This window comes from Nocardia sp. NRRL S-836, from assembly GCF_001279525.1.
Lineage (GTDB): Bacteria > Actinomycetota > Actinomycetes > Mycobacteriales > Pseudonocardiaceae > Lentzea.
In genome coordinates, this window is sequence record NZ_LGDY01000101.1 from 1 (window position 1) to 111,597 (window position 111,597).

Genomic DNA, 111,597 nt, shown 5'->3' on the forward strand with positions numbered 1-111,597 from the left:
CACCCGCGCCGCCACCTCCGGCCCCCGCGCCGCCCGCCCCCGCGTCGCCCGCACCGCCCTCGCCTCCCATCCACCCGACCCCGCTCAACGGCATCGCGCTCGGCGGAGGCGCGGTCGTCCTGGTGCCGGGCACGCCCACGGCCGCCGACCTCGCGGACGTCGCGGTCGCCGCCCGGCCGTTGCTCGACCTGCTCGCCGCCCGTGGTCTGCTCACGAACGAAAGGGAAACGCCATGACCTTCACCGTCGCCCCGATGAAGCCCGCCGAGGGGGAGCGCATCGGCCGGACGAGCGAGGACGCGGGTGTCGGCGCGCTGCGCACCGAGCGCGGCAACCTGCCGTTGGAGCGCCTCGACGTGCGGGCGACGATCACCGGTCTGGTCGGCCGCGTCGTGTTGACGACCGGTTTCGTGAACACCCACGACTCGGCGCTCGAAGCGACGTACGTGTTCCCGTTGCCCGACCGCGCCGCTGTCACCGGTATGAAAATGACCGCCGGCGAACGGACCGTCGAGGCCGAGCTGCAGGAGCGCGGCCAAGCGCGGCAGGCCTACGACGACGCGATCGCGTCGGGCCGAAGAGCGTCCATAGTGGAGGAAGAACGGCCCGACGTCTTCACCATGCGGGTCGGCAACATCCCGGCCGGCGAACGGGTCACCGTCGAGCTGAGCCTGGTCGGGCCGCTGGTGTTCGAGGACGGCGCGGCCACGTTCCGGTTCCCGCTCGTGGTGGCGCCGCGGTACGTGCCGGGCACGCCGCTGCCAGGGCCGTCGGTCGGTGACGGGTACGCCCAGGACACCGACCTCGTCCCGGACGCCTCGCGGATCACGCCGCCGGTGCTGCTGCCCGGTTTCCCGAACCCGGTGCGGCTGGGCATCACCGTGCGGGTCGACCCGGCCGGGCTGGAGCTCGGCGAGGTGCGGTCGAGCCTGCACACCGTCGTGGCCGAGGGTGACACGGTGTCGGTCGTGCCGGGCGAGCGGGTCGACCGCGACTTCGTGCTGCGCCTGGCCTACGCGGGCAACAGCTCCGCGGTCGTGTGCGTGCCCGACGCCGACGCCGAGGAGGGCACCTACCAGCTCACCGTGCTGCCGCCGGACCTGGAGACGCCGGTCCGTCCCCGTGACGTGGTGCTGCTGCTCGACCGTTCCGGCAGCATGTCGGGCTGGAAGATGGTCGCCGCACGGCGCGCGGCCGCCCGGATCGTCGACACGCTGACCGCGGACGACACGTTCGCCGTGCTCACCTTCGACGACCGCGTCGACCACCCGGCCGAGCTCGGCACCGGTCTCGTCACGGCCACCGACCGCCACCGGTTCCGCGCCGTCGAGCACCTCGCGAAGGTGCAGGCGCGCGGCGGCACCGAGATGGTCGAGCCGCTGCGGACCGGCCTCACCCTGCTCGCCCGCACGAGCGAGGAACGCGATCCGGTTCTGGTGCTCGTCACGGACGGGCAGGTCGGCAACGAGGACCAGCTCCTGCGCGACATCGCCCCGCTCCTGCACCGCACGCGCGTGCACGCCGTCGGCATCGACTCGGCCGTCAACGCGGGCTTCCTCGGCCGCCTGGCCGCGCGGGGAGCCGGGCGGTGCGAGCTGGTCGAGAGCGAGGACCGCCTGGACGAGGCGATGACGCACATCCAGCGCCGCATCGGCGCGCCGGTGGTCACCGACGTCGTGGTCGCGCCGTCGTCCGACCTGCCGAAGCTGCCCACCGCGATCTTCCCCGGGGTGCCGCTGGTCGCGTTCGGCCGGTACCGCGGGGCGGCGCCGGAGTCGTTCACGGTGCGCGGCCGGACCCGCGACGGTTCCTCCTGGGAGGAGACGGTCGCCGTGCTGGAGCACACCGAGGCCGCGGTGCGGTCGCAGTGGGCCCGTGCCGCGTTGCGCGACCTGGAGGACCGGTACGCGACCGGCGAACGCGCGCTGGAACCGGAGATCGTCCGGACATCGCTGCGGTTCGGGGTGCTGTGCCGGTTCACGGCGTTCGTGGCGGTGGACGAGCGGGTCGTGTCCGACGGCAGCGTGCACCGGGTGGTGCAGCCGGTCGAGCAGCCCGCCGGGTGGGACCTCGCCGCGCCGCCGATGCCGATGGCCGGCGGTGGGTACGGCGGGCCCGCGGGTGCGATGAGCTTCGCCGCGCCTTCGGCCGCCTTCCCGCGGCTCGGTGCTCCCATGCCGCCCGGTGGGCCGATGCCGGGGGGCGCACCCGTGCCGCCGGACGCGCCTTCGCGGCCCGCCGCACCCATGCCACCCGGAGGCCCCACGTCACCCGGTGTGCCCGGCGCACCCACTTCGCCTGGCGCACCCTCGTCACCCGGAGCGCCTCCGTCACCCGGAGTACCTCCATCACCCGGAGCACCTCCGTCACCTGGCGCGCCTCCATCACCCGGAGCGCCCATGCCGCCCGGCGCACCTCCCTCGCCTGGCGGACCCCCGTCTCCCGGTGCGCCCCCGTCTCCCGGTGCGCCCCCGTCTCCCGGTGCGCCCCCGTCTCCCGGTGCGCCCCCGTCTCCCGGTGCGCCCCCGTCTCCCGGTGCGCCCCCGTCACCCGGAGCGCCCATACCGCCCGGTGCGCCCATGCCCGCGCCGCCGCCCCCCGCGCCGGTGCCGCCCAACGCGCCCGCACTGCCGGGTGCACCGGTGCCGCCCGTCCCGCCGAGGGCGGGCGTAAGCCGCCGGTTGCGCGCCAGTCTGCGTGGCGGCGGCATCGCGACCGCCGGAAACCACGGTGCCGTGTTCGCGGACGACACGGCGGAGCTGCGGGAGATCGCGGCGCTGGAGGTGCCGCGCCTGGAGCAGGACGCGGGCCGTGCCGACTGGGAACGCCGCGACCTCCTCGACGACCTGGCCAGCCGGCTCGGCACGCTCGTCGCGGGCAAGCAGGGCCCTGCCTGGGAACCGCTGCACCGCCTGGTCACCGAGCTCACCGCCGGTGGGTCCGACGTGGACGGGCTGTGGGCACGGGCGCGGCAGGTGCTGCACGAGTTCGCCGAGGGGGAGAAGGAGGAGGCACCGGACCGGCGTCGCTCGTTCTGGCGCTGATCGGGGCCGTCCGCGCGTGACAACGGACGGGTGAGCGTCTCCAGGAGCGGCCGAGGGCCTGCCCGTGTGCGAACACCGGGCGGGCCCTCGGCCGTGGGAGCCGGTCGATCGGCGTGACCTGACCGCTCACCGGTCGCCGCGCAGGTACCTCGTCACCATCCCCACGAGCTCGTTCTCGAACTTCTCGACGGTCGTGGACTGCGGGAAGGCCATGAGCCGGTGGGTGTTCACCTCGACGGTGAACACGATGATCTCCGCCGCGGTGTCCAGGTCCGCGACGCCGACGTCGGGGTGGCGGGCGAACAGGTCGCGGACCTGGGCGACGCGCTGCTCGCCGTGGCGGGCGATCGCGTCGGCCAGCTCCCGCGAGTGCTGCGCCTCCTGGATCATGATCCGCAACAGCCGCGGGTCCTCGTCGTGGTTGTCGATCGCGTCCCTCACCAGCGCCCGCACCGTGGCCTCCAGCGTGCCCGGTGCGAGGTCGAGCCGCTCGGCCTGCGTCCAAGCGCCGCGGTCGATGTGCCGCACCATCAGCGCGGCCAGGACCGCATCCTTGTTCGGGAAGTACTGGTACAGCGAGCCGATCGAGACACGGGCGTGCTCGGCGATCCGGTTGGTGGTGCCTGCGGCGTACCCGTGCTCGACGAAAACGTGAGCAGCCGCGGTGAGGATGCGGTCGCGGGTGAGCTCCGCGCGGACCTGCCGGGGCCTGCGACGTGGTTCGAGACTGCGGTTCGGTGACGGCACGGCGGTCCTCCAAAAGCGAGTACCCAAGAGCTGAGCAAAAGCTCACAATAGTGTCATGAGCTGGGAAAACAAACCTGCCGTGAGCGACACCTCCCATCGGCTCGGCACCGTGGAGCAGGTGGAGGAGGTCGTTGGGCGTGCGCCGGCGCTGATCGCGCTGAAGGAGGTCCGCGTGCTCGACGAGGGCAGCGTGACCGTGCTGCGCCACAGCCCGATCGCGGGCTTCGGCCACCGTGACGCCGACGGCACGAGCCGGACCACGTTCGTCGGCGGCCGGGCGGGCTTCGCACGCGTGCTGTCGCCGACGCGGATCTCCTTCGCGCTCGGCGAACCCGGCGCGGTCACCGGACCGGCGTCACTGGTGTTCCTGCTGCCCGGCGTCGGGGAGACCTTGCGGGTCAACGGTTCCGCCTCCGGCAGCGGCGAGGTCGTCTTCGACGTCGAGCAGGTGTACGTGCACTGCGCCCAAGCCGTGCTGCGGTCGGGACTCTGGCAGCCGCCGAAGCCCGCCGGGCCCGCCGCCGAGCTCGCGCCCGGCCCGCTCGCCGCGCCCGGTGTCGCGGACTTCCTCGCCGCGGCACCGTTCCTGGCACTGTCCACCTGGGACTCGGCCGGCGGCAGCGACACCAGCCCGCGCGGGGAGTCGCGGACCGTCGCGCGGGCACTGGACGGCCACACGCTCGTGATCGCGGACCGCAGGGGTAACAAGCGCGCGGACTCCCTGCACAACCTCCTCCAGGACGACCGGCTGTCGTTCGCCGCGCTCGTGCCGGGACGCACCGGCGTGCTGCACGTCCGCGGCCGCGGCGCGATCACCGTCGACCCCGCCGTGCTGGAACCGTTGTCGTTGCGCGGCATCCCGCCGCACGCCGCGCTGCTCGTCGACGTCGAGTCCGCCGAGCTGACCGCGAGCGACGCGGTGGCCCGCGCCCGGCTGTGGACCGCGCCCGCACCCGCCGGCGGACCCGACCTGCTGGCCGTCGCGAGCGGGCACCTGGCCCTGAACTCACGGCAGAAGCCGGGGTTCCTGCTCAAGCTCATGGCCCTCGTGCCGGCCGGGTGGCTGCGCGCGGTGTCGAACGTGGCCTACCGCTCGGGCCTGCGCAAGGAGGGCTACGAGGTCGCCCCCACCGCACGTCCTTCCGCTGCCGCGCCGGAAGACCCGCTGCGCGAGGTCCGCGTCGTGGACGTGCGCCGGGAGACGCCCACCGCCGTCACCCTGGTGCTGGAGGACGTGAACGGCACCGCGTTCTCCTTCCAGCCGGGGCAGTTCTTCACGCTGCTGGCCGACATCGACGGCCGCCGGGTGCGCAGGCCGTACTCGGCGTCGTCGGCGCCCGGCTCACCCCGGCTGGAGCTCACGGTCAAGCACATCGCGGACGGCCGGTTCTCCACCCACGTCCACCGCGGCCTCGCCGCCGGTGACCACCTCCTCGTGCGCGGCCCGTCCGGCGCCTTCCGGCTGGTGCCGGGCCACGACGTGGTGCTCGTCGCGGCCGGCAGCGGTGTCACGCCGATGATGAGCATGATCCGCACCCTGCTCGCCGAACCGGCCGGACCGCGCATCGCCCTGCTGTACAGCAACCGCAGCCGGGAGGACACGATCTTCGCCGCCGAGCTGGCCGACCTGGCGCGCGGCCACGACCGGTTCTCCGTGACGCACGTCGTGACCTCCCGCGACGGCCGGCTCGACAGGCCCGGCGTGCGGAGATGGCTCGCGGACCTCGACCTGTCGCCCGCGCCGCGGTTCTACCTCTGCGGCCCCGAGCGGTTCATGGACACCGCGCGCCAGGCGATCGACGCCCCGGCCGAGCACGTCCACCTGGAGCGCTACACCGGCGGACCGGCCGAGGCGGTCGCCTCCGCCACGCCGCAACGGATGGTCGTGGAGGGTGCCGGCACCGCGGTGGTCGAACCGGGCCAGACGCTGCTCGACGCCGGGCTCGCGGCCGGCCTGCCGATGCCCTACTCGTGCACGGTCGGCAGCTGCGGTGAGTGCGTGGTGACGCTGCTCGGCGGCCAGGTCTCCCAGCAGGAACCGAACTGCCTGACCGCGCGGCAGCAGGCCGAGGGCCGGATCCTCACGTGCACCAGCGCGCCGCTGACGGACGTGACGCTCGACCTCCGGTGACGACCGCGCGGAACGCTCTTGTCCGGAGAGCGGCCGGGCCGGCGCAGCGACGGCGGGTCACTGCTCGCCCTGGCACGGCACCACCGCCCACACCGCCTTGCCCGGCTCCCGCGGGGTCACACCCCACCGCTCGGACAGCTGGTCCACGAGCACGAGCCCGCGTCCTCTCACCGAGTGCGGCGACGACGGCGCGAGCGTCGGGGGAGCGGACGAGGCGTCCTCCACCACGACCTTCACCCCGTCCGGCCGGCCGGAACCGACCAGGCTCAGCCGTGCGGGGAACCGCCCGTGGTCGTACACGTTCGACACGAGCTCGGTCACGACCAGCTGGACGTCGAGCAGGTCGTCCTCGTGCAGCTCGGGCAGCGCCGACTGCGCCCACCGGCGGATTCCGGCGATGTCGGCCACATCGCTGTTCAGCTCCAGGACGTGCGGGGTATCAGGAGGGTCGCCGCCGATGGCCAAGAGGTGCCTCTCTGTCGCTGTTGCGCAGGACTTACCTCCAGGACAAATTCGCTAAACGCGGTAACCACCCAATGGGCCCTGGCGCGTGCACGGTTACTGTCTGCGGAGTTGTCGACCAGCCTGAGGAGGCTTGAGTGACTGCAGACGCAGGGCACGCCCAGCGCTTGACCGAGCTGTTGCGGACCAACGCGGAACCCCTTCTCGGCAGGTGGGTGGACGCGGTGGCGGCCCTGTTGCGCGGAAGGTCGACGAAGGCGGAGCTGGAGACGGACTTCCGCGAGTTCATCACGGCGCTGCTGCCGCTCGTCGGCAGCGACGGCAGGGACGTCAGCGGGCCGGAGTTCGGCGAGATCAGGTCGCTGCTGGAGGACTACTCGCGGTCCAGGGTGCGCGCGGGCTTCACGCCGACGGAGACCGCGTCCAGCGTGTTCTCCCTCAAGCGCGAGGTCTTCGGCCTGACCAGCGACGAGACGGACCCCGAGGTGCACCGCGAGGTCATGGCGTTCTCCGGGCTGCTGGACGCGCTGGGGCTGCTGACGTTCGACTCCTACGCGCGGGCACGCGAGGAGATCATCCGGGAGCAGTCCGAGCAGCTGCTGGAGCTCACCACGCCCGTGGTGAAGATCTGGGAGGGCGTGCTGGCGGTGCCGCTGGTGGGCACGCTGGACTCCGCGCGCACCCAGGTCGTGATGGAGAAGCTGCTGGAGATGCTGGTCGAGACCGGCTCCGAGCACGCGATCATCGACATCACCGGTGTGTTCGCGGTGGACACCCAGGTCGCGCAGCACCTGCTCAAGACGGTCGTCGCGGCCAGGCTGATGGGCGCGGAGTGCATCGTGTCCGGTATCCGCCCGCAGATCGCGCAGACGATCGTGGCGCTGGGCATCGAGTTCGGCGACATCGTCACCAAGGCCTCGCTCGCCGACGCCCTGCGGCACGCGCTGCGCCGTGACGGCGTGCACGTCGTGCGCCGCGAGGTCGGCTGATGGAACGCGTCCCGATTCTGAAGATCGGCGGCGTGCTGCTGGTCTCCATCCAGATCGACCTGCACGACCAGAGCGTGCTCGCGCTGCAGGAGGACCTGGCCGAGAAGATCAGCGCCACCGGTGCGCACGGCGTGGTCATCGACATCTCCGCGGTCGAGATCGTCGACTCGTTCATCGGGCGGATGTTCGCCACGATCGCGTCGATCTCCCGGCTGTTCGACGCCGACACCGTCGTGGTGGGCATGCGCCCTGCCGTGGCGATCACGCTGGTGGAGCTGGGTCTCACGCTCGGCGGTGTGCGCACCGCGCTCGACCTCGAACGCGGGATGAAGATCCTGGGCGAGCTCGGTCGTCAGCGCCGCGGTGTGCTCGCACACCCCGACGAGCTCGCGCGGGACGCCTGATGCCGCCCCGGTCCGAAGGGCCGGAAGAGGTGCCCATCAGCGGCGATGACGACGTCGTGCGCGTCCGTCAGCTCGTGCGCACCTATGCGCAGCAGACGAAGCTGTCGCTGGTCGACCAGACGAAACTGGTCACGGCGGCCAGCGAGCTCGCCCGCAACACGCTCATCTACGGCGGCGGTGGCTTCGCCCGCGTCGAGGAGATCACCGACGGCCGCCGGGCCGGTGTGCGCGCGTCGTTCCACGACGAGGGCCCCGGCATCCCCGACCTCACGCTCGCCCTCGCCGACGGCTGGAGCAGCGGCAGCGGCCTCGGTCTCGGCCTGAGCGGGGCCCGGCGCCTGGTGGACCAGTTCGACCTCGACACCGAGGTCGGCCGCGGCACGGTCGTGACGGTGGTCAAGTGGAAGAGGTGACCACCGCGCACTGCCTGCCGCTCGTGACGGACGAGGCCTGGCTGCCGGTCGAGGAGACCGCCCAGGTCGGCAGGGCCCGGCGCGTGGCGACCGCCCTGGCCGAGCGGCTGGGGTTCGGCACGACCAGGAGCGCGGAGATCGGCCTCGCCGTCACCGAGATCGGGTCGAACCTGCACAAGCACGCCCGGCAGGGCGTCGTGCTGATCCGGACGCTGCGCGGGGAGCGGGACGCGGCCGTGGAGGTCGTCGCGGTGGACCGCGGCCCCGGCATCGCGGACCTGGAGCTGGCCTGGCAGGACGGGCAGTCGACCACCGGCACGCTCGGCGTCGGGCTGGGCGCCGTCGCCCGGCTCGCCACCAGCTGCGCCATGACCTCACGGCCGGGCATGGGCACCGCGCTGGTCGCGCGGTTCGCACGCACCACGAGCTGGGCACCCGAGTGGGGTGAGGAGAGCGCGGCCGGCGTCACGCGGCCCTTCGGCGGTGAGGACGTGTGCGGTGACGCCTACGCGGTGTGCCGGCGCGCGGGCCGGCTGACCCTGCTGATGTGCGACGGGTCCGGGCACGGGCCCCTGGCGGCGGCCGCGTCCGACACCGCCGTGCGCCTGTTCCGCGACCTCCCGCCACTGCCGCCGGAAGAGGTGGTCAGGCGCCTGCACGCGGCGCTGCGCGGCACCCGCGGTGGTGCGGTGGCCGTGGCGGACGTCGACCTCGTCGCGCGGACCGTGCGGTTCAGCGGGCTGGGCAACATCGCCGCGTCCGTGCTGACCGGTGAGCGCAAGCAGGGCATGATCTCGGTGCCCGGTGTGGCCGGGCACCAGGCCCGCACGATCAGGGCGTTCGACTACGCGTTGCCGGAGAGGGCGGTGGTCGTGCTGCACTCCGACGGCCTCACCGAGCGCTGGGGCCCCGACCACGGCAGCGACCTGGCCGTCGACCCGCCGGTGCTGATCGCCGCGACGCTGCTGCGGGAAGCCGGCGTGCGCAACGACGACGCCTGCGTGCTCGTGGCCAGACCGGCATGACCACCACCGAGCTGCTGCGCCTGGCGATCAGCGAGGAACGGCACGTGTTCGAGCTGCGTCAGCGCGGCCGTGCCGTCGCGGCGGCCGTCGGGCTCGACGGGCAGAACCAGATCCGGGTGGCGACCGCGCTCAGCGACGTCGGCAGGGAGCTGGTGCGCCAGGACGTGGGCACGACCGCGGTCTTCCTGCTGCGGCGCTCGCCGGCGCCGGCGTTGCTGGTCGAACTGGCCTGGCAGGTCCCGGTGACGACCGACTCGGGTCCCGGCTGGGACACCGCCCGCAGGCTGATGGACGAGCTCGTCATCACCGCCACCGGCGTGACCATGGTGAAGAACGTGCACCACTCGGTCGCGCTGGACGAACGGGTGCTGCGGCAGCTGCGCGAGGGCAACGGCGCCAGCGCGCTGGACGAGCTGCGCGCGCAGAACCAGGAGCTGCTCGAGACACTGGAGAACCTGGAGTCCAAGAGCACGGAGCTGGAACGGCTCAACGCCGAGCTGGAGGAGACCAACCGCGGTGTCGTGGCGCTCTACCAGGAGCTGTCGGACGAGCTGGAGCAGACCAACCAGGGCGTGGTCGCCCTCTACGCCGAGCTCGACGCCAAGTCCGCCGAGCTGCGGGACGCGGCCGCCGCCCGCATCCGGTTCTGGTCCAACATCAGCCACGAGCTGCGCGCGCCGATCAACTCCGTGGTCGGCCTGACCCGGCTGCTGAGCGCGCCCGGCGGCGACCCGATGACCGACGACCAGCGCCACCACGTGGACCTGATCAACGAGTCGGCGGCGACGCTGCTCGCACTGGTCAACGAACTGCTCGACACCGCCAAGGCCGAGTCGGGCAGCCTGCGGCCGCGGCTGGCGCCCGTCGCGCTCGACTACGTGCTCACCCAGCTGCGCTCGGCGGTGCGGCCGTTGCTGCGCTCCGGTGACGTGCGGCTGGTGGTCGACCCGATCCCGGAGCTGCCGCCGCTGGTCACCGACGAGACGATGCTCGTGCGGATCCTGCGCAACGTCCTGTCGAACGCGGTCAAGTTCACCAAGCGCGGCGAGATCCACTTCACCACCGAACCGGGGCCGGGGCCCGACGAGCTCCGGTTCGTGGTCACCGACACCGGCATCGGCATCCCGCCCGGCGAGCAGGACCGCGTGTTCGAGGAGTTCTACCAGGTGCCCAACGCGCTGCAGGTGGGCGTGAGCGGCACCGGGCTGGGCCTGTCCTACGCGCGCAAGCTCGCCGAGCTGCTCGGCGGCACGCTCACGTTGAACAGCACGCCCGGTGTGGGCACGGAGGTCGTGCTGACCCTGCCGACCGCGAAGGACCAGCTCGCCGAGCCCGCGCCCGTGGCGTGCGCGCTGATCGCGGACGGCGACGCGGAGGTCCGCACGCAGCTGCGTGCGGCGCTGACCGGTCTCGCCGACGAGGTCGTCGAGACCGAGGACGGCCGTTCCGCGCTGAACCTGGCCAAGTCCCGGCAGCCCGACCTCGTCCTGGTGGGTGCCAGCGCGCCGCTGATGAGCGGCAGCGCGGTGCTGTCCGTGCTGCGCCTGGACCCCGAGCTGCAGACCGTGCCGGTCGTGATCGTGTGCGGCGACGACCCCGGTGGCCTCGCCCGCAGCGTCCACGGTCTCGGTGCCGCGATGCTGCACGAGGCCCGGATCTCACCGGAGACCGTGGGCCGGTCGGTCAGGGACGCCCAGCTCACCGCGCGCAGAACGGAGCGCCGATGAACCCGGCGGCGATGGGCGGTGGACCGGCGCGGGTCCTCGTGGTCGACGACCTGGAGGCGAGCCGGTTCATCGCGTGCAGCTGGCTGCGCCGCAGCGGCCACACCGTGGTCGAGGCGGCCACCGCGGCCGAGGCGCTCACCGCGCTGGAGAACGGGTCGTTCGACCTGGTCCTGCTCGACGTGCACCTGCCGGACATGAGCGGCTACGACGTCACCGAGCGGATCAAGGCCGACCCGCGCACGAGCTCGATCCCGGTAGTGATGCTGTCGGCCACCTACGTCGAGCCCGAGGACAAGATCACCGGCCTCACCCGCGGCGCGGACGCCTACCTCACCGAGCCGGTCGACCCCGGCGAGCTGCTGGCCAACGTCGGTGCGGCCCTGCGCTACCACCGGGCGCGCGCGCTCGCCGAGCACCTCGCGGCCCGCCTCGCCCGGCTGACCACGGCCACGTTCGCGATCAACGCGGCGACGACGTTCGAGGCGCTGGCCGAAGCCGCGGCGATCGGTGCGGCCGAGGTGCTCGACGCGGAGGCCACCGCCGTCCTCACCGCACCGTCCGGTGTGGTCTGCGTGGCCACGGCATCGGCGCACCGGCCAGGCGCCCTGCTGCGGCCCGACAACAACGCCCACGTCGAGCGGTGGATGGCGGCGCTGAGCCCCGGTGTCGGCGTCACGGTCGTCGAGACCGGTGTGCCGTGGCGACCGGTGGTCCCCGTGGCGGTGGCACTGGCGCGCACCAAGCCACGCCGGCCGCCGATCTGCATCGCGGTCGCACGTGACTCCGTCGCCGCCGCCGACGACCGCAACCTGCTGCGGCAGCTGGCGCAGGCGACCGCACTCGCCGCGGAAGGCCTGCACACCTTCGCCGAGGAGCACTCGCTCGCGCTCACGCTGCAACGCAGCCTGCTGCCCCGCACGCTCCCGGAGCACCCGGAGCTGCCGATGACGGCCAGGTACGTGCCCGCGTCGAGCAACGCCGAGATCGGCGGCGACTTCTACGACGTGATCGAGCTCGACGGCCGGATGCTGATCGCGATCGGCGACGTGTGCGGTCACTCGATCCAGGCCGCGACCGTGATGGCCGAGGTGCGGCACACGCTGCGCGCCTACGCCGTCGAGGGCCACCGGCCCGCCGAGATCCTGCGCCGGGTCGACACGCTGCTCGAACGGTTCCACCCGTCCGGCGGCCTCACCACGATGTGCCTGCTGCTGGTCGACTTGGAGGCGGGCACGATGGCCGTGGCGAACGCCGGGCACGTGCCCCCGCTGGTCCTCGACGGCGACGGCGCCCGGTACCTGGACGTCAAGGGACCGCTGCTGGGCATCGGCCTGGACCGCCCGGAGGCCACCGTGCTGCCGCTGCCGCCCGGCACCACCGTGCTGCTGACGACCGACGGCCTGGTCGAACGGCCCGGCGTCGACCTCGACGAGGGCATGGAGAAGCTGCGCGTCGCCGTGTCGCACACCGCGGACATGGAGGAGCTCGCCGACCGGCTGCTGAGCGAGCTGGGACAGGGCAAGCAGGACGACATCGCCCTGATGCTGGTGCGGCGGCGGCCATGACGGACCTCGTCCTGGACCTCCCGGTGCGGCCCGGCACGGCCATGTCGGCACTGCGGCGCGAACTCACCGCCGCGCTGCACGAGCTCGGCGAGGACCACCTCTACGACGTGCAGCTCGTCGTCACCGAGCTGGTCACGAACGTCCTCGACCACACCTCGGGCACCGGCCGGCTGCGGGTCCTGCACCACCGCGCGCCGTGCGCGGTGACGGTCGAGGTCGACGACGAGTCGCCGCTCGAACCGGTGTACGGGCGCTCCCGGCTGGGCGAGCACCGCGGCCGGGGCATGGTGGTGGTGGACAAGATCTCGCGGCAGTGGGGCTGCCGGGCGCGTGCCGGCAGCGGCAAGACGGTGTTCGCGCTGGTGGACTGCGTCGGGCAAGAGGACGGCTGACCGGTCGCTGCCCGATGCGCTGGAGCGGCTGGTCCGGTGTCCCGCGCCGCGCAGGGGAGTGGCTGAGCGGTCAGGGCCCGCTGGTCGGGTCGCTGCCAGGCGCGCAGGAGCGGCGGCTGACCGGTCAGGACACGGCGGAGCGTGGCTGCGCGGTCAGGACTCGGCGGATCTGCGGCTGACCGGGTCGCGGCCCGACGCGCAGCAGTGGCTGACCCGGTGCCGCGCGCCGCGCAGGAGCGGCTGACCGGTCAGGACCCGCCGGACCCCGGCGGGCCGGTCACGGTTCGGTGGTGTGGTCCAGGCCGGACAGGTCGAGGATCCGCGCCGGTGCGCTGCCGCCGGTCGCCACGACGGTCAGCGCCCGTCCGCGTTCGTTTGCGCACGCCGTGGCCTGCAACAACAGCGCCACCCCCGAGCTGCTCAGGTAGGCCAGGCCGGTGAGGTCGAGCACGACGGGCCGTTCGTCCGCGACGTCGACCCGCGTCAGCAGCGGGGCGCGCAGGTCCTCGACGGTGGCGATGTCGAGGTCGCCCGTCAGCACGATCCGCTGCACGTCCTCGTCGATGCCGTCCGCCAGCCCGGTGACGCTCGGCGCGGGCTCCCGCCGCGCGGCGGGGAGGACCGGTGTGGTCTCCCGCGGTGCGGGCGACGGCTGGGGCACCGGTGTGGCGGGGACGTGGAAGCGGATGGTCGTGCCGCCGTCGCCCGCGTCGAGGTGGACGTCGTCGCTGAGCATGCGGATCATGGCCAGGCCGCGGCCGCGGTTGCCCTTGTCGGCTGGCTCCGGCCGCCAGTGGCCCTGGTCGGTCACCGTCACGAGCACACCACGCCCGGTGGACTCCAGCTCCGTGTCGAACGTGCCGCCGCCGTCGGGGTAGGCGTGGTCCACGACGTTCGCGGCCGCCTCGCCGATCGCCAGCTCCAGGTCGTAGCGGGCGTCCTCGGACAGGCCGGCGAGCGCGGCCCACGTCGTGGCGGTGTGGCGCAGAGCGGCCAGTTCCCGCGCCTGCGCGGGCACGTGCAGGCGCAGCGGTGCGGGCAGGTGCCTGGCCACCACGAGCGCGATGTCGTCGGACTGGTCGTCCGCCAGCATCGCGTCGATGATCCGCTGGGCCAGCGCCGGCGGCGCCAGGTCCGAGGAGGAACCCACCGCGGTGGTGAGCCTGCGGATGCCCTCGTCCAGCACCTCGCCGCGGCGTTCCACCAGCCCGTCGGTGTACAGCACGACCGACGCGCCCGGTGGCAGCAGTGCCGAGTGCTGCGGGGCGGGCGCGGCTCCGACGCCGAGCACCGTGCCGAGCTTCTCTGCCAGCGGCCGGGCGCCGGTGCCGTCGGCGACCACGGGCGGCGGGTGGCCCGCCGAGGCCCAGCACAGCTCGCCCAGGTGCCAGTCGAAGACGATGCACGCGCAGGTGCTGCCCACGGCGCCGTTCACGCGCGTCGCGAAGACGTCCAGGCGCCGCAACGACTCCGCGGGGGAGTGGCCGTCGAGCAGGTAACCGGTCAACGCGCTGCGCAGCTGACCCATCACCGCGGCGGCCGCCGGGCCCTTGCCGACGACGTCGCCGACCGTCAGGCCGACGCGGGTGCCGCCCAGCGGCACGACCTCGTACCAGTCGCCGCCGATCTGCGAGTGCCGCGCCGCCGGCAGGTACCGCGCCGCGCTCGCGAGCCGCGGTAAGGCGGGGAGCTCGCGCGGCAGCAGGCCCTCCTGCAACGCCGCCGCGATCTCGTGCTCCCGGTGCAGCAGCAGTTCGCGTTCGGCCTCGGCGCGCTGGCGTTCGGTGACGTCCCTGCCGATCGCCTGGAGGCCCGTCGGGGTGGACTGGATGCTGAGCTCCAGGGCGACCGCGGTGCCGTCGGCGTGGCGCATCGTCACGACCTCCGAGGCGGACAGGTCGTCGGGCAGCCCGTCCACGAGCAGGTCGGTGATCGCGGTGCCGAGCAGGTCGTCCGGCCGGTAGCCGAGCAGGTGACCGGTCGCCGGGTTGACCGAGACGAACCGCAGCTCCTGGTCCAGCAACCAGATCGCGTCCGTCGCGCGTTCCACGAGCCGGCGGTGCCGCTGTTCGCTGTCGCGCAGCGCCCGGTCCGCGTGCACGCGTTGCAGCGACTCCCAGCACCGGTTCACCACGACCGACACCAGGTCGACCTCGTCACGCGTCCAGTGCCGCACGCTCGCCTGGTGCACCGCCATCGCGGCCACGAACCGGCCGCCGCGCAGCAACGGCAGGCAGATCACCGCGCGGATGCCCGTGACGCGGTAGGCGGCGAGGTCGTCGGCGCCGAGCCGGGGGTCGCCGAGCGAGTCGTCCACGACCCAGGGTTCGCCCGCGCGCATCGCCGTCAGCGCGCCCTCGCCGAACTCCCGCATCGCGAACCGGCCCGGCAACGGCGGCAGCCCGGTGGCGTGGCCGCCGCTCATGACGAAGTGGTTCTCGTCGGCCTCCGTGCGCGCGTAGGCGCACCGGTCCACGCCCAGGTGCTCGCCGAGCATCCTGGTCGCGAGCGCCATGAGGTCCTCGGCGTCGTCGAGCCGTTGCAGCTCGTGGTCCAGCTCGTCCAGGAACCGCTGCCGTTCGTCCGCCGCCTGCCGGGCCGTGACGTCGATGAGCACGCCGCTGCGCAGCGTGCCGTGCACGCGCGTCTTCTCCAGCAGCCACACCAGGTCGCCCGCGGCCGTGCGCACGCGGTAGATCGACTCGTAGTCCGCCAGTGCGTCCCACCGCTGCCGCAGGCTCTCCTCGCGGTCGTCGGGATGGGTGATCTCAGCCCAGAAGCCGGGATCGGCGAGCCAGATGTGCGGCGGGTGGCCGAGCAGCCGTTCGACGGTGCCGGACAGGTAGGTGACCGCGCGACCGCGGGCATCGCCCTGCCAGACGATCACCGGCAGGTCGTCCACCAGCGCGGAGAGCCCGAGCTCTGGATCACTCATCTCGCGCAGCCTCCACGGCGGTACTTCAGATCGGGGAACCGGCGCCACGTCGCGGCGCTCCTTCGTGCTGAAGGGGGTTCCCCGGCGCCGACCGGTTGACGCCACGCATTGCGCATCGTACGGCGACCGGCCCGCCATCGAAGAACTCGACATGCTCGATAACTTCAGTGTTGACCGAAAACAATGCTCTGCCGGGATACTGCCGGTGTTCCAAACCGCCGACGAGAGAGGTACACCTCGATGGACTCCGAGCTGTCCGGCGGTGTCGAGGTCGACGAGCGCGAGCTGGAGGAGCGGTGGGCGAACGCGTGGCGGCCGGAGGAGGCCGCCCTGCGGCTGGCCGGGGTGCGCACGCCCTGGTACGTCGCGGCCGGGTGGGCGCTGGACCTGTTCCGGGGAGCGCAGTCCCGCCCGCACGGCGACCTGGAGATCGCGGTGCCGGCCGCCGGTTTCCCCGAGGTCCGCGCGCTCTTCCCCGACCACGTGTTCGACGTGGCGTCGAGCGGGCGGGTCTGGTTCGCGGCCGGTGACGAGACACTGGCCAGCACGCATCAGACGTGGCTGCGCGACCCGGTGACCGATCGGTACCTGTGCGATGTCTTCCGTGAGCCGCACGACGGCGGGACGTGGATCTGCCGGCGCGACGAGACCCTACGGCTGCCCTACGACGTGATCATCGAACGCACGCCTGACGGGATTCCGTACCTGGTGCCGGAACTGGTGCTGCTGTTCAAGGCGAAGGCGACGCGGCCCAAGGACGAGCAGGACTTCGCGGGTGTGCTGCCGTTGCTCGGCGCGCGGCGCAGGGCGGTGCTCGCCGGGCGGCTGGAGCGGCTGCACCCCGGCCACCCGTGGCTGGACCTGCTCGCGTAGCCCGCGCCGCTGGAGGGTCAGCCGCGCGCCCGGCCGAGGCGCAGCGCCGAGACCAGGAAGAAGATGCCGCCGATCGCCGCGTAGCCGGCGAGGTTGCTCAGCGTCGCGCCGTCGCTGCCGGCCTGCAGGATGAACGACGTGCCCGCGAGCGTGGAGATCCCGCCGCTGAGGATCATCGGCCACTGCCCGCCGAGGCTCCTGCGGACCAGGCCTGCGGCGAGCTGCGCGACGCCCGACACGACGGCCCACGCGCCCCAGACCCGCAGCACCGCCGGGATGCCGGAGGTCACGGCGAACGCCAGCCCGGCCGCGGCGGCCGTGCTGACGGCGATGTTGGCGTAGAGGGCCAGTGACGCGCGCCCGGTGTTCGACGTGCGGCTGTCGAAGACGACGGCGGCCACGTCGAAGAGCGGGTAGAGCACCAGCAGGGTGCCGCTGACCGCGCCGATCTCGGTGCCGGTGAGGAACAGCAGCACCGCCCAGACGAGCGCGAAGCCGAAGCGGACGAGGTAGAGGGTGCGGAGGGCGGGGGCGAGGCCGGCCGATGAGGCGGTGCTGGTGCTCACGGAAGTCGTCCTTGAGATAGGGAGAACGTTCTGTCTACCTCGAAGGCTGTCAGTGCCGACGTCCGGCTGTCAAGACCGAACGTTCTCTCTACTTGACGGTCAGCCCGTGATGTCGGTGGGCGGCAGTGCGGACAACGTGGCCAGGGCTCGCAGGAACGCCTCGCGGTCGGCGGGGTCCAGGCGGGCGAGCACGCGCTCCTCGTTGCGCTGGATGTCGGCCTGCACCGCGCGGTGCTTGCGCCGGCCCTCGTCGGTCATGGCGACGAACCGCGCACGCCGGTCCGCCGGGTCGCGGGTGCGGTCCAGCAGGCCCGCGTTCTCCAGCTCGTCCAGCACGCCGATGATGCGGCTCTTGTCCGCGCCGATGAACTCCGCCAGGGCGGTCTGGGTCCGCACGGGCTGGCCGTCCAGGGCGCTGAGCACGACGTAGCCCCACATGCTGAGGCCGTGTGCGCGCAGCACCGGCTGCTCGGCGGCGATCAGCGCGCGTTGCAGCGGGGCGATCATCGCCGCGAGGTCCCGTCGCCGACCGGTCATGATCGGGATGATAGCGGGCTTGTGCTTATCGTAAGCGTATGCATATCGTAAGCGAGTGCATATTAATGAGCTGCTGGACCACCACCGCGCCGCGGTGCGCGCGAGCGTCGCCGTCGTCAACGAGGTCCGCCCCAGCGACCTGACCCGTCCGACGCCGTGTGATGGCTGGACGCTGGCCGACCTGCTCGCCCACATGACCGCCCAGCACCGCGGTTTCGCCGCAGCGGCCCGCGGCCGGGGAGCTGATCCGGCGGCGTGGGAGGTGCGCCCGCTCGGGCCGGACCCGGCGGCCGGTCACGCCGCCGCGGCCGAGGACGTGCTCGCCGCCTTCGCGGAGGCCGTGCCCGAGTTCGACCTGCCGGAGTTCAGCCCGGTGACACGTTTCCCGGCGGCCCAGGCGATCAGCTTCCACCTGATCGACTACGTCGTGCACGGCTGGGACGTGGCCCGCTCGCTCGGCCTCGACCACCGCCTTGAGCCGGAGCTGGCCGGGCCCGCGCTGCGGATCGCGCTCGCGGTGCCGGACGGCGACAGCCGGCTGGAGCCCGGTGCGGCGTTCGGGCCCGCGCTGGCCACGGACGACCCGGATCCGTCGCACCGGGTGCTCGCCGTGCTGGGCCGCTCGCCCGAGTGGCCCAGCACGACCCGGTGACCAGTGCGAGGCCTCCAGCCGCCGAGCCGGGAAGCATGCGGCACTGCAACGACCACCCCGCGTTCTGCGGCCGGGGGACCCGGTCGCGGTGGAACGGAACGCCGTCGGTGACCTGCGCGGTCAGCCGGATCCGGTCACCTGGCCTGCGACGACCACCTCGGTGGCCGGGTCGTGGGGGAGCACGTCCGTCCCGGCCACGACGACCGTCGCCCGCCGCCACGGCTGCTCCCGCAGCAGGAACGGCAGCTCCTCGGCCAGCCAGGCGGCGACGTGGCGTTGCTGGGCGGGGGAGTCGCCGTCGCGGGCCACCAGTCGGCGCTCCTGCTCGTCCAGGTCGCCCTGCACCCAGATGGAGGCGTCCAGCCACGGGTCCAGCTGCGCGCGGAGCACGCCGGTGCCCTCGACCCACACGACCTGCGCCCCGGCCGGGACCTCGATCGCGCCCGGCCGGTCGTGCGCGGCCCAGGCGGGCGGCCGGAACCGCACCGCCTCACCCCGGTGCAGCGGCCGCAGCACGTGGTCGAGGAGCAGGTCCGCCCAGTCGAAGCAGGCGTGGTTCCAGGCCACGTCGTCGGTGTGCACCACCTGGGAGCCGGCGACGAGCGCCCGCAGCCGTTCGGCCAGTGTGGACTTCCCGGCGCCGCCACGCCCGTCCACCCCGACGACCAGCGGGCGTCCGGTGACGCCCGCCGCGCGCAGCCGCCGCAGGAGGTCCGTCAGCGGTACGACCCGCCAGCCGGTGGCCTCGGTCTCACCCGGCCGCAGGCGCACCCTCGACCTCTTCCCGCGTGGGCTCGTGCCGCACGACCACGCGGTCCAGGTCGAGCACGCCCCTGGTCCGTGCCGCGTGCTCGTGCCAGCCGCGCTGGTCGCGCCGGAAGACGGGGAACACGAACGTGCCGATCACGACCAGCGCCACGACCACGAGGTCGAACCGGCCAGCGCCGAGCCACGGTGACACCACGGTCGCGTAGGCCACCAGACCGGTGACGCCGAGCAGTTCGCGCAGCACGACCTGGGCCGGGTTGGCGCGGGAACCGTCGAGACGGCGGGTCCGGTAGCGCAGCAGCCAGCTGCCGAGCGTGGTCCCGCCCGTCGCGGCCGGCAGCACGACCCGCAACGCCGCGAGCACGGCGACCGCCCAGATCGGGTCGGCGGGCAGCACGAGCTTCGCGAGCACGATCACGGGCAGCAGGTCGACGACGAGCGCGAGCAGCCGGCGCGGCACGGTCACGGTGCCGGTGGGAGCGGTCGCGTCCCGCGAGTCGGGCACCGTGGGCACCACGAGGGCGGCGGGTGCGAGCATCCAGCCCACCAGCGCGCCCGCGGTGTTCGAGATCAGGTCATCCACGTCGGAGATCCGGTACGGGCACGGGTAGTAGCCGAAGTTGCCGGTGTACTGCACGACCTCGACGGCCAGGGAGATGCCCATGCCGATGGCGACGACGGCGAGCGGTCCCCTGCGGTAGGCCTTGCGCAGCACGATTCCCAGCGGCACGAACAGCGCGACGTTGAACATCTGCTGCATGAACGCCTGCGACGTGACCATGGCGACGATGCCGGAACGCCCGTTCGCCGCCATGTTGTTGGTCATGTCGGTGACCCACTGGAACGGCACCAGCGACAGCATCTGCTCGCCCTGGCACACCTGCGACCGGTCGGCGGGGAACGGCAGGAAGATCAGCGCGAGCGCGACGAGCCCGTAGGCGAGCAGGCCGTAGAGCACGAACGCCCTGCGCGGCTCCACCCGCCCGAAACGCAGGTAGTGCAGCAACATCAGGGGAGCGAGCACCAGCAGCCCGATACCGACGAACGCGGTGAACCCCGTCCGAGCGGTCTCCCAGTAGGACGCCATCATCGTTTTGCCGCTCCGAGCTCGTTCCCGACACTGAGTGCTCTCCAGTGCCCGCTGGCGTGCCCTGTTCAAACCCCGCCGGCCGAAGATCGGGCGGACGGCCGCAGGTCGTGCCGCCGATCAGCGCGGTTGACGCCGGCGGGCTTGATCGCGACCGTGCGGCCGGTACTACACTTGGCACTCAGGCATGGAGAGTGCCAGCGGACGGGTGAAGGGGACGACGGGGAGCCCGGCATGATCGGTGAAGTCGTGCACGCGGGGATCGCTCAGGCCACAACGCCGGCGGTGACGCTCACCGGCAGGTACCCGGTCACCATTGCGCTGGCCGGACGGGTCGCCGTCATCGGGCGTGATCCAGGCTGTGACGTCGTGCTCGACGACATCACGGTGTCGCGGCGGCACGCGGAGCTGCGGTTCGACGGCGGCCTGATGACCCTGGAGGACCTCGGCTCGCTCAACGGCACCTACGTCAACCGCAGCCCGGTGCGGGAGGCGGTGCTGCACGACGGCGACACGATCTGGATCGGCGAGCACCGGATGACCTTCCACGCGGCGCTCGAACGGTCCGCGCGCGGCTGTGCCGTCCACACCGGAACGACCGCGCGGGCGGGGGACCGCCTCAGCCGGCCGTCCGGGCGCTGCGGGCGGCGGACAGCGCTTGCTCCACGTCCGGGTACAGCTCCAGCCATTGATCCAGTCCGGACGCCGTGATCGGCCGCAGGACCACCCGGTGAGCCGCCGCGACCCGCAGCGGAACGCCCGCTGACCTGGCCTTGCGCTGCTGCACCACGAGCTCGTTGATGCCTGCCGAGCCGAAGAACGTGACCCCGGAGAGGTCGACCACGACGGGGAACGGTGCCGTCGCCATCGCGAGGGCGATCTGCAGCTCGTCGTGCAGAGCGGCGACCGTGTCCTGGTCCAGCTCACCGATGGCGCGCACCACGACCGCGAGGCCGTGCACCTCGCGCTGTACGTGTAGCGGGCAGTGGAACGTGTTCGACATGTGCAGCCTCCTTGTCCCTCGCGACCTCGTGCCGGAGGAAGGACGCAGCTGCAGGCTCAACCGCTCAGGTTGACTGTAGCCCCCTGCGGGCCGATTGCACACAGAGCGGGATGCTGATCACCATGCGGGATCACCCGTCAGTGCACTGTGGACGGTCACACCGGCGTCGTGGCCGCGTTGGCGGCGCCGCCCTTCTGCCGCCGTTTGCGGTCCAGCAGCCACATCACCGGTGACGCCGACAGGCCGTGGACGAGGACCGAGCCGATGACCACCAGGCCGACGACCCGCCAGATGCCGTCGTGGTCGCCGAACCGGCCCTCGCTCAGGGCGTAGGCGACGTAGAACAGCGACCCGACGCCGCGGACGCCGAAGAACGCGATGACGGTCCGCTCCCGCACGCCCGTCTTGCCCCTGAGCAGCCCGATCCACCCGGCCAGCGGCCGGATCACCAGCAGGACCAGTGCCGCGACGGCGATCTCGCGCCAGCTCACGCCCGTGAGCAGGCCGCTGGCCGCCGCGCCGCCGAGCAGGAACACGATGAGCACGGTGAGCATGCGTTCGGCTTGCTCGACGTAGCGGTGCAGCACCTGGTGGTAGCCGTGGTGGCGTTCCGCGGACCTGATCGTGCAGGCGCAGACGAAGACGGCGACGAACCCGTAGCCCTCCGCCAGCTCCGTGACGCCGTACGCGAGGAACGTCGCGGCCAGTGCCACGAACCCCTCGGCGTGCTCGGCGAGGCGGAACTTCTCCGACGGCACCGAGAAGAACAGCTTGCCCAGCAGCCAGCCCACGCCGACACCGACGGCCAGCCCGCACCCGAGCCGCCAGAGGACGTCGACGGCCAGCCAGTGCCCGAACCACGCGGAGGGTGCCACGCCCGCGACGCTGATCGCGATGGCGGCGTAGGTGAACGGGAACGCCAAGCCGTCGTTGAGCCCGGCCTCCGAGGTGAGCGCGAACCTCGCCTCGTCCTCGTCGGTGTCCGGGTTCTCCGCCGGTTCCGCGACCTGCACCTCGCTCGCGAGCACCGGGTCGGTCGGTGCCAGTGCCGCCGCCAGCAGCACGGAGGAGGCGACGCCGAGGCCCAGCGCGCTCCAGCCGAGCAGGCCGACGGCGAGCATCGACAGCGGCATCGTGATCGCCAGCAGCCGCCAGGTCGTGGCCCACCCGCGCAGGCTGACCGCCCGGTTGAGCGCGAGACCGGCGCCCATCAGCGAGATGATCACGCAGATCTCGGTGAGGTGCAGCAGTATGGCGCCGTGCCGGTCCGGATCGGGGTCGGGCAGCTGCTCCACGACCGAGAACGTGAGTGCGCCGGCGCCGAGGAACAGCATCGGCATCGACACCGGTGCGCGGGCGAGCAGCCGCGGCAGCAGCGCGGCGGCCAGTGTCGCGAGGCCCGCGCCGGTGTACAGCAGGGAGCCTGGATCCACTGTGCGCCATCCGATCGTCGAAAGGCTCCTGGTACCCGAGGCACCTGTGCGCAAACCTCGCGAACCGGCCGTCCGACGAGGGTCACACCCACAGCGCGCCGATCGCCTCGCACGCCTTGCGCACGCCCTCGCCGTACGCGGGATCGGCCTTGGCGCAGTGGGCGATGTGCCGTTCGACGGTCTGCGGCCGCGCTCCCCTGATCGCCCGCGCGGTGTTGTCGAACAACGCCTGCTGCTGCTCGGCCGTCATGAGCCGGAAGAGGTCTCCCGGCTGCTCGTAGTAGTTGTCGTCGTCCGCGCGGAAGTCGAACCGGTCGGCCGCGGCGCCGACGGCCTGGGCGGGTTCGGCGTAGGCGGGCTGCTCGGCCCAGCGGCCGGAGTTGTTCGGCTCGATGCCGGGCACCCCGCCCTGGTTGCCGTCGACCCGCATGGCGCCGTCGCGGTGGTAGGTGTTCACCAGCCGGGCGCCGCTGGGGTGGTTGACCGGGATCTGGTGGTGGTTGACGCCGAGCCGGTACCGCGCGGCGTCGCCGTAGGAGAACAACCGGCCCTGCAGCATCCGGTCCGGGCTCAGCGAGATGCCGGGGACGACGTTGGCCGGGGTGAACGCGACCTGTTCGACGTCGGCGAAGTAGTTGTCCGGGTTGCGGTGCAGCCGCAGCTCACCGGCTTCGACGAGCGGGTAGTCCTCCTTGCTCCACACCTTGGTCAGGTCGAAGGGGTGGAAGCGGTAGTGCGCGGCGTCGGCCTCCGGCATGACCTGCAGGTAGAGCTTCCACGCGGGGAACTCGCCGCGTTCGATGGCGTCGTACAGGTCGCGCTGGTGCGACTCGCGGTCGCGGCCGATCAGCGCGCCGGCCTGCTCGTCGGTCAGGTTCTCGACGCCCTGCTCGGTGCGGAAGTGGAACTTGACCCAGTGCCGCACGCCGTCAGCGTTGATCATGCTGTAGGTGTGCGAGCCGAAGCCGTGCATGTGCCGGTAGGAGCGCGGGATGCCGCGGTCGCTCATGACGATCGTGACCTGGTGCAGCGCCTCGGGCAGGTTCGTCCAGAAGCCCCAGTTGTTCTCGGGGTCGCGCAGGTTGGTCCGCGGGTCGCGCTTCACGGCACGCGCCAGGTCGGGGAACTTCAACGGGTCGCGGAAGAAGAACACCGGCGTGTTGTTGCCGACCACGTCCCAGTTGCCCTCGGCGGTGTAGAAGCGGACCGCGAAGCCGCGGATGTCGCGTTCGGCGTCGGCCGCGCCGCGTTCCCCGGCCACCGTCGAGAACCGCACGAACGTCTCGCACCGGTTGCCGACGGCACCGAACAGCGCGGCACCGGTGTACGCGGTGAGGTCGGCGGTGACGGTGAACGTGCCGAACGCGCCGGAGCCCTTCGCGTGCATCCGCCGCTCGGGGATCACCTCGCGGTCGAAGTGGGCGAGCTTCTCCAGCAGCCACAGGTCCTGCAGCAGCACCGGACCGCGCGGCCCCGCCGTGAGGCTGTTCTGGTTGTCGGCGACCGGTGCGCCGGCGGCCGTGGTCAGCGGGTCGGTGTTGTCCTCGAACGCCATCAGGTGGACCTTCTCCGATCAGAGGTGGTGATGAAGTACTTAGGACTCCTACCTAGAACTGTGTCATGCTGGGCGCGCACGGCACAAGTGGTCCGGGATCAGTTCGAGGAACGGGGAGAGCCGATGACCGACGCTCACGTGGTGGCCGTGTCCACCGGTGTGGTGCGGCAGCTGCCGTGGCGGGGACGCGCGGTGGCCACCGGGATCGCGAAGTCGCCCACGGCGCAGCCGGTGGCGGTCGGTCCGCTCGGGCTGGCCGGTGACGAGCAGGGGGACCGGGACAACCACGGCGGGCCGAACAAGGCGGTCCTGCTCTACCCCGGCGAGCACTACGCGGCCTGGGCCGGTGAGATCGGTGAGCTCGCCACGCCCGCGTTCGGCGAAAACCTGACCACGTCAGGGCTGCTGGAGAGCGACGTCGTGCTCGGCGCGGTCTACGCCGTCGGATCGGTGCTGCTGCAGGTGTCCCAGCCGCGGCGGCCCTGCTACAAGCTCGCCGCGCACCACGGGATCGACGACCTGGCCGTGCGCACCCAGCGCAGCGGCCGCACCGGCTTCTACTGCCGGGTGCTGCGACCGGGACGGCTCGTCCGGGGTGACCGGCTGGTGCTGGCGGACCGGCCCGCGCACGGCATCACCGCGGCCGAGGTGCACCGCGTGGTCAACCTCGACCGCGGTGACCTGGTCGCGGCAAGGCGCCTGCTCCGGCACGCCGAGGTGCTGCCCGAGTCGTGGGCGAAGATGCTGGCCCGCCGGCTCGGCGGCCGGCTCGAAGACCAGGCCGCGCGCCTGCACGGCTGAGGCGCCTCAGGGCGCGGGCGTGCGCTGTCGGCGCGGAACCGTTGAAGCGTCTGGGGTCTGCGGTTCGTGCTTCGGGCAGTCCGTGCGCAGGCCGGCCAGCGGCAGCGGTATCCGCAGCAGGTGGCAGTGGTGCGGTGCGGCCGGGTCCGGGTGCTCGTCGGGCCCGAAGAAGCGGCACGTCGTGCATGTGCGCGCCACGCTCACCACGCCCGTGCGCTGCAGGTCCGCGATCACCCGCAGGAGCGTGTGCAGGGTGGTCGCCCGGTCCGCGTCGGGCAGTGCGGCGAGCGCCGCCGTGAGCGGTCCGTCCCATGAGGACAGTCGCAGCGCGACCTCCGCGCCGGCGGGCGTCAGTGCCAGCGACCTGCGGCGTCCGTCGGAACCGGGGGAGCGCGTGACGAGCTCCTTGCGCTCCAACGCCGCCACGGCATCGGACATCGTCGGCGTGGTGACGTCGAACTCCTGCGCCAGCGCGGCCACCTCGCGCCGCACCCGCGACTCCCGCGCCAGTGCCAGCACCGCCTGCTGTTGCAACGGGGTCAGCCCGTGCTCACGTGCCGTGCGCTGGGCCAGTGACCGCATGCCGTGCCCGAGCCGTTCGAGGGCGTCGGCCAGCCGCCGGTCGAGTCCGGCCGTGCCGTCGGTGTCTGTCATGCGATCCGCCTCGCGCTCAGGGCTTTCCCGGCGATCGTACGTGCCGGCCGCAACCCGGCGCCGGTGAGACCTGGCTCACGGGTGACGACAACTAGGTAGGAGCCCTATCTAGTTTGTGGCAGACTGGCGAACGCCTCCTCCGAGACCGGTCCGGTCTCGGCCAGTCACCCCGGCCCGTCTTCGTCGACATCGCGAAGGAAGCGTCATGACCACTCCCGAACCCGTACCGGGCTACACCCACGACGACCCCGGCCTCGCGCCGTCCCCCGTCACCGCGGCCGACCTCGAGTCGCTGCTGGCCGGCGTCCTCTTCGGACCCGCGGACCAGGAGGCGCTGCGCACGGCCGGTGAGGTCCTCAGTGGACAGATCGAGCAGGTGCTGGACGTCTGGTACGGGTTCGTCGGCGCCCACCCGCACCTCGTCGCCTACTTCTCCACCCCGGACGGCGTGCCGATCGCCGGCTACCTGGCGCGGGTCAGGGCCCGGTTCGGCCGCTGGATCATGGACACCTGCACGCGGCCCCACGACGAACGCTGGCTGGCCTACCAGCAGGAGATCGCGCTGCGCCACACCGAGCCGAAGAAGAACCAGACCGACCACGCCGACTCGGTCACGCACATCCCGTTGCGCCACATCATCGCGTTCATCTACCCGATCACCGCGACGATCCGGCCGTTCCTGACCGCGGGTGGCCACGACGAGCAGCAGGTCGACGCCATGTTCCAGGCCTGGTTCAAGGCCGTCACGCTGCAGGTCGCGCTGTGGTCGCAGCCCTACGCCGGACGGGCCTGGTGAGCCTCCCGCTGTCCCCACCGGCCGATCCGCTGACACCTGCACCGCCGTGGGAGACCACCGAGTGGTTCAACAGCGAGCCGCTCGACCTCACCCGGCTGCACGGCCGCGTCGTGGTGGTGGAGGCGTTCCAGATGCTCTGCCCCGGCTGCGTGAGCCACGCACTCCCGCAGGCCACGCGCCTGGCCAGGACCTTCGGCGACGACCTCGCCGTCGTCGGCCTGCACACCGTGTTCGAACACCACGACGCGATGACCCCGGTGAGCCTCAAGGCGTTCCTGCACGAGTACCGCATCACCTTCCCGGTCGACGTCGACGCGGTGCGCGGCGCACACCTGGTCACCTTCGGCCGCTACCGCATGCGGGGCACGCCCACCACGGTCCTCATCGACCGCGACGGGATGCTGCGCGGCCGGCAGTTCGGCCAGGTCGACGACATGGCGCTGGCCTCGGCCGTGACGCGCCTGCTCGACGACGCCGTGCCCCCTGCCGTCCGCACGACCCGCGACACCGAGCCACCCGCCGTCTGCGCCGTCGACGGCACCTGCACCTGACCCGTTGGAACACGAGGAGAAGACCATGTCCCGCATCGACCTCACCAACCCCGACCAGATCACCGACGAGCGCGCGGAGACCCTCGCGCAGATCAAGGGCGCCTTCGGCCTGGTGCCCAACATGTTCCGCGCCGTGGCGAACTCACCCGCCGCCCTGCGGAGCATGTGGGCCCAGTTCGGCGCACTGGGCAACGGCAAGCTCGGCGCCAAGCTCGGCGAGATGGTCGCCGTGGCCGTCGCCGACCGCAACCGCTGCGACTACTGCCTGTCCGCGCACACCATGCTCGGCAAGAAGGCCGGCGCCACCGCCGAGGAGATGACCAACGCGCAGAGCGGCCGGTCCGACGACCCCCGCGCCGCCGCCGTCCTGACCCTGGCCACCACCCTGGTCGACCACCGCGGCCGGCTCACCGACGCCGACGTCCAGGCCGCCCGCGACGCCGGCCTGAGCCAGGAGGAGATCGTCGAAACGGTGGCGCACGTGGCGTTGAACGTGTTCACCAACTACATCAACGTCGCGCTCGACGTGCCGGTCGACTTCACCCGCGTGTCGCTGACCCGCTGAACCGGGCGGCGAGCACAGCACGGATCCGGGGACGGGCGCAGGCCGTCCCCGGATCCGTTGCGCGCGAAGGACAGCACGTGCCCGTCGAACACGGTGACGTCGAGCGCGATCCGCAGGACTCACGGGTGCAAACCGGGCCCCGGCTCCACACCGGGCGCGATCGGCGTCGGGCTGAGCGCGGTGTCGTCCTCGCCCTCCTCCAGCAACGTCGCCGCCGCTCCGACGACCCGGACGTCCGGAGTGCCGATCACCTCGCAGTCCTTGTCGGCGTAGTCGAACCGGGCGAGCACGCTGCGCATGGCCTCGATGCGGGCCCGCTTCTTGTCGTTGCTCTTGACCACCGTCCACGGCGCGATCTCGGTGTCGGTGGCGCGGAACATCGCGACCTTCGCCTCGGTGTAGTCGTCCCAGCGGTCCAGCGACTTGATGTCGTTGGGGCTGAGCTTCCACTGGCGCACCGGGTCGATCTGCCGGATGGCGAACCGGGTGCGCTGCTCCTTGCGCGACACCGAGAACCACAGCTTGACCAGCAGCACGCCGTCCTCGACCAGCATCCGCTCGAACTGCGGCGCCTGCTTCATGAACAGCTCGTACTCGTCCTTCGTGCAGTAGCCCATGACGTGCTCCACCACCGCGCGGTTGTACCAGGACCGGTCGAACAGCACGATCTCGCCCGCGGTGGGCAGCTCGCGGACGTAGCGCTGGAAGTACCACTCGCCGCGTTCCCGCTCGCTCGGCTTGCCCAGCGCGACGGTCCGCGCGCCCCGCGGGTCGAGGTGTTCGGTGAACCGCTTGATGGTGCCGCCCTTGCCGGCGGCGTCACGTCCCTCGAACAGGATCACGAGCCGTTGCCCGGTCTCGCTCACCCAGTACTGCAGCTTCAGCAGCTCGATCTGCAGCAGCCGCTTGAGCCGCTCGTACTCCGGGCGCGACATCCGTTCGTCGAACGGGTAGTTCTCCTGCCACGTCAGCACTTCGCGGCCGTCCGCGTCGCGCAGGACGGGTTCGTCGTCGTCGGGGAACTCGGCGGTGTAGCCCTCGGCGAGGAGGTCTGCGTCATCGACAGTCAGGTCTGTCACGAAATCGTACATACCCGGCACTTCGGAGGTGTAACCGTCGGCGGCGGGGTCCTCACCACGACCCGCGGCGGTGCGGGGTGCCGAGCACGGCGCTGTACCCGCGTTCGATCGGGCTGTCACCGGGGTGACCGTCGGTACCGGCCGCCGCGAGCTGTCCCGGCGTGCCCTGGAACACGAGCTTCCCCCCGGCCAGCAGCACGACGTCGGTGCACGCCGCCGCCACGTCCTCGACCAGGTGGGTGGAGACGACGACGCAGGTGTCGGTGCCGAGCTCGGTGAGCAGGTCGCGGAACCGCAGGCGCTGGGCCGGGTCCAGACCGGCGGTGGGTTCGTCCAGCAGCAGCACGTCCGGGTCGTTGACGATGGCCTGGGCGATGCCGACGCGGCGGATCATGCCGCCGGACAGCGTTTTGAGGCGGTCGTCGGCGCGGTCGGCCAGGCCGACGCGGTCCACGGCGCGCTGGACGGCGGCGGGGATGTCGTGGCCGGGCACCTCCTTGAGCCACGCCATGTACTCGACGAACTCGCGGACGGTGAAGCGGCGGTAGTGGCCGAACTCCTGCGGCAGGTAGCCGATGCGGCGGCGCAGGGCGCGTTGTTGCCCGCCGCCGAGCAGGCAGAGCGTGCCGGAGGCGGGGCGCAGCACGGTCGCGAGGGCGCGGATGAGGGTGGTCTTGCCCGCGCCGTTGGGGCCGAGCAGGCCGTGGACACCGCGTCCCATGGTCAGCGTGATGCCGTCGACGGCCATGCGGCGGCCGGCGCGCACGCGCAGGTCGCGTGCCTCGATCTCGCACGCGAAGGTGGTCGGTGCGGTCATCGGTGGGCCTCCAGGCGCGTGAAAGCGGTCCTGCGCAGCGTGGTCACGAGCAGGCCGAGTGCAAGCAGCGCGGCCCACACCGGGGTCGCGGCGGGATCGAGCACGACGGGCGTGCGGCTCAGCGCGACGGTCGGGGCGACGATCACGGCGGCCCACAGCGCCACGAGCGTGACGGCGGCACGGGTGACGCCGACCAGGCCGCCGAGGGCGAGGGTGCCGGCGGTGAACGCGAGGCACGGCAGCAGCCACTGGGCCAGTGCGGCGCCGGTCGCCGAACCCGCCGCGAGCAGGCCAGGCACCACCACGGCGAGCACGGCCGCGGTGCGCCGGAACACCAGCGGCAGTCCGGCGCGCGGGGTGGCGGCGATGAGCTCGTGGGCCGGGTCGAGTGCGCGGCCCCACGACGCCGCCACGCCCAGCACCGGCAGCACGGGCGCGACCAGCAGCACCAGCGAGACGCCGCCGGGTGCCGCCGAGCTGAGCCGGTCCAGCGCGACGGCGACGGTGGTGACGAGCACGACCATGGCGAGCCACGGACCGGCCGCGGGGGAGACCCAGGCGGTCAGCCGGCGGCGCCACGTCCGTGCGGGCGGCATCTGCGGGGTGTGGTCGAGCAGCGGGGCGAGACCGGCCCACACGGTGTCGGTGAGGGGGTCGGGAGCGAGCCGGCCGCGGCACGGCGCACAGGTCTCCAGGTGCGACTCGACGGCCCACAGCTGGTCGGCGGCGATGTCGTCGTCGCCGCGCGCGTAACGGCGCAACAACCGCTCGCCGGGGTGGTGTGCGGTCATGACAGCGCCTCCCGCATCGCGATCCGTGCCCGCCTCGCGCGGGTCTTCACGGTGCCCTCCGGCACCCCGAGCAGCACCGAGGTCTCCCGGACCGACAGCCCGTCGAGCACCATCGCCTGCAGCACCTGCCGCAGCTCCGGCGCCAGCGTCCGCAGCGCGTCACCGACCTCGTCACCGACCACGCCGTCGAGCGCCTCGTCCTCGGCCGCGCGGACGACGGGTTCGGCCGCGGCGGCGGCCGGTGGCCGGGCGTGGTGCGCGCGGCGGCGGAAGGCGTCGACCAGGCGGCGGGCGGCGATGGTCCACAACCAGCCGACCGCGCTGCCACCCGTGGCGGCACCGGCGAACGCGCCGGCCGCCCGCCACACCGCGAGATAGGTCTCCTGCAGCACCTCGGCGACGACCTGCTCGTCCGAGCAGCGCCTGCGCAGCCGCACCGCCAGCCACGGCGAGGTGCGGCGGTAGAGCTCCTCGAACGCACGGCGGTCACCCCGTGCGACCCGGCGCACGAGGTGTTCCTCGTCGAGGTCGGCAGGCTCACCCCGAATCGCTCTCACACCCTGCAAGACGTCGAGACCGCCGCACAGGTTCTCACCCAGCTGTGGCGTGCGTCACGATCGACCGCCGGGACCGCGTTCCACGGTCTCCTGCCCGGCCCGCCGTGGAACCCGCCGCAGCGCGGGGCTGTGCAGACGCAGCGCGACGAGCAGCGGCAGCACCATGACGGCCGCGGCGGTCGCGCCCAGCGCGGCCGGCTCGTGGTCCAGGACCACGCCACCCAGCGCCGCACCGCCCGCGACGGCCGCGTTCCACGAGGCGATGGTCAGCGACTGCGCCGAGTCCGCGGTGCGGCCCGCGACCAGTGCCGTGACGGCCTGGAACGCCGTGGGCGTGCCACCGAAGGCCAAGCCCCACAACGCCATCGCGAGCAACAGGTGCGCCGGGTCACCGCCGGACAGCGTCACCAGCGCGACGGCGAGCGCCGCGGCCGCCGGGCACACCACCAGCACACCGCGCGGGAACCGGTCCAGCGCTCCGCCCACGGCGAGGATGCCCATGACGGCCGCGAGCCCGAACACCAGCAACGCCGTGCTCAGCAACCACTCCCGTCCGACGCGGGCCAGCACGGGACCGAGGTAGGTGTAGAACATGTTGTGCGCCAACGAGAACGTCAGGACCATCAGCACGACCGGCACCATCCCCGGCACGCGCAGCGCCGCGCGCGGGCTCACCCGCACCGGCTCCGCTGCCACCGGCGGCACCGCGGCCGCGACCCATGCCAGCAGCGGCACGGCCACCACGCCCATCAGCACGAACGCCCACCGCCACCCCACCAGCTCACCCAGCACCGTGCCCGCCGGCACGCCCACCGCGAACCCCAGCGGCGTACCGGCCATGACCACGGCCAGCGCGCGCCCGGACAGCCGCGGCGGCGCGAGCCGCATCGCGTAGACGGCGACCAGCCCCCACATCACGCCGGTGACCGCTCCGGACCCGACCCGCGCGGCCAGAACGAGCCAGTACCAGGGAGAAACGGCGATGACCAGGTTGGTCACGGCGAACCCGGCCACGAGCGCGAGCAGCACGGGCTTGCGCGGCAGCCGCGCGGTCCACGCGGTCAGCGGCACCGCGGCGAGCGCGGTGGTGAGGGCGTAGCCGGTGACCAGGTGCCCGATGGTCGAGGGCGGCACGCCGAAGTCGTTCGACATGCCCAGCAGCAGCCCGGCGGGCAGCACCTCGGTCAGGCAGCCGAGCAGGACGATGACGGCCAGCGCGAGCAGGGCGCGCAACGGGAGCACCACCGGCTCCTTTCACAGGGGAACGCGGTAACCGGCGCACCGCGGCGGCCGGGCGGGCGAACGGCCGGCGTCCTGACGCGAGGACGCCGGCCGGCCGGGTCAGCCCTTGGCGAGCTGGGCGTTGATCCACGACCGCAGCGCGGCCTCGCCCCGGTACCCGACGTTGCGCGAGCCGGGCAGCTCGGCGGCGTTGCGCATCGGAACCAGCGTCGGCAGGTACTGGATGCGGTACTGCGACGACAGGTCGCGACTGGTGTCGACGTCGACCTCGCCGAGCAGGAACCGGCCGTTGTACTCGGCGGCGAGCCGCTCGATGACCGGCTTCATCTGCCGGCACGGGCCGCACCAGGTGGCACCGAAGTCGAGGACCACGAGCTTGGTCCGCGAGATCTCCAGGATCTCGGCGTGGTTGGCGGAGGTGACCTTGACGACGTTCTCGCCGGCCGTGGTGGCCGGTGCTGCGGAGGCGGGGGCCGCGATCATCAACGTGGCGGCGACCGCGACGACGGCCACGCCGGCACGGCGCAGCCTGGTGAGCAGGGACATGGGTGATCTCCTGTAGGTGGCAGGGTAAGGCGGCGGAACGCAGGGGGAGAACTTCAGTCCGAAGTGGACGTCGGCAGGCCGGCACCGACCCAGTCCTCGATGCCGCCGCGGTACTTGCGCACGTGGGCGTACCCGAGCTGGGCCAGCCGGGCGCCCACGAAGTCGCTGTTGCGGCACGGCGCGTTGGCGCAGTAGACGACGATGTCCGCGGACTTGTCGGGCAGCACGTCAGGGGCGTGCCGGTCGGTGAACGCCGCCGCGTCGTCGTAGGGATAGCCGGGGATGTTCACCGCACCCGGCAGGTGTTCTCTTTCGTAGTACGCCACGGGCATGGTGTCGACCACGACGAGTGTGCCCGCGTCCATCCCGTTCCTGAGCTCGTCGCGCGTGATCAGCGGCAGCATGGCAGAGGTCCCTTTCCGGCGGGTCGGCGCGATTGCGGCGGTGCACCGAGTGTGTCCACGCCGGGCGGTCGCGCCCACTGCCGGTCGGCTATGCCACGCCGTTATCCGTCTCCAGCCAGGATCCGCGGAGCCCGTTCTCCCGCGCCAGTTTCCGGTAAGCGGGTACCGCGGCGGCGTGCACCTCCGCGAACCGCGCGGCCAATGGGTGGTCGGTGCGCCACAACAGGACGTGCTGCACGGTCAGGGGATTCCCGGTCAACGGCCGCAGCACCATTCCCGGCGTTTCCGGCGTGGTCGGCTGGACCAGGCACACCCCGTGCCCGCCGGCGACCAGCCGGAACCGCAACGTGTCCACGTCGTGCGCGATGCGCGGCGTGAAACCGTGCGCCAGGCACATCTCCCTGAACACGATCCGGCAGCCGTCACCGCAGCTGGACACGATCCAGCGCTCGTCGGCCAGCGCCGCGAGGTCCACCGACGGCTCGTCCGCGAGCCGGTGCCACGACGGCAGCGCGACGAACGACGGCTCGGTGACCACCCGCGCGGCCCGCACCTCACCGGGCACCGCCAGCGTCCGCGGCCCGCAGATCAAGACCAGCGCGAGGTCCACGCACCGGTTCACCACCTGCTGCACCAACCGGCTGTGCGACATGTCCGCCCTGGTCGTGAGCTCGTGGCCGGGCATCAGGTCGAGCACGCACCGGAACACGTCCGGCGCCAGCGCGCTGTCGTTCCACCCGACCCGCACCCCGCTCTCGGCCTGCTCGTGGCCGCGGAAGTCGCGGTCCAGCTCGTCGAACGCGGGGATGATCGCCTCCGCGCGCGACAGCACGAGCGCGCCGATGCGGGTGGGCGTCACCCCGCGCGGGTCGCGGTCGAACAACCGGTCGCCGACGAGCTGCTCGATGCGGCGCAGCTGGTGGCTGACCGCGGGTTGCGGCAGGCGTAGTTCGCTCGCCGCCCGGTTGAGGCTGCCCGCCCGCGCGATGGCGAGCAGCACGCGCAAATGCCGGACCTGGAGTTCCATGTCCCCCATTACGCTCGCTCAACCGCGCGCTGTCACCAGTCCGTTCAGCTCAATGCGTGGCGTCTCATAAGGCCGCGGCATGACCGTTCGGCATTACCTGTGAGGTGGACTCGTACCCATAGTGGTCGGAATCCCGAACTTCGGGTTTTCCCTGCACCCCTGTGAAATCCCCTCGGAGTCGACGGTGTTGCTCACCACCCCGCTGACCGAGCACTGCGCCCGTCCGTTGCGAAGCGGCCGGCACGTGTGCGTCGGAATAAGCCCGTTCAACAGCTACTTCTCGGTCGGGCGCATCACCGCGCTGGCGCGCTGGGCGATGGCCGAGTTCGAGAGCTTCCACTTCTTCGTCCCCGACCGGGCGGCCGCGTTCACGCTGGAGGCGCTGGGCTACGAACCCGCCCGTGCCAAGACGAAAGCACACCGCCAGGGCCAGTACGTGGTCAACAAGGTGTGCCGCGCGCTGTGGGACGTCGGCGTACCGCGTCCGGAGGACCACGTGCTCGACGGCGCGACGCTGGCCGAAAACCCGTTCTACCAACGACTGCTCACGAACGCGCACGACCTGTTCGACCACGACGAGGACTTCGCGCGCCACTGCCTCGACGCCACCCGCTGGGTGCTCGACCGCAAGCTGCCCGACGGCGAGGTGCCCACCCAGCTCCAGCTGCGCACCGCCGTGCGGTACTTCCTGGCCGAGCTGCCCATGTTCGTCGACACGCCCGCCATCACCGGCGTCGACAGCTCCGTGTTCGCCTACCACCAGCGGGTCGAGTTCCTCGAACGGCTCTACGCCCGTGAGCTCAGCTGGCAGCCGCACCCCGGCCAGGGTTTCGTGCTGCTGCGCCCCGACGACGAGGAGAGCTGACCCCGTGCACGACGACTACTCGCTGCGCCGGCTGCCCGACTCCGCGCGCTGCTCCTGGATCTCCGTTGCGGTGCAGCGGTTCGGGCAGGTCTCCTCGTTCCACCAGTTCCTGCTCGGCGCGGTGCTGGGCTTCGGCATGACGTTCTCCGACGCCGTGCTGGCGATCACCCTCGGCGCGGTGATGCTGGAGGTCGTCACCGTGCTGATGGGCGTCGCCGGGATGCGCGAGGGCGTCTCGACGTCCGTGCTGGCGCGCTGGGCCGGGTTCGGCGGCCGCGGGTCCGCGCTGGTGGGCCTGCTGGTCACGCTGAGCCTGGCCGGCTGGTTCGGCGTGCAGAACGACGTGTTCGCCCACGGCCTGCACGCGTTGATGGGCGGGCCGCCGGTGTGGGTGTGGGCGGTGTTCGGCGGGATCGCGGTCACGGGCATCGTCGTCGCCGGGTTCCACACGATGGCGTGGACGGCCTACCTGACCGTGCCGGCGTTCCTGCTGCTCGCCGGATACGCGATCACCCAGGAGCTGCGCCGCCACGACCTCGCCGACCTGGTGGCCATGCCCCCGCCCGGCCCGGCGCTGTCCGTCGCACAGGGCACGACCCTGGTCGCGGGCGCGTTCATCATGGGCGCGGTGATGACACCGGACATGACCCGGTTCAACCGGCGGGTCGGCGACGTCGTCAAGCAGACGCTGATCAGCGTCACGCTGGGGGAGTACCTGATCGGCCTGACCGGGGTGCTGCTCGCGCACGCCGCACGCAGCGCCGACGTCGTCGCCGTCATCACCTCCACGTCCGGCGTGCTCGGCACCCTGATCCTGGTCACCGCCATCATGAAGATCAACGACTGGAACCTGTACTCGGCCTCGCTCGGCCTGGTCAACACCGTGGACGTGCTGCTGGGCCGCACGCTGTCACGCACCCGCGCGACGCTGGCACTGGGAGCACTGGGCACCCTGCTGTCCGCGCTCGGCATCCTGGACCACTTCACCACGTTCCTCACCTGGATCGGAGTCATCACCCCGCCGGTCGCGGGCATCGTGATCGCCGAGTACTTCGTGGTCCGCACGTGGCGCCGGGAGCTGGCCGAGTCGGGTGCCGCGGGCGAGCTGCCGCCGGACCCGCCGAACTGGGTGCCCGCGTCCCTGCTGTGCTGGGCGGCCGGCGCGGGCGTCGCCGCGTTCGTGCCGGTGGGCATCCCGACGATCAACTCCGTGCTGGTGGCGTTCGCGCTCTACGCTGCCATCGGAAGGACCGTCGGGATCATGCGGCCGCCGCCCGTGTCCCGCGTCGACACCCACCGCTAGACGGCGCAGGGAGTGTGACGGCATGGAGCTCGACGTCCACCACCTCCGGCTCGTGCGGGCCATCGGGCAGACCGGCAGCCTGTCCGAGGCCGCGGTGGTGCTCGGCATCAGCCAGCCCGCCGTGAGCGGCAAGCTGAAACGCCTGGAGAACGCCCTGGGCCAACGCCTGTTCGACCGCGGCCGCGCCACGGCGGTGACCCCGACCCCGACCGGCGAGCTGCTGCTCAGCCGGGTCGCCGCCGTGCTGCCGCTCATGGAAGGCCTGGTGCACGACATCGAGTCACGCGCCGGCCTCGCCACGGCCCGGCCGCGGGTGGGCGGCGTGTGCTCGCCGATCCTCGGTCACCTGCCCGCCATCGCGGCCGCGCACCTGCCCGCCGGACAGGGCGCCACGCTGCTGGACAGCGACTGCCGCGACCTGGTCGTGGACCTGGTGGCCCAGCGGCGGCTGGAGATCGGGCTGGTCAAGGACTACCCGGGCTACGAGGCGGCGGTGCCGGCCAGCGTGGCGACCGCCGTGATCGCGCTCGACCCGACCATGGTGGTGCTGCCGGAGGACCATCCCCTGGCGCGTCACAAGGTCGTGCGGCTCGACCAGCTGGCGCAGGAGGAATGGGTGCTGCCGCCGCCGGACTCCGGGCGGTTCCACGAGTACTTCCACGCCACGTGCCGGTCCGCCGGGTTCACGCCCCGGCTCCGCCACGTCGCGGAGAACTACTCGACGACCGTGGCCGCGGTGCGCAGCGGTGCGGTCGGGCTGTCGCAGGCCGCCTGCGAGGGGCACCAGCAGGTGGCGGTGCGGCTGCTCGCGGACGACGTGCTGACGCGGCGGTTCCTGCTGCTGTGGCACCGGGAAGGGGTGGTCGCCGCGCACGCGGGACCGGTCCTCGACGACGCCGCGGCGGCTTACCGGGCCGAGTGCCGCGCCTCGCCGGTCTACTCGCGCTACCTGGCCTGACTGTGCCGGGGTGCTTGCGTCGTGTGGGGTGAGTCGCGGGTCTGTTCGTGTCGCGCGGCTTGAGTGGCGGGTCCGGGTCCGCTTGCGTCGCGTGGGCTGAGCGGCGGCTTCGCTCGCGTCGCGTGGCTTGATCGGTCGGACTGTCCGCGTCACCTGGCTTGAGCGCCGGTCCGCGCGCGTCGCCCGGACCTGACCGCGCCGGGCGGGTCTGCACGTGCGTCGAGGGGTGTTGTGCCGGGGAGGTGTGCGCCGGCCGGTCTCGGGGTTCCGGCCGGCGCACGGCTCGTCAGCCCACGAACGCCGTGGGCGCGGTGGTGCCGTCGACCCAGGCCGCGTAGAACGGCTTCAGGTCCATGTCGGCCACCGCCGCGGTGTAGAGCTCCCAGTCGTGCCAGCCCTGGTTCCAGTTGTCGTTGATCTCCGGGAACTCCCGCAGCACGGTGAAGAACTTCTCGTCGCCGATGTGCTTGCGCAGGGCGTGCACCATCAGCACCCCCTTGTCCGACACCGAGAACTCCCGTCCCCGGCCCGGATCGGACAGCTTGCGCGCCCAGAACGCCGGGCCCGCCGCCGCGACCGCCGCCCGGTAGCGCTGCTCCAGGTCGGCCCCGTGCCGGTGCTCGTCCCACAGCCAGCCCAGGTACCGCGCGAACGACTCCGGCAGCGGCTGGTCCTTCCACATCTTGATGGCGAGCTTGTTCCCCCACCACTGCGCCGCGACCGCCCGCACGAACGCGGACTCGTCGGTGCCCGCGCCGAACACCGGCCGTCCCTGTGCGGGATGCGCGTAGCCGAGCCGGTCCGGCACGTACAGACCGCCGGCCGACGGGTACGGGAACGGGCCGAGCCGCGTGCTGAGGAACGTGACCACCGCGGGCAGCTCGGCCGAGAGCGCGGTGTTCGCTCCGGGTGCGAAGGCGTCGAAGACCGGGGTGTCGGCGATCGTGGACTCGCGCACCGTGTACCGGTCGATGCCGATCATGGTGGCGGACGGTGCGATCGGCGTGTTCTCGGCCCACGTGACCGTGGTGCCGGTGGCCGACTCGCGCACGCCGTTGGACACCGCCGTCCACCCGGTCGGCACGGTCGCGGTGACCCGGAACGTGGCCTTGTCGGCGGTGGTGTCGTTGACCGGGAACCAGGTCGTGGCCGAGTGCGGTGCGCCCGCCGCGAACGCCCCGCCGGTGACCGACGGGCGCCACCCGGTCCAGCCGCGTGGCGTGTACTCCGCCTGCGGCCGTCCACAGTAGACGACCGTGACGACGAACTCGGTGCCCTCGGCCAGTTCCGTGCGCGGGGTGACGACCAGCTCGTGCTCCTTGGCCCGGCTGAACGCCGCGGGCACCCCGTCCACCAGCACACCGCTCACGGTGAGGCCGCGCAGGTCGAGGTCGAACCGGCTGAGCCGCTGCGTGGTGACCGCGCGGATCACGGTCCTGGCGTTGAGGAACCGGTTCGCCGGGTCGTAGGACAGGGTGACGTCGTAGTGCGACACGTCGTACCCGCCGTTGCCGTCGGTCGGGTAGTAGGGGTCGACGCCCAGCACGGTGCCGTTCGGCGCGACGTGGACGTAGCCGTCCGTGCCGATCGTGTCGTCCTGGGCCGCGGCGGTCGCCGGGCACACGGTCAGGCCGCACAACAGCAGGGTGACCGGCGACAGGAGCCGCCGGATGCGCACAGCCATGGGAAACCTCTCGGGATCGGGTCGGAGTCGTCGCCAGTCTCTGCGGACTCCCACCCGCCGCCCACTGCCGGTTGCCCATGCCGCCGCGTTATCCGGCGCGCGATGGTCCCCGCTGCCCACCGGCGCCGCAACCGGGGCCCCGTCCGAAAGTACTAGATGGAACCCGTTGTGCTGCAACCACTTCCGCCACGGTCCTACGGTCGTGATCATGACTACTGCAACGGGCAGGACCACACCACCGGGCACCATCGTCGCCGCGTTCGCGGGGTTCCTCGTGTCGAGCATCGCCGCCTTCGCGGGCCTCGGTGTCCTCCTCGGCATGCACGACGAGCTCGTCGAGGCGCTGCGCGTGTCCCAGCCGGCCATGACCGAGGAGCAGCTGCGGAGCGCGGCCACCGTCACCCAGTTCGTGGTGGGCGGGTTCGCGCTGGTGATCGCGCTGGTCGAGCTGTGGCTCGCGTTCAAGCTCAGGGCCGGCCGCAACTGGGCGCGGATCGTGCTGACCGTGTTCACGGCGTTCCAGGTGGTGTCGTTGTTCGTCGGTCAGGGGACGACCCTGCCCGCCTACGGCGCCACCGCGGTCGCGGCACTGGCGGTGATCGCGAGCTACCTGCCCGCGTCCAACGCCTACGTCGAGTCGGTCAAGCGGGCGGGGTAGTGGGATCGTCGCGCGGCGCCGGGGCCAGAATGCCGCTATGACCGCAGGTGTGCCGCCGGCGCGGCGGAGCGTGTTCGTGGCCGAGGTCGTCGCGCTGCTCGCGGCCACGGTCGTGGACGCCGCGCTGGTCGTGCGGTCGGGCGTCCCGCGGGGAGTGGCGGCGCCGCTGCTCAGCGTGGTGCTGCCGTACGCGAGCCCTGCGGTGGCGGTGCTGGCGGTGCTGCGGCGCCGGTTCCCCCGGCACGTCGAACTGCTCGGCGGCGCGGTCGTGGGGTTGTCGCTGCTCGGCACGGTGGCCGCCGGGCTGGTGCGGCAGGCACCCGTGCAGCCGGTGGTGACCGAGGTGCTGGCCGTGCTGCTGCTGGCCGCCGCCGGGTGCCGCCGGCTGCCCGCGGTGCGGGCGGTGGTGCTCGCCGTCGCCGCTGGTGTGGCCGTGGTGCTCGCGCCGATCGTCCGCTACGGCCTGGACTACCCGGCGGCGCTGGTGCCGGTGGCCGCCGCGCTGGCGTGGGGAGCGGCGCTGGCGCTGGGCCTGATCCTGCGCGACGCGGACGCGCGGCACCGCCGTGAGCTCGAACGCGTCCGCACCGAGGACCGCCTGCAGCTCGCGCGCGACCTGCACGACCTGGTGGCGCACCACGTGACCGGGATCGTGGTGCGCACCCGCGCGGCCCAGGCGCTGGCCGGCAACGCGACGGCGCAGGACGCCGCCGAGGTGTTCGACGAGATCGAGCACGCCGCCGCCGAGGCGCTGACCGCGACCCGCGGGCTGGTCGGCGTGCTGCGCAGCGACGAACCGCTGCCGTCACCGAGCCTCGTGCTGGGCGACGTCGTGCGCGCCGCGGCGGACCAGGACACGGCGGTGCACGTGACCGCCGACGTGGAGGCGGTGCGGCTGCCGCCGCAGGTTTCCGTTGCGCTGCACCGGGTGCTGCTCGAAGCGCTGACCAACGCACGCCGCCACGCCCGTGCCACCGAGGTCCGCGTCACGGCGCGGTCCGAGGACGGCGACCTGGTGCTGGAGGTCGACAACGACGGTGTGGCGGGCGAGGCCGCGGACGGCGGGCACGGTGTCGTCGGGATGGGGGAGCGGATGACGGCGCTGGGCGGATCGCTGGCCGCGGGTCCCCAGGGGAGTGACCGCTGGCGGGTCACCGCACGGCTTCCGCTGGGTCCGGACGCGGCCGACGCGCTGCCGAGGGGGGTCTGATGACGATCCGGGTGCTCATCGCCGACGACCAGACGCTCGTGCGCACCGGTTTCCGGTTGATCCTCGACGCGGAGCCGGGCATCAAGGTCATCAGCGAGGCCGCCGACGGCGAGGCGGCCGTGCGCATGGCCCGCCGGCTGCGCCCGGACGTGACGCTGATGGACATCCGCATGCCGAAGCTGGACGGCCTGCGCGCCACCGAGCTGCTGGCCGGCCCCGGCGTCGAGGACCCGCTGCGGGTGCTGGTCGTCACCACCTACGACGTCGACGAGAACGTCTACGCCGCCCTGCTCGCCGGCGCCTGCGGTTTCCTGCTCAAGGACGCCCGGCCGCGCCTGCTGGTCGAGGCCGTGCACGCCGCCGTGAGGGGAGAGGCACTGGTCTCACCCGCGGTCACGGTGCGCCTGCTCGCCCACTTCACCGGCGCCGACCGCGACCAGCGGCCCGTCCCGCTGACCGGCCGCGAGCTCGACGTCGTGCTGGCCGTCGCGCGCGGCTGGACCAACGCCGAGATCGCCGAGCGCCTCACCGTCTCGCTGTCGACCGTGAAGTCCCACCTCACCAACGTCCAGGGCAAGCTCGGCGCCCGCAACCGCACCGAGATCGCCATCTGGGCGTGGCGCACCGGCCTGCTCAGGTGACCGCCCGCACCACGACCGTCCCGGTGACCATGTCCCCGAGCCGCTGGTGGCGCGGCGTCACCGCGATCAGCACCGCACCGACCAGCCCCAGCAGCAACCCGTCCACGGTCATCAGCAGCCACCGCACGAAGTAGTCGCGCAACGACGGCGCACCACCGGCGAGCGTGGTGATCCGCAACCCCAGCCACCGCATCGCCGGCGTCGCCCCGCCGTGCCGGTGCGGGTACCAGATCTCGACCCACAGTGGACCGAGCAGCGACACCGTCACGACCGCCACCCATGGCAGGACGAAGAACACGTCCCGCGGGAGGCCGAGCTTGATGAGCGGCAGCGAGAGCAGCAGGCCGAGCACGAGACCGAGAACGGCGGCGACGACCAGCAGGACGAGCTCGATGACGTGCTGGCAGTAGCGGCGGAGGACGATCGAGCGGGTGTCGGCGTCGGTGGCCACGCGGAGATGGTGCCAGGGCCGGGTTCGCGGTCGCGACCCACCCGGCGGGATCGGTTCGCCCGCGCCGCCTGCCCGGTCCGCCTGGGTCGTTTCACTCGCCCGAACCGCCTGGCTCGCCTCGCTTGTCCGAACCGCCTGGTGCGGCTGGCTCGTCGGGACGGCTTGGTGCGCCTGCTCGCCCCGACCGCTGCTCGCCCAGGTCCGCCTGGGCAGCCTGGCTGGCCGCGTCCGTGTGGTCTGGTGGGCCCGCGTGACCCGCCTGCACCACCTGGCCCGCGCGGTCCCGCCCGTCCGCCTTGCTCGCGCGGTCCGCTCCACCCGTCCGGTCTGCCCGGCGCGTCCGCCTTGCCCGCGCGGTCCGGCCCGCCCGTCCGGCGCGCGCGGGCCGCCTCGTCCTCCTGGCCCGCCATCCCCGCTTGGCCCGCGCGGCCGGCCGGGCTCCTTCCGCTCCCCGTTCCGAGATTCCGGTCAGTCGGCCGCGCGGTCATCGGCGGCCGCGGTCTGCGTGAGCACGGCGACGGTCTCCTCCAGCCCGCGCTGCACCTCGTCGCCCTGCGCCTCACGCACGCTGTGCAGGCTCACGGTGATCCGCGACCGGCCCGGCGCGACCTCGTCGACCTGCAGTTCGCCGTGGTAGTCGTCCGGGCCCTCGGCACCCCACTCCAGCCGCCGGCGCTGGGCGTCCGGGCGCACCCAGGCCTCGCTCTCGACGCGGTGGCCGTGCACCTCGGCCTCGACGTGCACCTGGTCGCCGCCCTCGGGTTCCGCGCTGGTCATCTGCGGGAAGTAGCGGGGGAGGTTCCTGGGCTCGGCCAGGAAGCCGAACAGCGTGTCCGCCGGGATGTCGGCCTCGGCGGTGTGCGTGTAAGTCGTCATGAAGGCGGGAGTACCCGGCATCGGCCGGGCCGAACAACCCCCAGGTCGTCACCGTCCGAGAACGTGAACCACCTTCGAGGGAAGCGTGTCACTGGATGGTGCGACAACGGACGATCCCGGTCCGGGGCGGGGTACCTCGCGATCGCAGACGACCAGCGACGAGAGGAAGAACGATGATCGATCGGAGCCAGCTCGAAGCCCTGTACGACTGCGACGTGATCGACAAGAAGGGCGAGCGGATCGGCTCGGTGAAGCAGGTCTGGCTCGACGACGAGGACGGCGCGCCCGCCTGGGCCGAGGTCCACACCGGACTGTTCGGGCTCAGGGAGAGCTTCGTGCCGATCCAGCAGGCGCGGGTGAGCGCGGGCGCCATCACCGTGCCCGTGGACAAGGAACTGGTCAAGGAGGCGCCGAAGATCGACGTCGACGGCCAGAAGATGTCCGACGACCAGCAGCAGGAGCTCTACCGGCACTACGGCATGATCCCGAGCGCCAAGCGCGGCGAGCACGACCGCCTGGACCAGGGCCGCCGGGACGAGCGCAGGACCGACCTCAGGGACGATCGCAGGGATGACGACCTGTCCGTCACCCGGTCCGAGGAGCAGCTGGAGGTCGGTACCCGCCAGGTCGAGGCCGGCCGGGTGCGGCTGGTCAAGCACGTCGTGACCGAGCAGCGCGACGTCACGGTGCCCGTGTCGCACGAGGAGGTGCGCGTGGTGCGGGAACCGGTGGACGGGCCCGCGCGCAACGCGTTCGCCGAGGAGGAAGCCTCGGTCACGCTGCACCGCGAGGAACCCGTTGTGCAGAAGCGCGCCGAGGCGGTGGAACGCGTCCGGCTCGAGAAGGACAACGTGACCGAGCAGCAGCGCGTCACCGGTGAGGTGCGCAAGGAACGCGTCGACGTCGAGCGCGACGACCAGAGCGGTCGTTGAGAGCGCTGAACACCACGCTGAGTCAGCCGCGTGCGTGGAGCACGGCCAACGCGTGCTCACGTGCCGGTGCGCTCAGCGTGGTGTTCAGCTCCTCGAACAACGCCTCCGCGGTCACGCCGTTCCACCCCGGTGGCAGCAACGCCAGCGGCAGCCCCGGATCGCTGTAGGGCAGCCGCCGCCACTGGGTCAGCATCGGCACGTACGTCTGGAACGCTCCCAGGCTGCCCACCGGCAACGCGTCGAGCACGGGCCGATAGCGCCGCACGAAGTCCGCGTACAGATCGGCCAGCTCGTCGAGGTCCCACCAGGAGCGCACCTTCGAGCGCAGGTCGCCGAACGCGAGGTGCTGACCGGTGAACAGGTCGACGTACTCGGCCAGGCCGCGCCGTTCCAGGGTCCGCCGGGTCTCCGCCGCGAGGTTGCCCGGCGCGACCCACACGCCGGGGGCCGCGGTGCCGAAACCCAGCTGGGTCAGGCTGGTGCGCAGCTCGTGGCGCTTCTCGCGCTCCGACTCCGGCACGGAGAACACGGCCATCAGCCAGCCGTCGTCGGTGGTGGCCCGGCGGCGTTCGAAGATCCGCGCGTCGCCCTCCGCGAGCGCCTCCAGCGTCGCTTCCGCGAGCGCGTAGCCGGCGGCGCCGTCGCGGCGGTCGCTGCGGACCACGCCGCGGCGCTTCAACCGCGAGATCGAGGACCGCACGGCCTGGCCCTCCACGCCGAGGTCCGCCATCAGCTGCACGACGGACGCCACGGAGAGCCAGTTGTCCTCGCCGCGGGCGTACAGGCCGAAGAGCGTGACGATGAGCGGGCCGAGCCGGTCGCGTCCGGCGAGCGCAGCCGGTTCCGTGGTCAGCGCGACGTTCAGGGCTCTCTCCTCGCTCGTGCGTGATCACCCGAGCTTAACGCCCGGCCCGGCGAGGTCGGTCAGCGTCACGGTGTTGCGCAGCTCGCCCAGCCCGCTGACCCGCGTCACCACCACGTCGCCGTCGTTCAGGAAGACCTGCGGCTCACGGGCGTTGCCGACGCCGCTGGGCGTGCCGGTCAGCACCACGTCACCGGCGCGCAACGTCATGCCGTGGCTCAGCTCGGCGATGATCCGCGCGAACGAGAACGCCATCTGCGCGCTGGACGCGTCCTGCAGCAACCGGCCGTTGACCTCGCACTGCACCCGCAGGTCCGCGAGGTCGTCGATCGACTCCGGTGTGGTCACCCACGGGCCGAGCGGCATCGTCGCGTCGAGGCTCTTGCCCTTGAGCCACTGCCCGCCGTGCGCGCGTTGCAGGTCCCGCTGCGAGACGTCGTTGGCGACGAGGAACCCGAACACGTGCTCCAGCGCCTTCTCCTCCGGGATCGACCGGCCGTCGCGGCCGATGACCACGGCGATCTCGGCCTCGTAGTCCCACTTCGCGGAGACCGCCGGGTCGTAGGCGATGGCGTCGACCGGTCCGATGACCGTGTCCGGGCCCTTGGTGAAGAACGTGGGCCGCTCCGGCACCGCGACCGGGTCCTGCCCGTCGCGCTTGCCCTTGGACTCCTCGAAGTGGTCGAGGTAGTTCCAGCCGGTGCACAGGACGTCGCGGTTGAACCGGTGCAGCGGCGCCTCCAGCCGGACCTCGGCGAGCGGCCGGACCTCGGTCGGCGCCGCCCGGACCGCGTCGAGCGCGGCCGGACCGCCGCGGACGATGTCGTCGACCGTGCCGAGCGTCGCGGGCAGCAACCCGATCGACTCCCCGTCCACGAGACCCGCCCTGCGGACGCCGCCGATGGTTGCTGAAGCGAGCCTCACCCAGACACCTCCATTATCGCGATCACGTTTCGAAGATCATGAACACGCTATTGCTGAATCGGGGTGACCAGGCGGTCCTCGGGGATCACGGCGACGCCGAGGATCTCGATCATGGCCTCCGGCTGCCACAGCGCGGTGCAGCCGATGCCCGCCATCGCCGGGTAGACCGGCCCGGCCAGCTCGCGCCACACCTCGCCGATCTCCTTGCCGTTGGCCTGGTAGTCCGGGATGTCGGTGAGGTAGATCGTGATGCTGACCAGGTCCTCCGGCTCGCCGCCGGCCGCGCGCAACGTGGCCAGCACGTTGCCGAACGCCTGGCGGAACTGCGCGACGATGCCGCCGGGGACGATCTTCATGTCGGCGTCGGTGGCGGTCTGCCCGCCCAGGTGGAGCGTGGTGCCGGCGAGCGTGCCGTGCGAGTAGCCGCGCGGAGCGGGCAGTCCGGCCGGGTTCACTGCTACGGGCCTCATGTGTATTGACAATATCTGACGACGGTGAAGAATGCGATATATGGAGCCCGACCTGAGCAGGTACCAGCTCGAAGGCGACAACTCGATGTACCGGCTGCCCAGCGGTCTCGTCGCCCCGGTGGTGACGCGCGGCGGCATGGAGAACCCGGACACCGCGAACTCCGGTGGCGCGATCCGGATCTCCGGCGTGAGCAGGCAGCACACCCCGGCCACGCGGCTGTGGTTCGGCAAGGTCACCAACGAACCCGGCTACCGCTCGGTCACCCACCACCACGGCGAGGCCGAGACCGGCGGCTACGTGCTGTCGGGACGGGCGCGGATCTACTTCGGCGAGCGGTTCGAGGACTACGTCGACATGGAGGAGGGCGACTGGGTGTTCGTGCCGCCGTTCATGCCGCACATCGAGTGCAACCTCGACCGCACCAGGCCCCTCACCTGGATGACCACCCGGACGCCGGAGAACATCGTGGTCAACCTGGACGACGTGCCCGACGAGGACCTGCGCGACTGGCTGACCCGATGACCGCCGGGACCCTCGCGACCTCCGCGGTCTTCACGTCGGCGATCACGCTGAGCCGGACCGAGCCGCGGCACCTCGACCTGGCGTTCACCGCCGTCACCCAGCCCTGTCCGTGGCCCAAGGCCTACGGCGGGGACCTGGTGGCGGCAGCGGCGGCCGCGGCCATGCGCTCGGTGACCGACGGCAAGACGCTGCACTCCATGCACAGCTACTTCCTGCGCCCGGCCGACATCGGCGCCGAGGTGCGCTACGAGGTGGAGCTGCTGCGCGACGGCCGCGGCTACAGCACTCGCCAGGTCCGCGGCTACCAGAACGACAAGCCCCTCTACGCCTGCCTCGCGAACTTCGCCGCCGGCGAGCCGGGCGGCACCTTCCAGGCCCGGTTCGCCGAGGAGCTGCCCGGCCCGGAGGAGCTGCCCAGCACGGCGGAGCACCTCGCCGGGCGCACCGGCGGCACGATGACCGAGGAGTCGAAGGCCTACTGGTCGGCCGGCCGCAGCTTTGACCTGCGGCACGTGCCCGGCCCCGTCTACCTCGCGGTCGAGGGCGACCGGGTGCCGCACCAGGCGGTGTGGCTGCGGCCGTTCGACCCGCTGCGCCCGGTCGAGGGGCTCACCGACGCCCAGCGCGACCTGGCCGCGCTCGCCTACGTGTGCGACTACACGATCCTGGAACCCGTCCTGCGGGTGCTCGGCCTGCCGTGGGCTCAGCCCGGCCTGGTCACCGCGAGCCTCGACCACGCCATGTGGTTCCACCGCAGGGGCACCGTCGACGACTGGCTGCTCTACGTGCAGGAGGCGGTCGCCGCCGACGACGGCCGCGGCCTGGGCCACGGCCGCTTCTTCACCCGCGACCACCGGCACCTCGCCACCGTCGCCCAGGAGGGCATGATCCGCGCCGCTTGACCCGCCGCCGCCGGAAGGACCCGCCATGGACACCTTCGCCCGCGACCACCTCCCTCCCGCAGCGCTGTGGCCGACGATCGAGTTCACGACGCCCGAGCTGACCTACCCGGACCGGCTCAACGCCGCCACCGAGATCATCGACGTCCCGGCCGCGCGGTTCGGGCCGGACCGCCCCGCGCTGCGCACGCCGTCGGGCGAGGTCTGGTCCTACGGCGAGCTGCGCACCCGTGCCAACCAGGTCGCCGGGGTGCTCACCGGGGACCTCGGTCTCGTGCCGGGACAACGGGTCCTGCTGCGCTCACCGAACAACCCGTGGACGGTGGCGGCGTGGCTCGGCGTGCTGAAGGCCGGCGGGGTCGTGGTGACCACGATGGCGGCGTTGCGCGCCCGCGAGCTGACGCCCGTCCTGGACCGCACCCGGCCGTCGATCGCGTTGGTGGACAACCGGTTCACCGACGACGTGCCCGCTGTGCCGTCGTTGCGGGTCCTGACCTACGACGACCTCACGGCACGGTGTGCGGCCAAGCCGGGGGAGTTCACCGCCGTGGACACCGCGGCCGACGACGTGGCACTGCTGGCGCCGACGTCCGGCAGCACCGGCTCACCGAAGATCACCGCGCACTTCCACCGCGACATCTTGTCCATCGACAACACGTTCGGGCGTCACGTGCTGCGGCTGACCGAGGACGACCTCGTGGCCTGCACCGCCCCGTTGGCCTTCACCTTCGGCCTGGGCATGCTCGTCGTGTTCCCGTTGCGCGCCGGGGCGTGTGCGTTGCTGACCGAGACCGCCACGCCCGCACAGGTCGCGGATCTGGTGGCACAGCACGGTGTCACGGTGCTCGCGACGGCGCCGACCGCGTACAGGGCGATCCTGCGCGACGGCGCGGAGGGCAAGCTCGCCGGGCTGCGCAGCGCGGTGTCGGCCGGTGAGCACATCCCGCGGCAGACGTGGGAGCGGCTGCGGGACCGGCTCGGCCTGCGCGTGATCGACGGCATCGGTGCCACGGAGCTGTTGCACATCTTCATTTCCGCGGCCGGCGACGACATCCGGCCCGGCGCCACCGGCAGACCCGTGCCCGGTTACCGGGCCACCGTGCTCGACCCCGACGGCGTGGAGCTCGGCCCCGGTGAACCGGGACGGCTGGGCGTCATCGGCCCGGTCGGCTGCCGCTACCTCGACGACGAACGGCAGAAGGACTACGTGGTGAGCGGCTGGAACGTCACCGGCGACATCTTCCACCGCGACGAGGACGGCTACTACCACTACCACGCCCGCGGCGACCACATGATCGTCTCCTCGGGCTACAACATCGGCGGGCCGGAGGTCGAGGAGGCCATCGACACCCACCCGGACGTGGTGGAGTCCGCCGTGGTCGCGAAGCCCGACGAGGAACGCGGCTCGGTCGTGTGCGCGTTCGTGGTGCTGCGGCCCGGCGTCGAGGGTGACGCCGCGAAGGCCAGGGAGATCCAGGACCACGTCAAGCGGACCATCGCCCCCTACAAGTACCCGCGCGACGTGCGGTTCCGCACCTCGTTGCCCCGCAACGCCAGCGGCAAGCTGCAACGCTTCGCCCTCCGCGAGGCCGTCGAGGACGAGCACGCCGTTGCGCAGTGACGCGAGAGGACCGCGAATGAAGATCGCCGCGAAGAGGATCGCCGTCGTCGGTGGTGGCCCCGGTGGCCTGTACCTCGCCGCGCTGATGAAGCAGCTCGACCCCGCCCACGACATCACCGTGTGGGAACGCGACGCCGCCGACGTCACCTTCGGGTTCGGCGTGGTGTTCTCCGACGAGACCCTCGGCGGCATCGAGAACGCCGACCCGGAGTTCGCCGCCGCCATGGCACACCGGTTCGCCCGCTGGACGGACATCGACATCCACTACCGCGGCGAGACCCACACCATCGGCGGGCAGGGGTTCGCCGCGATGGGCCGCAAGGACCTGCTCGGCCTGCTGCAACGGCGGTGCCGCGACCTCGGTGTGGTGGTGCACTTCTCGACACCCGCGCCCGGCACCGCCCAGCTGCGCGCCTCGTACGACCTGGTGGTCGGGGCGGACGGCGTCAACTCGCCGGTGCGGCAGTCCTCGCCGGGCGTCTTCCGGCCGAGCCTGGACCGGCGGCACAACAGGTACATGTGGCTCGGCACGGACCTGGTGTTCGAGGCGTTCCAGTTCTTCGTCAAGGACACCGAGTGGGGCACCATGCAGGTGCACGGCTACCCCTACTCCGCCAACGGTTCCACGTTCATCGTCGAGATGCACGAGGACGTGTGGCGGCGCGCGGGTTTCGACACCGGCGAGGAGTTCCCGCCGGGCGCCTCCGACGACCGTGCCGTCGAACGCCTCCGCGCGCTGTTCGCCGACGAGCTGGCCGGGCACCGGGTTTTCGCGAACAACTCGAAGTGGCTCAGCTTCACCACCGTCCGCAACGAGTGTTGGCACGACGGCAACCTCGTCCTCGTCGGCGACGCCGCCCACACCGCGCACTTCTCCATCGGCTCCGGCACCAAGCTCGCGATGGAGGACTCCCTCGCGCTGGCCGCCTGCCTGCACGAGCACCACGACGTCGAGACCGCGCTGACCGCCTACGAGGCCGAACGCCGCCCGGTCGTGGAGTCGACCCAGCGCGCCGCCCAGGCGTCCCTGGAGTGGTTCGAGAACATCGGCATGTACGCGGGCCAGGAACCGACCCGGTTCTGCTTCAACCTGCTGACCCGCTCGCGCCGCATCACCTACGACAACCTGCGCACCCGCGACCCGGAGTTCGCCGACCGCGTGGACGCCGCCTTCGCCGCCTCGCAGGGACTCCCGAGCAGCGCACCGGCGATGTTCCAGCCGTTCCGGCTCGGGCGGCTGGAGCTGAAGAACCGGGTGATCGTCTCGCCGATGGACATGTACTCCGCCGTCGACGGTGTGCCCGGCGACTTCCACCTCGTCCACCTGGGCTCGAAGGCCATGGGCGGCGCGGGCCTGGTGATGACCGAGATGGTGTGCGTCTCGCCGGAGGGCCGCATCACGCCCGGCTGCACCGGTCTGTGGACCGACGAGCAACGGGACTCGTGGGCGCGCATCGTGGCGTTCGTCCACGAGCGCAGCACCGCCCGCATCGGCCTGCAGCTCGGCCATTCCGGCCGCAAGGGCTCGACCCGGCTGATGTGGGAGGGCATGGACGCCCCGCTGCCCGACGGGAACTGGGAGACCATCGGCCCGTCACCACTGCCGTACGGCCCCGGATCGCCCGTGCCGCGCGAGCTCGGCCGTGCCGACCTGGACCGGATCACCGCCGAGTTCGTTGCGGCCGCCCGGCGCGGTGCCGAGGCCGGTTTCGACCTGCTCGAACTGCACTGCGCGCACGGCTACCTGCTGTCGTCGTTCCTCTCGCCGATCGCGAACCGGCGGGCCGACGAGTACGGCGGCTCGCTGACCAACCGGCTGCGCTACCCGCTGGAGGTGTTCGACGCCGTCCGCGCCGCGTGGCCGGCCGAGCGCCCGATGATCGTGCGCATCTCCGCCACCGACTGGACCGACGGCGGCAACACCGAACACGACGCCGTGGAGATCGCCCGCGCCTTCATCGCCCATGGAGCGGACGCGATCGACGTCTCCTCCGGCCAGGTCACCGCCGACGAACGCCCGGCGTACGGCCGTTCCTACCAGACCCCGCTCGCCGACCGGATCCGCCACGAGGCCGCCGCCGCCACCGGCACGGCGGTCATCGCGGTCGGCGCCATCGCCTCCTACGACGACGTCAACTCCATCCTGCTGGCCGGCCGCGCAGACCTGTGCGCCATCGGCCGCACCCACCTCTACGACCCGCACTGGACCCTGCACGCGGCCGCCGAACAGGACTACCGCGGCACCGCGGCGCAGTGGCCCGTCCAGTTCCAGGCCGGCAGCCGCAAACCGCCGGCCGCGCGCACCGACGCCGTGCGGCCGCGCCTGTCGCTGCTGCGGGTGGACGCGCCGGACCGTGACGTGCACCTGCGCTGGACCCCGCACCGCGCACCGGCGGCACTCGGCTGACCACCGCGTGCCGTGTGTGACCGCGGTCAGTCCGATGTGGTCGCTGCGGCCGCCTTCGACGACAGGCGTCAGTTGCCGCGTTCCAGGTGCCGTGAGTCGTTGCGGCGCACCACGCGGTCGAGCAGCTCGGCGTCCTCGCCGCCTTCGTCCGACGTGGACGTGAGCGCCAGCAGGAAGATGATGACCACGCTGACCCCGGCCCCGCCGACGGCGAGCCGGTGTAGTGCATCGCGGCCACGCCGAGACCGGTGATCAGGCCACCCGCCAGGAACGGCCGGAAGCGCGTGCTGTCACCGCGTTTGACCACCAGGAGGCCGAGCCGACGACCACGATGGCGACCACCATGCTGGCAGTGTGAGGGTCAGGGGTCCGAGTCCCCTCAGCTCCACTATTGGATACAGCATATAGATCGCCCGCTGACCTGCGTAAACAGACTCGGTGGGCGATCTTGTGTTTTTGTCCTATGTGGACGGTTATACCCCGGCTGGAGTAAAACTGGAGCACGGTTCCGAACTCGGCGAAATAGGGTCACGCAGCTGCTCCAGGATCGGGCGCCCGATCGGGTGGTTGTTCGCAGAATCTTTTGTTCGCCCGCTGGGGTGTTGGGCCCGCCGTCTGGCACGGACGCCCACACTGCGCCCGTCGCAGGCGGGCACCGTGCGTTTGCGGGCTGGCCCGTGCGTGATCGCGGCGGGCGGGCTGTTGCCGCCCCGCATCGCTCGGTGTCGGCTGAACGGCCGTTGCCGTTAGCGTCCCATGTCCGCTTGGTGGGTGCCGGGCGCACCGGTAGCTGCCACCAACCTGTTCCCGTCCTTGCGGTGCCCTCGGCGGGAGTACCCAAGGATGGGAACAGGGTTGACCAGTGAGTTCATCGCGGCAGCCTGGTGATCGAGGGCCGTTTCGGGTTCCAGCCGTCGGAGTGAGCGACTAGGAGGTGGGTGGAGCGTGACGGAGCCGCCCACCGTCTACATGCTGCTCGGCTTCGGTGCACTCCCGCCTGGACCGGACACGTTGTGCACCTGATCGGACGGCTCGCTGCGGCTGTTTGCCTCGTTTGTCGGACCCTCGGCGTAGCGTGCATGGTCATCGCGAAGGAGTCGCGCAGATGGTCGGTCCGCTGCCACAGGTAGTTCTGCCCGCAGGCCTGGGTTGAGAACGGTTCACCCTTCCGGCTGACCTAGTAGGAGACTTCGTCGGTACCGGTGAGCCACGCGGGCCTGAGGATCGTGTAGTCGAGCCCGGATTTCTCGATGATGTCGACAGCCGCGCGGTAAGGGCCGAGCTGGGGACCGATCTGGTCGCGGTTCCACGCTCCGAACGCGCCAGGCACACCTCGTCGTAGATGCCCAGAGCGGTGACGAACACCAGACGGCGGACGCCCGTTGCCGGCATCGACCTCGACGATTCGTGCTGCCTGCTCGTCGAGGTCGCCTGCCGAGTTCGCGTAGACGACGTCCTGACCGTGGACGACCGCATCGAGAACATCGCGGTCGAGCGCATCTCCCGTCACGAGTCGGGCATTCGCCGGTGGGTCCGTCAGCTTGCTCGGGTCGCGCAGCAGAAGCGTCAGGTCGACCTGCGCTTCCGCCAGCATGCCCGCGGCCCACCGGCGCCCAGCACCAGTGCCCTCGTCATCGTCGCTTGGTCCTGGCCGTCGCTGTTCCTGCTGGTCACTTGAGGTGCTTGTCGAACCAGTTGATCGGGATCTCGGGGTGTTCGCCGAAGTAGTTGTAGCCGTCGAAGCGGCGGTCGGTGCCGCGGATCCAGTGCAGGTCCTTGTCGATGACGGGCAGGGCGTCGTAGATGGCTTGGACGTCGTCGGGGCGGGTCATGGTGTCGTCGTGTACCTGGGCGATGAGCGTGGGCACGGTGATGGCGTGGACGTGGTGGAGCGGGGTCTGCTCGTCGAGGTGGAACCCGGTGCGCTCGTGCACGGCCTTGTCGAACTTCGCGAAGCCGTCGGCCATGCCGATGCCCTCGACGAACCGCTCGACGATCGGGCGGGCCGAGACCGGCTGCAGCATGACCATGGCCTGGATCTCGGTGAACTCCTCGGGGTGGTGGGACCAGGCGACGGCGGTCGAGTCAGCGCCGAGGCACACCGACAGCAGCACCTTGCGCAGGTCCCTGGTGTCCGGGCGCGTGGCGGCGTAGCGCAGGGAGCCGATCACGTCCCGGTACTCGAGCAGGCCGATGCCCGCGATCCCGCCGTTGCCCTGGCCGCTCAGGCCGTGGTTGCGCATGTCGTAGGCGAGGATGTTGTAACCGGCGTCGTGCAGCGCCCGGTACTCGGGCAGGAAGTTCACCTCAAAACCGCCCAGGCCACCGAACTCGGGCAGATGCCCGGGATAGCCGTAGCGGTTGCCCGGCAGGAAGTGGTTGTGGATCACCAGCTTGTCCGAGTCGGCCGGGATGAACCAGCCCTCCAGCGGCACGCCGTCCATGGACGGGAAGGTGACGTCCTCATAGGACAGGCCTACCTCGTCCGGGCGACGCAGCACCGGTGCGCGGCGCCCTCCGGTCGTGCCCGTGGTCCACAGCTGGACGAAGTTGTCGAACGCCGCCTGGGCCTTGTCGTTCTCCATGAGACTGCATCTCCTCTCGCTGTGGTGGCCATTTCGGCTACCCGAGATCGATGGTGACGACCCGCTCGACGGGCAACAACGGACAGTCTCTTCCCAGGGACAGCGGCATCCTGGGAAGGATTCCTCCCAGGCACACGGCGCGCACTGCTGCGACACTGAGGCGCATGTCCGACAGCGACGCGCACCGCAGCGAGCTGGGAGAGTTCCTCAAGGCCCGCCGCGCCGAGCTGAGCCCACGGCAGGCGGGACTGCCCGAGACCGGGACCGTGCGGCGGGTGCCGGGATTGCGCCGCGAAGAGGTCGCCCAGCTCGCCGCGATCAGCACCGACTACTACACCCGCCTGGAACAGGGTCGCGTCCCGGCCTCAGCCTCGGTGCTCGACGCCCTGGCACGCGCGCTGCGCCTCGACGACGACCAGCGGGACTACCTCGCCGAACTGGCAGGCAAAGACATCGCCCGGCCACGCAGACGCGCCCGGCAAACCGTCCAGCCATCCCTGCGGCGGCTGCTCGACGAACTGCGCGGCCTTCCCGCGATCGTGCTCGGGCGACGCATGGACATCCTGGCGTGGAACCCGCTCGCCGCCGCTCTCATCACCGACTTCACGCAGATCCCGGACAAGCAGCGCAACTACCTGCGGCTCGTGTTCACCGACCCCGCCATGCGGGGCCTCTACGCCGACTGGGAGGCCGTGGCCCACACCTGTGTGGCGCTGCTGCGCAGGGAAGCCGCTACCTACCCCGACGACCCCCAGCTGATCGCGCTGGTCGGCGAGCTGTCCGTGCAGGACCCGCAGTTCCGCCAGTGGTGGGCAGCCCACCACGTCGTCGGCAGACGCATCGGCACCAAGACACTTCACCACCCCGTGGTCGGCGACCTCACTCTCGACTGGGACACACTCACCTGCACCACCGACCCCGAACAACAACTCATCACCTGGACCGCTGAACCCGGCACCCCCGCCGACGACAAGCTCAGAATCCTCGCCTCCTGGACCACCACCCACCAGCAGGAAACCGCGCCTACCGCGCCGGCCGATCAGCTACCGGACCTGCGGAAAGACGGTTGACCGTGCTCACCGGCGTCCCCACACGCGCGGCGGTGCCGCAGTTCACTACCCGTGCACGGTCGAGGAGGAAGCCATGATCACCCGCGCTGCGCGAACCGCCCACCGCGAGGTATCTCCACTGGAACTGTTCTTCGACCTGGTGTTCGTCCTCCCATCAGCCAGCTCACCCACCACCTCATCGAGCACCTGACCTGGCGCGGGGCCGCCGAGACCCTGGTCATGCTCATCGTCGTGTGCGGCGTGTGGACCTTCACCGCCTTCGAGGTCTCACTGCTCGACGTCGAACGCACCACCACCCGGGGTGGCCACCCTCGCCGTCATGGGCCTCGCACTGTTCATGAACGCCGGCACCGCCAACGCGTTCAACGACGCCCCCCGGCTCTTCACCGTCCCCATGATGCTCGCGCTGGCCGTTCCCGCCACCTACGCGGCCGTAGCCGCCACAACACCCCACCTACGTCGGCACTTCCGCCATGTACTCCTGTGGATGGCCGCCTCCGCACCTTTCTGGATCATCGGCGCCATCGCCGGACCTGAAATCCGGATCTGGTGGTGGGCAGGCGCCGCAGGCATCGACCTCATCGGCACCTGGACCGCGCCCCCCGTCCCCGGCAACACGCGGCGCGGCACGCAACGCCTGGAATTCGACGCCGCACACATGCTGGAACGGATGCGGTTGTTCCTCATCATCCTGCTGGGCGAAACCGTGCTGACCCTGGGACGAGTGATCGCCGACCACCCCTCCGAGCCGGCCACGCTCTTGACGGCACTGGGCGTCTTCCTCGCCCTCATCTGCCTGTGGGCCGTCTACTTCGGACGAGCCGAACAGCTCGTCGTACGACGCGTCTCCGCATCCGAAGACCCGATCCGATCCGTACACGTCGGCATGAACGTCATCTACGGAGTCGTCGCGGGACTCGTCATGCTCGCAGCCGGCAGCGAAACCTTGATCGCACACGCACAGGACCGGGCCGGTGTGAGCGGCGTGCTCCTGCTCGCAGGACCCGCGATCTACCTGCTCTCACAAGCGATCTACTTCCACCTCGACTCCGACGGCAGTTCGCTGCCCCGTTACACCGGCGCCGCCGTCCTCACCGCCGTGCCGCCGCCGGGTACTGGATCCCGGTATACGCCACCGTCGCTCTGCTCGTCCTCATCCTGATCACACTTACCGTCTACCTATCCGGAACCACGGCCTCGTCGGCGTCCTGAGCAGAGGTCGGCAGACCGGCCACATTCAGATGCGGTTGCCGCGCCCTGTCTTGACCTCGAGGCCTTGGTTGGAGGCCAGTGGCAGCGGCATTCCTGCTGTCGGCTGGTGATCTCGGTTCATGCCGCCGCCCTGGCCGGCTTTGGGGAGGGCATCAACCTGCGCGAGATCGTTCTGCGGAGGGCCGGGCTTTGGGCGGGTGTACCGAACGATGGGAACAGGGGTGACCAGCGGTTTCATGCTGGCAGCCTGGTGGCGGAGTCATCGTTCGAGCTATCCGCAGCCGAGTAGCGGCCCAGGGGACGGGTCACGGAGGCCCGTCCCACCTCAGATCTTCCATGCTCAAGCCGAGTGACGGTAGTTCGGCGCGAGGCGGCTCAGCCAGCTGCTGGGTTGCGGGGCAGCTCGTGTGGACTCCCGGTGTCCCCGCGCAGGCGCTGAGTACTCGACACGGACCTCGCCCTCGACGGCGATTGACCTGAGCGTGTGCCGCTCGAAAGTCATCGCTTGACGATGTCGATGCGCTCAAGAGCGGATGATCGAGTCGAGCAGGCTCTTGGCGACGTCCCGGAGCTTCACGTTCGCATCCTGTGACTGCTTCACCAGCATCGCGAAGGCCTCGTCCGCAGTGCACTCGTGCACTGCGATCAACACTCCCTTGGCCTGGTCGATGACGGCACGGGAAACCAGTGCCCGCTCCAGCACCTGGATGTGCTCGTGCGAGCGCTGCCACCGCTGGGCACTGCCCATGGTGGCGGCGGCCGCCGTCGTGAACAGGCGCATGAGACCTTCGTCGAACGGGTCGAACGCTTCTGCGGTCAGGCTGTAGATGTTGATCGAGCCGATGTGCTGTGCCTCGCTGCCGATCTTCGCCGGCAGCAACACGGGAACTGACAGATAGGCGCGGATGTCATGCTCCACCGCTGCGGCTTCGAACTCCGGCCATTCGTCGCGGTGTTCCCCGACGACCGCGCGCACGGCCTTGAGGGTGCGGGCGGCTTGCAGGCAGGGGCCGCGGTTGGCGGTGTACTGCTTTTCGTCGACCTCGGCGAGAAGCAGGTTCGTCGTGGCGGCAGTGCGCGGCTGCTGCGGCGCCATCACCGTGATGGTCACCGCGTCGGCGTCGAGAACGGCATCTGCCGCTGCGTCAGCCAGCCGATGCAGTGCGTCGTCGAGCGGTTCCTCGCCGGTGAGCGCATCACGCAACACCGCGAGCGCCTCGGTGGTTTCGTCGAGGCGCTCCAAAGCATCAGGGCGGTCACCGTTGATCGACTGCTCAGGTGATGGTGGAAGACTTCGCGCGTCCTCGGCCATGCCGTAGCGCTCCTTGTCGTCAGGCGGAGACCACGGCGCCAGCTGCTCGACGCACGTTCGACGCATGATACGGCTGGTGATCGCCTCGAGACTGACCCGTCCGGTGGAGCCCGACCGCTCCAGCGGCGGGGTGTCGTAGTGCTCAACTTCTCGCACCGGAACCGGCTGGACCACCGGGAGGCGGACATATCATGCAGGTACGCGCGTGCACGATGCCTTCTCCATAACCGATCATGTGGTGTTCAACCCGTCAGACGCAGTCCGGTGCTGTCATCGTGAGTTGGACGGGTGGCCGTTCGCCACGTCGATCACCTTCCTTGTGGCGTGCTGGCGGCGTTCGTGAAGATCTGAGCGCGCGGAAGCACAGGCCGGCTCAAGGGCACCGTGAAGAGGTCAGGTTGTTCCGCTGCAGCCACTTGTTCCGCTTGAGTAGCCAGTAGACGACGAGGCGATTGTGCCGCTCGGACGGCGAGTCGGCGGTCTGCGTGCTCTGTTGATTTTGCCGGTGTAGACGGTGCGCCGCTGGGTACAGATGGGATGCCGAGGCTGGTTCGCCGGACTTGGTGGAGGCCGCGCATGTGGTCTGGCCAGGCTTGACGCGGTGCGTTGAGCAGCCAGCCTCCGCGCTGTCTGGCTGCGCGGCACGGGCGGCTGATCTCGCCGCCGCCCGTGCCGCGCCCATCAGCTTCTGGCTCTGCTCTGTGACCGGTCGGCCGCCGGCCACACGTACACCGAGTTCGGCGGTGGTCTTGTCGCTGGCCTCAATCTCTTGGCCTCATCCCGTCGTCAACGAAGGCGGTACCGCGGTGGGTCGGCGACGCCGTGACGCCATTGCGGCCTTCGATGTGCACCTGGTGGCCGAAACGGTCGAGCACAGCACCGCCCGTGGCCGATATGGAAAGCGGTAGAGAAGCGTTCACACCGCGGACGCGGTGAAACCGAACAGGACCGCAGTCAGTCCCAGCAGGTCCAGCTTGCGGGTGACCGCAGGAGAGGGCAACAGCACCAGCCGGCGGTGTGCGGGCACCGCAACGCCGGCAGCGCGGCGATAGCTCAGCAAAGCACTGGCGGCTTCGAGGGAGAAGACCTCGACTCCAAGCAGATCGATCACCACAGACCAAGCTTCGAGCTCAGCGGCGCAAGCCAACGCCGCGGCGAACATGGCTGCGTCCAGAGCGCCGCGCGCCCGCACTGTGACTGTGCCCCTGGCGTCCGGACCGGTGATCTCGACCCCCCCCGGCTGGCTCAGGGGCCGTTGAATCGTGGACGGCGGTCATCGGTCACCTTTCCATCGCCGGCGCATCGCCGACACATACCTGCCCATCACCTCGCATTCGTACACGTCAGCCCTTCGGATCGCTCTCGCCACACTGGCCATCGGCTACCTGTCCGTACGGCAGCGGCCCGCCAAGGCGGCGAGGCCGCGCTGAGCTGCGGTGAGTGCACCGTTTAGGGCGTGTACTTCCTCGGCCTTGGTGGCCGGCGGCACCGGGCAAAAGGGGGCTGTTCGTGTCGCCCGACGACCGAGTCTCTGTGCCGCGAGCTTGATGCCAAAAGTGTGCAAGAGGGCATTCGAGTGAAGTAGGCAAGCCTTCGCGGCTCTGGTGCCGAATCAGCGAAGTCTGTCCGTGTGGCGGGTGTCGCTCCGGACGGGCGTCGAGCTGAAGGGATGGAGCATGTCAGCACCCCCTCCCACGCGTCGTCGGCGACGCGTGGCGGTAAGTCTGATCGCGGTCGGGAGCACATTGCTCGCGGCGGGGCTGATCGGCGGATCTGGTTCGGCCGGGGCGTCGAGTCACCGGGAGGCGCCGTTGATCGCGGGTGATCCGGCGGTGGACAACACCGACGTCTACGCGTTCGTCAGCCCGGACAAGCCGGACACGGTGACGTTGGTGGCGAGCTGGTCGCCGTTCCAGGAGCCGAACGGCGGGCCGAACTTCTACCCGTGGGCGACCGATGCCCGCTATGACATCAACATCGACAACGACGGTGATGCCAAGGCGGATCTGACCTACCGGTGGACCTTCCACACCGAGGACCGTCGTGGCAAGGCGACGTTCTTGTACAACAACGGCCCGGTCACGTCGCTGGATGACGAGAACCTGCTGTTCCGGCAGACCTACACGCTGGAGCTGATCGACCGTGACGGTCGTGATCGCAAGCTGATCCGCTCGGGCAAGGTCGCGCCGTCCAACACCGGCCCGGCGTCGATGCCGGACTACGGTGCGCTGCGGGCCCAGGCGATCACGGACGTGCCCGGCGGCGGCAAGAGCTTCGTCGGGCAGTCCGACGACGCGTTCTTCCTCGACCTGCGCGTGTTCGACCTGCTCTACGGCGGCAACCTGTCCGAGGTCGGGCAGGACACGCTGGCCGGCTACAACGTCAACACCATCGCGTTGCAGGTGCCCAAGGCGCAGCTCGCGCTCAAGGGTGACGCGGCCCGCAACCCGGTCATCGGGGTGTGGAGCGACACCGAACGGCAGTCGATGATCCTCAGCCCGGGGGAGTCGCGGGCGGTCGGCCCGTTCGTCCAGGTCTCGCGCCTCGGCAACCCGCTGGTCAACGAGGTCGTCGTTCCCGCGGGCCTGAAGGACCGGTTCAACGCCCTGACACCGGACCAGGACGGCAAGGTGCCTGAGCTGGTCAACCGGGTCACCGACCCGGAGGTGCCGAAGCTGATCCAGGCGATCTACGGGCTGACCGCTCCGGCCACGCCGCGCAACGACCTGGTGGAGATCTTCCTGACCGGCATCACCACCAAGCTCGGCGGGCCGATCAAGGCCGACCTGAACTCGCAGCTCAACAATGCCGACGTCAACCCGAAGCGGTTTACCCCATCGGAACAGCTGCGGCTCAACACCTCCGTGCCGCCGGCGGCCTCGCCGAACCGGCTGGGTGTGCTCGGCGGTGACCTGCAGGGCTTTCCCAACGGGCGCAGGCTCACCGACGACGTGCTCGACATCGGGGTGCAGGCACTGGAGGGCGCCGCGGTGAGCGGAATCGTGCCCGCGCTGGCGGCCGGGGACAAGGTCAACGCCAACGACCAGGCGTTCGGCACCTCGTTCCCGTACGTGGCGCTGCCCAACAACAGCGCGGTCAACTCCGGCTCGGCGGGTGCGGTGGCACCCGCCGGCGGTAGCGGCGGCGGTGGCGGCGGTCTGCCGGACGGCCTGGTCCTCAACGCCGTCCTCGCGGCGCTGCTGATCGGCTCGGGCGTGTGGCTGCTGGGCCGCCGTCCATTGCGGACCGCGGTCCCCGCGGCCGCATGACAGCCGTGCCGGGGGATGGACTCGTCTGTCCCCCGGCACGTCCGTGACCCGACTCGGCAGCAACCACACGGAGCGCGCCATGAACCGCCGCAAGATCATCGCAACGCTGGCGATCACCGCCGGCGTCGCGCTGCTCGCCACCACCGCGACCGCGCTGAGCCGCGGCGACGACCCCGCTCCCGCAGGTCCGGGTGCCGCCGTCGTACGCAGCGATGTGCAGCGCACCGTCACCGCCGCCCAAGACCGGCTCAAGCGCGTGCCCGGTGACGCCGGCACCTGGGCGCTGCTCGGCGCGGCGTACGTCGAGCAGGCCCGGATCACCGGTGACCCGACCTACTACGGCAAGGCCCAAGGCGCGCTCGAGACCTCGCTGCGTCACAAGCCCGACGGCAACGGCCCCGCGCACATGGGTCTGGGTGCCCTGGCCAATGCCCGTCACGACTTCGCCGCCGCCCGCGACCACGCGGAACGCGCCCGTGCCGTACTGCCCGACACCGCCGAGGTCTACGGCGTGCTCGCCGACGCCCTCACCCAGCTCGGGAAGACCGATCAGGCGCGCGCCGCGGTGCAGCGAATGCTCGACCTCGATCCCGGTGTACCCGCGTTCACCCGCGCCGCTTACGACTTCGAGCAGCGTGGTGAGGTCGACTCCGCCCGCCAGGCCCTCACCCGTGCGCTCGACGCCTCATCCTCACCGGCCGACTCGCTGTTCACCCGCTACCACCTCGGCGAGCTCGCGTTCGACAACGGCGACCTCGACGAGGCCTCGGCCCACTACGAGCAGGGCCTGCTGATCGACCCGCTCGATCCGGCGCTGCTGCAGGGACGTGCCAAGATCGCCGCCGCCCGCGGCGACCTGGACGACGCGCTCGCCGGCTACGCCGACCTGGTGGCACGCGTGCCCTCACCGCAGTACGTGCACGAACACGCCGTGCTGCTGCGTGCCGCGGGCCGCACCGAGGACGCCGCCCGGCAGTTCGACCTGCTAGCTCAGCAGCAGCGTCTGCTCGCGACCGCGGGCAGCACCGATGACCTGGCCGCCTCGGTCGCCGCCGCCGACCGGGGTGATTCCGCGGCCGCGCTGGCCGCCGCCGAACGGGAATGGGCCCGAAGGCAGCACCCGCTGGTCGCGGACGCGCTCGGCTGGGCGTTGCACCTGGCCGGGCGCGACGCCGAGGCTCTCGGCCACGCCGACCGCGCCGCCGCCACCGGCTGGCGCAACGCGACGTTCGCCTACCACCGCGGCATGATCCTGCGTGGCCTTGGGCGGGCCGCGGACGCGGCCGATGCGCTCGACTCGGCGCTGCGGACCAACCCCTACTTCTCCCCGGTGGACGCACCGGCTGCCCGGGCCGCGCTGGGCGGCCTGCGGTGAGGGCGTTCAGCGTCCTGGTCCTCGCGGCGCTGGCCATGCTGGCGGTCCCGGCGAGCGCCGGTGCTCATCCGCTGGGCAATTTCACGATCAACCATCACCACGCCATCACCGTCCACCCGGATCGGGTCGACCTCGTCTCGGTCATCGACCTCGCCGAGGTCCCGACCCTGCAGGAGCAGTCCGCTCGCCAGAACGACTACGCCGGCCGTGAATGCGACACCGTGCGCCGCGGCCTCTCAGTGACCACGGACGGCACAAGCATGGTCGCGACACTGCGTTCAGCCTTGGTCGAGTTTCCGTCCGGCGAAGCCGGACTGGCCACCACCCGCCTCACCTGCCGGCTCACCGCCCCCACGGACCTCCGCTCCGCCGCCACCATCGAAGTGCGCGACACCTACCGGCCGGGCCGCGTCGGCTGGCACGAGATGATCGCCGTCGGCGACGGCATCACGCTGCTCGACCCGCCTGTACCGGCGACCAGCGCCAGCAACGAGCTGCGCGCCTATCCCGACGACCTGCTGTCCGACCCCCTCGACATCCGCGCGGTAAGCCTGAGAGTCGAGCCCGGCGCCTCCGCGGTCCCGGACACCGCTGTGGCCAGGGGCGGCAGCACGGTGATCGGGTCGGCCACCCGCGCCTTCACCGCACTGGCCGGCCGGCAGGACTTCACCCCTCTGGTCGGCGTGCTCGCGGTGTTGCTGTCGCTGCTGCTCGGCGCCTCCCACGCCGCGCTGCCCGGACACGGCAAGACGGTCATCGCCGCCTACCTCGCCGGCCGCGAGGGCACTGCTCGTGACGCTGTCACCGTCGGTGCGACCGTCACCCTCACCCACACCGTCGGCGTGCTGGTGATAGGCCTGGTGATCAGTGCGTCGAGTGCGCTGGCCGGGGAGTCCCTGCTGCGGGTGCTCGGCGTCGGCAGCGGCGTGCTCGTCACCGCCGTCGGGGCGTTCCTGCTGCGCTCGGCGCTACGCCGACAGCCCGTCGCAGTAGGCCACGGACATGGCCACGGACATGGCCACGGACATGGCCACGGGCACGGGCACGGACATGGGCACCGCGTGGGTCGTGGCGGCCTGATCGGCATGGGCGTAGCCGGTGGCCTGGTGCCCAGCCCTTCGGCACTGGTCGTGTTGCTCGGCGCGATCGCGCTGGGCCGCACCTGGTTCGGTGTCCTGCTCGTACTCGGCTACGGCTTGGGCATGGCCGCCACTCTCACCGCCGTCGGTCTGCTCCTCGTCCGCCTACGCGACCGGCTGGCCGCCGTCGAGCGGCTCCGAGACCGCTTCACCGCCCTGCCCGTGATCACCGCCGGGCTCGTCCTCGTCGTCGGCCTCGGACTGACCGTCCGTGCCCTGCTTGAATAGGAGTAGCGATGCGCATCCCGATCCTGCTGCTGTGCACCGCCACCGCGTTGATCGCCTGCACCGGCACGCCCGATCCCGGACCGGTCTTCGACAACGAGAGCGGCTCGGAACTCACCTGTCTGCGCCACCAGCCACAACCGCCGGGCCCTCGCTACACCGACGAAAGGTTGCGCAACACCGGTGAGAATTTGTCGTTGCTGCGCTACTACACCGCCCACGGACGCAAACCTTTCTGTGACACCCAGGCACCTACTGACAGCGACAAGCAGTGGGCTCAGCTCTACGTGACGCTCGGCGCCGACCGCGCCAACGTCACGGCACTGCTCGGTTGAGGACCACGGCGGCCGAAGAGCCGGTTCTCAGCGGTGTGGCCGCCAATTCCCGCGTTGGGGTGCGTGCTTTCAGTTCACTCGGAAGTGCGGTCAATCCGGTAGTTGCGGGCGGTAGGTGGTATCTGGTTCTCACCGCGGCTTCCAACTGTTCTCCGATGCGCGATGTGGGACACCTCTCGGTGTCTGCGCTGGTGTGACGCGCGCCTCACCCATCCGAGTGGGTGTCGGCTCCGAATGGAGGTCGGTCAGGTGACGAACAGGAGCGCGATGCGCGAACGAGATCAGGCGCGGTCGACCATCCCGCGTGGTTCCGAGGACGCTGAGGGACCTGCGGGTGCGGAGGAGCTGTTGCTGCGCGTGGCGCGGGGTGACGAGGCCGCGTTCGGGCAGTTGTACGACCTGGTGTCGGGCATGGTGTTCGGACTGGTGCGTCGCGTGCTGCGGGACCAGGCGCAGTCGGAAGAGGTGTTCCAGGAGGTCATGCTCGAGGTGTGGCGGACCGCGAGCCGGTTCGATCCCGACCGTGGCAAGGCTACGACCTGGATCTTGACCATGACGCATCGGCGTGCCGTCGACCGCGTGCGGTCCGCGCAGGCGGCGGCCAACCGTGACGAGCGGGTTGCGGCGATGGGCGTGACGACTCCGTTCGACGAGGTCGTCGAGCAGGTCACCGAACGCTTGGAACAGCGCAAGGTCCGGCGGTGTCTGAAGTTCCTGACCGATCTGCAGCGCGAGTCCGTGCTGCTGGCGTACTACCAGGGTTACAGCTATCCGGAGGTGGCGAGCCTGCTCGGCGTTCCGCTGGGCACGGTGAAGACCCGGATGCGTGATGGTCTGATCAGGCTTCGAGACTGCTTGGGGGTGACGGCATGAGCACACCGTCGGACGTGCACACGTTGACGGGCGTCTATGCGATGAACGCCTTGCCTGAAAAGGAACGCGCGGAGTTTGAGAGACACTTGCCGCACTGTCCGTCGTGCGCCCAGGAAGTCGCCGAACTGCAGGCCACCGCCTCCGCCCTCGGCGTGGCGGTCGAGGCCGCCCCGCCCGCTCACCTGCGGGCGCAGGTGCTGGCAGGGATGACGGCCACGCGTCAGCTGCCCCCGCAACCGGCTGCCCCTGCCGCGCCGGTGCTCGCGCTTCCCACTCGGAACCGGGTCCGCACGAGCGTGCTCGCGGCTGCCGCCAGTGTGCTCATCGCGGTCGTCGTCGGTGTCCAGGGCGTGCAGGACCGTCGCGAGCTCGGCGCGCTGCGGCAGTCGGCTGCCGGCTACAGCCAGGTGTCGGAGCTGCTGAGCGCTCCCGACGCGAAGCTCCTGAACGACGCGGGATCCACGGGCGGCAGCGCAACCGTGGTGATGTCGCCGAGCCGCAGCAAAGCGGTGTTCCTCGCCAACGGGTTGCCGTCCTTGCCCTCGGACCGCGCGTACCAGCTGTGGGTGGTCGGACCTGGCGGGCCGCGCTCGGCCGGGTTGCTGCGGGACGAACCCGTGGTCGCGGATCACCTGGCCGACGCGCTGGCGTTCGCCCTGACCGTCGAGCCGAGCGGTGGCTCGCCTGCCCCGACGACGACGCCGGTCCTCGCGATTTCGGTGGCGTGACCCGGACACGACACGACCCCGACGGCCTGGTGGCTGTCGGGGTCGCATCGTCTCTGCTGGTGTTCAGAGCCAGGAGGACAGCGCCTTGAGGATGTCGGCGCGCTTGCGTGGTGCGGTGAGGGTCGCGACCGGCTGGCCGCCGGAGAACAACATCAGTGTGGGGATGCTGAGGACCTGGTAGCGGACGGCGATGTCGGGGTGGGCGTCGATGTCCACCTTCACCACGGAGATCCTGTCTTGGTGTTCTTCGGCGATTCCGGTGACGACCGGGTTCAGCTGCTTGCACGGTCCGCACCAGGGGGCCCAGAAGTCGACCAGGACGGGCTTGTCCGCGGCCAGGACGGTGGTGTCGAAGGAGTCCGTGGTGACGTCGGCGAGTTGCATGGTGGTGTTCCTGATCATCCGAAGGTGAAGGAGAAGGCCTGGACCCCGGGGCCGACGGTCGCGGTGAGCGAGCCGCCCTGGATCGTGGGTGTGGCGGAGAGCTGGTAGGAGTCGGGGGTGCCGTCGACCTCGATGGTCTTGGTCTTGCCGTTGTCCTGGACGGTGACGGTGCCCTTGCCGGACAGGACCATCCGGACTTCCTTGGCGCGGTAGTTGAGCTTGATCTGCGCGGGCGAGTCGCTGGGAGTGATCGACTGCGTGTCGAGCTTCCAGGAGCCCGCGAGTGCGAAGCTGTCCGTGCCCTGGTTTTCGGGGAACTGGAACGACTTCTCGCCGCTGGTGTAGGCCTCGGTGCCGGCGAAGTTCACGCGCTTGGTCGAGCCGAGGTAGGTCTCGCGGGTGATGTCGCCGACGACCGGGGTGTCGTCGGCCAGCTCCGTGGCGGCCGGCAGCCGGACACCGGGCTTGGCATCGTCCAGGAGCTGCCGGATGAGCTTCTCGGTGACCTTGTAGTCGCCTTCGCCGAACTTGATGTGCCGTACGGTGCCCTGGGCGTCGATGAGGTAGTGGGCGGGCCAGTAGCGGTTGCGGTAGTTGGTCCAGGTACCGAGGTTGTTGTCCAGCGCGACCGGGTAGGTGATGCCGAAGTTCCTCGCGGCGGCCGCGACGTTGTCAGGCTCTTTTTCGAAGGCGTACTCGGGTGAATGGACGCCGATGACCTGGAGTCCGGCATCGCGGTAAGCCTTGTCCCACGCGGTGACGTGCGGGACGGAGCGCTGGCAGTTGATGCAGGAGTAGGCCCAGAAGTCGAGCATGACGACCTTGCCGCGCAACGTCTTCAGGTCCAGGGGCTGGGAGTTCAGCCACTGCTGGACACCGGTGATGTCCGGTGCGGTGCCACAGCTCTCCAGCTCGGGCGCGCCGTCGGAGCACTTGTCGAGGTCCTTGTTCTGGTCGTTGACCAGGCCTCCGAGGTTGAGGGCCTTGCGGACCTGCTCGGAGTTGTTCACCTTGTCCTGCAACGAACTGGTGTAGTCCGGAATCGCACGTTGCAGCAACTGCGGCAGGTTGAAGACCAGACCGGCCGCGAGGGCGATCATCACGACGCCCGCCGTGATGCGGATGCCGCGCTGACGCTTGCGGAAGGCCTGCACGCGCTCGGCGACCCGGCGTCCTGCCAGCGCGAAGACCAGCAGCGGGATGGCCGCGCCGACGGCGAAGGTGAGGGTCAGCACGACGGTCTCGGTGCCGATCCGGCCGGTGGAGCCGGCGACGGTGATGGCGGCCAGCACCGGTCCTGCACAGGGCACGTACACAGCGCCCAGGGCCAGGCCGAGCGTGAAGCCACCGCGGCTCGCGTCCGGATTGCGCTGCGGGATCCAGGTGAACGGCTTCTCCAGCAGTTGCTCGAAGCGCGGCACGATCAAGCCGATGCCGATCAGCAGCAGCACGCCGATTCCGGCCCAGCGCAGAACGTCCTGCGGCAGGTTCAGCACGGTCAGCAGCAGCGACCCGAACAGCGTCACGAGACTGAAGCTGACGACGAGTCCGGCGATGACGAGGTAGGGCCGGGCGCGCGAGGCCGCCTTGGTCGCCACGGCCACCGCGCCTACCCCAGGCGTCGCCGTGCGGACGCTCTGCGTGCCGCCGGAGAAGAAGATGACGGGAAGGACGGGCAGGATGCACGGGGAGATACCGGTGACCAGGCCGCCGATCAGACCGATCAGTGCGAGGGTCAACATGAGAAGCCCTACTCGGGTTGGCGGAAGTGCGTGATGCCTGTGGTTCGCGGCTGATCACATCTCGGATTGGCCGCCAGGCTGAAGTGCTCGGTGTGCGGTCGAGTCGCCGGCAGTTGAGCGTCGGCCGTGGACTGAAGGTTGCGGGCGTGTCATTCACGCTGGTCAGCTGCGATCAGCTGCTGGTTGGTAACAGGTCGGTAACCAGACCCATCCGTTCGTCGAAGGGGACCGAATCACGAGCAGCAACTGTTCGATCACCCCCCTTGGAGATGTCCAGTCATGAACAAGACCGTCCGCAACACCGTCCTGGCCATCGGCGCCGCCTCACTCGCCCTGTTCGGGTCGGCGTGCGGCTCGGGCGACACGGCCAGCAGCAGCTCCTCCACCGCGCCCACCTCGGCGACCTCGACGGCCCCGTCATCGTCGTCCGCGATGGCCGACCCGGCGAAGGACCTCGTCGGCCCCGGCTGTGCCGACTACGCCAAGCAGGTGCCCTCCGGCTCCGGTTCTGTCTCGGGCATGGCCGCCGACCCGGTCGCCGTCGCCGCGAGCAACAACCCGCTGCTCAAGACCCTGGTCGCCGCGGTGTCGGGCAAGCTCAACCCGAAGGTCAACCTGGTCTCGACGCTCAACGGCGCGGAGTTCACGGTATTCGCCCCGGTCGACTCGGCGTTCGCGAAGATCGACCCGGCCACCATCGAGAAGCTCAAGACCGACGACGCGCTGCTGACGAAGATCCTGACCTACCACGTGGTTCCCGGCCAGATCTCCCCGGACAAGATCGCCGGTGACCAGAAGACCGTGCAGACCGGCACCGTCAAGGTCACCGGCTCCGGCAACTCGCTGAAGGTCAACGACGCCAACGTGATCTGCGGTGGCGTGCACACCGCCAACGCCACCGTCTACCTCATCGACTCGGTGCTGATGCCCGCCTGACATCTCCAGGGCAGCAGTACCGCGACTCCGGGAACCGCGCTGTGTACGCGGTTCCCGGAGTTTTCTATGCCTGCTCGTCGTCCGCTTGTCGGATGTGGACGGACATGGTCCCGTCGGACGCGAACAGCGCGTGGTTCGACGGCTCGCGGATGACGGCCACGATCACGGTGTCGGGGTTCAGCGACCGGACCGCCCTCGTGATCAGGTAGGCGTTGAGGTCGTCGGGAACCGCGACGATGACACGGTCGGCGAGGTCAACGGCTGCTTCGTCGAGCGCGCATCTGTCTCGTCCGTCGCCGTGCACCGCGAGGGCGCCGTTGGCAACCGCCTCGGCGACAGACAGGAAGTTGCTGTCCAGCACGGTCAGCTGTGCGTCCGGCTGCGACGATAGAACCGAGTTCACCGCGTGGCGTCCGGTATCGCCGTATCCGATGACGAGGAGGTGATCGGTCATGATGAAGGATTCGGCGTGCGGCTCGAGCCGGATTGCGTCCGATTCAGTGAAGTGCGATGGCCAGGACCGGAGAGCCAGTCGGGACTGGTGATCCACCGGCTGGCTCGACGGTGAGGATGGTGTGGAGGACACCCTCGATCCCTGTCACGAGCAGGGAAGCTGATGCGCCTACCGGACACAGGATTCCCGCCGACCGCGGACCGTCGCCGTCGACCAGCCACAGCTGGTAGACGCGGTCGGGTGCCAAGGTGTGCAGGCCGTCCACCAGCAAGAGCATGTCGTCGCGGCTGGGGGACATCGCCGCAGTGCCCGCGGGCGATCCCGCGGTGACAAGCCGCAGATCCGGCGCCGCCAGCAGATCCCCGACCTGAGAGTGAGCAGGGCCGGCCACGGTGGTGATCGTCGTCGTTGTCGCTGCGCCATGCGCCCCGGCCACCGCCGCCGCGACCACACACGCCGCCAAGATGAGCGCCGCGGCGCGCCGCAGGCCCTGACGCCGGGAGAAGACCGGCACCACCTCGGAGGCCGGCCGAACTTGCCGCACCAGACGGACCGCATCGAGCACTTGGGCTCGGAGTGCCATCGGACAGAAGTGGTCGAGGGCATTCCCGAGCCTGGCCGTGGTCTCCCTGAGGCCGGTCACTTCGTCCGTACAGCCCCGGCAACCGCGCAGATGTGCTTCGAACTCGACCCGCTCGGTGTCGGGCAGCGCGCTGAGCGCGTGGGCACCGGTCAGCAGGTGCGGGTCGATCGCACGCGTTCCTCCCGGGTTCACGCTTCTGCTTCGGTGCCGATCGGCGGCCGGATTGCCTCAAATCGCAGGTTGTACCGCCGTTACGTCCATGGCAGCCCATGACGGCCCAAGTCCGAAGTGGACCTTCCTGGTTCCCGCGAACGACCGGCACCGCGCGATGAACGCCATGCAGCCCGGCCGGTGCCACCGTCAGGGGACTGCTTTCGCCTGACGAATGCGCGAAGGCCGCCCCGGAGCGCGGTCGGGGCGGCCTTCGCGGACGATTGAGGTCAGAGGCTCAGGTCCAGGTCGTTGAGCACGCCGCCGACGTTGACGTCGGCGAGGTGGCCGGTGACGTCGCCGATGTTGCCGACGTCTCCGACGTGACCGACACCCGTCACGTCGCCGAGGTTCCCGACGTGTGACACGACGTCGCCGACGTTGCCGATCTCGTTGAGCGACAGGTCGTTGCCCGTCACGTTGCCGACAGCGGAGGTGACGTCACCGCTGAGCACGCCGTCGATGCCCAGGTCGCCGGTGCGGGCGTTGCCGGTGACGTCACCGGCCACGCCGGTGAGGTGCGTGGTGTCGAGCACGTCGGTGCCGTTGGTGATGTCGCCGACGGTGTCGGTCACCTCGAGGTCGGTGACGTTCTGCGTGACGTCGGTGACGGTGGTGGTCGGAACAACGTCCAGCGTGCCGGCGACATCCCCCAGGGTGTCGAAGTCGGTCGTCACGCCGTGCACGGCGGCCGCGAGACCGGAAACTGCGCCGAGTGCGGTGTTGTCCTCGATCTGCTGACCGGCGGTGTTCTGCACGGTGTTCATCAGGTCGAGCTGCTTGTCCAGCGAGAGGTCGGAGAACGAACCCAGGTCGTCCAGCATGGTGACGGGGGCGAAGTCGAGCACCAGCGGCAGCAGCTCCTGGATGTCCGACGGGTGCACGTCACCGAGCCCGGCCGCGTCGAGGGAGCCCTGCGGGTCGAGCTGGAAGGCCGACCGGGCCTCGGGGTCGCTGAGCAGGGTGAGGGTGAAGTCGTGCAGCGTCTGCGGCAGGTCCACGTCGAACTCCAGGTGCGTCGTTGTGCTTGTGCCACAAAAGCTACAAAGAGCAGAGCGCTCACCACATCGGGTGACATGCCTGGTCCTCTCAACCGAGAACTGGTCGGGGACCGCGCCCACCAGCAGTAGGGGGATAGGGGGTATCTCCTCATTTCCGCCTCGTGACCAAACCCGAACGGGTGATGCACCGAACCACCGGTGAACAGATCGGTCACCAGGAGGTACACGCGCTCATGTCCCCGATGTCGGACACGCCCTTGTTCCTCGACAGCGGGACCATCCGAACGCTCGAACGCGCTCGTACCGCGGACCACGTCGTGCTGACCGGTCCGGCCGGCTGCGGGAAGACCACGCTGCTGCGCACCTTCGACCAGCCGATCGTCGTCGACGACGGGCACACGCTCGTCGATGACGAGGCCGACCGCCTGCTGGCCGAGGTGGCCGCCGGCGGCCACCTCGTCATCGCCCATCGGTTGTGGCCCGACAACCGGGCACTCGCCCGCCTCGTCAACGCCCTGCCCGGCGGCTCCGTGGTCCGCGTGCAGCTGCGGCCCCTGTCCCGCGACCACGTCCGCTCCCTCGCCGCGCACGTCCTGGGCACCGAGGTGAGCGAGGAGCTCGCAGACCGCCTGCACAAGCGAACGGGTGGCACGCCGGGGTTTGTGCTGGACGAGCTCGCCGGGGATCTGCACACCGCGTTCGCCCGCCACTTCGACGGCTTGTCCATCGCCGCGACCGATCTGCTTCTGGCCCGTGCTCTTGGCGCTCCCTTCGACGTGAGACTGCTCGCGACAGTGCTGACGCTGGACATGCACACGGTGTCGCAGTCGATCGAGGCACTGAGATCAGCGGGCCTGCTCACGATCGACGGAGCACCGGTTCCCGCCGCTGCCGACGCCATCACAGCGCTCGCACCGGCGGAGCGGCGGGCCGGCCTGCTTCGCGCACTCGCTCTCAGCCAGGCCGAACGTGCGCAACCGGTGTCGGTCTACGCACGGCAGTTGCTGCAGCTCGGCGCGGTGGGTCACGAGCTCCTCGACGTGTTTTCCGCTGCAGGCCACGAAGTGATCAACGACAGCCCGGCACTGGCAGCACAGCTGTTCACCGCTGCGGGCCAGGGATCTTCCACGTCCGCGGCGCGGGCCCGCGCCCTCAGCGGTGATCTCGACGGTGCTCTGGAGGCCGTGGACCTCGGCCACGGCGACCCGGACGCGTTGCTGGTCGCCGCGACCGTGCTGACGCTGCGAGGACAGGTCGGTCGCGGCGGGGAACTGCTCCGGCGTTCGGGCAACAGCCTCGCGCTCGACTTCGCCGTGACCGGTCTGCTCGGCGCCGGCCGGCTGGAGGAGGCACGCACGATCCAGCTCGGCGCACAGTCCCGGCCCGCCACATCCTTCACCGGTGCCCTCGGGCACCGCCTCGGTGACGTGGTGCTCGAGACGGTCACCGGATCGCCGATGGCCGCCCTCGCCGCCGCGGTGGCCACAGCGGGAGTGAACCAGGCCGGTTCCCGCACCGCGGTGCATCCGGACAGCCCCACCGCGCTCGCCGCACTGATCTGCGTGCACGCGGGCGAACTGACGGTGGCGAAGTCGTTGCTCGTCAAGGCCGTGCACGGTGACGACGGCAGGGGCCTGCACTCCGATCGGCACCAGTTGCTGCTGGCGTACGCGGAGCTCTTCGGCGGTGACGTTCAAGCGGCCCAGCGACTCGTGCGCCCGGACGCGCTCAGGGAACCTCGAGAGGCCCTGTTCGCCGCGGCGCTGCACCTGGGGATCACCCGCCGTGCCGGGGATCTCCGCGCCCTGAGGTCGGCGTGGGAACCGGCCCAGCGGGCCCTCGTCGTGCACCCCGTCGACCTCTACACGCTGATCCCGTTGGCCGAGATCGCCGTCGCCGCGGCCAGAGTCGGTCAGTTCCACCGGGTGCGGACACATCTCGACGAGGTGTGGTCACTGCTCGACGAACTGGGCAATCCTCCGTTGTGGTCGGCGCTCCCGCGATGGCACGCATTCCACGCCGCGCTGCTCCTGGGTGAGCACGCCGCGACGACGAAACACCTGGCAGCGCTGCAGGAAGCAGCGGACGCACTGCCGTTCGCCCGGGCACTGCACGCCGCCGCACAGTGCTGGAGCCTGGTCGGTCGTGGCGAGGTGGATCACGCGCGGGTCGAGTCGGCGGCCCAAGAACTGCACGCCCACGGCATGTGCACGGACGCGGCCAGGCTCGCCGGACACGCGGCCATGCACACCACCGACCGCAAGACGATGACCCGCCTTCTCGACATCGCCCGGCAGTACCACGCCACACCCGGCGGGCAGGACAACGCCGGCACGGACGTCCTGAGCGAACGCGAACAGGAAGTGGCCGCGCTGGTGCGTGACGGACTCACCTACCGCGAGGTCGGCGACGCGCTGTTCATCTCGGCCAAAACCGTCGAGCACCACGTCACCCGCATCCGCAACAAGCTCGGCGCCAAGAATCGGCGCGAACTCGAACGGGTCCTGGAAACCGCCGACCTCTCCGCGGCCAAGTGATACGTCGAATGCTGATGCGGAACGCAACCGCTCATCTCACAAGTGATCACAGTGCGTTATCAACGCCGCTCTGGCTCGTATCGCAAAGTAGTTCGAGATAGACGTTTCAAACTATTTCAGCCCTACTGAGCTGCGAAGACAAAAAATCTCCACTTTCGAGTGAACCGCTCCCCGAAGAGCTCCGAATACCAGATGTACAGATGCGGATTCGTGAGAGGAGGTGATTACATGAAGTTGACGTGTTCCACAACACTTCGGCGCACACTTGGCGTGGCCGGGTTGCTCATCGGATTCGGACTTCTCTCAGCGGGAGTGGCCAGTGCTGATGACGGCGACTCATCCGGCCTGCTGGGCGGAGTCGCAACTCTCGTCTCCCCGCTGACTGACGCGGTCACACCGGTAGCGCGGCAGGCGGCGCCGGTGACGAGCGCCGTCGCGGCAGTGGCAGATCCGGTGCTGAAGCCGGTCTTGACGGCTGCAGCGCCGCTAGCCGAACCTGTGCTGGCACCGCTGGCTCCGACGCTTGACTCCGTCACACAGGTCCTGAGTCCGGCTATCGAGCCTCTCCGGCCCGTGACGGCGCCGCTGCTCACCCCTGTGGTGAACTCGGTGCGGGACGTGCCGGTCGTACCGAGGATCGCGGAACCATTGGTGGCACAGCAGTCCGCTCCGGCGGACGTCGTACCACCGATCACGGTGCCCGTCGTTCCGCAGGCACCGCTGACGCCGGTATCGGTGCAGGCGGCGGAGGTACAGGCCGTGACGCTGTCTGATCGCGTTGCCGCAGTGCTCGAAGTAGCGCAGTGGCAACGAATCTCCGTGCCTGCTGTGGCGCCGCCGATCGAGGCTCCGTCCTCGCCGTCACCTGACCTGCCGCTCACGCTGCCCGGCACGACGGGGTCGGCGTCATCGAGTGGATCGACGAGTCCCGCAGTCGCGGATCTTCCCGCAGGATCCGGAGTCGGTCCGGACAGCGAGCCGCTCGCGGTGATCGCAGATCACCAGGTCCACGGGTCGTGGTGCTACTACTACGGCCGAAGTCATCCCAGTTGATCAATCCTGCCAACCAAGCCGACGAGATCACCAAGCTTGATTGACAGGAAGGTTCGACATGCACAGCTATGTGCGACGCGGTCTTGTGGCCGCAGCGTTCTCGGGAGGCTTCCTCCTGTTCGGAACGGCGATGGCGAGCGCCGACACGGGAGGCAACGGCCTCCTGGGCGGCGTCGGCGACGTCGTGCACTCCGTTGTGAACGGCGGCAACGGCGGTGACTCGGGCAAGGGCGGTAACGCCACCAGCTCGAACACCGCGCGGTCGGGTAACTCCGGTGACTCGGGCAACTCGGGTTCGACCGGCGGCAACAGCGCCTACGGCCTGTGCGTGCTGGCCGAGTGCCACACGAGCGTCAGCTCAGGCGACTCAGGTGACACCGGTGCCACGGGTTCGACCGGTGACGCTTCCAACCACAGCACCACCGTGGGCGGGAACTCCGGTTCCGCCGGAAACGGTGGCGACGCCACCGCCACCGGCCGATCGGGGAACGGCGACGCGACCGCGGGCAACGGCGGTGACTCGGGCAAGGGCGGTAACGCCACCAGCTCGAACACCGCGCGGTCGGGCAACTCCGGTAACTCGGGCAACTCGGGTTCGACCGGTGGCAACAGCGCCTACGGCCTGTGCGTGCTGGCCGAGTGCCACACGAGCGTGAGCTCAGGCGACTCGGGAAACACCGGTGCCACGGGTTCGACCGGTGACGCTTCCAACCACAGCAACACCGTGGGCGGAAACTCCGGTTCCGCCGGCAACGGCGGCGATGCGGCCGTCCTGACCAAGGACCAGAAGTGGGGCCACCACAGCAAGTCCGGCTCCACCGAGGCCACCGCGGGCAACGGCGGCAACTCCGGTAACGGCGGCAACGCCAAGAGCTCGAACAAGGCCACCAGCGGAAACTCGGGTGACTCCGGGAACTCGGGTGCCACCGGCGGCAACAAGGCGCTCGTGTACACGGTCGGTTCCGAGCGGGGTCACGGCTGGTCCTGGGACGACACGAAGTCCTGGACCAAGGTGACCTCGGGCGACTCCGGCGACACGGGTGCCACCGGCTCGACCGGTGGGGCGTGGAACCACAGCGCCACCAAGGCCGGCAACTCCGGCTCGGCCGGAGACGGCGGCGACGCCTGGGCCGTGACCGAGCAGAACAGGCCCTGGAACCACGGCAAGTGGAGCAGGCACAACAGGTCCGGCTCCGCTGAGGCCACCGCGGGCAACGGAGGCAACTCCGGTGACGGCGGCAACTCCGGTGACGGCGGCAACGCCACCAGCTCGAACAACGCCACCACCGGGAACTCGGGTGACTCCGGGGACTCCGGTAACACCGGCGGCAACACGGCAGTGGTGAAGACCGAGAACAAGAACCAGCAGTGGTCGGGCCACCGCGGCGACAAGTGCCACGGCTGGAAGCACCACGGTTGGAAGCACAGCTGGAACAACCACGGCACCACGTCCTGGACCGAGATCACCTCGGGCAACTCCGGTGACACCGGTGCCACGGGTTCGACCGGTGACGCGGCCAACCACAGCAGCACGGTCGGTGGACACTCCGGTCCTGCGGGCGACGGCGGCGACGCCACGTCCTGGACCCACGGCAAGCACTCCGTGAAGGCGTAACCACCAGGTGATCACAGGGGCGGGGCCGACTCCTTGTCGGCCCCGCCCTTCTGCTTGTGCCAGCCTTCGTCCTGGTGTCGCGTGGCGACCGCGCCACCGCCTGTGGCAGACAGGTCGAGCGGGTGTGGCGGCCGCTGGTGGAGGACGAGCGAGCGGGTGAGGTCCTGCTGGACGTCTCAGCAGGGCGTTCCGTTCGAAGTGGTACGGAGCCAACCTGCGGCTCGTGCGAAGGCCGCACGGTCTCTGCAGGCGGTGCGTGCCGTGGGTCGGCGGGAGCCTGGCCGCCGGCCGTAGTTCGAGGCTGCCGCGGATCCCACGGGATCCGTGCCTACCTGTCGGTTCCATTGGCTCTGCCCGGCACGTGCAAGGGGGCGCGACCTGCGTCGGCTCCTCGACATCCCGCCCGGGACCCTGTCGAGACACCAGACTGGTTCGGATGTGGCTCAGCGCCAGAGCACGACCCACAGCCACGGCGCCGACGGGGCGTCGACAACCGTTGGGAGTGGGGAGAGCAGCAAGGAGCTGCAGCCCCTCCAGCGTGACTCTGGCGCTGAGGATGTTCGATCAGCGGTGCAACTGACCACGCACCGCGCCCGCCGGGTGCTCAGCGTTGTGCACGTTCACGTAGAACTGAGCGGGCGTGCGAGCGACTTCCCTGGCCAGGCCGCGGTCGACACGGGTGCAGCTGTAGCTCGTGCCATCGGACGGTGCCGCCAGGTCTACCACCACAGGCCCCGCCGTACCCGCGGTCCCGCGGTGGATGTGTGCGGCACTCGCGGTCTGGATCTTCCTCACCGTCAGGCTGACGCAGACCTTGCCGCTGGTGACCCAGACGACCGCGTGGCCCCGTCCGTCCGGGTCACCCGGCCCAGGCACCTCGGCCTGACCGGTCAGCTGCGCATACCGGTGCTGGCCGCCGAGCCCCAGCCCGAGATCCAGATCGAGTCCCAGGCCCAGCTCGACACCGGAACTGTCAGCGTGATGTGAACCGTGGTCATCAGCGAGCGCGGCAGGTGCTGTAACTCCTGCGAGCGTGACTGCAACCGCGGTGGGAACAACTAACAAGCGAACTAGGCGCTTCACCGAAACCTCCTGATAGGACAACGAGTGGTCGTTCCACTGGAAAGGCGCGACGAGGGTGGCCGATCGGTCACGGTGCAGACCGCGACCGCTGTGCACCCGATCGCCGGCTGCTTCGCTCAGAGACGGCGGCCTAGCAGTGCGCCAGACGCGACCATCCCCAGCCCCAGGCCGAGGTGCAGCCAGTTGTCCGCGGTGTTCACCGGAACGAAGTTCGCCGCACTGTTGTGGTCGATGACCAGGCCGTACAGCCACAGGACCAGGTAAATCACGCCGCCGCCCACCAGGAAGAGCCGAGCACCGCCGGCTGTGCGGGCCAACAGCAGACCGGCGACGCCGAACGCGGCATGCACCAGGTTGTGCAGCACTGAGACCGCGAAGATCCCCAGCAGCAGCGCCCCGGCTTCGTGTCCGGCGAACGTGAGCTGGTCGTGGTTGGCGGTGATGCCGGGGATGAACCCGAGGATGCCGACGAGCAAGAAGACCGCCCCGACGACAGCGGCCACTACCTGCACAGGTCGCTGGACTTGCGAGCGTTGGTTCGAACGGGAGGACGTCACGACATCTCACCTCTTTGCTCGAAAATGGGTGGAAGCCTCACTACGAGAGGTTCGTGACCTGGACCACTGCGGATTGGTCGAATCGGCCATGAGGCACCACGCCGCGATCTCACTCGATTGGCTGAGCCCGACGGCGGAAGTGATCCGCCCCAGTGCCGTCGTGCGGATGGGTTGTGCGCGGGTCCGTACAGACCTGGTTCAGCCGAGGCAGGGCGGCGCCGTTGCTGAACGGGGAGCGGAGACGGAGAAGGGCGCGATGGAACTCGCATGATCGAGGCAACATCCGACCCGAGGAACGAGTGCTGCCTCTGCGCCACCGGGTCGGGTCGCACAGCGTGGCCTGAGGGCGTTCGGTTCGCAAAGTGGGACCGCACTCCAGGCGGCTCGGCGGTCAGCGCCGGCTTCTCCGCGGCCGCGAGTTTGACTTCGTATCCGTGGAAGGATCGTCGCGCGCCCGGTGGACCGGACCTGATCCGGCCCGACAAGCCCAGCTCGGTAAGACGGTAAGCACATCGATGCCGTACCCGCGATGGCGGTTGAGCGGTGGAACTGGCGGCGCGACGACCAGAAAATCGCCGCGAGTAGGTGTTTCCGGTTGACTCGGTGCATCATGGGTTTTAGTGCTGGTCGGGCGGGGTCGGTGCTCAGGAGCAGTGTTGCCACTCCTAAGGACGTGAGGCGCGTGCATCGCACCAGCGACACGGATGACGACCCCAGATTCAGCTCCATGCAGTTCACCCGTGACGCTGGCCAAGCCGCGGCGGCCCGGCGCTGGACACGCTAGACGCTGCATGATGTCGGTGATGACGAGCTGGACGACATTCTCCTGATCGTCACGGAGCTGGTGAGCAACGCCATCGACCACGGCACGAGCCCTTACGTGCTTCGCCTGTTCCAGTCGGGAGCACCGTGCCACGTGCGGGTCGAGGTGGATGACACCAGCACGGACCTGCCGGTCCTCGGCACCTCGCGGCTGCGCGGTGATCGTGGCCGAGGCATGGTCATCGTCAACCAGCTGTGCAAAGACTGGGGCGTCATGCCAGGTCCAGAGGGTAAAACCGTCTGGGCCGAGATCACCTGCGAGCCGCAGTACCGGTCCTCGTAACGCACGCGTAGGCGAGCACCTGCAGGCATCGACCAGGGTCCGCCGCTGGCTGCTCGACGACAGCGCGCGACCGGGCGGCGATCACGCATTTACGGGGTGGCGCTGCCATCGGTGAAGGGATACCCGAACCCCATGCGCCCGGCCTCGTCGAGCACGGCCGACGCCACACCGGCGTCCGCCAGGCCCGGTTCGCTTTTGCTTCCACAGGCGACGATCGCGGCGGCGACGTCGTGCAGCTTGGTGTTGGTGTGCTGGGAGATATCACGCAATGCCGTGAACGCCTCGTCGGCGCTCCAGTTGCGGTTCAGCATCAGCATTCCCTTGGCCTGCTCGATGACCGGCTGAGTGGACAACGCTTTCCTCAGCTGATCGATCGTGGCATCTGGATCGAAGGGGTCAGCAGGCGGCGTCATGTTCGGCACCTATCGCTTCTAGCCGTCCGGCTTCCAGTTCTGCTCTTGGTGGTGATCATCCTGTTCACCACCAGGTTCACGCTTTCACCCGACCAGTGGAGCACGCACCCGGCGCGGTTGCACAACGAGCAGCGGCTGACGCTGCTCTCGCGCATGCGTCCGGAGTTGCCGCCGCGCTCCGGCTCCGTCCGATGGTGAGCCACTGGCCGCAGCTCGCGGTCGACAGCCTGGACAGACGCCGCGACGTCACCGGTTCCGGCTCAGCCGATCCCGTACACCTCTGGGGACGGCGATGCCCCCGATGGCGGTTCAAGTCGCCCTGGCCCCCGCAACGAACGAGGGCCGCGGCGCACTGGACCGCAGGAGCAGGAGGTCGACGGCGATCCCTATACCACCGCATACGGCGCTACGAAACCATCCGGTGCTCCTCCGACAACGGTGGCGCACTTGGGCCGACTCGACCGCGACGAACACGGCTGGCAAGTTCTCGATGGTGTGCAGGTCAACCGCCACGCACGCCCCGCCGCTTCGCTCCACGCGCCGGACGTGGATTACAAGATCATCACGGGCATGATCTTCGCAGGGGTATCACGCGACGCCTCGCTGCGACGCGGTCCGCTTCGGCCTCGACGCGAACAGCCAGCCGGCCGCTCATGTCCCTTGGTTCGTCGCCGGCGCAGGGCCGAGATGACCGACAGGCTACCGCCGAGTTTCCGCTGAACTGGAAGTCCGCGTTCGGAGGACGGCTTGCGAAGGACCAGGGCGCTAGCCGCGTACGAGCTGGGCGAACGGCTCCGTCGGATCGGTGATCAGCTCCAGCACCCGATCGATCTCGGTGACCGCGAGCGTTCGGAGAACTGCACGTTGGTTGGCCACGATCGGTAGCCGGATGCCCGAGCCGGTGGCGGTCATGTGGTTGTCGAGCAGCAGCCTGACCCCGGCGGAGCCCAGGAACGTGACCTTCCTCAGGTCGATCACCAGCAGCGGCGGCCGGCGGTCGAGCTGACCGCTGATCTCGGCCTGGGTGACGTCCTCGTTGCTCAAATCGATCTCACCGGTCACTGCTACGACCGGGATGTCGTCCTCAGCACGGACCTCGACGATGAAGGGTGCACGTTCGTGGGACTGTGGGTCCATCGACAGCTCTTCCCTATAGGCACACGCGGTATGACCTGCTCTGACTACTCAATTAGGACCAATTCCGCCGGGCAAGCGACCGCGTTGCGTGTGTCGATACCACGATACGGGTCTATCTGGTTACTCACAACTGATCCGCGATGACCCGTCGTGTTCAGGGCTTACTCCCGCTTCTGTGTGCAGCCAAACCCGCGTGTGCCGGTGACTGCGACGGCCCAGCTTCACGAAGTTGGCCGCCAACGACTTGTGGGCGTGGACCTGCATCGGCGTTCCGGCGCAGTCGCGCGAGGGTTGGGCGGATCGGTTTGGCCACCGACGAGTGTGCGGGCTCACGGTCTCCCGAGGCGCTGGTGGCTGCGCTGGGAATCCTGCAGGCGGGCGAGGTGTGCGTGCCCTTGGACGTCGGCTACCCGGCGGCACGGTCGCGGAGATGGTCGAAGCCGTGCAGGTGCGGCGTGTGGTTGGTGCTGCCTGACGCCGCTTGGCCTTCCGGTGCCCTGGCGGATGTCGTGCCTCTCGGACAAGCGGAGAGCAGCAGCGACGGCGCCGTCGGAGGAGAACGCGAGCGACACGATCGCCGTGGCGTGGCCACTCAGCACCGGCAGCTCGACCGGGTGGCGCGGGTCCGCGATGTCCCACAGCCGCACGACCTTGTCCTCGCCCGCGGTGGCCAGTGTCGGGCCGGCCGGGCTGAAGGCCGCCGCCCACACCTTGTCGGTGTGGGCGGTGATCGTCGCGAGCTCGGCGGTGGTCCGGCGAGCATCTGTCCATTGCGGACGTTGGGCCACCGGGTGGTCACCGGTCGTTCGCACGCACGGAAAACCGCCTCAGCGCGTGGTGTTCTGGTGACCGCGTGTCATGTGGACGCGACGACGGCCGCCAGCTCGGTCATCGCCGCGCGGGTGCCGATGTCGACCACGGTGCGCAGCACGTCCGGGCGTCGTTCCGTGCGGCCGACGCGCAGGCTGCCCAGCGGCGGCCGGATCTGCAGGCACGCGGGGTGCGACGCGAGCACCGCCTCCTCCGCGAGCCGCTCGTCCTTGCGTCGCAGCCACGCTTCGACCACTCCCGGCGCGTGACGGGCGAACCAGCGCGTCAGCACCAGGCGCTCACCGCGCGTGGGGCCCACCGGTTGCTCGTCGCTGCGCACCGTGCGCAGCACGACCAGATGCGTCGCCTTCTGGTCGAGTGCCGTGTGGACCGGGACCATCTCGCTCATCCCGGCGTCGACGTACGGGCGGCCGTCGATCACGACCGGAGGGCCGGCCAGCAACGGCATCGCGGTCGACGCCCGCAGCGCCGCCTGCAGGCTCGCGACGTCGTGGATCTTCGGGTGCAGGTCCGCGGACTCGCCGGTGAGCGCGTCGGTGGCCATCGGGTGGAACTCGACCGGGTTGTCCAGCACGTCCTGGAATCCCATCGGCATGACCTGCGTGTAGATCGTGTGCACGAGGTGGCGGGTGTCCACTACGGGCAGTCGCCGCAGCGCGCGCATCGGGTTGATCGTCGACCGCATGACGGCCGGGTCCCACCACGCGTGCTTGGAGCTGTCGGCCCTGCCGCACAGCAACCACGCGCCGTTCAGCGAACCCGCGGAGCTGCCGTAGACGGCGTCGAACATCGGCACCAGGCCGAGCTGTTCGATCGCGACGGTCATGCCGCTGGAGTAGGCACCACGCGAGCTCCCGCCCTCGATCAGCAGCACCAGGCGCGCGTCGTCGTTGCGGTTGCCCGGCGTGCTTTGCTGCCGTTTGCGGTCACGCAGCAGTTGCAGAACTGCGTCGCTCACCTTTCACCTCTTCTTCCTGTGACTGCGCGCGGAGCGCCGACGACGCTGATGATGCCCTGCCGCCCGGCCCGTACTTGATCGTGCCCCTGCCGCCGCCGCCCGGCATCCGGTGGTGCCTGCGCGGGGTTTCTCCTTTTTCGCACGGGGGTATTCGGCGGTTCCCCATTCCCCGGCAGCGCGCATCGGTGCCAAGAGCAGGACGGTGAGACGTGGAGAAGGCGCCAGCGAAAGGCGTGTGGTGTCCGACGGTCGGTGTGGAGGAGGAGTTCCTCCTGGTGGACCCGTCGACGGGGGTCCCGGTGAACAGGTCGGACGAGGTCATCGCCATTGCCCGTGACCGGTTTGGCCTCGACCTGGAGCACGAGCTGACCGGCGCACAGGTGGAGATCAACACGTCGGTGTGCGAGGACGTGGAACAGGCTCGCCGCGAGCTGCTGGAAACGCGCCGGGTGGTCGCGCAGGCCGCACGGGCGGCCGGGTGCCGCGCCATCGCGGTCGGCGCGCCGCCGCTGGGCGACGGCACCGGTGAGATCACCGACAGCCTGCGGTACCGCCGCATCGCCCACGAGTTCGGTGCGCTGGCCGAGCAGCAGCTGATCTGCGGCTGCCACGTGCACGTCGCCGTGCCCGACCGGGAGACCGCCGTGCAGGTGTGCAACCACGTGCGGCCGTGGCTGCCCGTGCTGGCCGCGGTGACCGCCAACTCGCCGTTCTCCCGCGGTGACGACACCGGCTTCGCGAGCTGGCGTTCGACGGTGTGGTCGCGGTGGCCGGTGTCCGGCCCGCCGCCCGTGTTCACGTCGTGGGAGCACTACGAGGAGGTCTGCGACACCGTCATCGCCGCCGGCACCGCACTGGACCGGGCGATGGTCTACTGGGACGTCCGGCCCGCGACCGAGCTGCCGACCGTGGAGGTGCGGGTCGCGGACGTCGCGATGACCGTGGACGACGCGGTCCTGCTGGCCGCGCTCGTGCGCGCACTGGTGGCGCAGGCGGTCGTCGACGTCGAACGCGGCGTCGAGGCGGAGCCGATCCCGCAGGAGACGCTGCGGCAGGCCTGCTGGGGTGCGGCCAACGCCGGCCTGCCCGGCGACACGCTCGACGTGCTGACCGGTGAGCCGCGGCCGGTGCGCCGGCAGCTCGACGACCTGGTCCAGCGCCTCATGCCGGTGTTCGAGGCCAACGGTGATCTGCCTGCGGTGCAACGAGGTCTGCGCCTGCTCGACAGCGAGGGCGGCGGGGCGGACCGCCAGCGCCGTGCCTTCCGCAACGGACAGGTCGAGCCGCTGCTGAGCCTGCTCGAGGTCGACAACGGCGACCGGGCCGAGTCACGCGAGAGCGCGGCCGGCTGAGGCCGAACCGCTTCGAGAGAGGTGGCGCGGCAGGCGTCGAGGGAGTGGACACGCCTGCCGCGCCGGTCGAGGGGCTCGGCGTCAGCCCTCGTCGTCGCCGAAGAACTCGTCGGCGAGACCGTCGAGCGCCATGCCGCCGAGCACGCCACCGGCGACACCGGCCGCACCGGCGGCGAGCATGCCGCCCATGCCCGAGCCGCCCATGCCCGAGCTGCCCATGCCCGAGCTGCCCTGCCGGTCGTGGTCGTCGCGGCCGAAACCCCGGCGGGTGCCGTAGCCGTGCTGTGCGGCGTGTCCCGGCTGGCTGAAGGCGGGGTTGTGGTGCACCTGACCACCGCCGAACGCCGGGTTCTGGGCAGCCTGGCCGCCGAACGCCGGGTTGGAGCCGCTCTGACCGCCGAACGCGGGGTTGTGCGTGACCTGGCCGACCGCGGGGTTGGAGCTGGTCTGGCCGCCGAACGCCGGGTTGCCCTGCCCGCGCTGGGCGACCTGGGCGAGCCAGCCGTGGATGGCCGGACCCCAGTCGGTGACCAGCGCCTCCTGGTGCGACACCCGCAGCTGACCGAGCGTGTCGCCGACCGAGGTGGCGAACGCCCCCGAACCGCCGCGCCGGTCCGCCTGCAGCACCACGTGCAGCTCGTGCGAGGAGGCGACGAACGTCAGCTCGACCTCGCTGACACCGCCCGTGTACTGCGCGGGCGGGAAGAACGCCAGCCGCTGGTGGACGCCGAGGTCCTGTGGTGCACCGGGGACGCGGCCCGCCTCCAGGTCCGCGCGGTCGAAGGTGAAGCCGAGCTGCCCGAAGGCGTCCAGCACCCGGTCCTGCGACGGCAGCGGGGAGACCAGGACCGGGTCGAGGTCGCCCTGGTCCGGCGCGCCCGCGATCACGAGCTCGGTGCGCACCCCCACGTCCACGCCCGGCAGGTGCGCGCCACCGACCGCGGTGACCGGGGTCGCCCACGGCACCTGGAGCTGGAACGGGATCGTCACCAGCTGACCCGACGGCACCCGCACGCCCTGCCGCACCACCAGCCGCGCCAGCTCGTGGCCCGCTCCGGTCACGAGCGAGAGCACGACCTGGCCGATCTCGGCGTCCGACCCGCCGCCCTGGACCCGGACCTGGCCGGTGACCACCTGGCCGGGCACGGTGTGCGGTGAGTCGAGGACCGTGTCGACGGACGGACCGCCGATGCCGAAGGCGCTCAGCATCCGGTTGAACATGGGATCTCCTCCTGGGGAACAGCTCAGTTCTGGGCAGCGCGGCCGGGTGTGGCGGGAACTCCGGCGAGCGCCAGAGCTGGCGCCGGACAGCCGCCGTGCCGAACTCCCGCCGGCGTTGCCGTGCCGCGATCGGCGCGTTCCACGACCGCCGTGCCACCAGCGTCGCCGCACCGGCCCCGCCTCGACCACCTGCCGGGCGTCCGGAACACGCCGCCGGTCGGCCGGGGGCGACCCCGCCGGGTGGCGGAGGAGACCTGAGCGGTTCGCCGCGGTGATCCGCGTGGGAACGCAGCAGACGTGATCTGCCCGCACTACGGTGTCACCGGCAGAACGGTGCAGGTTGTGAGGGGGAACGCGACATGACGTCGTGGGTCGAGGTCGTCAACTACGTCCGGCTGCGGCACGAGGTGCTGGAGGAGACGGAGGACTGGCTGCGGTTCCGGCTCGACACCGGGGACGGGCGCACGCAGCAGGTCTCGGTGCACCACCTGCCGGACCTGGACGGCGCGGCCTGGCTGGAGCTCTCCTCACCGGTCGGCCGCGCGGACGACATCGACCTCCGGCGCCTGCTGGAGCTGGCCGGCACCGCGACGATCGGCGGTGCCGCCGTGGTGGACGGCCTGGCGCTGCTCAAGCACACCGTCCCGCTGGAGGACCTCAGCGTCCGGGAGGAGTTCGAACGCCCGCTGGCGCTGCTGGTCGGCCGGGCGGACGCGTTCGAGCACGAGCTGACCGAGGGCGACCACTACTGACCCGTCGCGGCCGGAGCCCACCGGGTCAGGGCGCGGGCTCCGGCGGCGGTGCGCTGACGCCGCGGTAGGGCATGGTCTGGCTGTAGACGATGGTGGTCGTCGTGCTGCCGAACGCCATCAGCTCGTCGACCACCTTCTCCAGGTGGGGCATCGACGTCGCCGCGACCTTGAGGGTGTAGCAGTCCTCGCCGGTGGTGCGCAGGCACTCCAGGACCTCGGCCCGTTCGGCGAGCAGCCGGTGCAGCGGCTGGTGCTGGTTGCCGGGGTACTTCAGGCGCACCACGGCCAGCACGCCGTACCCCGCCCTGGCGAGGTCGACGGTGGCGCGGTAGCCCGTGATGACGCCGGCGTTCTCCAGGCGCTTGACGCGTTCGGTCGTGGCGGAGGCGCTGAGGCTGACCCGCCGGCCGAGCTCGGTGAGGGCGATCCGGCCGTCCCGCTGCAGCTCGGTGAGGATCGCCCAGTCGGTCGCGTCGAGGGTCTCGGTCATCGCGCGAATCTAGCGTGAAATCCACGGCCGAGACCGCTTTTTGCCGTGAACACTCTCTTCAGCGACCAAGCGTCGACGGCCTAGTCTTGATCACGTGATGATCGGCGTGAACGTCCCCAACTTCGGGCCCGGCACCGGTCCCGCCGTGCTGCGCGACTGGGCGCGGACGGTGGAGGGCCTCGGTTTCGACCTGCTCATGGTGTCCGACCACGTGGTGGTGACGCCGGACGTGGCCGAGCAGTACCCGGCGCCGTTCTACGAACCCTTCACCACCCTGTCCTGGCTCGCCGGGATCACCGAGCGGATCACGCTCGGCACCACCGTGCTCATCGCGCCCTACCGGCACCCGCTACTGGTCGCCAGGATGGCGGCCAACCTCGCCGACCTCAGCGGCGGCCGGCTCGTGCTCGGGGTCGGCATCGGCTGGGCCCGCCAGGAGTTCGCGGCGCTCGGGGTTCCGTTCGAACGCAGGGGGAAGCTCACCGACGAGCTGATCACGACCGTGCGCGCGGCGTGGCAGGACGAGGGCTACCGCGCGGGGCACGTCCCGTTCTGGGTGGGCGGGCACAGCGACGGCGCCCTGCGCCGCGTGGTCCGGCTCGGCGACGCGTGGCACCCGCTGCGGCAGACGCCCGACGGATGGCAGGAGTCGTTGGCACGGCTGAAGAACGTGGCCGCCGAGGAGGACCGCCCGGTGCCCGCGCTGGCACCGCGCGTCCTGCTGCGGCTGACCGACCGGCCGCCGGCGGACCGGCGGCTGGGGGAGGGCACCGTCGAGCAGGTCATGGCGGACCTGGAACGGCTGCGGGCCGACGGGGCGCACGCCGTGGTCCTGGACCCGTTCACCGGTGACCCGGAGGAGACGCGGCGACCGGACGTCGCCTGGCACGCACTGGCAGCGGTACGAAAGGAGTTCCGGTGAACGAGGAGCATCTGCGGCGGGCGATCGCGCTGGCGGCCGAGGCGAGGGAGGGCGGGAACCCGCCGTTCGGCTCGCTGCTGGTCGGCCCGGACGGTTCGGTGCTGGCGGAAGAGCGCAACACCAGCCTCACCGACGACGACATCACCGCCCACCCCGAGCTGAAGCTGGCCCGCTGGGCCGCGCGGTCGCTGGACGCCGCCACGGCCGCCGGGACCACGATGTACACGAGCTGCGAGCCGTGCGGGATGTGCGCGGGGGCGCTGGCGCGGTCGGGGATCGGGAACGTGGTGTTCGCGTTGTCGGGCGAGCAGCTCAACGGGCTGAAGACCTCGGGCGGGTTCGCCGCCGTGCCCACCGACGGGCCACACCTCTACGACGAGGCGAAGGTGCCCGTCGAGGGCTACTACCCGTAGTCGTGGCCGGTGAGACCGCACACCTCCGCCGGGCGGGTGGAATGATCGCGAACGCGCGCGCGTTCCACCAGACGGACCGGGCGTTCCGCACCGACGGGACGGGCCTGTCCGCCGGCGGAGGGTGAGTCCCGCCACCGGCCGACCACGGGATGGAAGTGTTTCGCACGGTATGAAGAAGATCGGTTTTCTGTCGTTCGGGCACTGGTCGGACAGCCCGCACTCGCAGACCAGGTCCGCGTCGGACACGCTGCTGCAGTCGATCGACCTGGCGGTGGCGGCGGAGGAGCTGGGCGCGGACGGCGCCTACTTCCGGGTGCACCACTTCGCCAGGCAGCTCGCCTCGCCGTTCCCGCTGCTGGCCGCGATCGGCGCGAAGACCGAGCGCATCGAGATCGGCACCGGTGTCATCGACATGCGGTACGAGAACCCGATGTACATGGTCGAGGACGCCGGCGCCGCCGACCTCATCGCGGGCGGCAGGCTGCAGCTCGGCATCTCCAGGGGATCGCCCGAGCAGGTCGTCGACGGGTGGCGGTACTTCGGCTACCAGCCCAACGAGGGCGAGACCGAGGCCGACATGGCCCGCAAGCACGCCGAGGTGTTCCTGAAGGTGCTGGAGGGCGAGGGTTTCGCACGGCCCAACCCGCGGCCGATGTTCCCGAACCCGCCCGGCCTGCTGCGCCTCGAACCGCACGCACCGGGCCTGCGCGACCGCATCTGGTGGGGCGCCGCCTCCAACGGCACCGCGGCCTGGGCGGCCCAGCAGGGCATGAACCTGATGAGCTCGACCCTGAAGTTCGACGAGGGCGGCGCGCCGTTCCACGTCCAGCAGGCCGAGCAGATCCGCGCGTTCCGCAAGGCCTGGACCGAGGCCGGGTGGGCACACGAGCCGCGAACCTCGGTGTCGCGCAGCATCTTCGCGCTCACCACCGACCTCGACCACGCCTACTTCGGTGACGACGGCGAGAGCACCGACCAGGTCGGCTTCATCGACGGACCGCAGCAGGCGATCTTCGGCCGCTCGTACGCCGCCGAACCCGACGTGCTGATCGAGCAGCTGGCGCAGGACGAGGCGATCGCCGAGGCCGACACGCTGCTGCTGACCGTGCCCAACCAGCTCGGCGTCGACTACAGCGCGCACGTCATCGAGAACATCCTCGTGCACGTCGCGCCGGCGCTCGGCTGGCGCTGACCGGTACACGGCAAGGCTGACGCCGGCGGGGGAGCACGTTCCCCCGCCGGCGTCGGTTCGTTCTCCCGGCCGGTGCGGTCAGCCGCAGTGCGAAGGGCCGGACATCCAGACGTTCCACACACCGCTGACCACCGCGCCGCCGCCCCAGTCGATGCACGTGTTCGCGGCGGACACCTTCACCGGACCGGCGTAGGTGGAGTAGTTGCCGTCGTCGTACCGGTAGTCGCGGAAGCTCCCGTCCGAGTCCTGCTTCGCGATGGTGGCCAGCAGGTGGCTGGCTGAACCGGGGTTCGTCTTCCAGGTGACCACGCAGTTCGTGCTGCCGTTGTACAGCAGGTGGATGGTGGCCACGCTGCCCAGCCGGTGCTGGTCGATCTCGTGGTAGCTGCCACCGCCGCAGGCCGCGATCGGTGACGACGCCGCTGCCGCCACGCCGCTCGTCAGTGCCGCCGTCGCGAGCACGACCGCCGCGGTGATGGTGAGGAACAACGACTTCCTGAGCTTGCTCACAGTTCCGGCCTGCCTTCTTCCACGTTCGTCGGGGAGGAGCATCCGTTCTCGACGGACACCACTGCAGGCTATCGATCATGGACCGCGAGTTCGAGGTGCACGACGTCGGCCGGAACCGGACACCCCGGCTCGCACGACGCCGGTTCGAGCCCGCGCTGTGCCGGTTCACGCCCGCGCGACGCCGGTCGAGCGAGCCGCGGGGCGCCGGTTCAGGCCTGTGCGGGCACCGGGTGGACCTCGGCGTCGTCGAGCACGAGCGGTTGCCAGCCGGGAGCGCCCGTGACGCCGTGACCGGGGTCGACGCCGATGAACACCCGTCCGCCGACGCGCACCCGCACGTGTCGTGCCTGCCAGTCGACGGTGGTGCGTTGCCGGACGCGGCCGTCGCAACGCCACCGCTGCTGACCGAAGTGCACGACCGTGGAGTGGCCGTGGATCTGACCGAACGGGACCACGCCGTCGTACTGCATCCACGGTTCGTGCAGCGCGGCACCGGACTCCGCCCACAGCGGACCGGCGCGGTCGTCACGGACGTGCGCGCCGGTGTACCAGATCAGGTCGGGGCGTTCGTTGAGCAGATCGGCTGCTCTCGCGGCCGATGTCGGCTCGCCCAGCTGCCGCCACGCCGTGAGCGTCAGCCCCGCGTGGGTCAGCAGGTACTCGTCGCCGCCGGTCGTGATCGCCGCCGCGACCTGCATCCGGCCGTCCGACCACCACTCGCGCAACGTCCGCACGCCCGCCGGTGGGATCGGCTGCGGCCAGAAGACGGTCGCGGACGGCAGGTACTGCGCCTCGTGGTTGCCGGCCAGCTGCACCCAGCGGCCGCCGAGGAACGGGGCGACGACGTCGAGGACGCCGGTGCTGTCCGGGCCGCGGTCGACCAGGTCGCCGACCTGGACCACGACGAGGCCGGGCGGCAGCTGCCCGTTCCCGGCACCCAGCTCGCGCAACGCCCGCAGCAGCTCGTCCGGGTGCCCGCCGACGTCACCGATGACAGCGACTCTCGCCATCTCCCACCCCCGTCACGTGCCCGCCACACTACCGAGCGCACTGCCCGCCGCCGCCGGGGCCGGTCGACCAGCCCGGCCGTGCCGGGGGCTCGTGCTCGCGACCGTCCGGAGTGGAGTGACGGTCGCGAGCCGCGCCGGTGGGAAGGACCCGCGCCCCCGTACGGGAGCGCGGGTCGTGGCATCAGTTGGCGACCAGGCGCCAGCGGTTGTCCGCGCTGCCGTTGTCGGAGTCCTGCACGACCTGCGCGCCCGCGGCGGTGGAGCCGTTGAGGATCGCGAGCAGCTTGCCGCTGTTGGCGTTGCGGATCTTGTAGGTGCCGTCGCCCTGGGCGAGCAGCGTCCACCGGTGGTCGGCGGTGCTGGTGTCCGACCACTGCAGGACGCGGGCGTTGTCGGCGGTCGACATGTTCTCCACACCCAGCACCTTGCCGCTGTGCACGTTGCGCAGCCGCACGTCGGAGCCGTCGGTGATCATCTGCCAGTTGTGGTCGGCGGTGCCGTTGTCGCTCCACTGCACGGCCAGGCCGCCGTCCGTGGTCGACATGTTCTGGATGCCGAGCACCAGACCGGTGCCGACGTTGACCAGCCGGTGGCTGGCCACGCTGCCGCCGCCGGCGTTCCAGTAGACGGTGTAGTTGAAGCCCTGCGCGTCGTGGAATGGCCCGAGGTTCACCTGCGTGCCGTTCGCCGTCGCGGTGAACGCCAGCGCCGTCGTGCTGGTGCGGGTCACGGAGGCGACGTTCAGCGACGGCAACGACGACAGCGCGGTGTTGCCGTAGTTGCCCGCCAGCACCGCCGGGCCGTAGGTCAGCGCGACGACACTGCCGTTGTCGTTGGCGGGCTGGGCGACCACGCGCATCGGCAGCTTCAGCGTCACCACGTCACCGGAGGCCCACAACCGCGACAGCGACGCGTAGGTGCCGGGCGTGGCGGCCACGTCCTGCGCGACGCCGTTGACGCTGATGCTCGCGCCCGTGGCCCACGCCGGGATGCGCAGCCGCATCGTCCACGACCCGCCCGCGTTGCCGGTGACGGTGAGCGTGGTGGTGTCGCTCGCCGGGTAGGTCGTGCTCTGCGTGACCGTGATGCCGCGCGACGACCACGTGAGCACCGACGGCGTGTACAGGTTCACCGTGAGCGTGGTGCCGTTGTAGAAGTAGATGGAGTCGGCGAGCTTGGTGTTGGTCTCCAGGCCGGTGCCCTGGCAGCACCAGAACGTGCCGTAGTCCGTGCTCCAGTTGCCGCCGCCCCATGCCGGGCCGGTGTTGCCGCGCCGGTGACCGGGGTTGAGGCCGGTGAAGTAGCAGATGTGGCCGTGCGGGTCGGCCGGGTTCTGCTGGCCGATCAGGTGGTTGAGCAGCGCCCGTTCGTAGTAGTCGAAGTAGGCCGCCCGGTTGGGGTCGAGCAGCCACAGCTCACGGGTCAGCTTGAGCATGTTGTAGGTGTTGCACGCCTCGCACGAGTCGGTGTTGAGGTAGGTGGCGATGGCGTTGGGCGCGCGGAAGTGCTCGGCCTGGCTGTTGCCGCCGATGACGTAGGTGTGCGCGCCGACGGTGATGTTCCAGGCGTTGAGGGCGATGTCGCGGTACCGGGTGGTGCCGGTCGCCTTGTACTCGCGGGCCGCACCGATCCACTTCGGCACCTGGGTGTTGGCGTGCAGGCCGTTGAGCCGGTCCTGGTTGGCGGCCAGCGGGTCGAACACCGCGGCGTGGTCGAACCGCTGCGCCGTCGTCAGCCAGCGGGAGTCGCCGGTCTGCTGGTACAGGTCGGCGAGCACCGCGTTCATGCCGCCGAACTCCGTGCCCAGCACGCGTTGCATCACGCTGTAGGACAGCCGGGACGTGCGCCAGTCCACCCAGCCGGCCATGCGCAGCAGCACGTCCCGCGCCTGGTTGTTGCCGAGGTAGCGCCACGCGTCGAGCAACCCGGCGAGGGTCTTGTGCAGCGAGTAGTAGGAGACGGACTTGGGCGAACCGGCCTCCATCGCGTCGAAGTCCGACTCGGGGAAGCCGGACAGGTAGCCGGTGTTGAATCCGGCCGCCCCGTTGTTCGCCTGGCACTTGGCCAGTTCCGCGACCATGTAGTTCGCCTTGTCCCGGCACGTCGTGTCGCCCAGCACCGCCCACGCCTGCGCCCAGGCCGTGAGGAAGTGGCCCTGGCTGTGCGTGCGGAACGGGAAGTTCGGCGCCTCCCAGCCACCCAGCGCCGCGGCGCCGTTCGTGGACAGCCGGTGGTTGGCGCGGAAGTTGTAGAGCAGCCGGTCCACGTCGACGAACCGCAGGTAGGACAACGTCCGGCTCTGGTTCTCCTGCCACCGCCCCGACGTCAGCCGCACCTCGGACAGGTCGAACGCGAAGGCCGACACACCCGCGTCACCGCGCACGGGCGGCACGGTGGCCGCCTGCGCGGAACCCGTCAGCAACGCCGGTGCCGCGGTCGCGACGGCGGCCACACCCGCGGCCTGGAAGAGCCTGCGTCGACTCAGCGATGAGGACATGAGGATGCTCCAATTGGTCGGCGAACGCCGCGGCGGTGGGGTGCCGCGGTGGCGCGGCAGGGGAGTGGCGGCCGCGTGACGTGATCGACCTGCGCCGCTGGCGCATGGGACCGGGCTGACCGCATCGACACCCCCGACGTCGTCATTGACGGGCGGTCGAGGCACGCGGGTGCCGGGCCCACCCAGGGCTCGGGTGCCGCACCGTCGCGGCCCCGGCACGGAATGTAGCCACCGCGCCACCACGCGGTCAACGCTCAATTGTGAGCGCTAACTTTTAGTCGCGGCGGCGTGAGGCGTTAGAACGATGGGCAATTTGGCGGAACTGTGCCCTTGATTCTGTCGTTCGGGTCCGGCTGCTGTTAGCGCTCACATCGGGTAGGGCCGGGTGTGTGCCACCATTTGCAGTAGTGGGTGTGCCACCGTGCCGCTCATCGGCGGGGCGCTCGCCGGGTGTCCAATGTGGACCAACGAGCGCCCCGCACGCATGATCGACGGCGTTGAGCGAGGTCCTGCTGCACGGTGTGGAAGTCCACAATGGACTTGAGAAGACCCGGGCGGCATGGCGCTCTCGGCTGTTGCTAGGGCGTGTACGCGCCCGCCGGAGCAACGGGAGCCGGTTCCACCTGTTGCCGTTCCGCCCGGACCGCGGCGATGCCGGCCAGGATCAGCACACCACCGGCGAGCTGCACCGGTGAAAGTCCCTGGCCCAGCAGCAACCACGCGAAGACCGACGCGGAGACGACCTCCAGCAGTGCGATGAACGACGCGAGCCGCGAGCCGAGGATGCCGGAGGCGGTGATGCCGGTCGCGTAGGCCACCGCCGTGCCGATGACCGCGACGACGAGCAGGGGCACCCACCAGGCCGTGGTCGTGTCGAACAGGGGCAGGTCGCCGAACGTCGCGGTGAACGGCAGCAGACCGGTCACCCCGATCACCGCCAGCACGGGCACGGCCAGCAGCAGCCCGGCTCCGGCGAGCGCGACCGGGGGGAGGCCTTCGTTGGGCCGTGCGGCGATCACGAAGTACACGGAGCAGCCGATGGCGGCACCGAAAGCCGCGGCCAGGCCGATCGGGTCCACGGCCTGGATCGCGCCGGGGCCGATCACGAGCACCAGGCCGCCGACCGCGAGCACCGAGCCGAGCAGGACCACGGGTGCGGGCGTCCTCCTGTTGACCGCCCAGGTGTAGCCGACCAGCAGCAGTGGCGCGAGGAACTCGATGAGCAACGCGGTCGCCACCGGGATGCGCTGGATCGCGGCGAAGTAGAGGACCTGCGTGACCGCCACGCCGACGACGCCCATGCCCACCACCGACCACCGCGCCCGCAGCAGCGCGGACCACTTGCCGCGCAACGAGAACAGGACGAACGGGAGCAGCACCAGCCCCGCGGTGAGCGCGCGGGCCGTCACGGCCGCGGTCGGTGACCAACCGGCGTCCAGGAGCGGTTTGACGAACGCGCCCGAGGTGCCGAACGAGATGAACGAGACCGCTGCCGCGACCAGGCCGGTGGACTTCGCCGGAATCCCCATGCTTGCCTCCCGTACCGCACCGCCGTCATGGCCTAACCTGACTTACGCCCCTGACGCTAGGTCGGTTCCGGTAAGGAGTCAATTTGCGTTTTGCCCCTGACACGGAGGACTCGCTCGCGTTCGTCGTGGCCCTGTGCAACACCGAACCGCCGGCGTCGCGCAGCGGTGAGGACGAGCTGGCCACCGTCGACCAGCTCGCGGACCTGCTGGTCCGCTTCGGCTACTCCGGCCGCATCGACCACGACGAGGCGGAGCTGCACGACGTCCACCGCGCCCGTTCGCTGCTGCGGCACGTGTGGACCCTCAGCCGCGACGACGCCGTGGAAGCGGTCAACAAGATGCTGCGCGACGCCAAAGCACTCCCACGGCTCGTGCGGCACGACGCGCTCGACTGGCACATGCACGCCACCGAGCCCGACTCGCCGCTCGCCGAGCGGATCCGGGTCGAGGCCGCGCTCGCGCTCATCGACGTGATCCGCATGAACGAGACGGACCGCCTGCGGATCTGCGCGGCCGACGACTGCACCGGCCTGCTGCTCGACCTGTCCCGCAACGGTCTCAAGCGGTTCTGCAGCGTGCGGTGCGGCAACCGGATGAACATGATCGCGTTCCGGGAGCGCCGCGCGGACCGCGGCTGAGGAGGGGCTACGCGCCCGTCGTGGTCGTGGCCTTCGACGAGGCGAGGCGCAGGTGCTCGTCGCCGACCTCGCCGCCGCGCAGCAAACCGACGTCCTCCGCGTAGGACATCGACATCACCCACGGTGCGGCGGGCCCCTGCTTCGGCAGGTCCGCCAGCGACCGCCGCACGTACCCCGCGCCGAAGTCGAGCAGTGGCCGGGTGGGCATGTCCGGGTCGGCGACCGCCCACGCGGTGTCGTTGCCGGTGGCGTCCAGGTGCGCCAGCAGCCGGCAGAAGTACTCGCACAGCAGGCCGATCTTCAGCGTCCACGACGAGTTCGTGTAACCGATGGCGAGCGCGAAATTCGGTACGCCGCTGAGCATCATGCCCCGGTAGACCACCGTGTCCGGGACGCTCACCGGGCGGCCGTCGACGGACAGCTCGATCCCGCCGGCCACCAGCAGGTTGAGTCCGGTCGCGGTCACGATGACGTCGGCCTCGACCACCTCGCCGGACGCCGTCTCGACGCCGTCCGGGGTGAACCTCGTGGTCCGTGCGGTCACCACTGACGCCTTGCCCGCGCGGATCGCCTTGAACAGGTCACCGTTCGGCACGACGCACAGGCGCTGGTCCCACGGGTCGTACGGCGGGTTGAAGTGCTCGTCGACCGGAAAGCCCTCCGGCAGCGACCTGCGGTTCGTCCAGCGGATCAGCTTGCGCGCGGTCTGCGGGAAACGGCGGCAGAACCGCCAGATCAGCCGTTGCTGCGCGATGTTCTTGCGCCGGGTCAACGCGTACGCGCGTTCTTCCGGCAGCAGCCGCCTGAGCAGGTTCGCCACGCCGTCCTTGCTCGGCAACGGCAGCACGTAGCTCGGGGTGCGCTGCAGCATCGTGACGTGCGCCGCCGACTTCGCCAGCGCGGGCACCAGCGTCACCGCCGTGGCGCCGCTGCCGATCACGACCACGCGCTTGCCGGTGGTGTCGAGGTCGGCCGGCCAGTGCTGCGGGTCGTCGTAGCGGTAGTAGCCGGACGCGCAGAAGATCCAGTTCGCCGTGAGCGCGACCGTCTCCCCGGTGTCGCCGCGCAGCACCTCGACCCGCCACCGCCCGTCGGCCGACGACCAGTCGGCGCGCACGACCCGGTGGTGGAACCGGATGTGCGGTTCGAGGCCGTTCTCGGTCACGGTGCCGCGCAGGTACGCCAGGATGCGGTCGGCGCCCGCGATCGACTCCTCGTCGCGCCACGGCTTGAACTCGTAGCCGAACGTGTGCAGGTCCGAGTCCGACCGGATGCCGGGGTAGCGGAAGAGGTCCCAGGTGCCGCCGCTCGCGGCGCGGCCCTCCAGGATCGCGAAGGTCTTCCCCGGATGACGCTCCCGCAGGTAGCGGGCGGCCCCGATGCCGGAGATGCCCGCTCCGACGATCAGGACGTCGAGGTGCTCGGCGGTCATGACTGCTCCCTCGGTCGGCTGGGTCCCAGCCTGCCGAGTCCGGGACGTTCCGCAAAGGCACAATCTGCCACTCATGATGCCATCCTGTGGTGCACAATGTGCGCCATGTGGCCGCTTCCCGCCCCCGCGGTGCGCGACCTGCTGCGCAGGGGCGCGGAGATCGCGCTGAACCCGCGCGCGGAGTGGCTGCACGAGCTGCACGCGGCGGTGTTCACCGGCGACCGGATGCGGGTGCTGGCCGAGGACCCGGTGCTGTCCGAGGCGTTGCGCCGCAACACCGTGTCCAACCTGGTCCACTGGGCGGCGGCGAACGTGCAGGACCCCGGCCACCGGGTGGCGCCCAACGTCGGCCCCCAGACCCTCGGCCTCGCCCGCGACCTCGCGCGCCGCGGCCTCGACGAACGCGTGCTCGACTCCTACCGCACCGGCCAGAGCGCGGCCTGGCGGCGGTGGATGGAGATCTGCTTCGAGCTCACCTCCGACCCGGCGCTGCTGCGCGAGCTGCTCGACCACTCGTCGCTGTCGATCTCGACGTTCCTGGACGACACGATCGCCGCGCTGACCGCGCGCATCGAGGCCGAGCGCAAGGAGCTCACCGGGGGCAGCCACGCCGAACGCCGGGCCGTGGTGTCGCTGCTGCTCGAAGGCGCGCCGATCCACCGCCGCCACGCCGAGGAACGGCTGGGCTACGGGCTGACCGGCGCCCACACGGCCGCGATCGTGTGGTCCACCGCCGGTGCCGCGCTGGAGGGTGCGGCCGAGACGCTCACGCGGACCAGCGGCGCCACCCGCCGGCTGACGGTCGTCCCCGGCGCGTCGGTGCTGTGGGTGTGGCTGCCGGTGGCCGACGTGCCGCGGGAGCTGGAGACCGCTCTGCGCGAGCACCCCGGCGTGCGGGTGGCGGTGGGCCGCCCCGGCCGTGACGTGGAGGGGTTCCGCCGCAGCCACCTGGACGCGCTGGCGACGCAGCGGATGCTCACCAGGCTGACCTCACCGCGCCAGGTCGCGCGCTACCAGGACGTCCACCTCGTGGTGCTGCTCAGCGCGGATCCGGCGCAGGCCGACGAGTTCGTGGCCGACGCGCTCGGCGACCTGCGCTCCGCCGACCAGGACACGATCGACACGCTGCACACCTACGTGGCCGAGCAGTGCAACACCTCGCGCACCGCCGAACGCCTCTACACCCACCGCAACACGGTGATCAGGCGACTGGCGCGAGCCGACGACCTGCTGCCGCGACCGCTCGCCGAGAACGTCGCGGGAGTCGCGGCCGCGCTGGAACTGCTGCGCTGGCGCGGCTGAGCCGCCGTCCACACGGGACAGACGTCGTGCGGGTCCGGGCTCAGCGGTTCGACGACGGGAACCGGCCACCGGGACTGCCGAGCGCGACCAGGTCCGTGTACTGGTCCTGCCACGACCGCTCGGTCGCGAGCAGGTCCGCGAGCCGCTGCACCCAGGTGTCGTCCACGGTCCGCGCGGTGCCGGTCGCCAGGTGGCGGGCTGTCTCGTCGCGCGCCTTGAGCCACTCGGACAGCGTGGTTTCCAGCGTGGGGCCACCTTGTTGCTCCGACATGGATCAGGACATTACGCGTTCCACCCGCACATGTCCGGTGTCGTTGGGCTAGTCTGGGAGGTGTTGGGGTTCCAGCCACGGCCATCCGGCCGACGCGGTCCCCGATCCCGTCCGGTCCGGTGGTTCTCCGGCCGGAGACAGGAGTCCCGGCTTGTCGCCGGAAAGTCAGTCTTCGCCTGCCCGTCCGCCAGCGGTGTGCTCGTCCGATGAGCCGAGGCTCTCGTGAGGCCGCAGAAGTCCCACGCCGCCGTCGACTTCGCCGAGGCGCGACTGTCCGCGGAGCGAGCGGGCGTCCTCAACCAACGCCAGGCCGCCAAGCGGGTCGCTGAGCACTCCCTCGACGTGGGCGACTGCCGTGAGCTGCTGCTCATGCTCGGACTGGCGGATCTGCCGCCGGTGTCGCGCGACGTGCTGACGCGCAGCGACCAGCACACCACCCCGACTTTCCCGGAGGCGTTCGACGTGTTCCGGCCTGCAGGAGGAGCGCGCGGATGAGCCGAGGTACCGTGAAGTGGTTCAGTGGCAGCAAGGGTTTCGGCTTCATCGCGCCCGAGGGCGGCGGGGCTGACCTGTTCATGCACCACTCCGACGTGCAGGGCTACGACTTCGGGGGCATCCCGGACGACCAGGCCGTGGAGTTCGAGCTCGGTGAGGGCCGGAAGGGACCGCAAGCGGTCTCCGTGCGGATGCTCTGACCGGACTGCGCGCACCGGCCGGTCCGGCGTTGACCGGCCGGTCCCGCACCGGTCGAAGTGGACGGTTTCCCCGGTGCCCGAGGCGGGAAGACCAGGGCACCACACCGTCTGCGGTGAGCACGCGCGGGAACTTGAGAGAAAGCCGGAAACACATGAACAAGCAGTTGGGTTCGACGCGTGACGGGCAGGCCGGCGCACAGTCGTCGAGCGCAGCGCCCTCGCTCTTCAGCCACCCGGACGTGCACCACGCCAGCACCCCGTCCGGGGTGCCGCAGCAGGGCTCGTACACAAATCTGTTCCGTGAACCCGCCGACGGATCCCCGGACGTGAACTGACCACGTCCCCCGATCGCGTCACCGCGGCACTGCGACCCCGCGTTTCCACACGCGGACGACGTCGCGGGTCGCGGTGATGTCCGTCGACGGGTCCCTGGCGAGCAGCACGAGGTCCGCGCGCCTGCCCGCCGCGATGATCCCGCGGTCGTCCAGCCCGAACACCGCCGCGGCCCGCGTGGTCGCCGCCGAGAGCGCGTCGGCCGGGCTGAGCCCGGCGGCCACCAGCAGCGCCAGCTCCTCGTGAACGGCGCCGCCGTGCGCGACGCGGGCGGGCGAGGTGTGGTCGGAGTTGGCGTCCGTGCCCAGGACGATCGTCGCACCCGCGTCGTGCAACGCCGCGGTCGAGGCGAGCGCCTGGCCGAAGTGCAGCGACCTCGGCCGGAACGGCATGCGGAGGCCGTCCAGGATCGTGCGCATCATCACCAGCGTGGGTGACACGGCCGTGCCCGCGGCGGCGACCCGCCCGGCCAGTTCGGGCGTGAGCGTGGTGCTGATCGGTGCGTGCGTGATGACGTCGGCGCCCGCGTCGAGCGCGGTGGTGTAGGCCCGCGGTGACGCGGCGTGGACGACGACCTTCTTCCCGGCCCGGTGTGCTTCGGCCACGATGGCGGTGACGGTGTCCCGGTCGAGCGGTCTCGGCTGGAACGGCAGAAGCTTCTCCTCCACCACGACCTTGAGGTGGTCGGGGTCCTGGCGCAACCGCTCGGCCACCCACCGCGCGGCGTCGAAGGGACCGCGCACCGCCGTGGAGGCCGGGTACCCCATCTTGCGCACGGCGGTGCCACGCACGGCGCACGCCGGGTGGGAGACGCCGCGGACGTCGGCCCGGTCGTCGGACTCGTTGTCCCGCAACGCCCGCAGGTCGTCCCAGCGGGTGGTGCCCATGTCGAGCATCGTCGTCACGCCCCACCGCAGCCCGGCGGCGAGCTCGTCGGCGTGTCCGATGTGCACGTGGGTGTCGATAAGGCCGGGCAGCAGGTAGCCGCCCCGCCCGTCGACGACCTCGCCGCCGGTGCCATCGGTGATCACGCCGTTCTCGACACCCACGGACGTGAGCGGGCCGAAGGTGCCTTCCGCGGTGAACGGGTGGACGTCGGTGATCGTGAACCGGGAGATGTCACACCTCCGTCGCGGCGGTGGTGCGCCGGTCGAGCGTGCCGAGCACCGCCGCGAGCGCCGCCACGGCAGCGTGGACGTCCGCCGGATCGGCCCCGCCCACCAGCTCGTGCTGGGCGGCGACGACCTCGCGGACCACCCGCTCGGCCGTCACCGCACCCTCGGGCGTCAGCACGATCCGCCTGCCGCGCCCGTCCGTCGCGTCCGAGGTCAGCGCGGTGAGACCACGGCGTTCCAGCGACCGCAGCACGTTGCTCAGCCCGCCGGTCGTGAGCAGCAGCCGGGACGACAGCTCCAAGGGCCGCAGGTGGGGCTCACCCGCCGTCAGCAGCGTGCCGAGCACGTCGTACTCGGCACGGCTCAGACCGAACCGCGCCAGCACGGCGACGGTGACGCGGTCGGTGAGCGCGTGCATCCGTGCGACGCGTTTCGTCAGCTCGATCGTCTGCGCCGGCAGCTCCGGCGCGTGCCGTGCCCACCACGCCACCACCCCGCCCACCAGGTCCGTCTCCACGCGCCCTCCGCCTCCGCCAGGTACCTTTCAACACAGCTTTAGCGAAAGGTACCTGGGTCAGGCGCTCTTCATCGCGCCACCGTGGACGCTCCAGTTCGACCCGATGGCGCTCGGCATGGTGGGCGACGCGAGTAGGACCACCGCGCGGGCGATCTCGCTCGGGTCGATCAGCTCGCCGGTCACCATTCCCATCTGCTCGGGCAGCGCGGCCACGAGCGCGGCGTGCTCCACGCCGAGGTTCGCCGCGATGTCGGCCGCGAACCCGTCCGCACCCACCAGCAGGTCGGTGCGCGTCCCGCCGGGCGTGACGGCGTTGATGCGGACGCCCATCCGGCCCGCCGAGTCGGCGAGGCCGCGGGTGAACGCGTTGAGCGCCGCCTTGGCCGCCGCGTAGGGCAGCGGCGCGGTGTGCGGGTCGCGGGCGCTGCTGGAGCTGATGTTCACCACCGCGCCCCGCGTCTTGGCGAGCGCGGGCAACGCGGCCCGTGTGATGCGCACGGCGGCGTCGAGGTTCAACGCGAACACCGTCGCCCAGGTGTCGTCGTCGCCGTTGAACGGGTCGTCGAGCATCCCGTCCGGACGGTCGCCGCCGCCGGCGTTGTTGACCACGACGTCGAGCCGGTCGTCCTGGGCGAGCACGGTCTCCACGAGCCGCACCGGTCCATCCGAAGTGGACAGATCAGCCGGGACGAACACCGCCCCGGTGGCGGCGAGCTCCGGCGTGGCCCGGCGCGCGGTGGCGACGACGGACGCCCCCTCGGCGACGAACGCCCGCACGACGGCGAGCCCGATGCCCTTGCTCGCGCCGGTGACGAGCACGCGCTTGCCTTCGAGTTGCAGGTCCATGACGTGGTTCCTTCCGTGGCGGTCAACCCTCCCTTTAAGTGATACACAGCTGTCTCAGTTAGCGCAACAACTGCGACAGTGAAGTATCGTTTACCCAGACGACGGGTGGAGGGGACATGAGCACGTCCACGGGCGCGCGCAGGCTGAGGGCGGACGCGGAGCAGAACACCGCGCGGATCCTCGCGGCCGCCGCGGAGGTGCTGGCCGCGGACCCGGCGGCGTCGCTGGAACGCATCGGCGAGGCGGCCGGGCTGGCCCGCGCCACCGTGCACCGCCGGTTCGCCTCCCGGCAGGCGCTGCTGGAGGCGTTGACCGAGCAGCTCAACCAGCGCTACCTCAGCGCACTCGACCAGTCTCGAATGGACACCGCGCCACCGCTGGTCGTGTTCCGGCGGCTCACCGAGATCGTCTTCGAGCTCAAGGTCAGCCACCGGTTCGCCATGGAGCTGATGGGCGCGCAGGACGGGTGCCGCGGCGGGCTCAGCCCCGAGGTGGCGGCCGGGCTCGAGCAGGTCTTCGACCGGCTGCGCGAGGCGGGGGAGATCACCGCGACGGGTGCGGACTGGTGCCGTCAGGTGTACCTGGCGCTGCTGCACGAGGTGCACCAGCTGCCCGACGACGCGGCGGATCTCGTCGCGGCCGGCTCGTCGCGGCCGGAGCTGGTGGTGAGGTCCGTGGTGGGGGCGCTGGGCGGGTCTCAGCGGTCCTGAGCCGGGTGGGCCGGCCGTCGGTGTTGGGCTGGGTGTGAGGCGGCGTCGGCTTGGAGCTGGGTGGGACGCCTGTTGGCGTTGGGCCGGGTGTGAGGTGGCGTCGGCCTTGAGTCGGGTGAGATGCCTGGCGGTGTTGCGCCGGGGCACGGGAGATGTCGGCCTGAGCCGGGTGGGACGCCTGTCGGTGTTGCGCTGGGTGCGGGGAAGTGTCGGCTTGGGCCCGGGTAGGGCGCCCATCGGTGTTGCGCTGTGTTCGAGGCCGCGTCGGCTTCGATCCGGGTGCGGCGCCCGTCAACGCTGACCGGAGCCCACCCGTTCGCCTGCCCGGTAGGCGCCCGGCGTCTGGCCCGTCGTGCGCGCGAACGAGTCGACGAACGCGCTCGTCGTCGCCCACCCGCAGCGGTGTGCCGTCGTGGTGACGGAGGTGCCCGCGCTGAGTTCGAGCATCGCGTGGAACACCCGGACGTTGGTGCGCCACTGCGGGTACGTGCTGCCGAACTCGGCGCGGAACAGCCGGGCCAGCTGCCGGTCGCTCGTGCCCGACCGGCGGGCCAGCCAGGTCATCGTGCGCGGGGTGGCGAGGTCGTCGGTGACGAGGCGGCAGGCGTGGGCGAGGCGGGGGTCGCGGGCGGTCGGCAACGTCAGGGCTGCCAGGTCGGCGCGCCGCACGCGGTCGCGGATCACCGCCCGCAACCGGCGTGCCTCCGGTGCGGGCAGGTCCGGTTCCGTGCAAGCCATCAGCAGTTCGCGCAGCAGGGCCGACACGGCGATCACGGTGGGCCGGACGCCGGGGAAGAGCGCTTCGTGCGCCGGAAACCGGAGCAGGTGCACCTCGACGTGGCCGTGGACGCGGTGCTCGTGCCAGCACTCGGCGGGCGTCCAGATCGCCCGCTGCGCACCGGCGACCCACGTGCCGTGCTCGGTGCTCACCGCGAGGACGCCGCTGCTGACGTAGAGGAGCTGGTGCTCGCCGTCGTGCCGGTGCCTGGCGATCACCTCGCCGGGCAGGTGGCGATGGCGGCTTTCCGACACAACTCGACAGTTTATCGGAAGTCCTGCGGCCCGCTGTCGATCACCGTGGACGCATGAGACGGTTCTTCGCCGACACCAGGCCGCTCGCGATCCCGGCCTTCCGCAGGACGTTCGCAGGGCAGGGCACCGCGGTGGTCGGTTTGTCGATCACGGCGGTCGCCGTTCCGGTGCAGCTCTACGACCTCACCCGCTCCTCGCTCGTGGTCGGCCTGAGCGGGCTGGTCGGTCTGCTCCCGATCGTCGTGTTCGGGCTCTACGGGGGAGCGGTCGCCGACGCGGTGGACCGGCGCAGGCTCTACCTGCTGTCGTCCTCGGTGTCGTGGGCCGCCACGCTCGGGCTGCTCGCCCAGAGCCTCGCCGGCGTCCGGTCGCCGGTGCTGATCCTCGCGCTGGTCGCCGTGCAGGCGGGCAGCTTCGCGGTGTCGTCGTCGGTGCGCGGGGCGATCATCCCGCTGCTGGTGCCGGTCGGCCTCGTGCCCGCGGCCAACGCCCTCAACCACACCGTCGCCACCCTCGGCCAGGTGCTCGGGCCGCTGCTCGCGGGTGTCCTCATCGGACTGCCTGGCGGGTTCTCCCTCGCCTATGCCGCCGATGCGGTCCTGTTCACCGCCGCGCTGTACGCCGCGTTGCGCCTGCCCTCGTTCGGTGTCGCGGACCCGCTGGGCCGTCCGGGACTGCGGTCGGTCGTCGAGGGGCTGCGGTTCCTCGGCGGGAACCCGGTGCTGCTGATGTCGTTCGCCGTCGACATCGCCGCGATGGTGCTGGCGACGCCGGAGGCGTTGTTCCCGCAGGCGGCCGCCACCCGGTTCGACGGCAGCGTGGGCCCGCTGTACTCGGCGATCGCGTTCGGCTCGGTCCTGGCCGGGCTGCTGGGCGGCTGGATCGGTCGCGTGCGCAGGCAGGGCGTCGCGCTGACGCTCGCCGTCGTGGTCTGGGCGGCCGCCATCGCCGTCGCCGGGTTCGCGTCGAGCCTGTGGGTGGTCGTGCTGCTGCTCGTCGTCGCCGGGGCGGCGGACCTCGTGAGCGCCGTCTACCGCCAGACGATCCTGCAGAGCTTCGTGCCCGACCGCCTGCGCGGCCGGTTGCAGGGCGTCTTCACGGTGGTCGTCAGCGGTGGCCCGCGCCTGGGCGACCTGCGGGCCGGTGTCATGGCGGCGGCCACCACCTTCACCCTCGCGTGGTCCGGGGCCGCGGTGCTCTGCGTCGTGGTGGTTCTCGTCGGCGCGGTGTGCGTGCGGTCGTTCTGGCGTTATGACGCGCAAGTCGCTCACCGTGACGAGCCGACTCCGGTGCACAGTGGATGATCGTGGCGCGGCCGAAGTTGGGCTGACACGGCGATTGTGAGCGCCTGCCCGGCGAACCTAGTCTCCGGCTCGTGACGACGACTGCGAACGTGAGCGACGTGGAGGCGGCCGCGCTGGCCGCCGTGGACGAGGCCGCCATCGGCCGGATGTTGCTGGAACTGCTGGAGGTTCCGAGCGTGACGGGCAGTGCGGCGGAGTCCGAGCTCCAGCACGTGCTGGCCCGCCGCCTGGAGCACCTGGACCTCGACGTCGACCTGTGGCCGATGGACCTGCCGGAGCTGAGATCGGACCCCCGCTTCCCCGGCGGCGAGGCGCCCCGCACCGAGGCCTGGGGCCTGGTCGGTGAGACCCGGCGGCGCGGCGACGGGCCGACGCTGGTGTTGCAGGGGCACGTCGACGTCGTCCCGCCCGGTGACCTCGCGCGGTGGGAGGGCGACCCGTTCCGGCCGCGCATCACCGGCGACGTGGTCCACGCGCGCGGCGCGTGCGACATGAAGGCCGGCGTGGTGGCGATCGTGGCGGCCCTCGACGCGATCAGGGCGGCGGGCACGTCGTTGCGCGGTCAGGTGGCGGCGCACTTCGTCGTCAGCGAGGAGGACGGCGGGCTCGGGGCGTTCGGCACGTTGCGCCGCGGCCACACCGGTGACGCCTGCATCATCACCGAACCGACCGGCGGCGTGCTCATGACCGCCAACGCCGGTGCGCTCACCTTCCGCATCGAGGTGCCCGGCCGGGCCACGCACGGCAGCACGAGGTACGCGGGCGTGAGCGCGATCGACGCCTACCTGCCCATCCACCAGGCACTCGCCCGTCTGGAAGCACGCCGCAACGCCGGCGCCGACCCGCTGATGTCGGACTACCCGATCCCGTACCCGCTGTCGGTCGGCACGGTACGGGCCGGTGACTGGGCCAGCAGCGTGCCGGACCTGCTGGTGGCGGAGGGAAGGCTCGGTGTCCGGCTGGGCGAGGACCCCGCGCAGGCCCGTGCCGAACTGGAGCTGTGCGTGGCCGAAGCGTGCGCGGCCGACCCGTGGTTGCGCTCCCACCCCGCCGTCGTGACGTGGCCGGGAGGGCAGTTCGCCAGCGGCCGGCTGGCGGCGGGACATCCGCTGGCCGCACTGGTCGGAGCCGCCCACGCCGACGTGACCGGCAGCGTCCGTCCCGTGGAACGAGGCGCCCCGTACGGCAGCGACCTGCGGCTGTACGCCGAGGCGGGCATCCCCACGCTGCAGTACGGGCCCGGCGACGTGCGCCTCGCCCACGGCCCCGCGGAACAGGTCGCCGTGAGCGAGGTCGTCACCGTCACGCGAGCGCTGGTGCTCGCGACCCTGCGCACGGTCGGCTGCGACTAGCCGCCCGCGCGCCGCGGCTCAGCCGCTGACCGAGGCGGAGAAGTTGTCGACCGCCAGGCCGGCACCGCCGTTCCACGGCTCGAACCCGGCCTGGATGCTGGTCAGGTACCAGGAGCTGGTGATCGCACCGCGGTTGCGCACGTCGTTGACGAAGTCCAGCACGTTGAACGACCAGGAGTTGATCGGCGACGGCGCGACGTAGGAGATCACGTTGTTGGAACCGTTGCTGCCGCGCCACACCTGCCAGCTGCGGCCGCCGACGTTGGTCGTGCCGACGACGCTGCCGATGGGCTGGATCGAGCCCTGGCGGTTGAACCAGATCATGATCTCCATCTGGTTCACGCCGTTCGTCTTCGGCGTGGGGTCGAGCCAGATGTCGTACGCGGCGTCGTAGGTGCCTCCGGCGTACCGGTAGTTGATCGACGACGTGGCGCTGCGGATCCGGCTCACCTGCATCGGCAGGGTCGAGCCGGGGGAGCAGTTGGTGTAGTGGCAGCCGAGGAACACCGACGGGTACGACACCGGCGCCCCGTTGGTCGGTGCCGAGCCCTGCTGCCTGGTGATCTGGAAGCCGGACGACGTGACGTTGATGCACTGCTGCGCCGAGGTGCCCCACCGGTTGTTCTGGACCACGTAACGGCCCTGGATGGTGGTCGACCCGTACTGGTCGCAGATGGTCACGTCGGCTTGTGCTGGACCCGCTGTCGCGACGAACGTGCTCGCGACCAGCAGGCCGGCGGCGATGACGGCACGGATGGTCCTTCGCATGGTGACTCCTATGGCAAGGTTCTGGGAGCGCTCCCAGGGTACCGGGGTGTCAACGGTCGCGCTGATTGCGCACGCCGCTCACCTCGGCTTTTGCCATTCGAACAGCGCTGGTGCGTTGAACGACGAACACCGTCGGCGAGCCGCGTTCGACGCCTGCCGCAAACACCACACCGGCCCTGTTCGACGCGTGGGTCGAACAGGGCCGGTGTGGTCGGAGGTGGTTCGATCAAGCGCTGGCAGCTGAGAAAGAGGCAGCGGCTACGGCTGGTCGGCGACCTTGATCTTGCCCTCGATGATCTGCGCCTTGTAGGCCTCCAGGATGCCCTTGAGCCGGTCGTCGATCTTGCCGCCGGACGTGGCGTACCCGACGCCGTCCACCTTGAGGTCGAACACCTTCGGCAGCGACCCGAGGTCGTTCTTCGCGGCGGCGCGGTAGAAGTCGTACACCGCGACGTCGACCCGCTTGAGGCTGGACGCGACGATGACGTCCCTGGTGTTCGCGAGGGCCGGCTGGTTGTACTGGTCGGCGTCGCAGCCGATCGCCAGCACGCCCGCCTGCTTCACGGCGGAGAACACGCCGATGCCGGACGCGCCGGCGGCCGGGTAGAGGACGTCGGCGCCCTTCTCGATCAGGCCCTTCGCGACCTCCTGGCCCTTCGGCGGGTCCTGGAAACCGGTGAAGTCGCCGGCCGGGGTGATGTACTTCTTGTCCACCTGGACCTTCGGCGCCGCCGTGCGCGCGCCCTGGGCGTAGCCGGCCTCGAACTTCTGGATCAACGGGATGTCCACGCCGCCGACGAAGCCCACGTGGCACTTCTTGCTCTGGTACGCGGCGACGACACCGGCCAGGAACGCGCCCTCCTGCTCGGCGAACACCAGCGGCGTCACGTTGGCCGCACCGTCCACAGCGGAGTCCACGAGTCCGAAGCGGACGTTCGGGAACTCCGGCGCGACGACCTTCAGCGACTCGGTGTAGGCGAAGCCGACACCGACGATCGGGTTGAAGCCCTGGGCCGCGAGCTGGCGCAACCGGGTCTGCTTGGCCGCCTCGTCCTCGTTCGGGGCGGCGGACAGCTCACGGGTGTTCTCCTTGCGCACCCCGAGCTCCTTGATCGCCCGGTCGAAGCCGGCGGCGGCGAGGTCGTTGAACGACGCGTCGCCGCGGCCGCCGATGTCGTAGGCCAGGCCGATCTTGAGCGCGCTGCCGTCGATCTTCTCGCCGGCGGCGGCGCTGGTGCTCGACGTGGCGGGTGCGGTGGGCGGCGTCGCGAGCTCGCACGCGCCGCCGGTGGCGGTGTTCGTCGACCCGGTGCCGCCACCCCCTGAGTCCTTCGCGCAGGCGCTCAGCACCATGAGGCTGGACAACGCGATCGCGGCAACTGCGGTGCCACGCGTACGACGGCGCACGGGTCGTTCCTCCCTGCTCAGCAAGCAGACCCCGGCGGCGGGTGCCGGGGCCACTAGCGACGGACGGTACCTCGCGCTCCGATCGAACCGTGTGAGCGCTCACCTGGTGGGACCGGCGGAGCCGGTCAGCGGACCGGGCTGATCCCCGCCACGGCCAGCGCGAACAGCCGGTCTGCCGCGGCGGCCGGGTCCTGGTGGTGCTCGGTGACCGTCACGATCCCGACGATCAACGTGATCAGCTCGACGACCGTGACGTCCGCCGCCACCGCACCGTCCCGCACTGCCCGGTGCAGCAACGGCAGCGCCGCCTCCTCAAGCGCCGTGGCGCAGGAGTTCTGGTGCACCGGGTCGCCCTCGTAGGCCAGGGCGGTGGCAAGTCCTTTCGCGGCAACGCAGTACGTGACCACCTCGGTCAGCCACGCGAGCAGCACCGCCCTGCTGTCGCCCGTCCCGGCCAGCTCGCGCGCCCGCTCGCACAGCGCCTCGATCCGGTGCCGGGACACGGCTTCCAGCAGCGCGTGCCGGGTGGGGAAGTGGCGGCGCACGGTCGCCGATCCCACGCCGGCGACGCGGGCGATCTGTTCGAGCGACGCGGCGGCGCCGTGCTCGGCGACCTCCTGCTCGGCCACGGCGAGGATCCGCTCGTGGTTGCGGCGGGCGTCGGCACGCTGGCGATCGGCCATGTCAACCTCGTGCTTGCTAAGTGGCGGGGTCCGCCATATCGTAGCGAACGGATAAACGGCGGGCCCCGCCGTTTACGTTTCCGCTGTTGAGGAGAGACATGTCCGCACCAGTGCTGGTGACAGGAGCGACCGGCAAGCAGGGTGGCGCGGCCGTTCGCGCGCTGAGCGCGGCAGGCGTCCCGGTGCGCGCGTTGGTCCGCGACCCGGACGCCGAACGTGCCCAGGCCCTGGGCGTCGAGCTCGTCGCCGGCGACCTGACCGACCGCGGGTCGCTGGACCGCGCCGCGAAGGGCGTCCGCGCGGTGTTCTCCGTGCAGATGCCGCCGTTCACCGGGACCGGCTTCGACTTCGACGGCGAGGTCGCCCAGGCTGTCAACCTCATGGAAGCCGCGCTGGAACAGGGCGTGCCGCAGTTCATCCAGACGACCGTCGACGGCGCGGGTCAGCACACCGCGGACGAGCGCTACCCGACCTGGAGCGCGTCCATGAACGCCAAGGCCGCGATCGCCGACCGGGTCCGCACGGCCGGGTTCGACCGCTGGACGTTGCTCAAGCCCGGCTTCTTCATGGAGAACTTCCTGCCCTCGGCCGGTTTCCTGTTCCCGCGCGGCGTCGAGGGCGGGCTGGTGAGCGTGCTGAAGCCCACCACCCGGCTGTCCCTGGTCGCGGTGCGCGACATCGGCACGGCGGTGGCGGCCGCCGTCGCGGAGCCGGACCGGTTCGACCGCGTCGAGCTGGAGCTCGCGGGCGACCACCTGTCCATGGCCGAGATCGCCGCCGTCCTCTCCGAGGTGCTCGGCACCGGACTGTCCGCACCGGACATGACGGTCGAGCAGGCGCGCGCCGCCGGGATGCCGGAGATGGGCGCCGACCACGACCGGATGAACGAGACCGGCATGGCCGGCCGTCCTGAGTTCGCCGTGCGGCTCGGTCTGCCGCTCACCCGGTTCGCCGAGTGGGCCCGGGACCAGTCCGACGCGTTGCGGCGCTGACGGTCACGGGCAGGGCGCGAACAACCGCCGGGTGCCCGGACCGCTGTAAGCGGCGCGGTCGGTGAACCGGCAGCCGAAGTCGGGTGCCGCCACGGCAGCACGGTCGCCGATCACGTCACCGGCGGGCTTCTTCCCGTGCTCGGTCCACGCCACGAGGTCGTTCCACGCCGCACCCGCCTCGGCCGGTGAGAACTCGCAGTGGGCCACCGTGCGGACCGCCCGCTGCACCAGCCACCCCGACTGACCGGTGCGGGCGGCGTCGGCGCGGTAGTCCTGCTCCATCGAGAACGGGACGAAGAGGTCGCCCAGCCCGTGCAGGGACAGCACCGGAACGCCCGGCCGGCCGGCGATCCGCGGCACCTCGGTGAGCGCGGGGGACAGGCGGGTGCGCCAGTCGCGTGGCGCCACCCGCTGCACCTCGCGGTCGAGGTCGACCGGTGAGTTCGGCCGGTAGCGCGTGCCGAGGTTGGTGGCCAGCCGTCCGGGGTCCAGCGCGAGCGGGGCGTCGTCGGCCGGTGGCGTCGCGAGACCGAACAGGAAGTCCTTCCAGTACGCGAAAGCGGGTGTCGCACCGGGGCGTGGGCCGCCGCTGCGGTCGACCACGACCGAGCGGAACTGGGCACCGCGGCCGGTCACGGTGTCCGGGCCGCCGGGGACGAGGGTGCTCAGCCCGAGCGCGTCCTGGATGCGCGGGACGACCGCGGTCAGGTAGTCGGCGGGCACCGGGTAGGAGCCGATCCCGGAGAGCGCCTGCGCCGTCAGCTGGTAGTCGAGGAAGAAGTCGAACAGCTCGTGGTCACCGAGCACGCCGCACATCGGCAGCGCGCCGTCGTAGAAGCCGGGGTACTGCTCCAGCGACCGGCCGATGACGTGCCCGCCCATCGACACCCCGGCGATGAGGACCTGCCTGGGCTTGGCGACCAGGCGGCCGAAGTGCTCGGCCAGGTCACGCGTCGCCGTGACACCGGCGCGGACGTCGTAGCCGTTGGTGTAGTAGGAGGACGCGGCCCAGGCGTAGCCCTGGGCGAGCATCCTGGTGCGCAGGCCGAAGGCCGGCGGGTCGACCGTGAGCACCGTGCCGGTGCCGCGGTAGCCGTGCGCCCACATGGCCAGCCGGCCGTTCCACCTCGCGGGCACCTCGACGGTGTAGGCCGAGTGCCGGTGGATGCCCTGCAACACCCTCGTCGGCCGGCCGTCGACCACCTCCGGTGCCAGCGGCGGGTTGTCGACGGTGTGGCCGGGCAGCGGCTGGTCATCGGGAACCCGGTGGTCGATCCCCGGCACGGCCTGCGGTTCGGCCACCGCGGGCGCGCCACCGGCGAGGAGGACCAGCCCCAGCAACGACACCACGAGCCGCTTGCGCATGCCACACCTCCGTTGGCCACCATGCCGGTTCATTCCACCCCGGCGGAGTAGTCGTGGTCACCCTCCCAACGGGCGAATGAGCGGAGGACGCCGGCCCTGCACATCCCTGGCCATGCACATCCCTGGCCGTGCATATCCCTGGCCGTGCATATCCCTGCCTGGGAGAGGTAACGCTCCCGGAACCGGCACATACTCGGACGCATGAGCGGAACTGCACGGCTGGGGGACTTCCTCAGGACGCGGCGCTCGCAGCTGCGTCCCGAGGACGTCGGCGTGCCGACCTACGGCGACCGGCGCCGCGTCCCCGGCCTGCGACGGGAGGAACTGGCGCGGCTCGCCGGCGTGAGCAGCTCCTACTACACCCGGCTGGAACAGGGGCATTCGCCGAGCGCCTCACCCGAGGTCCTCGACGCGCTCGCCGGCGCCCTGCGGCTCGACGACGCCGAACGCCAGCACCTGCACGCACTGGCCAGACCGGCGAGACAGGCCAGTCGACCCCGCAGGCCGGCGCCGGAACGCGTCAGCGAGGCGACCGCCCAGCTGCTCGACGCGCTGGCGAACGTCCCCGCGATCGTGCTCGGCCGCCGCAGCGACGTGCTCGCCTGGAACGGCCTGGGACACGCGCTGTTCGCCGGTCACCTCGACTTCCACGCGGTACAGGCTCCATGCCGCCCCAACATGGCCCGGTTGGTGTTCCTCGACCCGCACACCCGCGAGCTCTACGCGGACTGGCCGGGCAAGGCCAGGGCGGTGGTCGGCAACCTGCGCCTGATGGCGGGACAGCACCCCGACGACGCCGCCCTG

Annotated in this window: 110 protein-coding genes and 3 pseudogenes (1 of these 113 only partly in view); 56 read left to right on the top strand and 57 right to left on the bottom strand. The window is 71.1% G+C overall.

What is annotated here, in order from left to right:
• Nucleotides 1-236, top strand: a pseudogene (locus ADL03_RS48515) (hypothetical protein); the annotation flags it as partial.
• Nucleotides 233-3,043 (top strand): VIT domain-containing protein, encoded by a 2,811-nt coding sequence (locus tag ADL03_RS20480; protein WP_053735119.1) that lies wholly within the window; start codon nt 233-235, stop codon nt 3,041-3,043. The pseudogene ADL03_RS48515 and the gene ADL03_RS20480, both read left to right, overlap by 4 nt.
• Nucleotides 3,044-3,169: 126 nt before the next feature.
• Here the strand turns inward: ADL03_RS20480 and ADL03_RS20485 are convergent, their stop codons facing one another.
• Nucleotides 3,170-3,790, bottom strand: coding sequence for a TetR/AcrR family transcriptional regulator (locus ADL03_RS20485; RefSeq protein ID WP_053735120.1), 621 nt, complete (start codon nt 3,788-3,790; stop codon nt 3,170-3,172).
• Between the two features lie 55 nt (nt 3,791-3,845).
• Here ADL03_RS20485 and ADL03_RS20490 point away from each other — a divergent pair, with 55 nt between their 5' ends.
• Complete coding sequence (locus ADL03_RS20490; protein WP_053735121.1) at nt 3,846-5,921, top strand: 2Fe-2S iron-sulfur cluster-binding protein; 2,076 nt, start codon at nt 3,846-3,848, stop codon at nt 5,919-5,921.
• 57 nt (nt 5,922-5,978) lie between these two features.
• Here ADL03_RS20490 and ADL03_RS20495 read toward each other — a convergent pair whose 3' ends face one another.
• Nucleotides 5,979-6,386, bottom strand: a complete 408-nt coding sequence (locus ADL03_RS20495; RefSeq protein WP_197288505.1) for an ATP-binding protein — start codon at nt 6,384-6,386, stop codon at nt 5,979-5,981.
• 134 nt (nt 6,387-6,520) lie between these two features.
• Here ADL03_RS20495 and ADL03_RS20500 point away from each other — a divergent pair, with 134 nt between their 5' ends.
• From ADL03_RS20500 to ADL03_RS20530, 7 genes are read left to right on the top strand one after another with little or no spacing between them, the layout of a single operon-like run.
• Entirely contained in the window at nt 6,521-7,372 is an 852-nt protein-coding gene (locus ADL03_RS20500; RefSeq protein ID WP_157528999.1) for an STAS domain-containing protein, read from the top strand.
• Nucleotides 7,372-7,776, top strand: a complete 405-nt coding sequence (locus tag ADL03_RS20505; RefSeq protein ID WP_053735124.1) for an STAS domain-containing protein — start codon at nt 7,372-7,374, stop codon at nt 7,774-7,776. Before ADL03_RS20500 ends, ADL03_RS20505 begins: the two co-directional genes overlap by 1 nt.
• A complete protein-coding gene (locus ADL03_RS20510; protein ID WP_053735125.1) occupies nt 7,776-8,189 on the top strand; it encodes an ATP-binding protein in 414 nt (137 codons plus the stop codon). The genes ADL03_RS20505 and ADL03_RS20510 overlap by 1 nt, the downstream gene beginning before the upstream one ends.
• Nucleotides 8,177-9,214, top strand: coding sequence for an ATP-binding SpoIIE family protein phosphatase (locus tag ADL03_RS20515; RefSeq protein WP_053735126.1), 1,038 nt, complete (start codon nt 8,177-8,179; stop codon nt 9,212-9,214). The genes ADL03_RS20510 and ADL03_RS20515 overlap by 13 nt, the downstream gene beginning before the upstream one ends.
• Nucleotides 9,211-10,941, top strand: coding sequence for an ATP-binding protein (locus ADL03_RS20520; RefSeq protein ID WP_053735127.1), 1,731 nt, complete (start codon nt 9,211-9,213; stop codon nt 10,939-10,941). Before ADL03_RS20515 ends, ADL03_RS20520 begins: the two co-directional genes overlap by 4 nt.
• Nucleotides 10,938-12,506 (top strand): fused response regulator/phosphatase, encoded by a 1,569-nt coding sequence (locus ADL03_RS20525; RefSeq protein WP_053735128.1) that lies wholly within the window; start codon nt 10,938-10,940, stop codon nt 12,504-12,506. Before ADL03_RS20520 ends, ADL03_RS20525 begins: the two co-directional genes overlap by 4 nt.
• A complete protein-coding gene (locus tag ADL03_RS20530; RefSeq protein WP_053735129.1) occupies nt 12,503-12,898 on the top strand; it encodes an ATP-binding protein in 396 nt (131 codons plus the stop codon). Before ADL03_RS20525 ends, ADL03_RS20530 begins: the two co-directional genes overlap by 4 nt.
• 277 nt (nt 12,899-13,175) lie before the next feature.
• On the opposite strand, the gene ADL03_RS20535 is transcribed toward ADL03_RS20530, so the two are convergent.
• On the bottom strand, nt 13,176-15,833 hold the full coding sequence (locus ADL03_RS20535; protein ID WP_053735130.1) for a SpoIIE family protein phosphatase: 2,658 nt from the start codon (nt 15,831-15,833) through the stop codon (nt 13,176-13,178).
• A 240-nt stretch (nt 15,834-16,073) separates the two neighbouring features.
• Between ADL03_RS20535 and ADL03_RS20540 the strand changes: the two genes are divergently transcribed.
• Entirely contained in the window at nt 16,074-16,706 is a 633-nt protein-coding gene (locus ADL03_RS20540) for a hypothetical protein (protein ID WP_053735131.1), read from the top strand.
• Nucleotides 16,707-16,723: 17 nt separating this feature from the next.
• Here ADL03_RS20540 and ADL03_RS20545 read toward each other — a convergent pair whose 3' ends face one another.
• On the bottom strand, nt 16,724-17,272 hold the full coding sequence (locus tag ADL03_RS20545) for a hypothetical protein (protein ID WP_053735132.1): 549 nt from the start codon (nt 17,270-17,272) through the stop codon (nt 16,724-16,726).
• 99 nt (nt 17,273-17,371) lie between these two features.
• On the bottom strand, nt 17,372-17,809 hold the full coding sequence (locus tag ADL03_RS20550; protein ID WP_053735133.1) for a MarR family winged helix-turn-helix transcriptional regulator: 438 nt from the start codon (nt 17,807-17,809) through the stop codon (nt 17,372-17,374).
• Between the two features lie 55 nt (nt 17,810-17,864).
• On the opposite strand from ADL03_RS20550, the gene ADL03_RS20555 reads away from it, so the two are divergent.
• Nucleotides 17,865-18,461 (top strand): TIGR03086 family metal-binding protein, encoded by a 597-nt coding sequence (locus tag ADL03_RS20555; RefSeq protein ID WP_053735134.1) that lies wholly within the window; start codon nt 17,865-17,867, stop codon nt 18,459-18,461.
• A gap of 120 nt (nt 18,462-18,581) precedes the next feature.
• On the opposite strand, the gene ADL03_RS20560 is transcribed toward ADL03_RS20555, so the two are convergent.
• Nucleotides 18,582-19,232: a uridine kinase gene (locus tag ADL03_RS20560; RefSeq protein ID WP_082373312.1), complete on the bottom strand. Its 651-nt coding sequence runs from the start codon at nt 19,230-19,232 to the stop codon at nt 18,582-18,584.
• Nucleotides 19,213-20,319 carry a VanZ family protein gene (locus ADL03_RS20565; RefSeq protein ID WP_053735135.1) on the bottom strand — a complete coding sequence of 369 codons (1,107 nt, stop codon included), beginning with the start codon at nt 20,317-20,319 and terminating at the stop codon, nt 19,213-19,215. Before ADL03_RS20565 ends, ADL03_RS20560 begins: the two co-directional genes overlap by 20 nt.
• A gap of 231 nt (nt 20,320-20,550) precedes the next feature.
• Between ADL03_RS20565 and ADL03_RS44775 the strand changes: the two genes are divergently transcribed.
• The gene (locus tag ADL03_RS44775) at nt 20,551-21,027 is read left to right on the top strand and encodes an FHA domain-containing protein (RefSeq protein WP_063798654.1); all 477 of its coding nucleotides are present in this window, start codon (nt 20,551-20,553) and stop codon (nt 21,025-21,027) included.
• Here the strand turns inward: ADL03_RS44775 and ADL03_RS20575 are convergent.
• From ADL03_RS20575 to ADL03_RS20585, 3 genes are all read right to left on the bottom strand, one after another.
• The gene (locus ADL03_RS20575) at nt 20,936-21,319 is read right to left on the bottom strand and encodes an STAS domain-containing protein (protein WP_053735137.1); all 384 of its coding nucleotides are present in this window, start codon (nt 21,317-21,319) and stop codon (nt 20,936-20,938) included. The two genes, ADL03_RS44775 and ADL03_RS20575, sit on opposite strands and share 92 nt — an antisense overlap.
• 155 nt (nt 21,320-21,474) lie before the next feature.
• A complete protein-coding gene (locus ADL03_RS20580) occupies nt 21,475-22,752 on the bottom strand; it encodes a sodium:proton antiporter (protein ID WP_053735138.1) in 1,278 nt (425 codons plus the stop codon).
• An 82-nt stretch (nt 22,753-22,834) separates the two neighbouring features.
• A complete protein-coding gene (locus ADL03_RS20585) occupies nt 22,835-24,307 on the bottom strand; it encodes a catalase (RefSeq protein WP_053735139.1) in 1,473 nt (490 codons plus the stop codon).
• A gap of 123 nt (nt 24,308-24,430) precedes the next feature.
• Between ADL03_RS20585 and ADL03_RS20590 the strand changes: the two genes are divergently transcribed.
• Nucleotides 24,431-25,108 (top strand): MOSC domain-containing protein, encoded by a 678-nt coding sequence (locus tag ADL03_RS20590; RefSeq protein WP_053735140.1) that lies wholly within the window; start codon nt 24,431-24,433, stop codon nt 25,106-25,108.
• 6 nt (nt 25,109-25,114) lie between these two features.
• On the opposite strand, the gene ADL03_RS20595 is transcribed toward ADL03_RS20590, so the two are convergent.
• A complete protein-coding gene (locus ADL03_RS20595; protein WP_053735141.1) occupies nt 25,115-25,762 on the bottom strand; it encodes a MarR family winged helix-turn-helix transcriptional regulator in 648 nt (215 codons plus the stop codon).
• Nucleotides 25,763-25,967: 205 nt separating this feature from the next.
• On the opposite strand from ADL03_RS20595, the gene ADL03_RS20600 reads away from it, so the two are divergent.
• From ADL03_RS20600 to ADL03_RS20610, 3 genes are read left to right on the top strand one after another with little or no spacing between them, the layout of a single operon-like run.
• Nucleotides 25,968-26,558 carry a protoglobin domain-containing protein gene (locus tag ADL03_RS20600; protein ID WP_053735142.1) on the top strand — a complete coding sequence of 197 codons (591 nt, stop codon included), beginning with the start codon at nt 25,968-25,970 and terminating at the stop codon, nt 26,556-26,558.
• Nucleotides 26,555-27,109, top strand: coding sequence for a redoxin domain-containing protein (locus tag ADL03_RS20605; RefSeq protein ID WP_231642057.1), 555 nt, complete (start codon nt 26,555-26,557; stop codon nt 27,107-27,109). Before ADL03_RS20600 ends, ADL03_RS20605 begins: the two co-directional genes overlap by 4 nt.
• Before the next feature lie 25 nt (nt 27,110-27,134).
• Complete coding sequence (locus ADL03_RS20610; RefSeq protein WP_053735221.1) at nt 27,135-27,674, top strand: carboxymuconolactone decarboxylase family protein; 540 nt, start codon at nt 27,135-27,137, stop codon at nt 27,672-27,674.
• A 206-nt stretch (nt 27,675-27,880) separates the two neighbouring features.
• Here the strand turns inward: ADL03_RS20610 and ppk2 are convergent.
• From ppk2 to ADL03_RS20650, 8 genes and pseudogenes are all read right to left on the bottom strand, one after another.
• A pseudogene (ppk2, locus tag ADL03_RS20615) lies at nt 27,881-28,765 on the bottom strand (polyphosphate kinase 2); the annotation flags it as partial.
• Between the two features lie 40 nt (nt 28,766-28,805).
• Nucleotides 28,806-29,570, bottom strand: coding sequence for an ABC transporter ATP-binding protein (locus tag ADL03_RS20620; RefSeq protein ID WP_053735144.1), 765 nt, complete (start codon nt 29,568-29,570; stop codon nt 28,806-28,808).
• Nucleotides 29,567-30,361, bottom strand: a complete 795-nt coding sequence (locus ADL03_RS20625; protein WP_053735145.1) for a hypothetical protein — start codon at nt 30,359-30,361, stop codon at nt 29,567-29,569. Before ADL03_RS20625 ends, ADL03_RS20620 begins: the two co-directional genes overlap by 4 nt.
• The gene (locus tag ADL03_RS20630) at nt 30,358-30,918 is read right to left on the bottom strand and encodes an RNA polymerase sigma factor (RefSeq protein ID WP_053735146.1); all 561 of its coding nucleotides are present in this window, start codon (nt 30,916-30,918) and stop codon (nt 30,358-30,360) included. The genes ADL03_RS20625 and ADL03_RS20630 overlap by 4 nt, the downstream gene beginning before the upstream one ends.
• A 54-nt stretch (nt 30,919-30,972) precedes the next feature.
• On the bottom strand, nt 30,973-32,160 hold the full coding sequence (locus ADL03_RS20635) for an MFS transporter (RefSeq protein WP_053735222.1): 1,188 nt from the start codon (nt 32,158-32,160) through the stop codon (nt 30,973-30,975).
• 99 nt (nt 32,161-32,259) lie between these two features.
• Nucleotides 32,260-32,706, bottom strand: coding sequence for a co-chaperone YbbN (locus tag ADL03_RS20640; protein WP_053735147.1), 447 nt, complete (start codon nt 32,704-32,706; stop codon nt 32,260-32,262).
• A gap of 53 nt (nt 32,707-32,759) precedes the next feature.
• A complete protein-coding gene (locus ADL03_RS20645; RefSeq protein ID WP_053735148.1) occupies nt 32,760-33,110 on the bottom strand; it encodes a rhodanese-like domain-containing protein in 351 nt (116 codons plus the stop codon).
• 88 nt (nt 33,111-33,198) lie between these two features.
• Nucleotides 33,199-34,137, bottom strand: a complete 939-nt coding sequence (locus ADL03_RS20650; RefSeq protein WP_053735149.1) for a LysR family transcriptional regulator — start codon at nt 34,135-34,137, stop codon at nt 33,199-33,201.
• 184 nt (nt 34,138-34,321) lie between these two features.
• Between ADL03_RS20650 and ADL03_RS20655 the strand changes: the two genes are divergently transcribed.
• The 3 genes from ADL03_RS20655 to ADL03_RS20665 are packed head-to-tail and all read left to right on the top strand — an operon-like array spanning nt 34,322 to nt 37,263.
• On the top strand, nt 34,322-35,002 hold the full coding sequence (locus ADL03_RS20655) for a tRNA-dependent cyclodipeptide synthase (RefSeq protein ID WP_053735150.1): 681 nt from the start codon (nt 34,322-34,324) through the stop codon (nt 35,000-35,002).
• Between the two features lie 4 nt (nt 35,003-35,006).
• Nucleotides 35,007-36,305, top strand: a complete 1,299-nt coding sequence (locus tag ADL03_RS20660; RefSeq protein ID WP_053735151.1) for a cytosine permease — start codon at nt 35,007-35,009, stop codon at nt 36,303-36,305.
• A 22-nt stretch (nt 36,306-36,327) separates the two neighbouring features.
• A complete protein-coding gene (locus tag ADL03_RS20665; RefSeq protein WP_053735152.1) occupies nt 36,328-37,263 on the top strand; it encodes a LysR family transcriptional regulator in 936 nt (311 codons plus the stop codon).
• A gap of 286 nt (nt 37,264-37,549) precedes the next feature.
• Here the strand turns inward: ADL03_RS20665 and ADL03_RS20670 are convergent, their stop codons facing one another.
• Nucleotides 37,550-38,947 carry a M1 family metallopeptidase gene (locus ADL03_RS20670; protein WP_053735153.1) on the bottom strand — a complete coding sequence of 466 codons (1,398 nt, stop codon included), beginning with the start codon at nt 38,945-38,947 and terminating at the stop codon, nt 37,550-37,552.
• Between the two features lie 208 nt (nt 38,948-39,155).
• Here ADL03_RS20670 and ADL03_RS20675 point away from each other — a divergent pair, with 208 nt between their 5' ends.
• Genes ADL03_RS20675 through ADL03_RS20685 form a run of 3 tightly spaced genes read left to right on the top strand, consistent with a single transcriptional unit; the run spans nt 39,156 to nt 41,456 of the window.
• The gene (locus ADL03_RS20675; RefSeq protein ID WP_063798658.1) at nt 39,156-39,605 is read left to right on the top strand and encodes a hypothetical protein; all 450 of its coding nucleotides are present in this window, start codon (nt 39,156-39,158) and stop codon (nt 39,603-39,605) included.
• Between the two features lie 37 nt (nt 39,606-39,642).
• Nucleotides 39,643-40,815 (top strand): sensor histidine kinase, encoded by a 1,173-nt coding sequence (locus ADL03_RS20680; protein WP_063798655.1) that lies wholly within the window; start codon nt 39,643-39,645, stop codon nt 40,813-40,815.
• Nucleotides 40,815-41,456, top strand: coding sequence for a response regulator transcription factor (locus ADL03_RS20685; RefSeq protein ID WP_053735156.1), 642 nt, complete (start codon nt 40,815-40,817; stop codon nt 41,454-41,456). The genes ADL03_RS20680 and ADL03_RS20685 overlap by 1 nt, the downstream gene beginning before the upstream one ends.
• On the opposite strand, the gene ADL03_RS48520 is transcribed toward ADL03_RS20685, so the two are convergent.
• Both ADL03_RS48520 and ADL03_RS20695 read right to left on the bottom strand, forming a co-directional pair.
• Nucleotides 41,449-41,907: an RDD family protein gene (locus ADL03_RS48520; protein ID WP_053735157.1), complete on the bottom strand. Its 459-nt coding sequence runs from the start codon at nt 41,905-41,907 to the stop codon at nt 41,449-41,451. The genes ADL03_RS20685 and ADL03_RS48520 overlap by 8 nt on opposite strands.
• A gap of 468 nt (nt 41,908-42,375) precedes the next feature.
• Nucleotides 42,376-42,783, bottom strand: coding sequence for an SRPBCC family protein (locus ADL03_RS20695; RefSeq protein WP_053735158.1), 408 nt, complete (start codon nt 42,781-42,783; stop codon nt 42,376-42,378).
• Between the two features lie 173 nt (nt 42,784-42,956).
• On the opposite strand from ADL03_RS20695, the gene ADL03_RS20700 reads away from it, so the two are divergent.
• Nucleotides 42,957-43,715 carry a DUF2382 domain-containing protein gene (locus ADL03_RS20700; protein WP_053735159.1) on the top strand — a complete coding sequence of 253 codons (759 nt, stop codon included), beginning with the start codon at nt 42,957-42,959 and terminating at the stop codon, nt 43,713-43,715.
• Nucleotides 43,716-43,737: 22 nt separating this feature from the next.
• On the opposite strand, the gene ADL03_RS20705 is transcribed toward ADL03_RS20700, so the two are convergent.
• From ADL03_RS20705 to ADL03_RS20715, 3 genes are read right to left on the bottom strand one after another with little or no spacing between them, the layout of a single operon-like run.
• Nucleotides 43,738-44,580, bottom strand: a complete 843-nt coding sequence (locus ADL03_RS20705; RefSeq protein ID WP_053735160.1) for a PaaX family transcriptional regulator C-terminal domain-containing protein — start codon at nt 44,578-44,580, stop codon at nt 43,738-43,740.
• Between the two features lie 24 nt (nt 44,581-44,604).
• Entirely contained in the window at nt 44,605-45,501 is an 897-nt protein-coding gene (locus ADL03_RS20710; RefSeq protein ID WP_053735161.1) for a fumarylacetoacetate hydrolase family protein, read from the bottom strand.
• Between the two features lie 47 nt (nt 45,502-45,548).
• Nucleotides 45,549-45,971 (bottom strand): RidA family protein, encoded by a 423-nt coding sequence (locus ADL03_RS20715; RefSeq protein ID WP_197288506.1) that lies wholly within the window; start codon nt 45,969-45,971, stop codon nt 45,549-45,551.
• Nucleotides 45,972-46,056: 85 nt separating this feature from the next.
• Here ADL03_RS20715 and ADL03_RS20720 point away from each other — a divergent pair, with 85 nt between their 5' ends.
• From ADL03_RS20720 to ADL03_RS20735, 4 genes are read left to right on the top strand one after another with little or no spacing between them, the layout of a single operon-like run.
• Entirely contained in the window at nt 46,057-46,494 is a 438-nt protein-coding gene (locus ADL03_RS20720; RefSeq protein WP_197288516.1) for a cupin domain-containing protein, read from the top strand.
• Nucleotides 46,491-47,396, top strand: a complete 906-nt coding sequence (locus tag ADL03_RS20725; protein WP_053735164.1) for an acyl-CoA thioesterase II — start codon at nt 46,491-46,493, stop codon at nt 47,394-47,396. The genes ADL03_RS20720 and ADL03_RS20725 overlap by 4 nt, the downstream gene beginning before the upstream one ends.
• Before the next feature lie 25 nt (nt 47,397-47,421).
• Complete coding sequence (locus ADL03_RS20730) at nt 47,422-49,014, top strand: AMP-binding protein (protein ID WP_053735165.1); 1,593 nt, start codon at nt 47,422-47,424, stop codon at nt 49,012-49,014.
• A gap of 16 nt (nt 49,015-49,030) precedes the next feature.
• On the top strand, nt 49,031-51,421 hold the full coding sequence (locus ADL03_RS20735; protein ID WP_053735166.1) for a bifunctional salicylyl-CoA 5-hydroxylase/oxidoreductase: 2,391 nt from the start codon (nt 49,031-49,033) through the stop codon (nt 51,419-51,421).
• A 1,177-nt stretch (nt 51,422-52,598) separates the two neighbouring features.
• Here the strand turns inward: ADL03_RS20735 and ADL03_RS45605 are convergent.
• Nucleotides 52,599-53,024: pseudogene (locus tag ADL03_RS45605) on the bottom strand (NAD(P)H-binding protein); the annotation flags it as partial.
• 67 nt (nt 53,025-53,091) lie between these two features.
• Nucleotides 53,092-54,006 (bottom strand): S9 family peptidase, encoded by a 915-nt coding sequence (locus ADL03_RS20745; protein ID WP_053735168.1) that lies wholly within the window; start codon nt 54,004-54,006, stop codon nt 53,092-53,094.
• A 164-nt stretch (nt 54,007-54,170) separates the two neighbouring features.
• Here ADL03_RS20745 and ADL03_RS20750 point away from each other — a divergent pair, with 164 nt between their 5' ends.
• Entirely contained in the window at nt 54,171-55,076 is a 906-nt protein-coding gene (locus tag ADL03_RS20750; RefSeq protein ID WP_053735169.1) for a helix-turn-helix domain-containing protein, read from the top strand.
• A 319-nt stretch (nt 55,077-55,395) separates the two neighbouring features.
• Nucleotides 55,396-56,238, top strand: a complete 843-nt coding sequence (locus ADL03_RS20755) for a low temperature requirement protein A (RefSeq protein WP_231642061.1) — start codon at nt 55,396-55,398, stop codon at nt 56,236-56,238.
• A 75-nt stretch (nt 56,239-56,313) separates the two neighbouring features.
• Here ADL03_RS20755 and ADL03_RS47230 read toward each other — a convergent pair whose 3' ends face one another.
• From ADL03_RS47230 to ADL03_RS20765, 3 genes are all read right to left on the bottom strand, one after another.
• Nucleotides 56,314-56,526: a hypothetical protein gene (locus ADL03_RS47230; protein ID WP_157529005.1), complete on the bottom strand. Its 213-nt coding sequence runs from the start codon at nt 56,524-56,526 to the stop codon at nt 56,314-56,316.
• Between the two features lie 285 nt (nt 56,527-56,811).
• Nucleotides 56,812-57,756 (bottom strand): GAF and ANTAR domain-containing protein, encoded by a 945-nt coding sequence (locus tag ADL03_RS20760; protein WP_231642072.1) that lies wholly within the window; start codon nt 57,754-57,756, stop codon nt 56,812-56,814.
• Between the two features lie 760 nt (nt 57,757-58,516).
• On the bottom strand, nt 58,517-58,762 hold the full coding sequence (locus tag ADL03_RS20765) for a hypothetical protein (RefSeq protein ID WP_157529007.1): 246 nt from the start codon (nt 58,760-58,762) through the stop codon (nt 58,517-58,519).
• A 514-nt stretch (nt 58,763-59,276) separates the two neighbouring features.
• Here ADL03_RS20765 and ADL03_RS20770 point away from each other — a divergent pair.
• The 6 genes from ADL03_RS20770 to ADL03_RS20795 all read left to right on the top strand — a co-directional run bounded on the left by ADL03_RS20770 (nt 59,277) and on the right by ADL03_RS20795 (nt 65,544).
• The gene (locus ADL03_RS20770) at nt 59,277-60,869 is read left to right on the top strand and encodes a DUF4331 domain-containing protein (protein WP_053735224.1); all 1,593 of its coding nucleotides are present in this window, start codon (nt 59,277-59,279) and stop codon (nt 60,867-60,869) included.
• A gap of 79 nt (nt 60,870-60,948) precedes the next feature.
• On the top strand, nt 60,949-62,244 hold the full coding sequence (locus tag ADL03_RS20775) for a tetratricopeptide repeat protein (RefSeq protein ID WP_063798659.1): 1,296 nt from the start codon (nt 60,949-60,951) through the stop codon (nt 62,242-62,244).
• Nucleotides 62,241-63,611, top strand: a complete 1,371-nt coding sequence (locus ADL03_RS20780) for a nickel/cobalt transporter (protein ID WP_197288508.1) — start codon at nt 62,241-62,243, stop codon at nt 63,609-63,611. The genes ADL03_RS20775 and ADL03_RS20780 overlap by 4 nt, the downstream gene beginning before the upstream one ends.
• A gap of 8 nt (nt 63,612-63,619) precedes the next feature.
• Nucleotides 63,620-63,943, top strand: coding sequence for a hypothetical protein (locus tag ADL03_RS20785; RefSeq protein ID WP_053735173.1), 324 nt, complete (start codon nt 63,620-63,622; stop codon nt 63,941-63,943).
• Nucleotides 63,944-64,192: 249 nt separating this feature from the next.
• On the top strand, nt 64,193-64,816 hold the full coding sequence (locus tag ADL03_RS20790) for a sigma-70 family RNA polymerase sigma factor (RefSeq protein ID WP_231642075.1): 624 nt from the start codon (nt 64,193-64,195) through the stop codon (nt 64,814-64,816).
• A gap of 14 nt (nt 64,817-64,830) precedes the next feature.
• Nucleotides 64,831-65,544 carry an anti-sigma factor domain-containing protein gene (locus tag ADL03_RS20795; protein ID WP_197288509.1) on the top strand — a complete coding sequence of 238 codons (714 nt, stop codon included), beginning with the start codon at nt 64,831-64,833 and terminating at the stop codon, nt 65,542-65,544.
• Between the two features lie 63 nt (nt 65,545-65,607).
• Here the strand turns inward: ADL03_RS20795 and trxA are convergent, their stop codons facing one another.
• Together trxA and ADL03_RS20805 are read right to left on the bottom strand one after the other, a co-directional pair.
• The gene (gene trxA, locus ADL03_RS20800) at nt 65,608-65,928 is read right to left on the bottom strand and encodes a thioredoxin (RefSeq protein ID WP_157529008.1); all 321 of its coding nucleotides are present in this window, start codon (nt 65,926-65,928) and stop codon (nt 65,608-65,610) included.
• 14 nt (nt 65,929-65,942) lie between these two features.
• The gene (locus ADL03_RS20805; protein WP_053735176.1) at nt 65,943-67,670 is read right to left on the bottom strand and encodes a cytochrome c biogenesis protein DipZ; all 1,728 of its coding nucleotides are present in this window, start codon (nt 67,668-67,670) and stop codon (nt 65,943-65,945) included.
• A 279-nt stretch (nt 67,671-67,949) separates the two neighbouring features.
• Between ADL03_RS20805 and ADL03_RS20810 the strand changes: the two genes are divergently transcribed.
• Nucleotides 67,950-68,606, top strand: a complete 657-nt coding sequence (locus ADL03_RS20810; RefSeq protein WP_053735177.1) for a fasciclin domain-containing protein — start codon at nt 67,950-67,952, stop codon at nt 68,604-68,606.
• Nucleotides 68,607-68,670: 64 nt separating this feature from the next.
• On the opposite strand, the gene ADL03_RS20815 is transcribed toward ADL03_RS20810, so the two are convergent.
• The 3 genes from ADL03_RS20815 to ADL03_RS20825 form a co-directional block, all read right to left on the bottom strand.
• On the bottom strand, nt 68,671-69,156 hold the full coding sequence (locus tag ADL03_RS20815; protein ID WP_157529010.1) for an NAD(P)-binding protein: 486 nt from the start codon (nt 69,154-69,156) through the stop codon (nt 68,671-68,673).
• Complete coding sequence (locus tag ADL03_RS20820; RefSeq protein ID WP_157529011.1) at nt 69,104-69,835, bottom strand: anti-sigma factor domain-containing protein; 732 nt, start codon at nt 69,833-69,835, stop codon at nt 69,104-69,106. The genes ADL03_RS20815 and ADL03_RS20820 overlap by 53 nt, the downstream gene beginning before the upstream one ends.
• Before the next feature lie 248 nt (nt 69,836-70,083).
• On the bottom strand, nt 70,084-70,854 hold the full coding sequence (locus ADL03_RS20825) for an IniB N-terminal domain-containing protein (protein ID WP_053735180.1): 771 nt from the start codon (nt 70,852-70,854) through the stop codon (nt 70,084-70,086).
• A gap of 242 nt (nt 70,855-71,096) precedes the next feature.
• On the opposite strand from ADL03_RS20825, the gene ADL03_RS20830 reads away from it, so the two are divergent.
• The 3 genes from ADL03_RS20830 (at nt 71,097) to ADL03_RS20835 (ending at nt 76,059) form a co-directional block, all read left to right on the top strand.
• Nucleotides 71,097-73,391, top strand: coding sequence for a helix-turn-helix transcriptional regulator (locus ADL03_RS20830; protein WP_157529013.1), 2,295 nt, complete (start codon nt 71,097-71,099; stop codon nt 73,389-73,391).
• Nucleotides 73,392-73,619: 228 nt separating this feature from the next.
• On the top strand, nt 73,620-74,444 hold the full coding sequence (locus ADL03_RS47235; protein ID WP_157529015.1) for a hypothetical protein: 825 nt from the start codon (nt 73,620-73,622) through the stop codon (nt 74,442-74,444).
• A 58-nt stretch (nt 74,445-74,502) separates the two neighbouring features.
• Nucleotides 74,503-76,059: a hypothetical protein gene (locus tag ADL03_RS20835; protein WP_157529017.1), complete on the top strand. Its 1,557-nt coding sequence runs from the start codon at nt 74,503-74,505 to the stop codon at nt 76,057-76,059.
• A gap of 564 nt (nt 76,060-76,623) precedes the next feature.
• On the opposite strand, the gene ADL03_RS45610 is transcribed toward ADL03_RS20835, so the two are convergent.
• Together ADL03_RS45610 and ADL03_RS20840 are read right to left on the bottom strand one after the other, a co-directional pair.
• On the bottom strand, nt 76,624-77,142 hold the full coding sequence (locus ADL03_RS45610; RefSeq protein WP_197288510.1) for a CHRD domain-containing protein: 519 nt from the start codon (nt 77,140-77,142) through the stop codon (nt 76,624-76,626).
• A gap of 116 nt (nt 77,143-77,258) precedes the next feature.
• Nucleotides 77,259-77,645 carry a DUF4383 domain-containing protein gene (locus ADL03_RS20840; protein ID WP_231642077.1) on the bottom strand — a complete coding sequence of 129 codons (387 nt, stop codon included), beginning with the start codon at nt 77,643-77,645 and terminating at the stop codon, nt 77,259-77,261.
• A gap of 841 nt (nt 77,646-78,486) precedes the next feature.
• On the opposite strand from ADL03_RS20840, the gene ADL03_RS20845 reads away from it, so the two are divergent.
• Complete coding sequence (locus ADL03_RS20845; RefSeq protein WP_157529019.1) at nt 78,487-78,804, top strand: ATP-binding protein; 318 nt, start codon at nt 78,487-78,489, stop codon at nt 78,802-78,804.
• A gap of 89 nt (nt 78,805-78,893) precedes the next feature.
• Here the strand turns inward: ADL03_RS20845 and ADL03_RS20850 are convergent, their stop codons facing one another.
• Nucleotides 78,894-79,217, bottom strand: coding sequence for an ANTAR domain-containing protein (locus ADL03_RS20850; RefSeq protein ID WP_053735185.1), 324 nt, complete (start codon nt 79,215-79,217; stop codon nt 78,894-78,896).
• 51 nt (nt 79,218-79,268) lie between these two features.
• On the opposite strand from ADL03_RS20850, the gene ADL03_RS47240 reads away from it, so the two are divergent.
• Nucleotides 79,269-79,415 (top strand): hypothetical protein, encoded by a 147-nt coding sequence (locus tag ADL03_RS47240; RefSeq protein ID WP_157529021.1) that lies wholly within the window; start codon nt 79,269-79,271, stop codon nt 79,413-79,415.
• Nucleotides 79,416-79,982: 567 nt separating this feature from the next.
• Here ADL03_RS47240 and ADL03_RS20855 read toward each other — a convergent pair.
• From ADL03_RS20855 to ADL03_RS20865, 3 genes are all read right to left on the bottom strand, one after another.
• A complete protein-coding gene (locus ADL03_RS20855) occupies nt 79,983-80,354 on the bottom strand; it encodes an STAS domain-containing protein (RefSeq protein WP_053735186.1) in 372 nt (123 codons plus the stop codon).
• 329 nt (nt 80,355-80,683) lie between these two features.
• Entirely contained in the window at nt 80,684-81,166 is a 483-nt protein-coding gene (locus ADL03_RS20860; RefSeq protein ID WP_082373316.1) for a WD40 repeat domain-containing protein, read from the bottom strand.
• A 44-nt stretch (nt 81,167-81,210) separates the two neighbouring features.
• Entirely contained in the window at nt 81,211-82,143 is a 933-nt protein-coding gene (locus ADL03_RS20865) for a patatin family protein (protein ID WP_053735188.1), read from the bottom strand.
• Nucleotides 82,144-82,352: 209 nt separating this feature from the next.
• Here ADL03_RS20865 and ADL03_RS20870 point away from each other — a divergent pair, with 209 nt between their 5' ends.
• Nucleotides 82,353-83,495 carry a glutamate--cysteine ligase gene (locus ADL03_RS20870; RefSeq protein WP_063798656.1) on the top strand — a complete coding sequence of 381 codons (1,143 nt, stop codon included), beginning with the start codon at nt 82,353-82,355 and terminating at the stop codon, nt 83,493-83,495.
• A gap of 81 nt (nt 83,496-83,576) precedes the next feature.
• Here the strand turns inward: ADL03_RS20870 and ADL03_RS20875 are convergent, their stop codons facing one another.
• Entirely contained in the window at nt 83,577-84,716 is a 1,140-nt protein-coding gene (locus tag ADL03_RS20875) for a sporulation protein (protein WP_053735190.1), read from the bottom strand.
• A 359-nt stretch (nt 84,717-85,075) separates the two neighbouring features.
• Here ADL03_RS20875 and ADL03_RS20880 point away from each other — a divergent pair, with 359 nt between their 5' ends.
• On the top strand, nt 85,076-85,468 hold the full coding sequence (locus ADL03_RS20880; protein ID WP_053735191.1) for a hypothetical protein: 393 nt from the start codon (nt 85,076-85,078) through the stop codon (nt 85,466-85,468).
• 25 nt (nt 85,469-85,493) lie between these two features.
• On the opposite strand, the gene ADL03_RS20885 is transcribed toward ADL03_RS20880, so the two are convergent.
• Entirely contained in the window at nt 85,494-85,958 is a 465-nt protein-coding gene (locus ADL03_RS20885; RefSeq protein WP_053735192.1) for an Lrp/AsnC family transcriptional regulator, read from the bottom strand.
• 97 nt (nt 85,959-86,055) lie between these two features.
• Here ADL03_RS20885 and ADL03_RS20890 point away from each other — a divergent pair, with 97 nt between their 5' ends.
• The 3 genes from ADL03_RS20890 (at nt 86,056) to ADL03_RS20900 (ending at nt 88,485) form a co-directional block, all read left to right on the top strand.
• Entirely contained in the window at nt 86,056-86,880 is an 825-nt protein-coding gene (locus ADL03_RS20890) for an LLM class flavin-dependent oxidoreductase (RefSeq protein ID WP_231642082.1), read from the top strand.
• Nucleotides 86,877-87,293, top strand: a complete 417-nt coding sequence (locus ADL03_RS20895) for a nucleoside deaminase (RefSeq protein ID WP_053735194.1) — start codon at nt 86,877-86,879, stop codon at nt 87,291-87,293. The genes ADL03_RS20890 and ADL03_RS20895 overlap by 4 nt, the downstream gene beginning before the upstream one ends.
• A gap of 169 nt (nt 87,294-87,462) precedes the next feature.
• Complete coding sequence (locus ADL03_RS20900) at nt 87,463-88,485, top strand: LLM class flavin-dependent oxidoreductase (RefSeq protein WP_053735195.1); 1,023 nt, start codon at nt 87,463-87,465, stop codon at nt 88,483-88,485.
• 78 nt (nt 88,486-88,563) lie between these two features.
• On the opposite strand, the gene ADL03_RS20905 is transcribed toward ADL03_RS20900, so the two are convergent.
• The 4 genes from ADL03_RS20905 to ADL03_RS20920 all read right to left on the bottom strand — a co-directional run bounded on the left by ADL03_RS20905 (nt 88,564) and on the right by ADL03_RS20920 (nt 94,031).
• Nucleotides 88,564-88,995: a hypothetical protein gene (locus ADL03_RS20905; RefSeq protein ID WP_053735196.1), complete on the bottom strand. Its 432-nt coding sequence runs from the start codon at nt 88,993-88,995 to the stop codon at nt 88,564-88,566.
• Nucleotides 88,996-89,204: 209 nt separating this feature from the next.
• Entirely contained in the window at nt 89,205-90,005 is an 801-nt protein-coding gene (locus ADL03_RS20910; RefSeq protein WP_053735197.1) for a metallophosphoesterase, read from the bottom strand.
• Between the two features lie 181 nt (nt 90,006-90,186).
• Nucleotides 90,187-92,502 carry a beta-L-arabinofuranosidase domain-containing protein gene (locus ADL03_RS20915; protein WP_053735198.1) on the bottom strand — a complete coding sequence of 772 codons (2,316 nt, stop codon included), beginning with the start codon at nt 92,500-92,502 and terminating at the stop codon, nt 90,187-90,189.
• Between the two features lie 578 nt (nt 92,503-93,080).
• A complete protein-coding gene (locus tag ADL03_RS20920; protein WP_053735199.1) occupies nt 93,081-94,031 on the bottom strand; it encodes a DMT family transporter in 951 nt (316 codons plus the stop codon).
• 83 nt (nt 94,032-94,114) lie between these two features.
• Between ADL03_RS20920 and ADL03_RS20925 the strand changes: the two genes are divergently transcribed.
• On the top strand, nt 94,115-94,669 hold the full coding sequence (locus ADL03_RS20925; protein WP_082373317.1) for a CGNR zinc finger domain-containing protein: 555 nt from the start codon (nt 94,115-94,117) through the stop codon (nt 94,667-94,669).
• Between the two features lie 7 nt (nt 94,670-94,676).
• Here the strand turns inward: ADL03_RS20925 and ADL03_RS20930 are convergent, their stop codons facing one another.
• Nucleotides 94,677-96,101 carry an NAD(P)/FAD-dependent oxidoreductase gene (locus tag ADL03_RS20930; protein WP_053735200.1) on the bottom strand — a complete coding sequence of 475 codons (1,425 nt, stop codon included), beginning with the start codon at nt 96,099-96,101 and terminating at the stop codon, nt 94,677-94,679.
• 105 nt (nt 96,102-96,206) lie between these two features.
• Between ADL03_RS20930 and ADL03_RS20935 the strand changes: the two genes are divergently transcribed.
• Complete coding sequence (locus tag ADL03_RS20935; RefSeq protein WP_369808997.1) at nt 96,207-97,403, top strand: PucR family transcriptional regulator; 1,197 nt, start codon at nt 96,207-96,209, stop codon at nt 97,401-97,403.
• A gap of 40 nt (nt 97,404-97,443) precedes the next feature.
• On the opposite strand, the gene ADL03_RS20940 is transcribed toward ADL03_RS20935, so the two are convergent.
• Nucleotides 97,444-97,674, bottom strand: coding sequence for a hypothetical protein (locus ADL03_RS20940; protein ID WP_053735202.1), 231 nt, complete (start codon nt 97,672-97,674; stop codon nt 97,444-97,446).
• 222 nt (nt 97,675-97,896) lie between these two features.
• Between ADL03_RS20940 and ADL03_RS20945 the strand changes: the two genes are divergently transcribed.
• Together ADL03_RS20945 and ADL03_RS20950 are read left to right on the top strand one after the other, a co-directional pair.
• The gene (locus ADL03_RS20945; RefSeq protein WP_053735203.1) at nt 97,897-98,169 is read left to right on the top strand and encodes a hypothetical protein; all 273 of its coding nucleotides are present in this window, start codon (nt 97,897-97,899) and stop codon (nt 98,167-98,169) included.
• Nucleotides 98,166-98,369, top strand: coding sequence for a cold-shock protein (locus ADL03_RS20950; RefSeq protein ID WP_053735204.1), 204 nt, complete (start codon nt 98,166-98,168; stop codon nt 98,367-98,369). The genes ADL03_RS20945 and ADL03_RS20950 overlap by 4 nt, the downstream gene beginning before the upstream one ends.
• 353 nt (nt 98,370-98,722) lie before the next feature.
• On the opposite strand, the gene ADL03_RS20960 is transcribed toward ADL03_RS20950, so the two are convergent.
• The 3 genes from ADL03_RS20960 to ADL03_RS20970 form a co-directional block, all read right to left on the bottom strand.
• Nucleotides 98,723-99,751, bottom strand: a complete 1,029-nt coding sequence (locus ADL03_RS20960; RefSeq protein WP_053735206.1) for an amidohydrolase family protein — start codon at nt 99,749-99,751, stop codon at nt 98,723-98,725.
• A gap of 70 nt (nt 99,752-99,821) precedes the next feature.
• The gene (locus ADL03_RS20965; RefSeq protein ID WP_053735207.1) at nt 99,822-100,334 is read right to left on the bottom strand and encodes a MarR family winged helix-turn-helix transcriptional regulator; all 513 of its coding nucleotides are present in this window, start codon (nt 100,332-100,334) and stop codon (nt 99,822-99,824) included.
• Nucleotides 100,335-100,391: 57 nt separating this feature from the next.
• Entirely contained in the window at nt 100,392-101,180 is a 789-nt protein-coding gene (locus ADL03_RS20970) for an SDR family NAD(P)-dependent oxidoreductase (protein WP_053735208.1), read from the bottom strand.
• A gap of 116 nt (nt 101,181-101,296) precedes the next feature.
• On the opposite strand from ADL03_RS20970, the gene ADL03_RS20975 reads away from it, so the two are divergent.
• Nucleotides 101,297-101,890: a TetR/AcrR family transcriptional regulator gene (locus ADL03_RS20975; protein WP_053735209.1), complete on the top strand. Its 594-nt coding sequence runs from the start codon at nt 101,297-101,299 to the stop codon at nt 101,888-101,890.
• A gap of 291 nt (nt 101,891-102,181) precedes the next feature.
• Here the strand turns inward: ADL03_RS20975 and ADL03_RS20980 are convergent, their stop codons facing one another.
• Nucleotides 102,182-102,922, bottom strand: a complete 741-nt coding sequence (locus ADL03_RS20980) for a helix-turn-helix transcriptional regulator (RefSeq protein WP_053735210.1) — start codon at nt 102,920-102,922, stop codon at nt 102,182-102,184.
• Between the two features lie 53 nt (nt 102,923-102,975).
• Here ADL03_RS20980 and ADL03_RS20985 point away from each other — a divergent pair, with 53 nt between their 5' ends.
• Complete coding sequence (locus ADL03_RS20985) at nt 102,976-104,226, top strand: MFS transporter (protein ID WP_053735211.1); 1,251 nt, start codon at nt 102,976-102,978, stop codon at nt 104,224-104,226.
• Nucleotides 104,227-104,297: 71 nt separating this feature from the next.
• The gene (locus ADL03_RS20990; RefSeq protein WP_197288511.1) at nt 104,298-105,578 is read left to right on the top strand and encodes an ArgE/DapE family deacylase; all 1,281 of its coding nucleotides are present in this window, start codon (nt 104,298-104,300) and stop codon (nt 105,576-105,578) included.
• A gap of 18 nt (nt 105,579-105,596) precedes the next feature.
• On the opposite strand, the gene ADL03_RS20995 is transcribed toward ADL03_RS20990, so the two are convergent.
• From ADL03_RS20995 to ADL03_RS21005, 3 genes are all read right to left on the bottom strand, one after another.
• A complete protein-coding gene (locus ADL03_RS20995) occupies nt 105,597-106,346 on the bottom strand; it encodes a hypothetical protein (protein ID WP_082373319.1) in 750 nt (249 codons plus the stop codon).
• Between the two features lie 258 nt (nt 106,347-106,604).
• Complete coding sequence (locus ADL03_RS21000) at nt 106,605-107,753, bottom strand: BMP family protein (protein WP_231642079.1); 1,149 nt, start codon at nt 107,751-107,753, stop codon at nt 106,605-106,607.
• Between the two features lie 125 nt (nt 107,754-107,878).
• The gene (locus ADL03_RS21005) at nt 107,879-108,436 is read right to left on the bottom strand and encodes a TetR/AcrR family transcriptional regulator (protein WP_053735213.1); all 558 of its coding nucleotides are present in this window, start codon (nt 108,434-108,436) and stop codon (nt 107,879-107,881) included.
• 98 nt (nt 108,437-108,534) lie between these two features.
• Between ADL03_RS21005 and ADL03_RS21010 the strand changes: the two genes are divergently transcribed.
• Nucleotides 108,535-109,428 carry an NmrA/HSCARG family protein gene (locus ADL03_RS21010; protein ID WP_053735214.1) on the top strand — a complete coding sequence of 298 codons (894 nt, stop codon included), beginning with the start codon at nt 108,535-108,537 and terminating at the stop codon, nt 109,426-109,428.
• A gap of 3 nt (nt 109,429-109,431) precedes the next feature.
• On the opposite strand, the gene ADL03_RS21015 is transcribed toward ADL03_RS21010, so the two are convergent.
• A complete protein-coding gene (locus ADL03_RS21015; RefSeq protein ID WP_053735215.1) occupies nt 109,432-110,793 on the bottom strand; it encodes a hypothetical protein in 1,362 nt (453 codons plus the stop codon).
• A gap of 201 nt (nt 110,794-110,994) precedes the next feature.
• Here ADL03_RS21015 and ADL03_RS21020 point away from each other — a divergent pair, with 201 nt between their 5' ends.
• Nucleotides 110,995-111,597, top strand: partial view of a helix-turn-helix transcriptional regulator gene (locus ADL03_RS21020; RefSeq protein ID WP_053735216.1) — the 5' portion only. Its footprint extends 282 nt past the window's final position; 603 of the gene's 885 nt are visible here — the first part of the coding sequence; its start codon is at nt 110,995-110,997; the stop codon falls past the right edge of the window.

Coding starts and splice junctions, on each gene's coding strand:
- ADL03_RS20480 (WP_053735119.1), top strand. CDS start 233: ATGACCTTCACCGTCGCCCCGATGAAGCCCGCCGAGGGGGAGCGCATC.
- ADL03_RS20490 (WP_053735121.1), top strand. CDS start 3,846: ATGAGCTGGGAAAACAAACCTGCCGTGAGCGACACCTCCCATCGGCTC.
- ADL03_RS20505 (WP_053735124.1), top strand. CDS start 7,372: ATGGAACGCGTCCCGATTCTGAAGATCGGCGGCGTGCTGCTGGTCTCC.
- ADL03_RS20510 (WP_053735125.1), top strand. CDS start 7,776: ATGCCGCCCCGGTCCGAAGGGCCGGAAGAGGTGCCCATCAGCGGCGAT.
- ADL03_RS20520 (WP_053735127.1), top strand. CDS start 9,211: ATGACCACCACCGAGCTGCTGCGCCTGGCGATCAGCGAGGAACGGCAC.
- ADL03_RS20525 (WP_053735128.1), top strand. CDS start 10,938: ATGAACCCGGCGGCGATGGGCGGTGGACCGGCGCGGGTCCTCGTGGTC.
- ADL03_RS20530 (WP_053735129.1), top strand. CDS start 12,503: ATGACGGACCTCGTCCTGGACCTCCCGGTGCGGCCCGGCACGGCCATG.
- ADL03_RS20535 (WP_053735130.1), bottom strand. CDS start 15,833: ATGAGTGATCCAGAGCTCGGGCTCTCCGCGCTGGTGGACGACCTGCCG.
- ADL03_RS20540 (WP_053735131.1), top strand. CDS start 16,074: ATGGACTCCGAGCTGTCCGGCGGTGTCGAGGTCGACGAGCGCGAGCTG.
- ADL03_RS20550 (WP_053735133.1), bottom strand. CDS start 17,809: ATGACCGGTCGGCGACGGGACCTCGCGGCGATGATCGCCCCGCTGCAA.
- ADL03_RS20565 (WP_053735135.1), bottom strand. CDS start 20,319: ATGATGGCGTCCTACTGGGAGACCGCTCGGACGGGGTTCACCGCGTTC.
- ADL03_RS44775 (WP_063798654.1), top strand. CDS start 20,551: ATGATCGGTGAAGTCGTGCACGCGGGGATCGCTCAGGCCACAACGCCG.
- ADL03_RS20575 (WP_053735137.1), bottom strand. CDS start 21,319: ATGTCGAACACGTTCCACTGCCCGCTACACGTACAGCGCGAGGTGCAC.
- ADL03_RS20585 (WP_053735139.1), bottom strand. CDS start 24,307: ATGGCGTTCGAGGACAACACCGACCCGCTGACCACGGCCGCCGGCGCA.
- ADL03_RS20590 (WP_053735140.1), top strand. CDS start 24,431: ATGACCGACGCTCACGTGGTGGCCGTGTCCACCGGTGTGGTGCGGCAG.
- ADL03_RS20595 (WP_053735141.1), bottom strand. CDS start 25,762: ATGACAGACACCGACGGCACGGCCGGACTCGACCGGCGGCTGGCCGAC.
- ADL03_RS20600 (WP_053735142.1), top strand. CDS start 25,968: ATGACCACTCCCGAACCCGTACCGGGCTACACCCACGACGACCCCGGC.
- ADL03_RS20610 (WP_053735221.1), top strand. CDS start 27,135: ATGTCCCGCATCGACCTCACCAACCCCGACCAGATCACCGACGAGCGC.
- ADL03_RS20620 (WP_053735144.1), bottom strand. CDS start 29,570: ATGACCGCACCGACCACCTTCGCGTGCGAGATCGAGGCACGCGACCTG.
- ADL03_RS20625 (WP_053735145.1), bottom strand. CDS start 30,361: ATGACCGCACACCACCCCGGCGAGCGGTTGTTGCGCCGTTACGCGCGC.
- ADL03_RS20640 (WP_053735147.1), bottom strand. CDS start 32,706: ATGTCCCTGCTCACCAGGCTGCGCCGTGCCGGCGTGGCCGTCGTCGCG.
- ADL03_RS20645 (WP_053735148.1), bottom strand. CDS start 33,110: ATGCTGCCGCTGATCACGCGCGACGAGCTCAGGAACGGGATGGACGCG.
- ADL03_RS20650 (WP_053735149.1), bottom strand. CDS start 34,137: ATGGAACTCCAGGTCCGGCATTTGCGCGTGCTGCTCGCCATCGCGCGG.
- ADL03_RS20665 (WP_053735152.1), top strand. CDS start 36,328: ATGGAGCTCGACGTCCACCACCTCCGGCTCGTGCGGGCCATCGGGCAG.
- ADL03_RS20670 (WP_053735153.1), bottom strand. CDS start 38,947: ATGGCTGTGCGCATCCGGCGGCTCCTGTCGCCGGTCACCCTGCTGTTG.
- ADL03_RS20675 (WP_063798658.1), top strand. CDS start 39,156: ATGACTACTGCAACGGGCAGGACCACACCACCGGGCACCATCGTCGCC.
- ADL03_RS20680 (WP_063798655.1), top strand. CDS start 39,643: ATGACCGCAGGTGTGCCGCCGGCGCGGCGGAGCGTGTTCGTGGCCGAG.
- ADL03_RS20685 (WP_053735156.1), top strand. CDS start 40,815: ATGACGATCCGGGTGCTCATCGCCGACGACCAGACGCTCGTGCGCACC.
- ADL03_RS20695 (WP_053735158.1), bottom strand. CDS start 42,783: ATGACGACTTACACGCACACCGCCGAGGCCGACATCCCGGCGGACACG.
- ADL03_RS20700 (WP_053735159.1), top strand. CDS start 42,957: ATGATCGATCGGAGCCAGCTCGAAGCCCTGTACGACTGCGACGTGATC.
- ADL03_RS20715 (WP_197288506.1), bottom strand. CDS start 45,971: ATGAGGCCCGTAGCAGTGAACCCGGCCGGACTGCCCGCTCCGCGCGGC.
- ADL03_RS20720 (WP_197288516.1), top strand. CDS start 46,057: ATGTACCGGCTGCCCAGCGGTCTCGTCGCCCCGGTGGTGACGCGCGGC.
- ADL03_RS20725 (WP_053735164.1), top strand. CDS start 46,491: ATGACCGCCGGGACCCTCGCGACCTCCGCGGTCTTCACGTCGGCGATC.
- ADL03_RS20730 (WP_053735165.1), top strand. CDS start 47,422: ATGGACACCTTCGCCCGCGACCACCTCCCTCCCGCAGCGCTGTGGCCG.
- ADL03_RS20735 (WP_053735166.1), top strand. CDS start 49,031: ATGAAGATCGCCGCGAAGAGGATCGCCGTCGTCGGTGGTGGCCCCGGT.
- ADL03_RS20745 (WP_053735168.1), bottom strand. CDS start 54,006: ATGGAGAACGACAAGGCCCAGGCGGCGTTCGACAACTTCGTCCAGCTG.
- ADL03_RS20750 (WP_053735169.1), top strand. CDS start 54,171: ATGTCCGACAGCGACGCGCACCGCAGCGAGCTGGGAGAGTTCCTCAAG.
- ADL03_RS20755 (WP_231642061.1), top strand. CDS start 55,396: ATGGGCCTCGCACTGTTCATGAACGCCGGCACCGCCAACGCGTTCAAC.
- ADL03_RS47230 (WP_157529005.1), bottom strand. CDS start 56,526: ATGAAACCGCTGGTCACCCCTGTTCCCATCGTTCGGTACACCCGCCCA.
- ADL03_RS20765 (WP_157529007.1), bottom strand. CDS start 58,762: ATGTTCGCCGCGGCGTTGGCTTGCGCCGCTGAGCTCGAAGCTTGGTCT.
- ADL03_RS20770 (WP_053735224.1), top strand. CDS start 59,277: ATGTCAGCACCCCCTCCCACGCGTCGTCGGCGACGCGTGGCGGTAAGT.
- ADL03_RS20775 (WP_063798659.1), top strand. CDS start 60,949: ATGAACCGCCGCAAGATCATCGCAACGCTGGCGATCACCGCCGGCGTC.
- ADL03_RS20785 (WP_053735173.1), top strand. CDS start 63,620: ATGCGCATCCCGATCCTGCTGCTGTGCACCGCCACCGCGTTGATCGCC.
- trxA (WP_157529008.1), bottom strand. CDS start 65,928: ATGCAACTCGCCGACGTCACCACGGACTCCTTCGACACCACCGTCCTG.
- ADL03_RS20805 (WP_053735176.1), bottom strand. CDS start 67,670: ATGTTGACCCTCGCACTGATCGGTCTGATCGGCGGCCTGGTCACCGGT.
- ADL03_RS20810 (WP_053735177.1), top strand. CDS start 67,950: ATGAACAAGACCGTCCGCAACACCGTCCTGGCCATCGGCGCCGCCTCA.
- ADL03_RS20830 (WP_157529013.1), top strand. CDS start 71,097: ATGTCGGACACGCCCTTGTTCCTCGACAGCGGGACCATCCGAACGCTC.
- ADL03_RS47235 (WP_157529015.1), top strand. CDS start 73,620: ATGAAGTTGACGTGTTCCACAACACTTCGGCGCACACTTGGCGTGGCC.
- ADL03_RS20835 (WP_157529017.1), top strand. CDS start 74,503: ATGCACAGCTATGTGCGACGCGGTCTTGTGGCCGCAGCGTTCTCGGGA.
- ADL03_RS20850 (WP_053735185.1), bottom strand. CDS start 79,217: ATGACGCCGCCTGCTGACCCCTTCGATCCAGATGCCACGATCGATCAG.
- ADL03_RS20855 (WP_053735186.1), bottom strand. CDS start 80,354: ATGGACCCACAGTCCCACGAACGTGCACCCTTCATCGTCGAGGTCCGT.
- ADL03_RS20875 (WP_053735190.1), bottom strand. CDS start 84,716: ATGTTCAACCGGATGCTGAGCGCCTTCGGCATCGGCGGTCCGTCCGTC.
- ADL03_RS20880 (WP_053735191.1), top strand. CDS start 85,076: ATGACGTCGTGGGTCGAGGTCGTCAACTACGTCCGGCTGCGGCACGAG.
- ADL03_RS20885 (WP_053735192.1), bottom strand. CDS start 85,958: ATGACCGAGACCCTCGACGCGACCGACTGGGCGATCCTCACCGAGCTG.
- ADL03_RS20890 (WP_231642082.1), top strand. CDS start 86,056: ATGATCGGCGTGAACGTCCCCAACTTCGGGCCCGGCACCGGTCCCGCC.
- ADL03_RS20900 (WP_053735195.1), top strand. CDS start 87,463: ATGAAGAAGATCGGTTTTCTGTCGTTCGGGCACTGGTCGGACAGCCCG.
- ADL03_RS20910 (WP_053735197.1), bottom strand. CDS start 90,005: ATGGCGAGAGTCGCTGTCATCGGTGACGTCGGCGGGCACCCGGACGAG.
- ADL03_RS20915 (WP_053735198.1), bottom strand. CDS start 92,502: ATGTCCTCATCGCTGAGTCGACGCAGGCTCTTCCAGGCCGCGGGTGTG.
- ADL03_RS20920 (WP_053735199.1), bottom strand. CDS start 94,031: ATGGGGATTCCGGCGAAGTCCACCGGCCTGGTCGCGGCAGCGGTCTCG.
- ADL03_RS20930 (WP_053735200.1), bottom strand. CDS start 96,101: ATGACCGCCGAGCACCTCGACGTCCTGATCGTCGGAGCGGGCATCTCC.
- ADL03_RS20935 (WP_369808997.1), top strand. CDS start 96,207: ATGTGGCCGCTTCCCGCCCCCGCGGTGCGCGACCTGCTGCGCAGGGGC.
- ADL03_RS20940 (WP_053735202.1), bottom strand. CDS start 97,674: ATGTCGGAGCAACAAGGTGGCCCCACGCTGGAAACCACGCTGTCCGAG.
- ADL03_RS20950 (WP_053735204.1), top strand. CDS start 98,166: ATGAGCCGAGGTACCGTGAAGTGGTTCAGTGGCAGCAAGGGTTTCGGC.
- ADL03_RS20970 (WP_053735208.1), bottom strand. CDS start 101,180: ATGGACCTGCAACTCGAAGGCAAGCGCGTGCTCGTCACCGGCGCGAGC.
- ADL03_RS20975 (WP_053735209.1), top strand. CDS start 101,297: ATGAGCACGTCCACGGGCGCGCGCAGGCTGAGGGCGGACGCGGAGCAG.
- ADL03_RS20985 (WP_053735211.1), top strand. CDS start 102,976: ATGAGACGGTTCTTCGCCGACACCAGGCCGCTCGCGATCCCGGCCTTC.
- ADL03_RS20995 (WP_082373319.1), bottom strand. CDS start 106,346: ATGCGAAGGACCATCCGTGCCGTCATCGCCGCCGGCCTGCTGGTCGCG.
- ADL03_RS21005 (WP_053735213.1), bottom strand. CDS start 108,436: ATGGCCGATCGCCAGCGTGCCGACGCCCGCCGCAACCACGAGCGGATC.
- ADL03_RS21010 (WP_053735214.1), top strand. CDS start 108,535: ATGTCCGCACCAGTGCTGGTGACAGGAGCGACCGGCAAGCAGGGTGGC.
- ADL03_RS21015 (WP_053735215.1), bottom strand. CDS start 110,793: ATGCGCAAGCGGCTCGTGGTGTCGTTGCTGGGGCTGGTCCTCCTCGCC.